Origin of the sequence: Kribbella sp. CA-293567, assembly GCF_027627575.1 — a bacterium.
In the GTDB taxonomy this organism is placed as follows: Bacteria; Actinomycetota; Actinomycetes; order Propionibacteriales; family Kribbellaceae; genus Kribbella.
Genome location: NZ_CP114065.1, coordinates 3,132,731 through 3,248,073, shown reverse-complemented (window position 1 = coordinate 3,248,073; position 115,343 = coordinate 3,132,731). Strand labels below are relative to the sequence as shown.

General features: G+C 68.9%; 98 protein-coding genes and 1 pseudogene (2 of these 99 running past the window's edge). 28 read left to right on the top strand and 71 right to left on the bottom strand.

The genetic code is table 11. The features are described 5' to 3' along the window. Nucleotides 1-105 carry the 3' end of a hypothetical protein gene (locus OX958_RS15285; RefSeq protein ID WP_270139220.1) on the top strand. It extends 123 nt beyond the left edge of the window, so only the last 105 of its 228 coding nucleotides appear in the window; its start codon lies off the left edge, out of view; the stop codon is at nt 103-105. Here OX958_RS15285 and ispH read toward each other — a convergent pair. The 11 genes from ispH to OX958_RS15230 form a co-directional block, all read right to left on the bottom strand. Further along, nucleotides 74-1,009 carry a 4-hydroxy-3-methylbut-2-enyl diphosphate reductase gene (ispH, locus tag OX958_RS15280; RefSeq protein WP_270138311.1) on the bottom strand — a complete coding sequence of 312 codons (936 nt, stop codon included), beginning with the start codon at nt 1,007-1,009 and terminating at the stop codon, nt 74-76. The genes OX958_RS15285 and ispH overlap by 32 nt on opposite strands. A 27-nt stretch (nt 1,010-1,036) precedes the next feature. Continuing rightward, nucleotides 1,037-2,089, bottom strand: coding sequence for a family 2 encapsulin nanocompartment cargo protein polyprenyl transferase (locus OX958_RS15275; RefSeq protein WP_270138309.1), 1,053 nt, complete (start codon nt 2,087-2,089; stop codon nt 1,037-1,039). An 11-nt stretch (nt 2,090-2,100) separates the two neighbouring features. Next, nucleotides 2,101-3,489: a family 2B encapsulin nanocompartment shell protein gene (locus OX958_RS15270; protein ID WP_270138307.1), complete on the bottom strand. Its 1,389-nt coding sequence runs from the start codon at nt 3,487-3,489 to the stop codon at nt 2,101-2,103. Continuing rightward, the gene (locus OX958_RS15265; protein ID WP_270138305.1) at nt 3,486-5,792 is read right to left on the bottom strand and encodes a terpene synthase family protein; all 2,307 of its coding nucleotides are present in this window, start codon (nt 5,790-5,792) and stop codon (nt 3,486-3,488) included. The genes OX958_RS15270 and OX958_RS15265 overlap by 4 nt, the downstream gene beginning before the upstream one ends. A 5-nt stretch (nt 5,793-5,797) precedes the next feature. Continuing rightward, the gene (locus OX958_RS15260) at nt 5,798-7,219 is read right to left on the bottom strand and encodes a family 2B encapsulin nanocompartment shell protein (RefSeq protein ID WP_270138303.1); all 1,422 of its coding nucleotides are present in this window, start codon (nt 7,217-7,219) and stop codon (nt 5,798-5,800) included. 528 nt (nt 7,220-7,747) lie between these two features. After that, nucleotides 7,748-8,632 (bottom strand): ABC transporter ATP-binding protein, encoded by an 885-nt coding sequence (locus OX958_RS15255; RefSeq protein ID WP_270138301.1) that lies wholly within the window; start codon nt 8,630-8,632, stop codon nt 7,748-7,750. Then, the gene (locus tag OX958_RS15250) at nt 8,629-9,444 is read right to left on the bottom strand and encodes an ABC transporter ATP-binding protein (RefSeq protein WP_270138299.1); all 816 of its coding nucleotides are present in this window, start codon (nt 9,442-9,444) and stop codon (nt 8,629-8,631) included. Before OX958_RS15250 ends, OX958_RS15255 begins: the two co-directional genes overlap by 4 nt. Continuing rightward, nucleotides 9,437-10,312, bottom strand: coding sequence for an ABC transporter permease (locus tag OX958_RS15245; protein WP_270138297.1), 876 nt, complete (start codon nt 10,310-10,312; stop codon nt 9,437-9,439). The genes OX958_RS15250 and OX958_RS15245 overlap by 8 nt, the downstream gene beginning before the upstream one ends. A gap of 5 nt (nt 10,313-10,317) precedes the next feature. Continuing rightward, complete coding sequence (locus tag OX958_RS15240; protein ID WP_270138295.1) at nt 10,318-11,412, bottom strand: ABC transporter permease; 1,095 nt, start codon at nt 11,410-11,412, stop codon at nt 10,318-10,320. After that, nucleotides 11,409-13,235 (bottom strand): ABC transporter substrate-binding protein, encoded by a 1,827-nt coding sequence (locus OX958_RS15235; RefSeq protein ID WP_270138293.1) that lies wholly within the window; start codon nt 13,233-13,235, stop codon nt 11,409-11,411. The genes OX958_RS15240 and OX958_RS15235 overlap by 4 nt, the downstream gene beginning before the upstream one ends. 303 nt (nt 13,236-13,538) lie before the next feature. Further along, entirely contained in the window at nt 13,539-15,155 is a 1,617-nt protein-coding gene (locus tag OX958_RS15230) for a DUF4132 domain-containing protein (RefSeq protein WP_270138291.1), read from the bottom strand. Between the two features lie 234 nt (nt 15,156-15,389). Here OX958_RS15230 and OX958_RS15225 point away from each other — a divergent pair, with 234 nt between their 5' ends. The 4 genes from OX958_RS15225 to OX958_RS15210 all read left to right on the top strand — a co-directional run bounded on the left by OX958_RS15225 (nt 15,390) and on the right by OX958_RS15210 (nt 19,548). Beyond that, nucleotides 15,390-16,217, top strand: coding sequence for a class I SAM-dependent methyltransferase (locus OX958_RS15225; protein ID WP_270138289.1), 828 nt, complete (start codon nt 15,390-15,392; stop codon nt 16,215-16,217). Between the two features lie 147 nt (nt 16,218-16,364). Beyond that, nucleotides 16,365-18,170 carry a BTAD domain-containing putative transcriptional regulator gene (locus OX958_RS15220; protein WP_270138287.1) on the top strand — a complete coding sequence of 602 codons (1,806 nt, stop codon included), beginning with the start codon at nt 16,365-16,367 and terminating at the stop codon, nt 18,168-18,170. Continuing rightward, nucleotides 18,167-18,967, top strand: coding sequence for a class I SAM-dependent methyltransferase (locus OX958_RS15215; RefSeq protein ID WP_270138285.1), 801 nt, complete (start codon nt 18,167-18,169; stop codon nt 18,965-18,967). Before OX958_RS15220 ends, OX958_RS15215 begins: the two co-directional genes overlap by 4 nt. After that, entirely contained in the window at nt 18,967-19,548 is a 582-nt protein-coding gene (locus OX958_RS15210; RefSeq protein WP_270138283.1) for a carboxymuconolactone decarboxylase family protein, read from the top strand. The genes OX958_RS15215 and OX958_RS15210 overlap by 1 nt, the downstream gene beginning before the upstream one ends. A 43-nt stretch (nt 19,549-19,591) precedes the next feature. Here OX958_RS15210 and OX958_RS15205 read toward each other — a convergent pair whose 3' ends face one another. After that, entirely contained in the window at nt 19,592-22,678 is a 3,087-nt protein-coding gene (locus tag OX958_RS15205) for a sacsin N-terminal ATP-binding-like domain-containing protein (protein WP_270138281.1), read from the bottom strand. A 29-nt stretch (nt 22,679-22,707) separates the two neighbouring features. Between OX958_RS15205 and OX958_RS15200 the strand changes: the two genes are divergently transcribed. Continuing rightward, a complete protein-coding gene (locus tag OX958_RS15200) occupies nt 22,708-23,493 on the top strand; it encodes an SGNH/GDSL hydrolase family protein (RefSeq protein ID WP_270138279.1) in 786 nt (261 codons plus the stop codon). A gap of 191 nt (nt 23,494-23,684) precedes the next feature. On the opposite strand, the gene OX958_RS15195 is transcribed toward OX958_RS15200, so the two are convergent. The 4 genes from OX958_RS15195 to OX958_RS15180 form a co-directional block, all read right to left on the bottom strand. Continuing rightward, nucleotides 23,685-24,074, bottom strand: a complete 390-nt coding sequence (locus tag OX958_RS15195; RefSeq protein ID WP_270138277.1) for a YciI family protein — start codon at nt 24,072-24,074, stop codon at nt 23,685-23,687. Nucleotides 24,075-24,162: 88 nt separating this feature from the next. Then, a complete protein-coding gene (locus OX958_RS15190) occupies nt 24,163-25,110 on the bottom strand; it encodes a LuxR C-terminal-related transcriptional regulator (RefSeq protein WP_270138275.1) in 948 nt (315 codons plus the stop codon). A 444-nt stretch (nt 25,111-25,554) separates the two neighbouring features. After that, a complete protein-coding gene (locus tag OX958_RS15185) occupies nt 25,555-26,574 on the bottom strand; it encodes a LacI family DNA-binding transcriptional regulator (protein WP_270138273.1) in 1,020 nt (339 codons plus the stop codon). 105 nt (nt 26,575-26,679) lie between these two features. Next, nucleotides 26,680-28,863 carry a discoidin domain-containing protein gene (locus OX958_RS15180; protein ID WP_270138272.1) on the bottom strand — a complete coding sequence of 728 codons (2,184 nt, stop codon included), beginning with the start codon at nt 28,861-28,863 and terminating at the stop codon, nt 26,680-26,682. Between the two features lie 250 nt (nt 28,864-29,113). Here OX958_RS15180 and OX958_RS15175 point away from each other — a divergent pair, with 250 nt between their 5' ends. Beyond that, nucleotides 29,114-30,061: a DUF1996 domain-containing protein gene (locus OX958_RS15175; protein WP_270138270.1), complete on the top strand. Its 948-nt coding sequence runs from the start codon at nt 29,114-29,116 to the stop codon at nt 30,059-30,061. Between the two features lie 64 nt (nt 30,062-30,125). On the opposite strand, the gene OX958_RS15170 is transcribed toward OX958_RS15175, so the two are convergent. The 8 genes from OX958_RS15170 to OX958_RS15135 all read right to left on the bottom strand — a co-directional run bounded on the left by OX958_RS15170 (nt 30,126) and on the right by OX958_RS15135 (nt 44,318). Further along, nucleotides 30,126-31,127, bottom strand: coding sequence for a sugar phosphate isomerase/epimerase family protein (locus tag OX958_RS15170; protein WP_270138268.1), 1,002 nt, complete (start codon nt 31,125-31,127; stop codon nt 30,126-30,128). Between the two features lie 283 nt (nt 31,128-31,410). After that, a complete protein-coding gene (locus OX958_RS15165) occupies nt 31,411-36,798 on the bottom strand; it encodes a ThuA domain-containing protein (RefSeq protein WP_270138266.1) in 5,388 nt (1,795 codons plus the stop codon). Nucleotides 36,799-36,959: 161 nt separating this feature from the next. Next, nucleotides 36,960-38,120, bottom strand: a complete 1,161-nt coding sequence (xylA, locus tag OX958_RS15160) for a xylose isomerase (protein ID WP_270138264.1) — start codon at nt 38,118-38,120, stop codon at nt 36,960-36,962. Continuing rightward, a complete protein-coding gene (locus OX958_RS15155) occupies nt 38,117-39,280 on the bottom strand; it encodes a Gfo/Idh/MocA family protein (protein WP_270138262.1) in 1,164 nt (387 codons plus the stop codon). Before OX958_RS15155 ends, xylA begins: the two co-directional genes overlap by 4 nt. A 29-nt stretch (nt 39,281-39,309) precedes the next feature. Next, nucleotides 39,310-40,359 (bottom strand): substrate-binding domain-containing protein, encoded by a 1,050-nt coding sequence (locus OX958_RS15150; RefSeq protein ID WP_270138260.1) that lies wholly within the window; start codon nt 40,357-40,359, stop codon nt 39,310-39,312. Between the two features lie 55 nt (nt 40,360-40,414). Continuing rightward, nucleotides 40,415-41,509: an ABC transporter permease gene (locus OX958_RS15145; RefSeq protein WP_270138258.1), complete on the bottom strand. Its 1,095-nt coding sequence runs from the start codon at nt 41,507-41,509 to the stop codon at nt 40,415-40,417. Continuing rightward, complete coding sequence (locus OX958_RS15140) at nt 41,509-43,038, bottom strand: sugar ABC transporter ATP-binding protein (protein ID WP_270138256.1); 1,530 nt, start codon at nt 43,036-43,038, stop codon at nt 41,509-41,511. The genes OX958_RS15145 and OX958_RS15140 overlap by 1 nt, the downstream gene beginning before the upstream one ends. Then, nucleotides 43,035-44,318 (bottom strand): ROK family transcriptional regulator, encoded by a 1,284-nt coding sequence (locus OX958_RS15135; protein WP_270138254.1) that lies wholly within the window; start codon nt 44,316-44,318, stop codon nt 43,035-43,037. Before OX958_RS15135 ends, OX958_RS15140 begins: the two co-directional genes overlap by 4 nt. A gap of 283 nt (nt 44,319-44,601) precedes the next feature. Between OX958_RS15135 and OX958_RS15130 the strand changes: the two genes are divergently transcribed. Next, a complete protein-coding gene (locus tag OX958_RS15130; protein ID WP_270138252.1) occupies nt 44,602-46,134 on the top strand; it encodes a glycoside hydrolase family 71/99-like protein in 1,533 nt (510 codons plus the stop codon). A 130-nt stretch (nt 46,135-46,264) separates the two neighbouring features. On the opposite strand, the gene OX958_RS15125 is transcribed toward OX958_RS15130, so the two are convergent. The 3 genes from OX958_RS15125 to OX958_RS15115 all read right to left on the bottom strand — a co-directional run bounded on the left by OX958_RS15125 (nt 46,265) and on the right by OX958_RS15115 (nt 49,654). After that, a complete protein-coding gene (locus tag OX958_RS15125; protein WP_270138250.1) occupies nt 46,265-47,035 on the bottom strand; it encodes a hypothetical protein in 771 nt (256 codons plus the stop codon). Nucleotides 47,036-47,288: 253 nt separating this feature from the next. After that, nucleotides 47,289-48,104, bottom strand: a complete 816-nt coding sequence (locus OX958_RS15120; RefSeq protein WP_270138248.1) for a dienelactone hydrolase family protein — start codon at nt 48,102-48,104, stop codon at nt 47,289-47,291. An 83-nt stretch (nt 48,105-48,187) separates the two neighbouring features. Continuing rightward, on the bottom strand, nt 48,188-49,654 hold the full coding sequence (locus OX958_RS15115; RefSeq protein WP_270138246.1) for an amidohydrolase: 1,467 nt from the start codon (nt 49,652-49,654) through the stop codon (nt 48,188-48,190). 183 nt (nt 49,655-49,837) lie between these two features. On the opposite strand from OX958_RS15115, the gene OX958_RS15110 reads away from it, so the two are divergent. After that, entirely contained in the window at nt 49,838-50,278 is a 441-nt protein-coding gene (locus tag OX958_RS15110) for a VOC family protein (RefSeq protein ID WP_270138244.1), read from the top strand. A gap of 31 nt (nt 50,279-50,309) precedes the next feature. Here OX958_RS15110 and OX958_RS15105 read toward each other — a convergent pair whose 3' ends face one another. Continuing rightward, complete coding sequence (locus OX958_RS15105; protein WP_270139070.1) at nt 50,310-50,759, bottom strand: DinB family protein; 450 nt, start codon at nt 50,757-50,759, stop codon at nt 50,310-50,312. A gap of 121 nt (nt 50,760-50,880) precedes the next feature. Next, nucleotides 50,881-51,528: a phosphotransferase gene (locus OX958_RS15100; protein ID WP_270138242.1), complete on the bottom strand. Its 648-nt coding sequence runs from the start codon at nt 51,526-51,528 to the stop codon at nt 50,881-50,883. Between the two features lie 1,052 nt (nt 51,529-52,580). Here OX958_RS15100 and OX958_RS15095 point away from each other — a divergent pair. Both OX958_RS15095 and OX958_RS15090 read left to right on the top strand, forming a co-directional pair. Next, nucleotides 52,581-52,988 carry an NUDIX hydrolase gene (locus tag OX958_RS15095; RefSeq protein ID WP_270138240.1) on the top strand — a complete coding sequence of 136 codons (408 nt, stop codon included), beginning with the start codon at nt 52,581-52,583 and terminating at the stop codon, nt 52,986-52,988. A 50-nt stretch (nt 52,989-53,038) separates the two neighbouring features. Continuing rightward, the gene (locus OX958_RS15090) at nt 53,039-53,683 is read left to right on the top strand and encodes an alpha-ketoglutarate-dependent dioxygenase AlkB (protein ID WP_270138238.1); all 645 of its coding nucleotides are present in this window, start codon (nt 53,039-53,041) and stop codon (nt 53,681-53,683) included. 253 nt (nt 53,684-53,936) lie between these two features. Here the strand turns inward: OX958_RS15090 and OX958_RS15085 are convergent, their stop codons facing one another. Further along, on the bottom strand, nt 53,937-54,494 hold the full coding sequence (locus tag OX958_RS15085) for a hypothetical protein (protein ID WP_270138236.1): 558 nt from the start codon (nt 54,492-54,494) through the stop codon (nt 53,937-53,939). Nucleotides 54,495-54,690: 196 nt separating this feature from the next. Here OX958_RS15085 and OX958_RS15080 point away from each other — a divergent pair, with 196 nt between their 5' ends. The 3 genes from OX958_RS15080 to OX958_RS15070 all read left to right on the top strand — a co-directional run bounded on the left by OX958_RS15080 (nt 54,691) and on the right by OX958_RS15070 (nt 57,776). Then, nucleotides 54,691-55,515 carry an SAM-dependent methyltransferase gene (locus tag OX958_RS15080; RefSeq protein WP_270138234.1) on the top strand — a complete coding sequence of 275 codons (825 nt, stop codon included), beginning with the start codon at nt 54,691-54,693 and terminating at the stop codon, nt 55,513-55,515. 393 nt (nt 55,516-55,908) lie between these two features. Continuing rightward, complete coding sequence (locus OX958_RS15075) at nt 55,909-57,138, top strand: MFS transporter (RefSeq protein WP_270138232.1); 1,230 nt, start codon at nt 55,909-55,911, stop codon at nt 57,136-57,138. Continuing rightward, nucleotides 57,138-57,776, top strand: coding sequence for a pyridoxamine 5'-phosphate oxidase family protein (locus OX958_RS15070; protein WP_270138230.1), 639 nt, complete (start codon nt 57,138-57,140; stop codon nt 57,774-57,776). Before OX958_RS15075 ends, OX958_RS15070 begins: the two co-directional genes overlap by 1 nt. A 7-nt stretch (nt 57,777-57,783) precedes the next feature. On the opposite strand, the gene OX958_RS15065 is transcribed toward OX958_RS15070, so the two are convergent. Beyond that, nucleotides 57,784-58,995, bottom strand: a complete 1,212-nt coding sequence (locus tag OX958_RS15065; protein ID WP_270138228.1) for an alpha-hydroxy acid oxidase — start codon at nt 58,993-58,995, stop codon at nt 57,784-57,786. A 79-nt stretch (nt 58,996-59,074) separates the two neighbouring features. Between OX958_RS15065 and OX958_RS15060 the strand changes: the two genes are divergently transcribed. Beyond that, nucleotides 59,075-59,779, top strand: a complete 705-nt coding sequence (locus OX958_RS15060) for a FadR/GntR family transcriptional regulator (protein WP_270138227.1) — start codon at nt 59,075-59,077, stop codon at nt 59,777-59,779. Here OX958_RS15060 and OX958_RS15055 read toward each other — a convergent pair. Together OX958_RS15055 and OX958_RS15050 are read right to left on the bottom strand one after the other, a co-directional pair. Further along, nucleotides 59,776-60,348, bottom strand: coding sequence for a class I SAM-dependent methyltransferase (locus tag OX958_RS15055; protein ID WP_270138225.1), 573 nt, complete (start codon nt 60,346-60,348; stop codon nt 59,776-59,778). The genes OX958_RS15060 and OX958_RS15055 overlap by 4 nt on opposite strands. Beyond that, nucleotides 60,345-60,788, bottom strand: a complete 444-nt coding sequence (locus tag OX958_RS15050; RefSeq protein WP_270138223.1) for a DUF6069 family protein — start codon at nt 60,786-60,788, stop codon at nt 60,345-60,347. Before OX958_RS15050 ends, OX958_RS15055 begins: the two co-directional genes overlap by 4 nt. 128 nt (nt 60,789-60,916) lie before the next feature. Between OX958_RS15050 and OX958_RS15045 the strand changes: the two genes are divergently transcribed. Then, complete coding sequence (locus OX958_RS15045) at nt 60,917-62,068, top strand: sensor histidine kinase (RefSeq protein WP_270138221.1); 1,152 nt, start codon at nt 60,917-60,919, stop codon at nt 62,066-62,068. Next, complete coding sequence (locus OX958_RS15040) at nt 62,065-62,718, top strand: response regulator (RefSeq protein WP_270138219.1); 654 nt, start codon at nt 62,065-62,067, stop codon at nt 62,716-62,718. Before OX958_RS15045 ends, OX958_RS15040 begins: the two co-directional genes overlap by 4 nt. Nucleotides 62,719-62,745: 27 nt before the next feature. Here the strand turns inward: OX958_RS15040 and OX958_RS15035 are convergent, their stop codons facing one another. The 4 genes from OX958_RS15035 to OX958_RS15020 are packed head-to-tail and all read right to left on the bottom strand — an operon-like array spanning nt 62,746 to nt 68,206. Continuing rightward, entirely contained in the window at nt 62,746-64,026 is a 1,281-nt protein-coding gene (locus OX958_RS15035; protein ID WP_270138217.1) for a glycoside hydrolase family 125 protein, read from the bottom strand. A gap of 8 nt (nt 64,027-64,034) precedes the next feature. Next, nucleotides 64,035-65,333, bottom strand: a complete 1,299-nt coding sequence (locus OX958_RS15030) for an ROK family transcriptional regulator (RefSeq protein WP_270138215.1) — start codon at nt 65,331-65,333, stop codon at nt 64,035-64,037. 48 nt (nt 65,334-65,381) lie between these two features. Continuing rightward, nucleotides 65,382-66,956 (bottom strand): hypothetical protein, encoded by a 1,575-nt coding sequence (locus OX958_RS15025; RefSeq protein WP_270138213.1) that lies wholly within the window; start codon nt 66,954-66,956, stop codon nt 65,382-65,384. Between the two features lie 59 nt (nt 66,957-67,015). Next, a complete protein-coding gene (locus OX958_RS15020; RefSeq protein WP_270138211.1) occupies nt 67,016-68,206 on the bottom strand; it encodes a cysteine desulfurase-like protein in 1,191 nt (396 codons plus the stop codon). Between the two features lie 644 nt (nt 68,207-68,850). On the opposite strand from OX958_RS15020, the pseudogene OX958_RS15015 reads away from it, so the two are divergent. Next, nucleotides 68,851-69,693: pseudogene (locus OX958_RS15015) on the top strand (DMT family transporter); the annotation flags it as partial. Nucleotides 69,694-69,789: 96 nt separating this feature from the next. On the opposite strand, the gene OX958_RS15010 reads toward OX958_RS15015, so the two are convergent. Genes OX958_RS15010 through def form a run of 4 tightly spaced genes read right to left on the bottom strand, consistent with a single transcriptional unit; the run spans nt 69,790 to nt 73,736 of the window. Then, complete coding sequence (locus OX958_RS15010) at nt 69,790-70,782, bottom strand: DMT family transporter (protein WP_442913279.1); 993 nt, start codon at nt 70,780-70,782, stop codon at nt 69,790-69,792. Between the two features lie 37 nt (nt 70,783-70,819). Next, complete coding sequence (locus OX958_RS15005) at nt 70,820-72,205, bottom strand: RsmB/NOP family class I SAM-dependent RNA methyltransferase (protein ID WP_270138207.1); 1,386 nt, start codon at nt 72,203-72,205, stop codon at nt 70,820-70,822. Continuing rightward, the gene (fmt, locus tag OX958_RS15000) at nt 72,202-73,191 is read right to left on the bottom strand and encodes a methionyl-tRNA formyltransferase (protein WP_270138205.1); all 990 of its coding nucleotides are present in this window, start codon (nt 73,189-73,191) and stop codon (nt 72,202-72,204) included. The genes OX958_RS15005 and fmt overlap by 4 nt, the downstream gene beginning before the upstream one ends. Next, complete coding sequence (gene def, locus OX958_RS14995; protein WP_270138203.1) at nt 73,188-73,736, bottom strand: peptide deformylase; 549 nt, start codon at nt 73,734-73,736, stop codon at nt 73,188-73,190. Before def ends, fmt begins: the two co-directional genes overlap by 4 nt. Nucleotides 73,737-73,921: 185 nt before the next feature. Here def and OX958_RS14990 point away from each other — a divergent pair, with 185 nt between their 5' ends. Together OX958_RS14990 and OX958_RS14985 are read left to right on the top strand one after the other, a co-directional pair. Continuing rightward, the gene (locus tag OX958_RS14990; RefSeq protein ID WP_270138201.1) at nt 73,922-75,385 is read left to right on the top strand and encodes a C39 family peptidase; all 1,464 of its coding nucleotides are present in this window, start codon (nt 73,922-73,924) and stop codon (nt 75,383-75,385) included. Between the two features lie 4 nt (nt 75,386-75,389). Beyond that, entirely contained in the window at nt 75,390-76,577 is a 1,188-nt protein-coding gene (locus tag OX958_RS14985) for a hypothetical protein (RefSeq protein WP_270138199.1), read from the top strand. A 158-nt stretch (nt 76,578-76,735) separates the two neighbouring features. Here OX958_RS14985 and OX958_RS14980 read toward each other — a convergent pair whose 3' ends face one another. Then, nucleotides 76,736-77,353: an HAD family hydrolase gene (locus tag OX958_RS14980; RefSeq protein ID WP_270138197.1), complete on the bottom strand. Its 618-nt coding sequence runs from the start codon at nt 77,351-77,353 to the stop codon at nt 76,736-76,738. A gap of 9 nt (nt 77,354-77,362) precedes the next feature. Further along, nucleotides 77,363-78,571: an MDR family MFS transporter gene (locus tag OX958_RS14975; protein ID WP_270138195.1), complete on the bottom strand. Its 1,209-nt coding sequence runs from the start codon at nt 78,569-78,571 to the stop codon at nt 77,363-77,365. A gap of 94 nt (nt 78,572-78,665) precedes the next feature. Between OX958_RS14975 and OX958_RS14970 the strand changes: the two genes are divergently transcribed. Further along, nucleotides 78,666-79,658, top strand: a complete 993-nt coding sequence (locus OX958_RS14970; protein WP_270138193.1) for an ArsR/SmtB family transcription factor — start codon at nt 78,666-78,668, stop codon at nt 79,656-79,658. Nucleotides 79,659-79,662: 4 nt separating this feature from the next. On the opposite strand, the gene OX958_RS14965 is transcribed toward OX958_RS14970, so the two are convergent. From OX958_RS14965 to pyrR, 17 genes are all read right to left on the bottom strand, one after another. Continuing rightward, nucleotides 79,663-81,702, bottom strand: a complete 2,040-nt coding sequence (locus tag OX958_RS14965) for a primosomal protein N' (RefSeq protein ID WP_270138191.1) — start codon at nt 81,700-81,702, stop codon at nt 79,663-79,665. Between the two features lie 135 nt (nt 81,703-81,837). Next, complete coding sequence (gene metK, locus OX958_RS14960; protein WP_270138189.1) at nt 81,838-83,031, bottom strand: methionine adenosyltransferase; 1,194 nt, start codon at nt 83,029-83,031, stop codon at nt 81,838-81,840. Between the two features lie 295 nt (nt 83,032-83,326). Continuing rightward, entirely contained in the window at nt 83,327-84,472 is a 1,146-nt protein-coding gene (locus OX958_RS14955) for a winged helix DNA-binding domain-containing protein (protein ID WP_270138187.1), read from the bottom strand. Between the two features lie 49 nt (nt 84,473-84,521). Beyond that, a complete protein-coding gene (gene coaBC / locus OX958_RS14950) occupies nt 84,522-85,766 on the bottom strand; it encodes a bifunctional phosphopantothenoylcysteine decarboxylase/phosphopantothenate--cysteine ligase CoaBC (protein ID WP_270138185.1) in 1,245 nt (414 codons plus the stop codon). A 12-nt stretch (nt 85,767-85,778) separates the two neighbouring features. Continuing rightward, a complete protein-coding gene (rpoZ, locus tag OX958_RS14945) occupies nt 85,779-86,084 on the bottom strand; it encodes a DNA-directed RNA polymerase subunit omega (RefSeq protein ID WP_164593232.1) in 306 nt (101 codons plus the stop codon). 4 nt (nt 86,085-86,088) lie between these two features. Beyond that, nucleotides 86,089-86,820: a guanylate kinase gene (gene gmk, locus OX958_RS14940; protein ID WP_442913277.1), complete on the bottom strand. Its 732-nt coding sequence runs from the start codon at nt 86,818-86,820 to the stop codon at nt 86,089-86,091. Between the two features lie 5 nt (nt 86,821-86,825). Then, nucleotides 86,826-87,140 (bottom strand): integration host factor, actinobacterial type, encoded by a 315-nt coding sequence (gene mihF / locus OX958_RS14935; protein WP_026163363.1) that lies wholly within the window; start codon nt 87,138-87,140, stop codon nt 86,826-86,828. 318 nt (nt 87,141-87,458) lie between these two features. Next, a complete protein-coding gene (locus tag OX958_RS14930; RefSeq protein ID WP_270138180.1) occupies nt 87,459-87,833 on the bottom strand; it encodes a hypothetical protein in 375 nt (124 codons plus the stop codon). A 94-nt stretch (nt 87,834-87,927) separates the two neighbouring features. Next, entirely contained in the window at nt 87,928-88,278 is a 351-nt protein-coding gene (locus OX958_RS14925; protein WP_270138178.1) for a hypothetical protein, read from the bottom strand. Between the two features lie 173 nt (nt 88,279-88,451). After that, the gene (gene pyrF, locus OX958_RS14920) at nt 88,452-89,288 is read right to left on the bottom strand and encodes an orotidine-5'-phosphate decarboxylase (RefSeq protein WP_270138176.1); all 837 of its coding nucleotides are present in this window, start codon (nt 89,286-89,288) and stop codon (nt 88,452-88,454) included. A gap of 17 nt (nt 89,289-89,305) precedes the next feature. After that, nucleotides 89,306-90,358 carry a quinone-dependent dihydroorotate dehydrogenase gene (locus OX958_RS14915; protein WP_270138174.1) on the bottom strand — a complete coding sequence of 351 codons (1,053 nt, stop codon included), beginning with the start codon at nt 90,356-90,358 and terminating at the stop codon, nt 89,306-89,308. Next, a complete protein-coding gene (gene carB / locus OX958_RS14910; RefSeq protein ID WP_270138172.1) occupies nt 90,358-93,870 on the bottom strand; it encodes a carbamoyl-phosphate synthase large subunit in 3,513 nt (1,170 codons plus the stop codon). Before carB ends, OX958_RS14915 begins: the two co-directional genes overlap by 1 nt. After that, nucleotides 93,870-95,000, bottom strand: coding sequence for a glutamine-hydrolyzing carbamoyl-phosphate synthase small subunit (gene carA, locus OX958_RS14905; protein WP_270138170.1), 1,131 nt, complete (start codon nt 94,998-95,000; stop codon nt 93,870-93,872). Before carA ends, carB begins: the two co-directional genes overlap by 1 nt. Then, nucleotides 94,997-95,494: a PH-like domain-containing protein gene (locus OX958_RS14900; RefSeq protein WP_270138168.1), complete on the bottom strand. Its 498-nt coding sequence runs from the start codon at nt 95,492-95,494 to the stop codon at nt 94,997-94,999. The genes carA and OX958_RS14900 overlap by 4 nt, the downstream gene beginning before the upstream one ends. Next, complete coding sequence (locus OX958_RS14895; protein ID WP_270138166.1) at nt 95,491-96,783, bottom strand: dihydroorotase; 1,293 nt, start codon at nt 96,781-96,783, stop codon at nt 95,491-95,493. The genes OX958_RS14900 and OX958_RS14895 overlap by 4 nt, the downstream gene beginning before the upstream one ends. Next, nucleotides 96,780-97,727 carry an aspartate carbamoyltransferase catalytic subunit gene (locus tag OX958_RS14890; RefSeq protein WP_270138164.1) on the bottom strand — a complete coding sequence of 316 codons (948 nt, stop codon included), beginning with the start codon at nt 97,725-97,727 and terminating at the stop codon, nt 96,780-96,782. Before OX958_RS14890 ends, OX958_RS14895 begins: the two co-directional genes overlap by 4 nt. Beyond that, nucleotides 97,724-98,350, bottom strand: coding sequence for a bifunctional pyr operon transcriptional regulator/uracil phosphoribosyltransferase PyrR (gene pyrR, locus OX958_RS14885; RefSeq protein WP_270138162.1), 627 nt, complete (start codon nt 98,348-98,350; stop codon nt 97,724-97,726). Before pyrR ends, OX958_RS14890 begins: the two co-directional genes overlap by 4 nt. 228 nt (nt 98,351-98,578) lie before the next feature. On the opposite strand from pyrR, the gene bldD reads away from it, so the two are divergent. Then, nucleotides 98,579-99,091, top strand: coding sequence for a transcriptional regulator BldD (gene bldD, locus OX958_RS14880; RefSeq protein WP_026163359.1), 513 nt, complete (start codon nt 98,579-98,581; stop codon nt 99,089-99,091). A gap of 308 nt (nt 99,092-99,399) precedes the next feature. Here the strand turns inward: bldD and nusB are convergent, their stop codons facing one another. Next, the gene (nusB, locus tag OX958_RS14875) at nt 99,400-99,810 is read right to left on the bottom strand and encodes a transcription antitermination factor NusB (RefSeq protein ID WP_270138160.1); all 411 of its coding nucleotides are present in this window, start codon (nt 99,808-99,810) and stop codon (nt 99,400-99,402) included. A gap of 24 nt (nt 99,811-99,834) precedes the next feature. Continuing rightward, nucleotides 99,835-100,368: an elongation factor P gene (gene efp, locus OX958_RS14870; RefSeq protein ID WP_270139067.1), complete on the bottom strand. Its 534-nt coding sequence runs from the start codon at nt 100,366-100,368 to the stop codon at nt 99,835-99,837. A 193-nt stretch (nt 100,369-100,561) separates the two neighbouring features. Here efp and OX958_RS14865 point away from each other — a divergent pair, with 193 nt between their 5' ends. Further along, nucleotides 100,562-101,566 carry a hypothetical protein gene (locus OX958_RS14865; RefSeq protein WP_270138158.1) on the top strand — a complete coding sequence of 335 codons (1,005 nt, stop codon included), beginning with the start codon at nt 100,562-100,564 and terminating at the stop codon, nt 101,564-101,566. On the opposite strand, the gene fxlM is transcribed toward OX958_RS14865, so the two are convergent. Next, entirely contained in the window at nt 101,550-102,782 is a 1,233-nt protein-coding gene (fxlM, locus tag OX958_RS14860; protein WP_270138156.1) for a methyltransferase, FxLD system, read from the bottom strand. The genes OX958_RS14865 and fxlM overlap by 17 nt on opposite strands. Next, the gene (locus OX958_RS14855; RefSeq protein ID WP_270138154.1) at nt 102,782-103,279 is read right to left on the bottom strand and encodes a MarR family winged helix-turn-helix transcriptional regulator; all 498 of its coding nucleotides are present in this window, start codon (nt 103,277-103,279) and stop codon (nt 102,782-102,784) included. Before OX958_RS14855 ends, fxlM begins: the two co-directional genes overlap by 1 nt. Before the next feature lie 96 nt (nt 103,280-103,375). Here OX958_RS14855 and OX958_RS14850 point away from each other — a divergent pair, with 96 nt between their 5' ends. Together OX958_RS14850 and OX958_RS14845 are read left to right on the top strand one after the other, a co-directional pair. After that, on the top strand, nt 103,376-104,260 hold the full coding sequence (locus OX958_RS14850; RefSeq protein WP_270138152.1) for an EamA family transporter: 885 nt from the start codon (nt 103,376-103,378) through the stop codon (nt 104,258-104,260). Nucleotides 104,261-104,264: 4 nt separating this feature from the next. Continuing rightward, on the top strand, nt 104,265-104,993 hold the full coding sequence (locus tag OX958_RS14845; protein ID WP_270138150.1) for an NAD(P)-dependent oxidoreductase: 729 nt from the start codon (nt 104,265-104,267) through the stop codon (nt 104,991-104,993). A 3-nt stretch (nt 104,994-104,996) separates the two neighbouring features. On the opposite strand, the gene aroQ is transcribed toward OX958_RS14845, so the two are convergent. Both aroQ and OX958_RS14835 read right to left on the bottom strand, forming a co-directional pair. Next, nucleotides 104,997-105,443, bottom strand: a complete 447-nt coding sequence (aroQ, locus tag OX958_RS14840) for a type II 3-dehydroquinate dehydratase (protein ID WP_270138148.1) — start codon at nt 105,441-105,443, stop codon at nt 104,997-104,999. A 35-nt stretch (nt 105,444-105,478) separates the two neighbouring features. Then, the gene (locus tag OX958_RS14835) at nt 105,479-106,267 is read right to left on the bottom strand and encodes a TetR family transcriptional regulator (protein ID WP_270138146.1); all 789 of its coding nucleotides are present in this window, start codon (nt 106,265-106,267) and stop codon (nt 105,479-105,481) included. 68 nt (nt 106,268-106,335) lie between these two features. Here OX958_RS14835 and OX958_RS14830 point away from each other — a divergent pair, with 68 nt between their 5' ends. Then, nucleotides 106,336-108,351, top strand: a complete 2,016-nt coding sequence (locus OX958_RS14830) for a HelD family protein (protein WP_270138144.1) — start codon at nt 106,336-106,338, stop codon at nt 108,349-108,351. Nucleotides 108,352-108,411: 60 nt separating this feature from the next. Here OX958_RS14830 and aroB read toward each other — a convergent pair whose 3' ends face one another. Genes aroB through OX958_RS14810 form a run of 4 tightly spaced genes read right to left on the bottom strand, consistent with a single transcriptional unit; the run spans nt 108,412 to nt 111,565 of the window. Continuing rightward, nucleotides 108,412-109,557 (bottom strand): 3-dehydroquinate synthase, encoded by a 1,146-nt coding sequence (aroB, locus tag OX958_RS14825; protein WP_270138143.1) that lies wholly within the window; start codon nt 109,555-109,557, stop codon nt 108,412-108,414. Further along, nucleotides 109,554-110,096, bottom strand: coding sequence for a shikimate kinase (locus OX958_RS14820; RefSeq protein WP_270138141.1), 543 nt, complete (start codon nt 110,094-110,096; stop codon nt 109,554-109,556). Before OX958_RS14820 ends, aroB begins: the two co-directional genes overlap by 4 nt. Next, nucleotides 110,093-111,298 carry a chorismate synthase gene (gene aroC, locus OX958_RS14815; protein WP_270138139.1) on the bottom strand — a complete coding sequence of 402 codons (1,206 nt, stop codon included), beginning with the start codon at nt 111,296-111,298 and terminating at the stop codon, nt 110,093-110,095. The genes OX958_RS14820 and aroC overlap by 4 nt, the downstream gene beginning before the upstream one ends. A gap of 60 nt (nt 111,299-111,358) precedes the next feature. After that, entirely contained in the window at nt 111,359-111,565 is a 207-nt protein-coding gene (locus tag OX958_RS14810; RefSeq protein ID WP_270138137.1) for a hypothetical protein, read from the bottom strand. 133 nt (nt 111,566-111,698) lie between these two features. Here OX958_RS14810 and OX958_RS14805 point away from each other — a divergent pair, with 133 nt between their 5' ends. After that, on the top strand, nt 111,699-112,814 hold the full coding sequence (locus OX958_RS14805) for an ADP-ribosylglycohydrolase family protein (RefSeq protein WP_270138134.1): 1,116 nt from the start codon (nt 111,699-111,701) through the stop codon (nt 112,812-112,814). On the opposite strand, the gene OX958_RS14800 is transcribed toward OX958_RS14805, so the two are convergent. Continuing rightward, nucleotides 112,799-114,454, bottom strand: a complete 1,656-nt coding sequence (locus OX958_RS14800; protein WP_270138132.1) for an FAD-dependent oxidoreductase — start codon at nt 114,452-114,454, stop codon at nt 112,799-112,801. The genes OX958_RS14805 and OX958_RS14800 overlap by 16 nt on opposite strands. 340 nt (nt 114,455-114,794) lie before the next feature. Between OX958_RS14800 and OX958_RS14795 the strand changes: the two genes are divergently transcribed. Next, on the top strand, nt 114,795-115,343 hold the 5' end (the start) of the coding sequence (locus tag OX958_RS14795; protein WP_270138130.1) for a DUF4135 domain-containing protein. 1,704 nt of this gene lie beyond the right edge of the window; the window shows 549 of its 2,253 coding nt (coding positions 1-549); it begins with the start codon at nt 114,795-114,797; its stop codon lies off the right edge, out of view.

The window sequence follows — 115,343 nt, the reverse complement described above, 5'->3', positions numbered from 1 at the left end:
AGTCCGACCGGCGCGGCTCCGGCCGGCCGCGATGCCGGGCCGGCAACGGGCCGTGCTGCCGGGTCCACCGCCGTCATGCCTGCCTCACCGCCGACGGCAGGGTGAAGTGGATCGTCTCGCGGGTGATCTCCCGCTCGACCACCTCGACCGGCCCGAACTCGCGCAGCCACTCGATCACGCCGTCGACCAGCCGTGGCGGCGCCGAGGCCCCGGCAGTCAGCCCGACCACCTGGACACCGTCGAGCCAGTGCGCGTCGACCACCGAGGCGTCGTCGATCAGATGAGCCGGCGTCCCGTGCTTCAGCGCCAGCTCGACCAGCCGGCGGGAGTTCGACGAGTTCGCCGACCCGACCACCAGCACCAGGTCCGACTCCTCGGCGATCGCCGCGAGCGACTCCTGCCGGTTCGTGGTGGCGTAACAGATATCGGCCTCGGCCGGTCCCTTGAGCCCCCGGAACTTGTTGCGCAGGGCATCGAGTATCGCGGTCGTCTCATCCACCGCCAAGGTGGTCTGGGTCAGGTAGGAGACCCGCGCCGGATCCGCCACCTGCAGCCGCTCGACGTCCTCGACCGTCTCCACCAGCACGGTCTGCTCGAGCGCCTCCCCCATCGTCCCCTCGACCTCTTCGTGGCCCGCGTGCCCGATCAGGACCACGGTGTCGCCGCGAGCGGCGTACCGGCGGGCCTCGGCGTGCACCTTGGTGACCAGCGGACAGGTCGCGTCGACCACGTCCAGCCCCCGACGATCCGCCTCACTGCGGACCGCCGGGGAGACTCCGTGCGCCGAGAAGACCACCGTGGCGCCGGCCGGTACGGCGTCCAGCTCGTCGACGAAGACGGCCCCCCGGCTCTCCAGGTCGGCCACCACGTGGGTGTTGTGCACGATCTGCTTGCGCACGTAGACCGGGCGGCCGCGCTGGACCAGCAGTTGCTCGACCACTTCGATGGCCCGCTCCACGCCCGCGCAGAACGAGCGTGGCGAGGCCAGCAGGATGGTGCGTGTCGTCATCGTTTCCCCCTTCACCGATAGCACTCGTCACCGATCGCGGCGCGTGGCCAGCCTGGCCAGGCGTTCCAGCTCGCCGGCGCCCGGCTCGAGAACCCGAGCCGACGCCAGTTCCCCCAGCGAGGCGGCCAGCAGGGCGTCCGCCTGCAGCTGGCTCTGCTCCCTCGCTCCGGTCCGCTCGATCAACCTCGCCGCGTGCGCCAGCTCGGCGTCGGACAGGTCGTCCTTGCGGTGGTACATCGCCGCCAGCTCGCGACCGGCCTCGGTCCCGGAGGTCAGCGCCGCGATCACCGGCAGCGACTTCTTCCGCCGCCGCAGATCGGCGTGCACCGGCTTCCCGGTGACCAACGGATCGCCCCAGATCCCCAGCAGGTCGTCGACGTACTGGTAGGCGAGCCCGAGGTCCTCGCCGTACAGGCGAAGGTGGTCGACCTGCTCGGACCGCCCGCCACCGAACAGCGCGCCGAGAGCCGTCGAACAGCCCAGCAACGCACCGGTCTTGAGCTGGGCCATCCGGACGCACTCCGACAGCACCACGTCGTCACGGGTCTCGAAGTGCGAGTCGGACAGCTGCCCGTCGACCAGTTCCTGGACGCCCGAGCCGAGCATCCTGGCCGCTTCGTCCGCCGCATGGTTGCCGCTGTCGACCAGGACCTCGAACGCCAGGCTCAGCAGGGCGTCCCCGGCCAGGATCGCCGGGCCGAGACCGAACACGGACCAGGCCGTTGCCCGGTGCCGCCGGGTCAGGTCGCAGTCCATGACGTCGTCGTGCAGCAGGGAGAAGTTGTGCACCAGCTCGACCGCCACCGCGGCGGGGACCGCAGCTTCCGCGGTACCGCCGACGGCTTGAGCAGCCAGCAGCACCAGCGCCGGACGGAGCGCCTTGCCGCCGTCGGCGTGGGCCGGAGCTCCCTCTTCGTCCTCCCAGCCGAAGTGGTAGTTGGTGATGCGCTGAGTGGCCAGCGGCATGGTGCCGACGGCCGCGCGGAGCGCCGGTTCGACCTGATCGCGACTCCAGGCCAGAAGCTGCTGAGCGGATCGGCCGGGCACGGCGCTTCGGCCGGTCTCTTGGAGAGTGGACATGATGCGACTCCTCATCCACCGAGTTCGACGTTTTCCAGAACGCCGAGCGCGTCCGGGACGAGGACAGCCACCGAGTAGTAGGTGCTGACCAGGTAGGAACTGATCGCCTTCTCGCTGATGCCCATGAAGCGGGCGTTCAGGCCGGGTTCGACCTCGTCCGGCAGCCCGGTCTGCCGCAGGCCGACGACCCCCTCGTCGTCCAGCCCGGTCCGCAGTACCAGCACCGAGGTGGTGTTGGTGTTCGAGATCGGGATCTTGTTGCAGGGCAGCAGCGGTACCCCGCGCCACGCCTGCACCCGCTGCCCCTCGACCTCCACCGTCTCGCCCAGCACGCCGCGCCGGGTGCACTCCCGGCCGAACGCCGCGATCGCCCGCGGATGGGCCAGCAGCAACCGCGGCTTGCGGCGCCGGGTCAGCAGCTCGTCGAAGTCGTCCGGCGTCGGCGGTCCGGTCCTGGTGTAGATGCACTGCTGGAAGTCCGCGTTGTGCAGCAGCCCGAAGTCGCGGTTGTTGATCAGCTCGGACTCCTGCCGCTCCCGCAACGCCTCGATCGTCAGCCGCAACTGCTGCTCGGTCTGGTTCATCGGATGGTTGTAGAGATCCGCGACCCGGGTCTGCACCCGCAGGATCGTCTGGGCGACGCTCAGCTCGTACTCGCGCGGCGCCGGGTCGTAGTCGACGAAGGTGCCGGGCAGGTCGTCCTCGCCTGCGTGCCCCGAAGCGACCTCGATCGCCGCCTCACCGAACTTGTTCTGGGCCTGCTGAGGGCGCTGCCGGACCTCGTCGAGGTGCTGCCGCAGGGCCGCGGACTGCTCGGCCAGGTTGTTGAAGTCGGTGCGGTGCAGCTTCAGGACGGTGACCCGGGTGAGCGCCTTGGCGGTGAACTCCCAGAGGTTCTCGGGCGGCTCGGTCAGCAGCGCCTCGCCGAGATAGTCGCCGTCGGCAACTGTTCCCAGGTCGGTGCCGTCGCCGTACGGGCCGGTGCCGAGCTTGGCCACCTTGCCGTGCGCGATCAGCACCACCTCGTCGACCCGGCTGCCGAACTCGGCGATCACGTCGCCGGGCTGGTACTCCTGCTGGTAGAACCGGTCCGCCAGCGCGGCCAGCACGTCCTCGTCGGCGAAGTCCCGCAGCGGCGGCAGCTCGGTGAGCTCGGCCGGGATCACCCGGACGTCCGCCCCGGTCGCCGAGAAGCTCAACCGGCCGTCACCGACCGCGAAGCTGGTCCGCCGGTTGACCCGGTACGCACCGCCCTGGGTCTCCACCCAGGGCAGCATCCGGAGCAGCCACCGCGGCGAGATGCCCTGCATCTGCGGTACCGACTTGGTCGTGCTCGCCAGCTGCCTGGCGGCTTCGGTCCCGAGACTCAGCTGTGGCTTGTCCTGATCGATCGCCGTCACGAAGCACCTTCCGATCTGCGCGCACCAACGAGGTGCCGGGGTCTGAGGTCAGGGGTGGTGGGTCTTCCCGGCCGCGTTCCGGGGCCGGGTGCGGCGACCGCGGGACGGCTGAGGTGCAGGCGCGCGGCCGAGGTTCCCAGGCCGTTCGCTCCGCCCAGGGAGCGCAGCGGTCCGACCGGCTGCGCGGCCCTGGCGTGCAGGGTCGCTTCCTCGTAGCGGTGGCAGCCGTCGTGCCAGACGAGGATCCCGGACATCCAGTTCTGCAGCTCCTCGGCGTAGCCGGTGAGGATCCGCCGGACCTCGTCGTCGAGACCGAAGTCGGTGAACAGGATCGGCAGGTCCACCGCCACCAGCCGCTCGAACTCCTGCATCCGCGCCGTCATCAGCGCGTCGACCAGGCCGAGCGCGGTGTCGCGGTCGCAGCCGAAGAAGTTCTGCACCACCAGCACGACGTTGTGGAACTCGCCCTCGAACTCGATCTCCTTGCGGTACGAGAAGACGTCGTTCAGCATGCAGGCGTAGTCGGCCGCCGCGTTCTCCATCGCCCGGATCGGCCGGGACCGGTAGATCTCCGGCGGCACCGTGCGGCCGTGCCCGATCCGGCACAGGCTCATGGTGAGGTCCGAGCCGAAGGTCCGGCGGCGCATCTCGATGTAGTCGACCGGGTCGGGGATCCGGTTCTGGAACATGTTCGCCAGCTCCCACAGCCAGCTGTCCGTCATGATGTCGACGGCCGCCTTGAAGTCCCGTCTGTTGTCCACCGGCATCGGGCCGGCGGTCCGGACCCACAGGTCCGCCAGGCTGCGCTCCAGCGGCGTCACCGGGACCACGGTGGCCGCCCCCTCGATCGGCATCAGCTCCGACAACCGTCTGGTGGTCGCCTTCGCTCCTGCCATGTCGCGGGTCCGGCCGAAGACCACCGGGTAGTAGTCGTCGGCGTAGGTCCCCCAGGCCAGCCAGTCCGAGGACAAATTCAGTGCTTCCAGCGTCGCGTCGGGGTGGATCCCCGCCGCGCACAGGGGCAGGTCGTTGTCCTCGAGCGCCTGGGCGTCCCACACGGTTCCGTCCAGCAGCCCCATCTCGAGCGCCCACTCACGGATGTGAGCCCTCGACTGCTCGAGATGGGGACTGCGCTTGGCGGCGTACGGCATATGAAAGCGCGGCAGAGGAGTCTCCCCCACCGGTTGAAAGGGTTGGAAGCTGTGGCTCCTGAGCCGGTACGGCGCGGTGGCCACGAGCGAGGAGAGCAGGCGAGCGGCCGACGTACCGAGTCCTGTCGGTCCGCCGAGTGCCGCCTTGCCGCCGTTGTTCATGTAGCGGCTCGACCGCAGGTGCCACTCGTGCCCGCCGGACTGCCAGTCCTGCAGGCCCTTCACGTAGTTCAGTACGTCGAGCTGCCCCTGCGGGCCGACCAGGTTCTCCGCCAGCAGCGGCGGGATCTCGGCCACCGCGGTGTTCTCGAACTGGTGCAACCGCGACGTGAGAATGTCGTTGACGGTGTCCGCGGCACGCTGCGGGGTGCAGCCGAGAAAGCGCTCCACCACCAGGACGCCGTTGTTCACCTCCCCTTCGGTCTCCACCTCGCGCTGGTAGGAGAACAGGTCGTTGCGCAGGTGGACCGCGTCGGAGAACGTGTCGCTGAGCACCTGCATCGCCCGGGTCCCGGCGACCTCGGCCGGCACCTCCGCGTTGCTCGCGTACTCGACCAGGTTCGCCGACCACGGGGCACCGCCGACCTTGCGCCGCATCTCGACGTACTCGATCGGGTTGGCGACCCGGCCGGCGCTGATGTTGGTCAGCTCCCACAGCGACTCGGCCAGCAGCGCTTCCGTCGTACCGATGAAGCGTTGCCGCCAGCCCGCTGACATCGACGGGACCGTGCGGTTCCACAGGTCGACCAGACCGCGTTCGACCGGGTTCTGCGGGATCTCGGTGATCGGCCCCTCGACCGGCATGAACAACGGCAGCCGGTCCAGGTAGGCCTTCGCGCCGGCCATGTCCCGGGTCTTCTTGTAGAGCTCCAGGAAGTGGTCGTCGAAGTAGAAGACCCAGACGTACCAGTCGGTGACCAGGTCCAGCGCGGGACCGGTCGCGTCGGGATGCGTGTAGGCACACAGCAACGCGTAGTCGTGGGAGTCGAAGTCGTGCTCGTCCCAGATCGCCCTGCCCTGCTGGGGGACGTCGATCATGTCGAACTCGTAGGCCCAGGCCTTGCTGTGCGCCCGGGCTCCTTCCAGGAACGGGCTGATCCTGGCCGGATGGGGCACGTAGAAGTCGGGCAGCTCGTACGGCTGCGGCGCCACGGGCCTTAGCCTTCCCGCCCGATTTCGACGCCTTCGAGCACGCCGAGCGCGTCCGGGACCAGGACGGCGGTCGAGTAGTAGGCGCTGACCAGGTAGTTGATGATCGCCTTCTCGGAGATGTTCATGAAGCGCACCGACAGCCCGGGCTCGTACTCGTCGGGCAGGCCGGTCTGGTGCAGACCGATCACGCCCTGGCTGTCCTCCCCCGTGCGCATCAACAGGATCGAGCTGGTCCTGGTCTCGCTGATCCCGAGCTTGTTCGACGGGAAGATCGGTACGCCGCGCCAGGCCGGCAGCCGGTGACCGCCGACGTCGATGCTGTCGGGATAGATCCCGGCCTTGGTGCACTCCCGTCCGAAGGCGGCGATCGAGCGCGGGTGGGCCAGGAAGAAGGCCGGCTCCTTCCAGACCAGGCTGAGCAGGTCGTCCAGGTCACCCGGGGTCGGCGGGCCGCTGCGGGTCGGGATCCGCATGCTCAGATCCGCGTTGTGCAGCAGGCCGAAGTCGCGGTTGTTGATCATCTCGTGCTCTTGCCGCTCGCGCAGCGCCTGGATGGTCAGCCGCAACTGCTGTTCGGTCTGGTCCATCGGGTGGTTGTAGAGGTCCGCCACCCGGGTGTGCACCCGCAGCACGGTCTGGGCGACGCTCAGCTCGTACTCACGCGGGGTCGTCTCGTAGTCGACGTACGTGCCCGGCAGGTCGGACTCCCCCTCGTGGCCGGACGCCACGTCGATCGACGCCTCGCCGTACTCGTCCTTGGCGTGCTCCGGGCTGTTGCGGAACCGCTCGACGTGCTCCCGCAGGCTGTCCGCCCGGCCGACCAGCTCCTCGAACGCGTCCTGCGACAGGGACAGCAACGTGCACGGGGTGACCGCCTTGACGGTGAACTCCCAGAAGTCGTCGGTCTCCAGGATCGCCCGGTAGGTGAAGTGGTCGCCGTCGGTCAGCGTCTCCAGCACCGACTCGTCGCCGTACTGGCCGACGCCGACCTTGTTCACCTTGCCGTGCGCGATCAGGCAGATCTGGTCGGCCGGCGTACCGCGCTCGACGATCACGTCGCCGGGCTGGAACTCCTGCTGGACAAAGCGATCCGCCAGCGCGGTCAATACGTCGACGTCGTCGTAGCTGCGCAGCAGTGCGAGCTCGCACAGCTCTTGCGGGATCACCCGGACCTCGGCGCCCGCCGTGGTGAAGGTGACCCGCCCGTCGCCGACGGCGTAGCTCAGCCGGCGGTTCACCCGGTAGGCCCCGCCCTTGGCCTCCACCCAGGGCAGCAACTTCAGCAACCACCGTGAGGTGATGCCCTGCATCTGTGGCTCGGACTTGGTCGTCGTCGCCAGGTTGCGGGCCGCTGCGGTACCCAGGCTCAGCTGAGGCTTCTGCCCATTGGCGTTGACATCCGACGAGGCCGGCTCGGTCAAGGTCACACTACCCACCACCATTCGTTCGCGGTTCACGTTGTCGCGCCCGGTCACGGGCGTTGTCGCGCCCATCCGGGCAGGGGTCAGCTCGCCGGCGGGTGGACCGGCGCGCAACAGGTACGGGTGCACAGGCACCCGATCGATGGATTGGTCGAATCAGCTCGGCTGCTTCGATCGGCCGACAGCCCACGAAAGGACTCCGGTCGGGCCACAGACTGCCGGCGCCCAGTTCGCCCTGTGTCCCACCGTCTCGACCGCTATGTGACAAACGGTAACCGAATACTCACCAGACGCGTCAAGATGAGCACACCTGCAAGTTTTTCCAAACCTTTCAAACCCCCGAAACAATCCCCGAACCACCCCGAGGAATCACCGTTCCGCCCCGCTCCCCTTGCTCCCGGCAACCTCTCCCGATGCCGTCGGCAACCTCTCGCCGGCTTTGGTTATGGAATCGATACCACCGTTTTGACCGCAGTCAAACAAGCGCTCCACCGAACTTGGGGGTTCGGTGGAGCGCGTGCTGGTGCAACCAGGTCAGATGATCGGTGTGGACTCCGGGGCCGCGCCGGTGGGTGGGGTGGCGCCGGTCTCGTTGACGTCGATGCGGGTGGTCCAACGGGCGTCGGGGTCCGGTTGCGGGATGGAGTCGAGCAGCAGGCGGGTGTAGGGATGAATCGGGGTGTGCATCACCTCGGTGACCGGGCCGCGCTCGACGATCTCGCCTTTGGTGATCACCATCACCTGGCCGCCGAGGTAGTAGACGGTGGACAGGTCGTGGGTGATGAACAGCGTCGTCATGCCGTACTCGCGCTGGAAGTCGAGCAGGATGTCGAGGAACATCTTGCGGATCTGGGCGTCCAGCATCGAGACCGGTTCGTCGGCGATCACGAAGGCCGGCCGGAGCATGTGGATCCGGGCCAGCATGATCCGTTGCCGCTGGCCACCGGAGAGCTGGTGCGGGTAGCGGCCCAGCACCCGGCCGGGATCGAGGCTGACCGCTCGCAGCGACTCCTCGATCAGCGCCAGGCCGGCCTCGCGGGTACCGGCCAGCCCGAATTTCCTGACCGTCTTCCACAGCACCCGGTCGACCCGGTAGAACGGGTTGAAGATCGAGTACGGGTCCTGGAAGACGGGCTGCACGTTGCGCCGGTACTCGTCGTACTCGGCGCGGTCGAGCTTGAAGATGTCCTTGCCGCCGTACGTGATGGTGCCGGCGGTCGGCTTCTGCAGACCGAGGACGTTGCGAGCAATCGTGCTCTTGCCGCTGCCGCTCTGCCCGACCAGGCTGACCACCTGCGGCGGATGCGCGTCGAGGCGGAAGGTGGCGTCGGCCACCGCGGTCAGATAGCCGTCAGGGGTTCCTCTGGCATGGAAACGCTGCTGGACGCCGCGCAGCTCGATCACCTTCTCGGCGGTCATGACGCCCTCCTTCCGAGTCGCGGGATCGAGTCGATCAGCTGCCGGGTGTACTCGTGCCGCGGATCCTTGAAGATCTGATGGACGTCGCCGATCTCGACCAGCCGGCCCTCGTACATCACGGCCACCCGGTCGGCCAGCTGCGCGTGCACGCCCATGTCGTGGGAGATCACCATCAGCGTCACCCCGAAGTCGCGCCGCAGATCCGCGAGGCTCTGCAGGATTACCCGCTGGATCGTGACGTCCAGCGCGGTGGTCGGCTCGTCGGCGATCACCAGGTCGGGTTCGAGCGCGACACAGATCGCCATCAGCACCCGTTGCTTCATCCCGCCGGACAGCTCGTGCGGGTACATCCGGGCCACCCGCGGTTCCAGCCCGACCTGGTCGAGCAGGCGCCCGATCAGCTCGGAGAGCCCGACCTTCCGGGCCGGCGCGTGTTCGAGGATGACGTCCCTGAACTGGTCCTCGACCCGCATCACCGGATTGAGCGAGCTCTGTGAGCCCTGCGGAAGATAGGAGAGCGCGCTCCAGCGCAGGACCCGCAGCTCCTCGCCCTGGACCTTCATCAGGTCCACCGGCGAGCCACCCTTGCGGTGGAAGACCGCCGAGCCGGCGGTCACCCGGCCCGGCGGCTTGAGCAGCCGCAGCAGCGCCACCGCGAGAGTGGACTTGCCGCTGCCGGACTCCCCCGCGATCCCGAGGATCTCGCCGCGCCGGACGGACAGGTCCAGCTCCTGCACGGCTCGTACGTCGCCCTTGTCGGTCGAGTAGACGACCTCGAGGCCGGACACCTCCAGTACGGTCTGCTCACTCACCGGCCACTCCTCTCAGCCGCGGGTTGTAGACCTCTTCGAGGCCGATGTTGATCAGGTTCAGGGCCGCGAACAGCAACGTCAGCAACACGATCGGCACCACGAACATCGGCCAGGCCCCCAGCGTCAGCGCGCCGGTGTTGATCGCGTTGAAGATGATCTGGCCCAGATCGATCACCCCGCCGGGCCCGAGCCCGATCACCTCCAGGCCGACCAGCCCGAAGATCGCGCCGAGCGCCGACGAGGCGAACCCGACGCCGATGAACGGGAGCAGGTTCGGCAGCAGCTCGGTGGTGATGATCTCCAGATCGCGCGCCTTGCTGACCCGGGCCAGATCGACGTACGGGCGCGATCTCAGGCTGAGCACCTGGGAACGGATGGTCTTGGCCGCGAACGGCCAGGAGAAGATCGAGATCATCACCCCGACCTGGAACAGCGTCACGTTCTTCGCGTACGCCGACAGCGCGATCAGCAGCGGAAACGTCGGGATCACCAGCAGGATGCCGGTGAACGTGGAGAGAACGTTGTCGATCCAGCCACCCTTGTAGCCGGCCACGAACGCGACGATCACCCCGACCACGGTGGAGATCAGGCCGGCGATCGCACCGATCTGCAGCGACACCGAGAGCGCGCTCACCACCATCGCCAGCACGTCCCGGCCGAACTGGTCGGTACCGAGCAGATGGTCCGGCGACGGCACCAGCCACCGCTCGTACGCCGCCAGCTCGAGCGGATCGATCCCGCCCCCGATCCCGCTGACGATCAGCGGGCTGAACACGGCCAGCAACACCATCACCGCCAGGATCACCAGCCCGAAAGCCAGCCGCCTGCTGTTGCGGACCGTCCGCAGTACCGCTCTCACGATTCTCATCGTCATCACTTCCAGTACTTGACGCGCGGATCGAGCAACGGGAGCAGGAGATCGAGCAGCAGAACGGCGGTCAGGACGGAGAAGATCGCCATGTTCGTGACGCCGAGGATGGTGTTGAAGTCGAGTTGCTGGATGGCGGTCACCAGGGTGGTTCCGAGGCCGGGATAGTTGAAAAGCTGCTCCACCAGGACGTTGCCGTTGAAGATGAAGCCGAGCGAGATGCCGAAGGCGGTCACCTGGGGCAGGTAGCAGTTGCGCAACGCGTAGCGGGTCAGGATCCGCCACGGCTTGAGGCCCTTCGCTTCGGCGTACACCAGGTAGTCCTCGCCGAGCACCGGGACCATCAGCATCCGGGTCGACAGGATCCAGCCCATCGCGCCGATCCCGACGATCGACAGGCCCGGCAGCAGCCCGTACTTCAGCACGCTGCCGATGAACTCCGCGTTCAGCCCCGGACTGAGGTTCGAGTCGTACGCCGACCGCGCCGGCAGCCAGCCGAGGGTGTAGGCGAAGACGTAGACCAGGATCAGCGCGACGAAGAAGAACGGCACGTGGGCCAGCGCGATCGACAGGTTGGTGATGACCGACGAGCCGAGCTTGCCGCGCCGCCAGCCGGCGATCGCGCCGACGACGATGCCGAGCACCCAGGACAGGACCGCCGAGATGCCGAGCAGGCCGATCGTCCACGGCAGCGCCCGCAGGATCACGTCCTGCGCGGGAGTCGGGTAGTTGATCAGCGACGGCCCCATGTCACCGTGCAGGACCAGGTTGTTCATGTACTTCAGGTACTGCGTGAAGATGTTGCCGTCCAGTCCGAACTCCTGCTGGTAGCGGGCGATGATCTCCGCGCTGGCCTGCTGGTTGTAGACGTAGTTCTGCTGCAGGCTCTGGATCAGCGTCTGGATCGGGTCACCGGGCATCAGCCGGAAGAAGAAGAACGCGATCGTGAGCGCGCCCCACAGTTCCACCAGGTAGAGCCCGAAGCGGCGCACGGCGTACGCCAGCAGCGGGTGCCGGGACATCCAGGCGCGCACCCCGGACCGGGGTACGGGTCTGCGCGCCTCGTCCACGACCGCCACCGGCGGCGCCTCAGCCGTCACGCCGGCCCCTTCTGCCCGGTCGGCTTGATCTTGCCCAGCACGAAAACGAAGTGCTGCCACCAGTTCAGCGGTACTTCGTACAGGTCGTCGTCGGTCGGCCAGCCGGTCCAGAACGCGGTGTTGAAGTACGACGGGTAGCCGGTCTGGATCACCGGGAGCAGCGGCAGCTTCTGGAAGTAGACCTCCAGCGCCTGGTCCAGCAGCGGTTTCGCCTCCGGCGAGGTGGGATCCATCGCGGCCAGCTTGCGCGACACCTGGTCGAACGCCGGGTCGCGGAAGCGCATCTTGTTCTTGCCGGCCGCGTTCTTGCCGACAGGCTGGGCTCTGGTGCTCTCCCAGTCGGCGTACATCTGCGCCGGGTCGAAGGCGAAGCCGGCCCAGTTGGCGTCGATGTCGTACTCGCCGCGCTCGAACTTCTCGCCGTGCACGCTGCCGGACAGACTGCGCAGCGTGGCCGGTACGCCGACCTTGGCCAGGTCGGTCTTCAGCACGTTGGCGATCGCGTACTCACCGCCGTCGACCGGCGAGGCGGTGATGATCTCGAGGTTGACCTCTTTGCCTTGGTACGTGCGCTTGCCGGCCGAGTTCTTCGGGCAGATCTGGTCCAGCAGCTCGGTCGCCTTCGCCGGGCTGAACTCGAACTTGTACTTCGCGGCCAGTTCGTCGTTCTTCCACTGGTCGTTGGTCGGGTAGTCGGCCCACGGGTAGATCGCGGCCGGCACCTCGACCGGCCAGATCGACTTGCCGATCTTCTCCCGGTCCAGGCAGTAGTTGATCGCCCAGCGCATCTTCTCCTCGGCGATCACCCCGCGCGAGGCGTCGCAGTTCAGCCACAGCACTCGCGGGTTGGGGTCGTGGAACTGTGTGGTCTGCAGGTTCGGGTAGCCGCCGTTGCGCAGTTGCTTGGCGTGCTGCTCGTCGATCGAGCCGACGTCGAACTCGGCCCGCTCGAACGCGAGCGCGGCCTGGTCGGCCTGCTTGGAGGTGCTCTGGAAGACGACGTACCGCGGTCCGACGTCGAGCTTGTCCTTGGCCCAGTAGTCCGGGTTCTTCTCCCAGACGAACATCTTCTGGTTCCGGATCGCCTGCTTGAGCTTGTACGGACCGGTCCGCACCGGCGTACTGTCCTTGAACTTGGTCGGGTCCTTGCCCTTCCAGACGTGCTCGGGCAGCATGTCGAACCCGGCGGCGATCGCGGCGATGAAGTTGTAGTGGAACCGCGGCGTCGCCTTGGTCAGGGTGATCACCGCGGTGTGCTGGCCGGGGAGCTGGATGTCCTTGACGAACTCCTTCAGCTCACCCCCGCCGCCGAACAGCTCCGGCCGGTCCTTCAGCAGCAGCACGGTGAACTTGAAGTCGTTCGCGGTCACCGGCTGCCCGTCGTTCCACTTCGCCTTGGGGTCGAAGTCGATGGTCAGCTCGGTGTGCGCGTCGTTGTACTTGTAGCCCGTGGCCAGCCACGGCTTCAGCTCACCGGTGGCGAAACTCAGGTAGAACATCGCCTCCCGGCAGATCTCGAACCCGGCACCGGACGGGGCACCGTTGGGGATCATCGTGTTGAAGCTGTCGAACACGGTGTACTCGACCTGGCCGACGATCACCGTCTGGTCCCGGGGCACCGGGATGTTCGCCTTGCCGATCTGGATCGACTTGGTGGCGGCGGGTTTGTTCGCGGGCTTGTCGGAGTACGAGCCGGAGCCGGAACACGCGGCCAGGAGGCCGGCCACCGCGGCCGCTCCCCCTCCCACCACGGCACGTCGGCTCAGCTGGTGACGGACGACTTCGGAGACGTTCTCGAACTGCGGGCGCGGCACGTCGTTCACGAGGTGGTTCCCTTCGATCCGAGTCCTGACCGGACTCTCCTCACCCGGCACCTGGCCGGACCGATGTGATGGAAGCCACCTCCGTTTCGCTTGCCTCAGCGCGGTGATCACCGCTGGAAACGTTTCTCGGACTATAAGTAGCGATGACAACGTTGGCAAGACTTTGCGCGGGCATGACAACATCTGCGCGAAACCCGCTGATCAGTGGATATATCAACCTCTGACAACGAAGGCGCTCCGTCGGCTGACCACTTGAGCCACCTGCTGGAGCGCCCTCAGGCGCTCCAGCAGGGGCCGATCTACTCAGCTTCCTGCGACGTCGCTCTTGCGTTGCCAGTCCGGGTCGAACCCGGTTCCGTCGGCGGCCATCAGGCGGAGATCGTGGTAGACCTCGGACAGCAGCACGGCCGGCAGGTCGGACAGGCGCGCCGACAGCACCGGGCCGTCAGGATCGCCCTGCCGGAACGACAGGGTCGTGAGCGCGACGGGCTGGTTGCGCTCGGGCAACTGGTTCCCGCTGAAACCGACGACGGCGGTCAGTCCCAGCGTCGGGAAGTGCTTCGTGTACTCGCGGAACCGGCCACCGGCGCCGGTCGGACCACGGGTGTAGCCGAGCTCGGCGGCCCTTCCCCTCAAGGCAAATGCCTGCAGCAGGTGCCCTTGGAAATCCTTCACTTCAGTTGCCCCGGACAACTGCTCCGGTAACAGGTAGGTGCCTTTGCCGAACTGTCGGAACAGCGGATCGATCCCACGGGCGGCCAGGTGCTCCTGCCAGGCTTCGACAGTTGCCGGATCCAGCAGACTGTCGTGCGCGACGGCGATGACCGCGTCGGACGGAAGCATCAGATCCTTGCCCTCGACGTCGACGAAGGTGCTGTCGTCCAGCGGGCGGAACACCGTCGCGCCGTCGGCCGTCGTCGCGATCCAAGCGAGCCGCTGGACCAGATGACGGAGGACCGGGTGCTCGTTGAAGTAGCGCTGCCAGTCGTCCGCCGCCCAGGTGCGCCCGGTGCACAAAGCGTCGTACAGCCGCTCGCTCTGCAGTTGCGCGATCGCCTGCAGCTCCTTCTTGGCCTGGTTCAGGAATCTCATCGCCGCCACCACGGTCTTCTCGTCCTCAGACCGTTTCGACACCGGCAGGGCACCGATCTTCTGCCCGTCCGGTGAGCGCAGTTCGATCGTCAGGTCCGGCCGCAGTACGGCGCTGAAGACCTGGTCACCGAAACGGAGCTCGATCACGCCGAACTCGTCGAAGCCCGCCGTCGGGATCGTCCGGTCCGCCAGCTCGTCGGCCGACCAGCCCCGGCGTTCGGCCAGCGCACCGGCCTGCTTGGCCACCTCGTCCTGGATGCCCTTGGTGCGAACCCGCGAACCGGTCGACAGCATCAGCTGCGTCGCGCCGGGATGCTCCACCCAGGCCAGCATCCCGATCAGGGCCCTGGCCTGCGCGGAGCGCTGTCCGCACCACTTCTTCAGGTAGCGCTCCACCGACGGCGCCACCCACTCCCGTGCACAGACCGCCACCAGCGCCAGCAGGCCTTTCGACGCGACCGCCGAGCCCACCACCTCGCCGTCGACCGACCTCAGATCCTCAGCCAGCCAGGCCTGTAGCAGATATTGGCCGAACGCCTCCCGGTCGGCCGGGTCCAGCAGCGCGCCGTACGTCCGCAGCTGCGAGCCGGGCTCGGGCGACTTGGCCTTCACCGCTTGTCCCACCAGCCACTTCAGGACCTCTACCGGCACCACCTCGTCGCAGCCGGCCCAGCGCACCGACGGCATCTTTTCCCACCGCAGCCACTCGACACTCTTCGGCAGTGCCTTGACCGACGCCGCCGTGGCCTGCTCGACGACCGACTCTCGACCGATGCGCTCGTCGGGCGGCGGCAGCTCCGCCGTGATGCCCCCACTGATCTCGCCCATGCCCGGATCCCCTCCGCAGTCACGCCGTCCCGTCCTGGGTCTGGCAGAGAAACTAGTACCAGGGACGTCCGACAATTTCGTGATCGTGCACTGCCGGAGGGTCACCGGCGGCGTCACACGGCCCGTCACACGCCGGCGCGATCTGATCGGAACCACACCGCGGAAGGCGGTGCCGCTGCTGGGGAGCGCAGTTCGTCACCGCGTTGGGAACAACGCCAGTCGAGGGGGAAGCAGATGAGCACCGAAGTGACGGGTACGGCGATCGATTTCGAGGCGATCAAGGCCAAGCAACGGGCCGGCTGGGAGACCGGGGACTACCCGCGGGTCGGCAACACGCTGCAGATCATCGCCGAGCTGCTCGTCGAGGCGGCGGACGTGCGGGCCGGTCAGACGGTGCTGGACGTCGCCTGTGGACAAGGCAACGTGGCGATGGCGGCCGCACGGCGGTTCGCCGACGCGACCGGGGTCGACTATGCGGTCAACCTGCTGGAGCAGGGCCGGGAACGGGCCGCCGCCGAGCACCTGGACGTCACGTTCCTGGAGGGTGACGCGGAGAAGCTGCCGGTCCCGGACGCCTCGTTCGACCTGGTCGGCAGCACCGTCGGCGTGATGTTCGCACCGGACCACCAGCGCGCCGCGGACGAGCTGGTCCGGGTGACCAAGCCCGGCGGCAAGATCGCGCTCGCCAGCTGGACGCCGACCGGGATGATCGGCGACATGTTCCGTACTGTCGGCAAGTGGGCGCCGCCACCGGCCGGGGTGAAGCCGGCCACGCTGTGGGGCGACCAGGAACACCTGGCGGGGCTGTTCGGTGACCGGGTCGAGTGGATCGCGCTCACCAAGCGCGACTACGTGTTCCGGTACCACTCGCTGGAGCACTTCTCCGAGTGGTTCCGGCAGTACTACGGCCCGATCACCCGCCTCGCGGGAACGCTCTCCGCCGAGGACCTGGCGGCCTTCGCGGCCGACCTGGCCGAGGTACCGCGCGCCTACAACAAGGCCGGCGACGGCACGGTCGCTGCGCACGGGGAGTACCTGGAAGCGGTCGGCGTGCGGCGCTGACGCGGCAGCCGCCGAGCGCTGATGCAGTAGATCGGCGCTGACGCAGTACCTATCAGGTGCTGGCGCAGTAGTGAGGCGCATCGGCCGTGGCACTCGCCGGGGGGCGGTCGGTGCGCCACACTGTGGTTCGGGGAGGGGGTGACAGGCATGAGCAGGATCAGGTTGCTGGGAAAGCCGTCGATCGAGCAGGCCGTCGGGCCGGCTCGACCGCCGCGGGGACGCAAGACGTGGGCGTTGCTGGCCTACCTGCTGCTGGCAGAGCGGCCGCCGACCCGCAAGCGGCTGGCGGAGCTGCTGTTCGCCGATGCAGACGATCCGCTGGGGGCATTGCGCTGGTCGCTGGCCGAGCTGCGACGGGCGTTGGGTGGCGGGGAGGTCATCACTGGCGACCCGCTGGTCATCGCGCTCAGCCCGGAGACCACGGTGGACATCATGGTGGTGACAGAGCACTCTGCCGATCCGGAACCGTTGCTGGAGCTGAGTGGCGAGTTGCTCGAAGGGGTGGAGCTCGCCTTCTGCCCGGAGTTCGAGTCCTGGCTTCTGGTGGAGCGGCACCGGCTCTCGGCAGCTATCGAGGGGCGGTTGCGGGAGACCGCTGTCTCGATGGTGGCAAGTGGTCGAGCAGCTGACGCCATCGCCTACGCGTCGAAGGCCGTTGCCCTGAACCCGTTGGAGCAAGGCAATCACGAACTGCTGGTCCGCAGTCTGGCGATCTCTGGGGACCGGACTGCCGCGCTCCGCCAGATCGCTGTTTGTGAAGACCTGCTGCGCCGAGAACTGGGACTCCAGCCTTCTCCTGCTCTGCGCGAGGCGTCCCAGGTCGGGCCCGGCTCCACTGTCGGCCCCGCGCTGGGTGGCAGGGCCGCGGCGGCCAGCCAGCTGGAAGCCGGACGGGCGGCGATCGTCGCAGGGGCTGTCGATGCCGGTCTGCAGTGTCTCCGGAGAGCGGTCTCTGAGGCGGAGCACTGCAAGAATCCGGTACTGCGAGGTCGCGCTCTCGCGGCGCTGGGTGGTGCGCTCGTGCACGCCATCCGCGGTCGCGACGAGGAAGGTGCGATCGTGCTGCACGAGGCGATCCTGGTCGCCGAGCAGTCGGGCGACCGGAGTACTTCGGTGTTCGCGCACCGGGAGCTCGGATTCGTCGAGGTACAGGCCGGACGCCGGCAGACGGCCAACGCCTGGCTGGCCAAGGCGCAGGCGCTGGCCGAAACCGACCAAGAACACGCCGCGATCCTCGGCGTCCGCGGGATGAACTCGTCGGACCAGGGCGACTATCCGGCGGCCTTCGAGCATCTCAGCGCCTCAGTGGAAGCTGCCGCGCGTTGTGGGGACCGGCGGCAGCAGGCGTGGTCGCTGTCGATCATGGGGCGGGCGCATCTGCTCCGCGCGGAGTACAGCCAGGCGGCCGCGATCGTACGGGAATCGCTCGACCTGGTCAGGCAGGAGCGCTGGATCGCCTTCCTGCCGTGGCCGCAGGCTCTGAACGCCGAGCTCGACCTGTACGCGGGCGATCTCGACGCCGCCGCCGACGGGTTCGAACAGGCCTGGGTGCTCGGCTGCCAGCTCAATGATCCTTGCTGGGAAGGAATGGCGGGCCGTGGCCTGGGCCTGCTCAGCACGGGCCGCGGCGACCATGCGAGGGCGTCAGAGTGGCTGACCCAAGCGGTCAGCCGGGCCTGTCGCGAACCGGACCGCTATCAGTGGGTGCATGCGCACGTCCTCGATGCAGCCAGTACGGCGGCGCTGGCGCGTGACGACCAGCAACGGGCGGCGCCGCTGGTGACCCAGTTGGCCGCGCTCGCCGCGCGGTGCGACATGCGTGAGTTGATGGTCCGGGCCAAGCTGCACCAGGCACGGCTCGGCGACTCCTCAGCGGCCTCGTCGGCGCGGTTGCTCGGCGCCGGGATCGACAATCCCGCGCTGACCGATCTCATTCTTCAGGGGGAATCATGACCACTGGAACCGCCGCGGCGGACTGGACCGTCGTCGACGAGGGCTGGGGCCGGCGAGCCGTCGACTTCGCGACCTTGAGCGAGCCGGCCAACTGCCGCGAGTACGTCGCCCTGCACCATCGGCTGGGCATCGGAGAGCGCGATCTCGTGCTCGACATCGCTTGTGGAGCAGGGCTTGCAGTCGAGCTCGCCCGAGCGCGTGGCGCTCGCTGCGCCGGTATCGACGCCTCGGGACGACTGGTCGCCGTGGCGCGGGACCGCAGTCCCGATTCGGATCTCCGGGTCGGTGACATGCATGCGCTGCCGTGGGCGGACGGGAGTTTCGATGTGGTCACCAGCTTCCGGGGAGTCTGGGGTACCACGCCCGCCGCGCTGGGCGAGATCCATCGCGTCCTGGTGCCCGGTGGACGGGTCGGGCTGACCGTCTGGGGGCACCTCAAGCAGTCGCCCGGGGTGTGGGCGCTGCAACCGTTCCGGCTGGCGTCGACGGCGAAGGTCGCGAACCAGGCGAACATGGTGTCGCTCGGGCGGCCGGGGGCTGGTGAGGAGTTGCTCTCGCGGTTCGGGTTCGTCGAAGTGGAGCGGATCTCGATACCGTTCGCTTGGGAGTTTCCGGATCCGGAGGGGTACGCGAGAGCGCTCGCCGCCACCGGACCGGCGTACGAGGCGATTCAGCACGTGGGCGAGACGGAGTTCTTCGAAGCAGCGGTCGCCCAGGCTCGGGAGCGGGTGCGCGAGGGGCTTCCGCTGCGGGCCGAGATCGCGGTCAGCGGTTATCTGGCAAGGAAGGCAAGCTGATGAGTTTTCTCGATCTACCGGAGCCGGACGCCGCGGCGGAGGAGCTGTTCGCCGAGGACGTCGAGGAGCTCGGGTTCGTGATGAACGCCTCGCGGATCTGGGCGTACGACCCGGCCCTGCAGCAGCAACTGTTCGCGCTGCTGCGCGATCTCGTCCACGAGCACGGGCTGACCTTCCGCCAGCGCGGAATCCTGGTCGCCGCCTGCGCCTCCGCCCTCGGCGACTCCTACTGTTCCGTTGCCTGGGGCACCAAACTGGCCGGTGCGACCGACGAGAAGCTCGCCGCCGGCGTACTGCGCGGCGACGACTCCGGCCTGTCCGCCGACGAACACGCCTTGGCCGAGTGGGCCCGCAAGGTCGCCCGCGATCCCAACAGCACGACACCCGAGGACGTCCAGAGCCTCCGCACCGCAGGCTGGACCGACCACCAGATCTTCGGCCTGACGGCTTTCGTAGCCCTGCGCGTCGCCTTCTCCACCATCAACGACGCCCTCGGCGCCAACCCCGACGCCGCCTACCGCTCACTGGCCCCACAGCCGGTCCTCGAAGCCATCACCTACGGCCGCCCCATCGACAGCTGAAGCCGGCAGGGCAGGGCGGTGGCCGGCCACCGACCGCGCAGTGTCAGTCGAACGTAGCGTCGATTCGTAGTTCTGTGGCCCTGTCCGGCTCGCTCAGAACGGCTCGAATCACATGGCGCTGATCCCAGCGCCCCGACGACCAAGCGAGCGCTTTCGCGAGGCCGTCAAAGGTGGCCGCGTGGGGTTGCCGGTTCTCGTCCACCCACCACGACACCTCGACACCGTCCACGGTCAGCTCCTCGTGCTCCCACCAGGTGGTGGGAGCCTCAGGCACCAGCTCCCGTACCAGCTCCGGCACCTCGGCCTCGCTCCCCTCGCTGTCGATGTTGCCATCAGCAACTTCTCCGGCCATCGGCACGTCGAGCAGATCGCTCAACCCGTCCGCGGCAGCACCGGAGGCCACGACGAAACCGCCGAGATCCGTTCGCTGCAACCACATCGGCGCGTCCGCGACCACGGACTCCCCCGCACTCATCACGGTGGTGACGCCACTACCGTCCAGCACCCGTACGTCGTCCGGCGTGTCGCCCGGATAAGCCGAGTGCACCCCCAAGTGACTCCACAACCGCAAGAGCGCGCTCTCCTCGACCGCCCGCTCTGGATCAGCCAGCCGGTCCAACAACAGCTCCACACCAGCCGCGTCCAGATCACTGACGACCCGCACCAGCCCCACCGCGGTCCGCACCTCAGGATCCAGCCGCGCAGTCCAGTCCGGGGCAGCATCGAGGAAGTCCGCCAGAATCGGGTACGCCTCCGGGTCGGCCCGGCCGGCCAGCGGCTCGCCGTCCGCCAGCAGAACGCGCTCTCTGATCCACCACGCCGAGTACGACGTCGCGCCGTGCGGACGGTCGTCGGGTCCGATCACGCGGACCGTCTCGACCAGCGCCCGCCGCAGTTCCGGCGAGGTCCCGAACAGCTCGAGCACCCGCGGCCAGGCATCGTCCACGATCCAGTCGAGATCGCGCACCGCGATCAGTTCTCCGACCGTCACCCCGAACCGCGAACCGTCGGGCGCGACGTCGTCGGCCCAGTCCTCGATGCCGTCGAGATCCTTCAACGCCTCCGGCAACTCGTCGAGCGTCACATCCGAAGCCGAGACCGTGCCCAGCGAGTTCAGCACGCCAACTGCCTCGACCGCGGGCAGACCGTAGCGCTCCACGACCGCGTGGTCGATCGGCGCTACTTCCTCCTCGTCGAGCACCGCAGCAGCATCCGACCCGGCGATCACCAGGGCGTTGGCCGGAACGAGTTCGCCGTCGGCATCCCGCAGTACCAGGTCGGACAGCCACCACAGACCCTCTGCCTGCGAAACGTCCGCGGCGACCACGGTCAGTACCGCGTCCGCGATGACATCGGGATCGTCCGCCTCGGCGGAGTGTTCGACCGCCGATCGCACCGCGCTGTCTTCCAGCAGAGCCCGGGCGGACAGCGGTAGCGCCCCAAGACGTTCGAGCGATGAGTGAACGGCCTCCGGATGCACGACGCGTACGCCGTACTCGCCGAAGGTTGCCAGGACGCCGGCCGGCAGTTCGCTACTCGGCAGCAGGAGACCGCGTACTCCGCGGACCAACCGCCCGTCGGCCAGCGGGACGGGAAGCGTGCCCAGAGACTCACGGAGCAACGGATCCGTGACCATGGCAGAGAGCGCTCCATACACTCCTTGCCACCAGGCAGGCGACTCCGCCGCGGCCACTGAACCGAGCTGATCGACCAGCTCCGCGAGATCGAGACGACGGACTCCCAGAGCGTCGAGCGCTGTCCGGTCCTGCCGCGGTGAACCGACCAGTCCGTTGACGATCGGCGCGAGCACCGTGTCGAACGCGGCATCCGAGCCCTCGACCACCACGGCGTCCCGCGGCCGCAGCGGCGCGCCATCCTCGACCGCACGCAAGATCGGCGTACCTGGTAACGCGGCGAGGATCGCATCTCGGAGAGCGCGATCCAACGCACCCGCCGCAAGCCCGGTCGGTACCAGCGACAGCACCTTGGCGCCGTCCTCAGCGCGAGCGCGAAGCAACTCCGCGTAAGCCGCAGCCGCCTCCTGCACAAGGCGATCGGTCAATGGCCCCGCAGCAACATGCCGCCGCGACGGGTCGAGCGGAAAGGTTGCCAACAGCAACGCAGGCAACGACAGCGGCTCGTCAGTAGGCGTCGGCGCATGAACCACCCCAGGCAACGCAGCACCCGGCACCGACGCCGAGCCTGTCTCGACCAAGTTGGCGGCCGGCGTCAGCGTTGCGCCTGCCTCGAACGGCTCGGCGCCCAGTGTCGGCAGGGACTCGGCTTGCTGCGTCTGGGCAGCGCTGCGGGGCAACGCCCAGAGGACCGACCAGTATGGGCGGGCGCGTTCCTCGGTCGGCCGGTCGGCGAGTAAGCGCTCTCTGTCGCTCTCGTCGAGTACGCCGGACGCGCGTTGCACGAACCAGCGCGACTCGACGTCGGCCAGCTCGCGCACCGACCCGTCGAGGTCGATCTCGATCCGCTCGAGACCAGGGAGCGCGAGCAGCAACGCGTCGTCGGCTGCCGCCAGCAAACGGCGTACCAGCTCGGCTGCGGCTTCATCGCGGAGCGGCAGGATCACCGCGGTGTCGTAACCCTCTGGCGGCTCGCCCTCAGCCTCGAACGGCAGCCGCAGTACGGGGACCTGGCCGTCGCGTCGACGTACCTCGGTGTCCAGACTCGGTGACTGCACAGCGGCGACGGCTGCCGCACTGTCGGCCCGGGAGAACCGGACGCCACCAGAGCGCGACAGGATCACCGGCTCGTCGGTCACCGCCAGCACCGCTGAGAAGCCGACGCCGAACCGCCCGACAGCGCTCTCCGAGTCGTCCCGCTTGGCCGATGCGCGTAGCGTCGCCAGCGACTCGACGCCCTCAGCGGTCAGCGGCGCACCGGTGTTGGAGACCACCAGCGTTCCACCGCGCAACGAGAACTGCACCCGCCCCGGCACACCGGCCCGGGCCGCCGCGTCCGCCGCGTTCTGAGCGAGCTCGACCACCACTCGATCCAGATAGCCACCGAGCGCGAGATCCTCCTCGGCGTTGGCGTCCTCCCTGAACCGAACCGGCGCCGCCGCCCAGGCAGCCAGCACCCGCTCCCGAATCCCGGCAATCCCAAACTCGTCGATCACCCGGGTGAGTATGCCGGTATCGTCGTCGCGTGATCACCCCCGGCAGCCGCTATGTCGCATTGGGCAGTTCGTTCGCCGCCGGCCCCGGCATCAAACCGATCGTCGACAAAGCCGCCGGCCGGTCGGCATCCAACTACCCCCATCTCGTCGCCGAGGCGCTCGGCCTCGAGCTCACCGACGTCACGTACTCCGGTGCGACCACCGCCACCATCCTGCGCGACCGGCAGGACGATGCGCCGCCGCAGCTCGACGCCGTCGGTCCGGAGACCGCTCTCGTCACGATCACCGCCGGCGGCAACGACCTCGAGTACATCGGCACCTTCGTCCGGGGCAGCCTGATGAACACGCTCGCCAAACCCGCCGGCCTGCTCGGCAAGCGCGTCGCGAACCGGGTCCGCGCGCGGGTCAGCTACCTCAAGGACCCGGCGCAGTACGACGCCGTCGCGGCCTCACTCACCGAGATCGTGCTGGCGGTCAGAGAGCGCGCTCCGCAGAGCCGGATCCTGCTCGTCGACTACCTGACGGTGGCCGGCCCGGCGACTCGCGCGCGTCTCGACGTCCCGCTGAACGAGGAACAACTGCCGAGCGTGGTGATGATGGCCGACGGGTTGGCGAAGGCGTTCGCGACCGCCGCCGAGAGAACCGGTGCCGGACTGGTCACCGCGTCGGCCGCGAGCCTGGATCATGCCGTCGGTTCCCCCGAGCCGTGGGTGACTGGCTTCCGCCTCCGCGGCGGCGCTCCCTACCACCCGACGGCGGCCGGGATGGCCGCCGTCGCCGAGCTGATCGTCGCCGAACTTCGCCCCGTCAGCTGATCTCCCGAGCCACCGCACCGCAACGTCGTCCTGCTGAGGCGCGAACGAAGCGGTAGCGCCGGGGCGGGCCGGCCGACGCCGCCCGCAGCCGGTTCGACCTCGGCCACCTGGCCACGGTCGACGAATCTCCGCCATCCAACCGCCCCCGCAACGCCGAAGCCGAAGTCCTCGGTCCGTCGCAGGTCACGAGCTCACGCCGGAGCGACGCCCTCGGGGTGGATCTCCACGGCCTGGTAGACGGGGCGACCGCCGGGACCGGGAGTGACAGAGATGTGGTGAGCGATCTCCAGCACCCGCTCCTCGGAGGCGACATCGACCACCCAGTAGCCGGCCAGCACCTCCTTCGTCTCGCTGAAGGGCCCGTCGGTGATGATCGGCTCACCACCGTCCTGCGCCTGGTAGGTCTTCATCTGGTCGGGACCGGTCAGCCCGCGGGCCTCGACCAGCTCCCCGGCGTCGCTCAGCTTCCGGTTGAGATCGTGCATGTACTCGACCATCACCTTGAGGTCCTCGTGCGACCAGGTGTTCGGCATGTCTTCCCAGCCCTGCTTGTTCGAGTGCATCAGCAGCATGTACTTCATCGGGTTCTACTCCTTCTCGTTCGTCCCCTACCGGGGTCGCTCAGCAGCAACGTCGGAGCCGGTTCCGGTTTCTCGACAGGGTTGTGGTCTAGAGCAGTTTCTGCCGGGAGGCCTGTACTCCGAGCTGGAACCTGGTCTGGGCGCCCAGCGTCTCCTGGAGCCGGCTGATCCGGCGCGCGATCGTGCGTTCGCTGACACCGAACTCGCGCGCGATCGACTCGTCGGTCAAGCCCGCGCTGAGGTAGGTGAGCAGCCGCTTCGTCTCCAGCGACGGCGTACCGACCGCGTCGCTGGTGTCCGTTCCGCTCGTGATCGGCACCGCCATCCGCCAGAACGCGTCGAAGACCCCGGCCAGCCCGGTCAGGAACGGCGAGTGGTGAACGACCATCGCCGCGGTGCTGGTGATCTCACCGACCGTGGTCCGTGCCGAGAGCAACGCCCAGCGGTCGTCGGCGATGGTCAGGTTCAGCGGTACCTGGGGAAACACCCGGGCCTGTTCACCGGCGTCGACGCAGAGTTGCACCATCCGGAGCGCGGCCGGATCCTGCAGCACCCGGGTCCCGTAGATCACCTGGTAGCTGACCCCACGACCGAGAGCGTCGAAGAGCCCGTCGACGATCTGGTGATCCGGCGACGCGAGATTGCCCACGGTCATCGCGCGTACCTGTTGCTGAACATCGACCTGCACGTTGTTGAGCACCGCCCGCGCGGTCTCGGCGTCGGGCAGCAGTTCGACGTACGTCTGCTGCCCGATGCCGGCGGTCCAGAGATCGGAGAGCAACGCCGCGCTCTCTCGCGCGAGATCGGCTTCTCTGGTCCGCCGCTGCGCGAGCGCTTCCAGGGCCAGATGCGGCGGTTGCGGCAGCACCTGGTCGCCCGACCGATCCACCAGCCCGACGGCAGCCAACTCGGCGAGCGGCCCGTCGAGCTCACCACCCGCCGCAAGCTCGTCGACCCGCAACGCGCCGCGATTCACCAGGTCGAGGTAGATCGCCTCGCCCTCGGCGGAGATTCCCAACGCACGAAGTTGGTGCATCCCTCAGGTCTATCAGCTCGCAGGCGTCCAGACGTACGGCGTAGTGGTGGTGACCGCGAAGAATCCGAGTCGTGCCCGCTCTTCAGTCACCCGGTGACTGTGCCACGAGCCCCGCGCAGTCCACGACCCCCTTGTCCGCGCCCTTCTCCCCCACCGTCCGCCGCCAACCCATCACTCTGACGGCTGTCTGCCGCACCCCACGCCACACCCGCCGCCGCGGCTTGCCGGCCCGCAAAACGTCATCAGCAAGCCCCCGCACCTCGGCGTACCCACCCACGGATCGCCGCACATCCTCAGCCACAACCTTGCTGTGCACAACCAAACTCAACGCTTCCACCAGTCCACACTCCTACCCCGAGGCACCCTCTTCGAGGCGCCTTCACCACAAGGTCGGAGCGAACTGCAGGGTCTCTACATTCGAACCGGCGACTGGCGCTAGTGCTCTCAGGCTGACTCTCGGAGGACCAGGTGAGGGTCGAAGATCACCGACGTGGGATGCAGGCTCGGGGTCTCGATCTGCCCCAGCAGGATGCGGGCCATCGCCGCGGCCATCTCCTCGACCGGCTGGGCGACCGTGGTCAACTGGGGGCGGGTGAAGTGGGCTGGTTCGCTGTCGTCGAAACCGATGACGGCGACGTCGCCGGGGACCGTGCGGTGGTGGTCGCGGAGGATCTTCAAGGCACCGGCGGCCATCAGATCGTTGGCGGCGAAGACGCCATCCAGGTCGGGGTGGGCAAGTAGGAGGTCGGTCATCGCCTGTTCGCCGGAGTCGCGGGTGAAGTTGCCCTTGGCAACTGGAACGTAGGGGTGACCGTGGCGGGCCATGGCGTGGCGGAAGCCGGTGAGGCGGTCCTGTGCGGCTGGTACGTCGCTTGGGCCCGCGATGGTGACCACTCGGCGGCAGCCTCGGGCGACCAGTCGGTCGGCGGCGAGGGCCGCGCCCGCGGCGTGGGCCAGGTCCACGTAGCTGATCGGGACGTCGCGGCCAGGGCGGGCGAAGAGGACCGCCGGGATGCCCGCGTCGACGAAGAGGCCGGGCAGAGTGTCGTCAGAATGGGTGGAGACGAGCAGCGCGCCGTCGGCCTTGCCCTGGCGGACGTAGCTGACCGCGTCGGCGCGGGCGGAGTCCGAGTCGGCCAGCACCAGCGTCGGATGCACCTTCTCCGGCAGCAGGCTCTTCACCACCCCGGACGTGATCCGGCCGAAGAACGGGTCGCCCAGCACCTGCTCCGCCGAGCCGTCGGAGCCCGAGATCACCAGCGCGATGGCACCGGCCTTGCGGGTGACCAGTGAGCGCGCCACGGTGTTCGGGATGTACCCGGTCTTCCGCACCGCCGCCTCGACCTTGAGCACCATCGTCTCGTCGACGGTGTGTACGCCGTTGATCACCCGCGACGCGGTGGCGCGGGAGACGCCGGCCACCTTGGCGACGTCCTCCAGGGTCGGCGGCCGATTGCTCTTCATGGCACCGGATCGTAGCTGCGTCAAACCGTCCCCCTCGAAAATTCATCCACAGGCCAGGCGGACAGGTACGGCGGCCCGCTGCCCACAGGCCGCCGTACCCGGGTATCAGTTGCGGTAGATACCGAACTCGAACAGCGAGTACCCGAAGCCCGTACCACGCTGGGTCCCGGTCAGCCGGAGATACCTCCCACTCCCGCCTGACGCCACGCTGTCGACGTCACCGTTGCCGGTGGTCGTGCTGAACACGGGCCGCCAGGTGTTGCCGTCGTCGGAGGCCTCGATCCGGTACGACCGGGCGAAAGCCCCTTCCCAGACCAGCTGGATCCGATCGAACGACTGCACCGACCCGAGATCCACCTGGATCCACTGCGGATCCGACCAGTCGCTGGCCCAGCGGGTCGTGTTGCTCCCGTCCGTCACGTTCGACGGCGGGTACGGCGCGCCGTTGCCGACCTGCTGGTACGACGAGGCGGTCACTGCCTTGCCCCGGGCAACGTTCGTCCCCTGGGCCGGCGGCGCCACCACGCGGAAGGACCGCGTCTCGATCCCGACGTTGCCCTTGCCGTCACGCACGTAGTCGTACAGCTTCCACACCCCGAGCCGTTCGGGCACGGTCACGGTGAACGGCCCGTTCCCGCTGGACGGCGTACCGACGAGAGCGCCGCTGCCGTCGATGTACTTGCCACCGACCCTGAACTCGTGGGTCAGCGGGTCCCCGTCGGGGTCGGTCACCGCGACGTCGACAGTGATCGTGCCGCCCGCCGGAACATCCGTCACGCGACTCAGCGTCATGTTGGTGATCACCGGAGGCGTATTGCCGCCGCCAGGGCCACCGAAGGCCTGCCGTACGGCGTAGTACGAGAGCCGTTTCTCCCCAGCGGGCGTCAGGTTGAACCACACCGCACCGAAGTCGTCCTCGATGCCGTAGTGGAACAAGGTGGCGCCGAGCGCGACCCCGGTGTGCCCGACGATGCAGTTCCAGGCCTGCAGGTACCCGTCGCGCTTCTGCACGTCGGTCGGCTCGGTCGGTACGCCGTTGACGTCGTTCGGCACCTCCCACTCACCGGCGGGCCCGGCCTCGGTCAGGATGTACGGCTTGTCGTAGCCACCGTTGATCCAGTCCTGCCGGACCTGGCAGACGTTGCCGTACGAGTTGACCGCCAGCAGATCGAGGTCGGGCGTGTACTGCTTGTAGTACGGCCATGCGCCCGTCCAGGCGTCTGTGGAGGTGACCGGGTGGTTGGGGTCGATCGCGTGGATCGCCTGCGTCGCCTCGTTGACGAACCTGGCGTACGCGATCCGCTGCGCCTCCAGCTCGGCACCCGAGTAGCAGTTCTGCAGACCGAGCACGGACTCGTTGCCGACGTTCCACATCAGCACGCCCTGGTTGTCCTTGTACTCCGTCGTCCAGCGGCGGATGTCGGCGAGCGTGTTCGCCTTGTAGGTCGCGTCGGTCACGTAGTTGGCACAACCGCCGCTGCCGGGTCCACCACCAGGTTGGAGCCAATAGCCCGCGATCACGCGCATGCCGTTGGCGGCCGCGGCGTCGAAGAGCGGCTTGGAGCCGGCGTCGGTACCCCACGTGCGGACGGTGTTGACGCCGATCGCCTTCAGGCCGGGCAGTCGCGCGCCGGCTTCGGAGGCCGGCGGACCCCAGGTGAGGCCCTTCACCTGCCAGGGAGCGTTGTTGACGAGCAGCTGCCAGTTCCCTTGGCTACCGGCGACGCGGACGGTTCCGGTACCCGGCTGCGGGCCGGTGCCGCCACCAGTACCGAGCACCTGGAACTCGAAGAGCGACATGCCGTAGCCGTTGGCACGCTTGACGCCGAACATCCGCACGTAGCGGCCAGTGCCGGTTACGTTGAGAGTTTCGGTGCCGCCCGGGCTGGAGGCCGTGCTGTAGATCTGGTTCCAGTCCTGGCCGTTGCCAGAGACCTCGATCCGGTACTCCTTGGCGTAGGCAGCTTCCCAGCGCAGGACGACCTGCTCGATCGAGGAGGTGGCGCCGAGGTCGATCTGAAGCCATTGGTTGTCCTGCCACAGGCTGGACCATCGGGTGTTCAGGTCGCCGTCCACGGCAGCAGTGGGCGCGGTACCGGCGCCTTCCGATGACGAGGCCGTCACCGGGCGCCCTTGGGACAGCAGAGTGGCCGCTTGCGCGGGTTGGGCCAGTAGTACGACGTTGCCGAGCAGCACGACGGCTGCTGCGACGGAGGCGGCTATCGCCGAACGACCGCGGCGCCTGCGCTCGGCAGGCCGCAGACGAACGCGACGGGTCGCGAAGTCCATCGGGTACTCCTTCGCTGGAGTGCGAGAGGGGGGCGGGTGGTTCAGAGAGCGCTCTCTCGCGGTCTGATGGTCGCGCCGGCGTCACCTGCTTGTCAACGGCTCGTCACGCTCAGCCGGTTCCGGAACCAACAAGCACTTGACAGCCGGAGCCGCCCGATCGAGGCTGTTCCAGAGAGCGCTCTCCCGCGACGTCCCGCCGCGGGTAGCCTGCACCACCGCCCCCGCGGATTCCCCCGACAGGAGGAGTTCCGTGTTCACCAGAAGGAAGAAAGCTCTGTCCGCCGGCGGCATCGCCGCCCTCGTCGTCGCCTCGGTTCTCACCGCGACGGCCGGATCGCCGGCCCAGGCCGACGACCTGGTCACCCATCACGAGTTCCAGGTCAACTGCAACGTGCACCATCGCGGGCCCAACGACCCGATCGTGTTCCCGAACATGCCGGGCGCCTCGCACGACCACAGCTTCGTCGGCAATCCCACCACGAACGCCGCCACCACCCTGAACAGCCTCGTCGCGGCCGGCCCGGGCGCGACCACCTGCCAGAACCCCGACGACCTGTCGGCGTACTGGTGGCCGACGATGTTCCGCAACAACGACCCGGTGCCGCAGACCTGGCGGCAGACCATCTACTACAAGTCGGGCATCCTGCGGTACCAGGACGTCCGTCCGTTCCCGCCGGGCCTGCGGTACGTCGTCGGCAGCCCGACCGCGACCCTCGACGAGTTCCGCACCGCACCCGGCGCGGTCGAGGGCTTCGAGTGCGGCGACATCTCCAAGAGCTGGGACATCCCGGCGTACTGCACGCCAGGCACCCAGGTCAACGTCCGCTACCAGGCCCCGAGCTGCTGGGACGGCGTCAACCTCGACTCCCCCGACCACAAGAGCCACATGAAGTACCCGGTCAACGAGGCCTGCCCGTCGAGCCACCCGGTGGCGGTACCGATGCTCGAGTTCAAGATCTCGTTCGAGGCCAGTGGTGACATGGCCGGGACCAGGTTCGCCAGTGGCCGCGGCTACACCTGGCACTACGACTTCTTCAACGCGTGGGATCCGCCCACCCTGGCGGCCCTGGTGAGCCACTGCATCAACGGTGGCCTGCAGTGCAACGGGAAGGGCTTCGACCTCTACAAACCCAACCGCGGTCAGGTCCTGGGCGACAACTACCGTCTCCCCGGACGCCCGACCGTTCCCACTCTCTAGCCGACGACTCCCTGCGGTACTGGACTTGGGAAAGGGACCAGTACCGCAGGGCTTTCGGGTACTTTCAAGAGGAGAAAGCCGCGTCGAAGGACGCGGTCGGCGGGTCGAAGGCCAGCCTCTTCACGAACTCCAGAGCTTCGGCGGCGCCCACCAGGCGGTCCATCCCGGCGTCCTCCCACTCGACCGAGATCGGGCCGGTGTAGCCGATCGTGTTGAGCATCCGGAAACAGGCCTCCCACGGCACGTCGCCGTGGCCGGTCGAGACGAAGTCCCAGCCGCGCCGCGGGTCGCCCCAGGCCAGGTGGGAACCCATCCGCCCGTTGCGCCCGTTGCCGACCTGACGCTTCGCGTCCTTGCAGTCGACGTGGTAGATCCGGTCCTTGAAGTCCCACAGGAAGCCGACCGGGTCGAGGTCCTGCCAGACGAAGTGACTCGGGTCCCAGTTCAGCCCGAACGCCTCGCGGTGCCCGATCGCCGCCAGCGTCGCGGTCGTCGACCAGTAGTCGTAGGCGATCTCCGACGGGTGGACCTCGTGCGCGAACTTCACGCCGGCCTCGTCGAACACGTCCAGGATCGGGTTCCAGCGGTCCGCGAAGTCGGCGTACCCGGCGTCGACCATCGACTGCGGGACCGGCGGGAACATCGCGACGGTCTTCCAGATCGACGAGCCGGTGAAGCCGACCACGACGTCCACGCCGAGCGCCCGGGCGGCCCGCGCCGTCGTCCCCATCTCCTCGGCCGCCCGCTGCCGGACCCCCTCCGCGTCCCCGTCGCCCCAGATGTGGGCCGGCAGGATCGCCTGGTGCCGCTGGTCGATCGGGTCGTCGCAGATCGCCTGGCCGAGCAGGTGGTTGGAGATCGTCCACACCTTGAGGTTGTACTTCTCCAGGACGTCCAGCCGGTTGCGGACGTAGGAGTCGTCCTCCGCGGCCTTGCGGACGTCGAGGTGATCACCCCAGCAAGCGATCTCCAGCCCGTCGTAGCCCCACTCCGACGCGAGCCGGGCCACTTCCTCGAACGGCAGGTCGGCCCACTGGCCGGTGAACAAAGTGATCGGTCGTGCCATCACAACTCCTTAAAGACCGGAAGAACAGGAAAAGCAAGCCGCCTTCGGCGGCGGAGGTGAGCGAAGACAGTGGTCGTGAGGTTCAGGGGTGTCCCCGGCGCCGCGGCCGGAGCGCTGGTCGCGGCGCCGGGGACAAGGACCGGCCGAGCCGGTCCCCCGTCGACCGTGCGGAACCGCTCTCCCGCGACCCCGGGGCGGGGCCGAACCACCCCGGGTCGAAGGAGCTCCTGTCCGCCTCTCCGCGTCGGACAGGGTGCGATCTCGCACGGCGACGATCATCGGGTCAGATCCTCTGCCTCAGGTCCTGACCCACAGCTGTGAGCAGCGTCCGTGCCGGTACGTCGGTCACCTTGGCGGCCTCCGCCAGGAAGACGTCCAGGGCAGTACGCGCGGCGGCCAGCCGGCCCTTGCCGTGCTCCCGCTCCGCCGCGCGGAGCTGCACCTTCATCACCACGGTGGGATCGAGCGGCAGCGTCCGGACGTCCCGGTACCGCTTGACCACCTCGATCGCCTCCGCGTACGTCGCGACGACGGTGAACTGCACCTTCGTCACCGACGCGTTGCCGGCCTGGTCGGACACCCGCGCCACTACTTCGTGCGCGCCCAGCCCGAGCAGCATGCCGTCGAGCTTGCCCGTCGACGGCTTCCCGTCGACGGTCAGCGTCACCGCACCGGCGACACCAGAGAGCGCGTCCGCGGCCGTCGCGGCGACCGTGGCCAGACTCGCCACCCCGAGCTGACCGTTGGCCGGGAGCCCGGTCACCGTGGTCACCGGCGCGGTCTTGTCGATCTTGACCGTCACCGACTTCGGCTCGGACACGTTGCCCGCCGTGTCACTGGCCCGCACCTGGAGGGTGTGGGTCCCGTCGGCCGTCAGGTTGACCGCGTGGGTGTACTCCGCCCAGGCACCGTCACCGAGCTTCTGCTCGATGTAGAGCTGGCCCGGCTGGTTGTCGGTCGCCATCGCGGTCGCGACCACGGTGCCGTTCCACCAGCCGTTGTCACCGGACGGCGCCGACGGGTTGACCGACAGGCTGACCTGCGGTGCAACCGTGTCCTTGCCGACCCGGAAGTAGTCGAACTTGGCCGTCTTCGAGGCGACCTGGTCGACTCCGAAGGCGTAGACGCCGAAGCTCGCCGAGCTCAGCGCGGTATTGGTGACCGGCGCGAGCGCCGTCCAGGCCAGCCCGTCCGCGCTGTAGGAGCCGGTGTACGTCGTACCGGCCTTGGTCAGCCGCAGGTACCAGACGCCCTGGGTGGGTGCCGGCGACGCGTTGGGCTGGGGATTGACGAGGACGTTGCCGACCTCGCTGCGCAGTTCGATCCCCCGGGTCACCGTGCCGCCGGCGGCGTTGTTGGTGAGGAAGTCGAGCTTCACGTAGTTCGCGTCGTCGCCGTAGACCATCAGGCCGCCCTGCTGGTAGGCCTCGTTGAACGCGGACCCGTCCACCTTGGTCTCGATCGTCCAGTCACCGTCGGGAGCCGGCTGCAGCAGCAGGTTCTTCGGGTTCGTGGCCGTGCCCTGGTAGATGTCGCCCTTGCTCGTGTCGATCTCCAGCCCGCCACCGGTCACCCGGTACGCCGCGGCGTCCGGCCGCACGCTCGCCGACCAGCGGCAGGCGTTCAGCGCGTTCCCGTCGAACTCGTCGTCCGGGGCAGGAGCCTCGGCGGTGTCGTCCGGCGTGATGGAGAAGTAGTCGAACTGTGCCGCGATCGGCAGCGCCTCGGTCCGGTTGGCCAGCCCGAACATCCCGATCCGCGGGTTGCTGATGCCGGCCAGCTGCTTGGTCTCCGGCATCTCGACGAACGTCGCGCCGTCGGCGCTGTACGACGCCTTCAGGTTCTCGCCGTTGCTGGTGAAACGCACCCAGAACGTGTCCGGGAACGCCGTACCCAGGTTGGCCGTGTTCGACGCCGCGACCTCGTTCGGCGCACCGGCCTCCTCGCGGATGAACTGGAAGATCCGGTCGTTGGCCGAGGCCGCTCCGGTCGAGCGACCCTGCAGCACCATCTTCGCGTAGTTGTCGTCGTCGCCGTAGACGATCAACCCCGCCTGCTGGTAGGCGAGCCGGGCCGGCAACGTCACCTTCGCCGTCGCCTGCCAGGCACCGGCCGGCAGCGGCTGCAGCACGATGTTCGGCGTACCGGTGTTGCCCGTGCCGTAGATGTCGGTCGCGGTCAACGGCAGGTTCAGCATGCCGTTGCCGACCGCAAGATCCTGGTTGCCCCGGACAACGGAGCTCCACCGGCCGGTGTCGAGCGTCGTACCCTCGAAACCGTCCGAGCGACCTGTCAGGCAGGTCGGCGGAGCACTCGCGTCCACCTTGATCCGCACGTACGACGTACCGGCGGCGCCCTTGGAGTCCGTCACCGTGACGGTGGCGTCGTGGGTCCCGGCGGTCGTGTAGGTGTGGCTCACCGTGGCGCCGGTGGCGGTCGCGCCGTCACCGAAGCTCCACACGTAGGACAGCGGGACGTCGCCTTCGGGGTCGGTCGCCGCCGCGGTGAAGTCGACCTTCAGCGGCGCCTTGCCCTGCACCGGCGTCGCGGTGATCGACACGTTCGGGCGCTGGTTCTCCGTCACGCCCTTGCCGATGAACTTCACCCAGTTGACGTTCAGCTGCCCCGTCGTCTTGACGAAGTACAGCGGGCCGCTGGTCGACGACGCGCCGGAGAGGTCCGCGGTGAAGTTGCCGTAGGTCTGCCAGGCGCCGGTCGGAGCCACGGTGACGGTGGCGACGATCGGGCCGTCGGTCGGCGAACCCTGGCGGACCTGCACGGTGGCCCCGGCGTTCTCGGACGCCGCGCGCAACTGGACCTGGGTGATTCCGGTCAGATTGGTGGGCTCGAAGCTCCACCAGTCACCGTCTTCGATGAAGCCGATGTTCTTCCCGCCGCCGGCGACGTCACCGGTGTCCTCGACCTGTACCCCGCCGGTGTCGCCCGGTCCTCCGGTCTCACTGAAGTACTCCGCCTCGCGCGTCTTCGGCTGAAGCTGAACGACCTTCTCGGTGGTCAGCCGGGCGGCTCCCGGCGCTCCCTTGTCGGTGTACTTCACCTTGACGATGCCGAAGATGTTCGCCCCGACGTGGCCGGTGTCCCCGTTGACCGGGATGACGCCTTCACAGCCGAAGTACTGCTCGTAGTCGTGGGCGTGCTCGTCGTGGCCGAGCGCGGGCTGGGTGATGACGTCGTTGCAGTCGACCGTGCCGTCCTCCGGATCGGTCACCGTCACCTTGTACCTGACCGTGTCGCCGAAGTCGAAGAACCCGCCGTCCACCGGCGCCTCCACGGTGATCGTCGGCGCGGTGTTGCCGGCCGTGATCGACCGGTTCGAGACCGCGGTCCGGCCGTCGCTGTCGGTCACCGTCAACCGGGCGGTGAACACCCCGGCGGTCGTGTAGGTGTGCGAAGGCTTCGCCTCGACACTGTCGGTCGTGCCGTTGCCGTCGAAGTCCCAGGCCAGGGTGATCTGCTGACCGTCGGGATCGCGTGATCCGGTCGAGTCGAACGCGACCGTCAGCGGCACCGGACCGGACGTCTTGTCCGTACTGAACTGCGCGAGTGGCGCCTGGTTACCGGAGGTGTAGTCGATCCGGTAGATGCCGGAGTCGGCGTTGTTGCCACCGAAACCGCTGCCCCACTCGATCACGTAGAGCGCGCCGTCCGGCCCGAACTGCAGCGCGTGCGGCCGGATGAAGTTCATCTTCGCCAGCATCCGCGAGACGTCCGAGACACCGGCGCGGTCGTCCTTCAGCTGCACCGAGAACAGCCTGCTGTCGTTCCAGTCGGCGAACACGGCCTTGCCGTCGAAGTACTCCGGCCACTTGCGGTCGGAGTCGCTGTCCGGGTCGAAGTCGTACGCGCCGCTGGTCATCGGCGCACCACTGCCGCCGATCTCGGGGACGCCGGTGGTCGACTTGCCCATCCACAGCGACGCGGGCACCGCCGCGGGCAGCTGGGTGATACCGGTGTTGTTCGGCGAGTTGTTGACCGGCGCCGCGCAGTCGAAGGTCGTGCCCGCGACCCCGGTGGCGAAGTCGAAGTCGTTGTACGGCGTGTTGTTGCCCACGCAGTACGGCCAGCCGTAGAAGCCCGGCTTGTCGAGGACGTTCCACTCGACCCGGCCGTCCGGCCCACGCGTCGGTGAGACCTGCCCGGCGTCCGGACCGTAGTCGGCCACGAACAGGTTGCCGGTGCTCGGGTCGATGCCGATCCGGAACGGGTTGCGGAAGCCCATCGCGAAGATCTCCGGCCGCGTCTTCGCAGTACCGGCGGGGAACATGTTGCCGGCCGGCACCGTGTACGTTCCGTCGGCCTCCGGGTGGATCCTCAGCACCTTGCCGTTCAGGTTGTTGCTGTTGGCGGAGCTGCGCTGGGAGTCCCAGGCGGCGCGGCCGGTCCGCTCGTCCAAGGGCGAGTAGCCGTCCGAGGCGAACGGGTTGCTGTTGTCACCGGTGGCGATGTAAAGGTTGCCGTCGCCGTCGAACTCGAGGGCTCCACCGGCGTGACAGCACTCGGCGCGCTGGGTGTCGATCCGCAGGATCTGCTTCTTGCTCGCCAGGTCGAGGGTGTCCCCGGTGACCTTGAAGCGGGAGACCTCGTCGTAGGCCTCGGTGCCGGCCGGCGAGCTGTAGAGATAGACGAACCCGTTCTGGTCGAAGGCCGGGTCGAGCGCGATGCCGAGCAGGCCGAACTCCTGGCCGGTGTAGACACTCAACGTGCCGGCGGTGACCACCGAGCCGTCGGTCTTGACGATCTTCACCGCGCCGTTGCGGTCGATGTAGAAGACCCGGCCGTCCTTGGCGATCGCCAGCTCCATCGGGTTCGCGGTGTCGTCGTCGAGCGTGACCTTCTCGTAGCTCTCGCTCAGCGACGCGCCGCAGTCGGCGGCCTCGACCCCTGCCGCGGTCCTGAGACCACCGAGCAGGTGCTTGCGGAAGGTCGGGTCGGTGAACGACTGGATGGTGTGGCCCATCCCCGTGTACCAGGCGCGGCCGCCGTCGTAGTTCTGGCACCACGCGATCGGGTGCTCGGCGCCCATGTTGCCGCCGGTGTAGGTGGTCTCGTCCACCGAGGCGAGCACGTGCACCGCACCGCGGGGATTGGTCTTGTAGTTGTACCACTCGTCGGTGCGCGGCCAGACCGTCGGAGCCTCCGCCGTCGACGCGTGCGCGTGGTCCTCCACCTTCACCGTCGCGTTCGGCGTACCGGGCGGGTGGCTGTCGAAGTAGCTGCCGACGAGCTTGCCGTACCAGGGCCAGTCGTACTCCGTGTCGGACGCGGCGTGCACGCCGGCGTACCCGCCACCGTTGCGGATGTAGCGCTCGAAGGCGCCCTGCTGGTCCGCGTTGAGCACGTCACCGGTGGTGGACAGCCAGATCACCACCTCGTACTTCGCCAGCTCGGTGTCGTTGAACATCGCCGCGTCCTCGGTCGCGGTGACGGTGAAGTCGTTCGCCGTGGCGAGATCCTTGATCGCCTGGATCCCGGCCGGGATCGAGTCGTGCCGGAAACCGGCCGTCTTGCTGAAGATCAGGGCGTTGAAGGTGTCGTTGCCGTGCCCGGGATGGGCACTGGCGGGGGTCGGCGACAACGGGATCACCAGGGTGGCGATCAGGGCGAGCACGAGAGCACGCACGAGCGTGCCGTGCCGGCGTAGCTGGATCATGGGGTTGCTCCTCATGGGTCGGATAAGGCGCGCGCTCCATCGATGTCCCGCGCCGGGGCGCGGGACGGGGTTCCAGGGCGGGTCCCTGGATTTTTCGGCCCTGGTGGTGCCAGTTCAGCTACTGCGGTCCCGTGCTCTGCCCTGCGCGGGAGGGGTTTGCCTCAGCGAACGCCGAGCAGGTGGTCCATCGCGAGCTGGTCGAGCCGCTCGAAGCCGAGACCACGCTGTGCCAGCGCGTCGGGGTCATAGGTTGCCTTGCGCAACTCGTCCAGCGACTCACCGGCGCCGAGCGTCGGCTGGGCCAGCTCGTTCACCCGGGCGGCCTCGACGGCCTCCTGCACCTCCGGGTCGGCCCGGAACGCCTGCACCTTCTCCCGCAGGATCAGGTAGTTGCGCATGCATCCCCGCGCGGTCTCCCAGACGCCGTCCAGGTCCTCGGTGCGCGGCGGCTTGTAGTCGAAGTGGACATAGCCGTCGTACCCCGGTCCGCCGGCGGTGCCCTGCAGGACGTCGACCGTCCAGAACGCCTCCCGGAGGTTGCCGGCGCCGAACCGCAGGTCCTGGTCGAACCGCGGACCGTGCTGACCGTTGAGGTCGATGTGGTAGAGCTTCCCGTGCCACAGCGCCTGGGCGATGCCGTGCGCGTAGTTCAGCCCGGCCATCTGCTCGTGGCCGACCTCGGGGTTGATGCCGACCAGGTCGGGGTGTTCGAGGTCGTTGATGAAGGCCAGGGCGTGACCGATCGTCGGCAGCAGGATGTCGCCGCGCGGCTCGTTCGGCTTCGGCTCCAGCGCGAAGCGCAGGTCGTAGCCCTGCTCGCGGACGTAGCCGGTGAGCAGGTCCATCGACTCCTTGTACCGGTCGAGCGCGGCGTGCACGTCCTTGGAGCCGCCCGACTCGGAGCCTTCCCGGCCGCCCCACAGCACGTAGGTCTTCGCGCCCAGCTCGGCGGCCAGGTCGACGTTGCGCAGGATCTTGGCCAGCGCGTACCGGCGGACGTCGCGGTCGTTGGCGGTCAGGCCACCGTCCTTGAAGACCGGGTGGCTGAACAGGTTGGTAGTGGCCATCTCGACCACCATGTCGTGGTCGGCCAGGGCCTTGCTGAACCGCTCCAGCACCTGCTGGCGGGTGCTGTCGTCGGGCACCAGGTCGTCGTCGTGGAAGGACACCGCGGAGGCGCCCAGTTCGGCGAGCTTCTCGACCGCGAGGACCGGGTCGAGCGGCGCGCGCACCGCGGTACCGAAGACGTCGACACCTTCCCAGCCGACGGTCCACAGACCGAAGGAGAACTTGTCGTCCTTGGACGGCGTGTACGAGCTCATGAGGCAATCTCCTGCCATTGTCGGGAGGTCGAGCTGTCCTCGACCGCGGCCAGCACCCGCTGGACCTGCAGGCCGTCCGCGAACGACGGCGCGGGGTCCGTGCCATCGGCGATCGCGGTGATCAGGTCGACCACTTGATGGGTGAAGCCGTGTTCGTAGCCGAGCAGGTGACCCGGCGGCCACCAGGCCGCGACGTACGGGTGCGCTGCTTCCGTCACGAGGATCCGGCGGAAGCCGGCCGTCTCGGCCGGCTCCGTCGCGTCGTAGAAGTGCAGTTCGTTGAGGTCCTCGAAGTCGAACGCGAGGCTGCCCCGGCTGCCGTTGATCTCCAGCCGGATCGCGTTCTTGCGGCCGGTGGCGAACCGGGTCGCCTCGAAGACGCCGAGCGCGCCCTCGGCGAAGCGGGCCAGGAAGATCGCGGCGTCGTCGACGGTCACCGGGCCACGCTCGGTGCCCGCCTGCCCCGACAGGCCGCTGTGCTCGGCGGCGACCGGGCGCTCCTTGACGAAGGTCTCCAGCTGCCCGCTCACCTCGGTGATCCGGTCGCCGGTGATGTACTGGGTCAGGTCGACGATGTGCGCGCCGATGTCGCCGAGCGCGCCGGAGCCGGCCTTCTCCTTGTCCAGCCGCCACGACAGCGGCGCCTCGGGGTCGGCGATCCAGTCCTGCAGGTACTGCGCCCGGACGTGCCGGATGGTACCGAGCTTGCCTTCGGCCACCAGTTGCCGGGCCAGCCCGATAGCCGGCACCCGGCGGTAGGTGAACCCGACCATCGACCTGATCCCGTTGGCCGCCGCCTCGGCCGCCGCGGCAGCCATCTGCTCGGCCTCCGCGACGGTGTTGGCCAACGGCTTCTCACACAGCACGTGCTTGCCGGCCCGCAACGCCGCGATCGCGATCTCGGCGTGGCTGTCACCCGGCGTACAGACGTCGATCAGCTGGACGTCGTCACGGGTGAGCAGCTTGCGCCAGTCGGTCTCGGTGCCGGACCAGCCGAGCTTGCCCGCGGCCGCGTCGACGGCGTCGGCGTTCCGGCCGCAGAGCACCGTCATCTCCGGCTGCAGCGGCAGGTCGAAGAAACGCGGTGCGCTGCGCCAGGCTTGTGAGTGGGCGGCACCCATGAAGGCGTACCCGATCAGGCCGATGCCCAGGTTCGTCATACTCGGTCTACTCCTCTGTCCTCTTCCGGTCAGCTCTCGAAGGCGGTCGGCAGGTACTGGTCGACGTTCTCCTTGGTGACCACCGGCGCGTACAGCTGGACCGTGCGCGGTACCTCGACCTCCACCAGGTCGCCGAGGGCCTTCTTCTGGACCAGCAGGCGGGCCAGCTTGATCCCGTCGGCGCCCTGGGTCGACGGGTAGATGACGGTCGCCTTGACCAGTGTGTTGTCGGCCTTGATCTCCCGCATCACGTTCGCCGAACCGGCCCCGCCGACGACGAAGAACTCCTTGCGGCCGGAGTTCTTGATCGCGGCCATCACGCCGACACCCTGGTCGTCGTCGTGGTTCCAGATCGCGTCCAGCTTCGGTGCCGCCTGCAGCAGGTTGGCCGCCGCCTTCTCGCCGGACTCGACGGTGAACTCGGCCGCGACGCGGTTGCTGACCTTCAGGCCACAGTCGGCCAGCGCCTCCTTGAAGCCGGTACTGCGGGCCTGGGTCAGCGGCAGCGAGTCGATGCCGGCGATCTCGGCGACGACGGCGTCCTTCTTGCCCTTCAGCTGCTGGCAGATGTAGGTGCCGGCCGAGACGCCCATGCCCTTGTTGTCACCCAGGATCGTGGTCCGGGCCGCGAAGGTGCTGCCGAACTCGCGGTCCACGTTGACCACCGTGATCCCGGCCTGCATCGCCTTGGTCGCCACCGCGGTCAGCGCCGCGCCGTCGAAGGGCAGCAGCACGATCGCGTCGACCTTGTCGTTGATGAAGGTCTCCACCTGGCTGATCTGCAGGTTGACGTCGTTGGTGCCCTCGGCCACCACCAGCTCGACGTCGGAGTGCTTCTTCGCCTCGGCCTGGGTGGCCTTGGTGATCGCGCCCATCCAGCCGTGGTCGGCGGCCGGTGCGGAGAAGCCGATCTTGACCTTCTTGCCCGGCTCGTCGTTGCCCTTGGCAGCGACCTGCTGGGTGCCGGAGTCGGTGGTCTTCTCGGCTTCGGGGGTGTTGCTGGTACAGGCGATCAGTGCCATCGAGCTGAGCCCGACCAAGCCGGCCGTCATCAGTAATCGGGCGGAACGTACTGACATCTTGTCCTCCAAAAAGATGGAACCTCTACAGGGGTACTGCTGCTGCTCACTACAATTAGGGCGCGGTGGCGCGGGCGGCCAGGCGTTGCTGGAGGAGGACCGCGATCACGATGATCAGGCCCTTCGCCACCGACTGGGCGGAGATGCTCAGGTTGTTCAGGGTGAAGACGTTGTTCAGGGTGGTGAAGATCAGCACCCCGAAGACGGTGCCGACGATCGTGCCGCGGCCACCGGACAGCAGGGTGCCGCCGATCACCACCGCCGCGATCGCGTCCAGCTCGTACAGCCCACCGTGGGTGGAGCTACCGGTCGTCGTCCGGGCCATCAGCATCACCGCGGCGATGCCACAGCACAGCCCGCCCAGCACGTAGAGCGCGACGGTGTGCCGCTGCACCTTGATCCCGGCCAGCCGGGCCGCCTCGGCGTTGCCACCGACGGCGAAGGTCCGGCGGCCGAAGGTGGTCCGGTTGAGCAGCACCCAGCCGGCCGCGGCGACCACGACGAACATCCAGACCAGCACCGGGACACCGATCAGCGAGCCGCCGAAGAAGTCGGTGAACGAGTTCACGCTGATGATCTGGGTCCTGCGGTCGGACAGGATCTCGGCCAGCCCGCGCGCCCCGGCCAGCATCGCCAGGGTCGCGATGAACGGAACTATCTTGCCGTAGGCAACAAGTAGCCCGTTCACCAGGCCGCAGGCCGCGCCGACCAGGATCGCGGTCGAGACCATGAAGATCCAGTGGTAGTCGGCGGCCATCTGCTGGGTCGCCAGCGTGGTCGCCCAGACACTCGCCAGCGCCACCAGCGCGCCGACCGACAGGTCGATGCCACCCCCGGTGATGACGAACGTCATGCCGATGCTGACCACGCCGATCACCGCGGCCAGCCGCAGGATGGTCAGCAGGTTCGCGGTGCTCGCGAACCGGTCCCCCGCCGTCGCGACTCCGACGATGCAGAGCAGGATCAGCGCGATCACCAGGCCGATGTTGCGGCCGGCCCCGCTCTTCAGCAGGCTGCCGAGGACGCTGCTCGTCCCCGGTCCCCCGCCGCGGCCACTGCGAGGCGTGGCCGGATCGACCTCGACCATCGCCTGGCCCTTCGGCGGATCGTCCTGCAGGGTTCCCTCCGATCGTGCGACTTCCTCACTCATCACACGGCACTTCCTTCCATCACCAGGTCGAGCACCTGGTGTTCGTCGATGTCCTGCGCGGGTCCCGTGTGCACGGCCCGCCCCTCCCGCATCACCACGACCCGGTCGGCCAGACCGAGCACTTCCTCGACCTCGCTGGAGACCAGCACGATCGCGACACCACTGGCGGCCAGTTTCCGGACCAGCGCGTAGATCTCGGACCGCGCGCCGACGTCCACGCCCCGGGTCGGCTCGTCCAGCAGCAGTACCCGGCACTCCCGCAACAGCCAGCGCGCCAGTACGACCTTCTGCTGGTTGCCACCGGACAGGTTGCGGACCGGATGCTCCACTCCCGCCGGGCGCACGTCGAGCGCCTTGGTCAGCTCCTCCGCGGCCTTCCGCTCGGCCTGGGCGTTGAGGAATCCTCCGCTGGCGAAGCGGCCCATGCTCGACACGGTGATGTTCTTGTAGACGGCCTCGTCCAGCAGCAGCGCCTGGCTCTTGCGCTCCTCCGGGGCCAGCCCGATCCCGGCCTTGACGGCCTGCTGGACCTGGCCGGGACGGAGCAACTTGCCGTCCACCCGGACGGCCCCGGTCGCCGCTCTGCGCGCGCCGTACACGGTCTCCAGTACTTCGGACCGCCCCGACCCGACCAGACCGGTCAGTCCGACGATCTCGCCGGCCCGGACGCTGAAGCTGATGTCGGCGAACTCCCGCGGCCGGGACAGGTTCTCGACCTCGAGCACCACCGGCGCGGTGCCGTCCGGCTCGACCCGCGGCGGGAAGACGTACTCGATCGAGCGGCCGGTCATCAGCCGGATCAGTTCGGCGGTCGGGGTGTCCCGGGCGTCGAGGCCGGTGGCCACGGTGGCGCCGTCCTTGAGCACGGTGACCCGGTCGCCGATCTCGCGGATCTCCTCCAGCCGGTGGGAGATGTAGACGATCGCGACACCTTGGGAGGTGAGGTCGCGGATCACCCGGAACAGGTTGTCGACCTCTTCGGAGTCGAGCACCGCGGAGGGCTCGTCCATCACGATCAGCCGGGCCTCCCGCGACAGGGCTCTGGCCATGCTCACCACCTGCTGGCCGGCCGCGGACAGCAGCCCGACGGTCCGGCCCGGTGGGATCTCGCCGTGGCCGAGGCCTTCGAGCAGTTCGCGCGCCTTGGTGTTCGCCTCGTGCCGGCGGGTCAGGCCGTAGCGGGCCGGCTCGTGGCCGAGAAAGATGTTCTCGGCCACGGTCAGGTCGGGAACCAGGTCCAGTTCCTGGTAGATGGCGGCGATGCCGAGCCGCATCGAGTCCGCCGGGGTGTTGAGCGAGACCAGGCTGCCGTTCACCCGGATGGTGCCGGCGTCGGGCTTGTGCGCGCCAGTGAGCACGCGGATCAGCGTCGACTTGCCGGCGCCGTTCTGGCCGAGCAGGCAGTGCACCTCGCCTCGCCGGATGTCCAGGTCGACGCCGTCCAGGGCCCGGACGCCGGGGAACTCCTTCACGATGCCGGTCATCCGGAACAGCTCCTCGCCGCCGGCCGGCACCTCGTACTCCGTCATTGCGCTACTCCCGCCGCGTCGCGACCGACCAGTGTCGGGTCGAGGAAAACCTGATCCAGTGAGATCTGTGCGCCGCCGCGAACGGCGGCGGTGAAGCCGAGTTCGGACTGGACGACCCGGCAGCCGCCGCCTTCGGGCGCGATCACGCGATCACGGATCGCGTTCTCCAGCGGCTCTTTCAGCCACGGTCCGAGAACGGCGAAGTAGCCGCCCAGCACCAGTACGTCCGGGTTCAGGATGTTCACCAGGACCGCTCCGCCGATGCCTAGCCAGGCGCCGACGTCGGCCAGCGCCCGCAGTGTCCTGGTGCCACCCGCCTCCGCGCGCCGAGTGATCTCGGCCAGCCGCTGCTCGACGTCCAGCGACGGATCGCGCACCGGGTCGTCCGGGTCGGTCGCCTTGTTCAGCAGGGCGGTCAGGCCGACGACGGTCTCCCAGCAGCCGGTCCGGCCACAGCCGCAGATCCCGCCGGCGGGGGCGACGGGCATGTGCCCGACCTCGCCGCTGAACCCGCGTCCGCCGCGCAGCAGGTGCCCATCGGTGACCATGCCGCCACCGACACCTACGGCGCCGGTCAGCAGCACGATGTCCTGGACCCGTTCGGCGTCCGGGTCGGCCGCGGCCTTCATCTCGGAGTACGCCGCGAGCGCCGCGAGGTTCGCCTCGTTGTCCACCCGCACCGGGTACGCCGGGCTGCCGAGCCGCTCGCGCATCTCCTCGACCACGGGCACTTCCGCCCAGCCCAGGTTCGGCGCGAGCTTGAGCAGGCCGGTAACGCTCTGGACCAGGCCGGGCACGGCCAGCGTGACGCCGGCGACCTGGCCGCCACGGGCCAGCACTGCCGCCACCGATTCGCGGATCAGCTCGGCGAGCTGGTCCAGCGTCGTGGCAGGGGCGAGATGGGCGACGTCGAGGGGAACGCGGCGTTCGGTGACGGTCTCGCCGCCGAGGTCGAGGGCCGTGACGGCGAGGTAGTCGACGTTGATCTCGGCGCCGACCCCGCAGATGCCGCTGCCGTCGAGCTCGACGAGCTGCCCGGGGCGGCCGAGCGCGCCGGCTTCGGCCTGGCCTTCGCGAAGCAGCCCACGATCCACCAGCTCGGCCACCAGACTGCTGACGGTGGCCTTGTTGAGACCGGTCTCCGCGGCGATCCGGGCGCGGGAGCGGGAACCCGCTTCGCGCACGTGCCGCAGGACGACGGACAGGTTGTTGCGCCGGAGCGAGACGTGATCGGCAGCGACCATTCCGCTGCCCGGCCGGCTGCCTTCGGACAGCGTCATGAGTCCCACCCCTTCTCCCCCGACAGGAGAACGCATCCGGCTCGTTCGATCGCGAGCTGTGATGCCAGTCACAGACTTTGTCTGTTGAGCCAACAAACTAAGTACAGGGAGGCCGGGCGTCAAGATGTTGCGATGAAGTTTCTTCTGAGTGTTCGGGAGATTTCAGTCTGTAAATTGCAAGCGCTTCTTCAAATCTTGCATCCGCTCTTGCGCGCCGCGACAGCCGTTTGTACGCTCGCGCCACTCTCCGCAGTCCTGTCCGCCCCCTTTCAGGAGCCTGCACATGCCTTTGTCACGCCGTACTTTCATCGCTGCCTCCGCGGCGACCGCAGCAGCCGGCACCACCGTCGGCACTGCTCTGACCAGCTCCGCCACCACCGCTACGCCCGTTGCCAGTCCGCCTGGTGACGTGGTCGGCAAGATCACCGTCGGCTACCAGGGCTGGTTCGCCTGCGCCGGTGACGGTGCCCCGATCAACGGCTGGTGGCACTGGAGCAGCAACTGGGGCCAGCCGCCGTCACCCGGCAACAACGCGCTCGGCAGCTGGCCGGACGTCCGCGACTACACGGCCACCTACCAGACGGCGTACTCGAACCTCGGGAACGGCCAGCCGGCCAAGCTCTTCTCGTCGTACGACCAGCAGACCGTCGACACGCACTTCCAGTGGATGCAGCAGCACGGCTGCGACACGGCCGCTCTGCAGCGGTTCAACCCGACCGGCGGCGAAGGCCCCACCCGCGACGCGATGGCGGTGAAGGTGCGCCAGGCCGCCGAGCAGTACGGGCGCAAGTTCTACATCATGTACGACGCCACCGACTGGCAGAACATGCAGTCGGAGATGAAGACCGACTGGATCAACAAGATGCGGGCGTACACCAGCTCCCCGATGTACGCGAAGCAGAACGGCAAACCGGTGGTCTGCATCTGGGGCTTCGGTTTCAACGAACCCAACAAGACCTGGCCGGCCTCGGTCTGCCTGGACGTCGTGAACTGGTTCAAGGGCCAGGGCTGCTACGTGATCGGCGGCGTACCGACGCACTGGCGGCGCGGGGTGGAGGACTCCCGAGCGGGCTACCTCGACGTGTACCACGCGTTCAACATGCTCTCGCCGTGGATGGTCGGGCGGATCCAGGACGTGGCCGGCGCGGATCACTACTACGCCAACGTGAACCAGCAGGACCAGGCCGACTGCAACGCGCACGGGATCGACTATCAGCCGTGTGTGATCCCCGGTGACCTGCAGTCCGGGCATCGCCGGCACGGTGACCTGATGTGGCGGCAGTTCTACAACCTCACCCGGGTCGGTGTGCAGGGCATGTACATCTCGATGTTCGACGAGTACAACGAGGGCAACCAGATCGGCAAGACGGCCGAGACGCCGGCCTGGATCCCCAACGGGTCAGGGATCCGCGCCCTCGACGAGGACGGTACGCCGTGCTCGTCGGACTACTATCTGCGGCTCACCAACGATGGTGGGCGGATGTTCAAGGGACAGCTCCCACTGACCGCGAACCGGCCGACCCAGCCGATGCCGAACCAGGGCTCCGGCGGGGTGATCTTCTACCAGCACATCGACTACGGCGGCGCCGCCGGGCAGACGCTTGCCAAGGGCAACTACACGCGGGCGCAGCTGGCCGCGGCCGGCGTACAGGACAACTGGGCTTCGTCGGTGAAGATCCCGGCCGGCTGGTCGGTCACCATCTACGCCGAGGACAACTTCACCGGGCAGTCGTGGACCCGGACGGCCGACACGGCGAACTTCGTTGCCCTGTCCCCCAACGCGAACGACCAGCTGACCTCCTGCCGGATCCAGTAACCCGCGCCGGGAACCGGCGACCTCGGACAGGCAGTGGCGACCTCGGACAAGAAGTGGCGACCTCGGACAGGCTATGACTTGTTCAAGGTCACCAGGTGGTGTTCGAGGTCGCTACTGCCGGCTGGTCGGATCAGAGGAGTTCCAGGCTGTCCGTGGCAAGGGTGATCACGGCGCCGTCGAGGTGCAGGCGGCAAGCGATGGCGTGGCCGGCGCAGGTCAGCAACGCCGGACCGGCCACGTCGACGACGCGGTACGCGACCGGCTGGGTGCAGCGCTCGATGACGGACTGCTGCTCGCGATAGCAACCGAGAACGTGGCAGGTGACGACTTCACCGACAGCCATCAGGGTCAGGCCATGGTCCTCGCACAGACCCCAGGTGACGCCGCAGGTCTGTCCTTCGGCCGCGGCCAGGCGGATCAGGTTGCCGGCGGTCGTTTCCAGCTCACCGGCGACGGCACGGAAGGTGTCAGCCGCTCGGTCGAGATCCCGGCGGAGCTGGCGTGAGGCGACCGACTCGGGGAGGCTGCGAGTTGCGGCGATCAGGCCTTCGGACAAGGCGATCGCGGCCAGGGCGATCTCGTCTACCTTGACCGGCGTACCGAATCCTGACGGACGGGACGGCTCGGGGGCCGGGGCTGCCGGTCGTACGGGGTCCGGTGGGACGAGACGGCCTGGTCGCGTGCCGGGGCCCGCTGGTACGTCGGAGCCGGGTCCAGGTCCGTTGGGTCCGGGAGCGTTGGGTCCGTTGCCAGTGGTTGCGGCGCCGGTCGGTGCCGCACCGCTGGGCGCGTGGCCGTTCCGGACGGTCAGTGGTGCACGGCCGTTCTGTCCGTTGCGTGCCGGTCCGTTGCCCACCATGTCGTTCGCGCTCCGGTCACTCGCCCGCTTGGCCTTCGCCATCCGTTCGCCCCCTGATGATGTGTCTCCCCCGGTGGCCGATCGTGCCATGCCGGAAGGGGGCGCGACCAGTCCGAATCGGCAAGCGTCACGCACGGCTGAACTCGCCTTGCGCAGAGCAACGATTCGGCTCTACCGGGTATCGCAAACCACCCCCGATCTCAACTTCGCCTGCACTGTTCCCAGCGAAATCGCGGCGAATCTCAGGGGACGAATTCCACACACTCCCTTAACACTTCGGACACCCTGGGTGAAGTTACTGCTTCGTCGGGTGGAGGTGCTCGCGGAGGAAGGCGACCGTCCGCGCCCTGGCAGCGAGCGCGGGATTTCCCGGCGTTTCGCGCAGCTCCCGGGTCAGTACGCTGTGCGCGCTCCGGTTGAACCCACCGGCGTTGCCGGGACCGGAGTCGAGTTCGATCACCTCGAACGCCTCGCCCAGGTGCTCGCGCAGAGTGGCGAAACGATCGGCCGGCGCCAGCCGATCGCCGCTGAACCGCAGGCCGAGCACGCACAACCCGTCGGTCCGCGTCCGCTCGACGATCCGCGCCAGCTCCTGTGCTGACATCCCCGGGTCACCGCGGCGACTCGCGGAGACGGGGAACGGGGTCGAAGGCTGGCTCATGACCGGCGCCACCACACTCGGCTCGACCGCGGTCGCGAGTGCGAAACCGCCGGTGAAGCACATCCCGATCACGCCGACCCCGCGCCCCGGCGTACGGGCGGCCAGTGCGGCCGCGACGGCTCTCAGGTACGCCGTGATCGGCCGCTCGGCCTTCAGCGCGAACGCCCGGAACTCCGCCGTCACGCACATCCGCGCCAGCACACCCACCGTGTAGCCGGCCGTCTCTTCCTTCCCCGGCGTACCGAACGGCGACGGGATCACCACGGTGAACCCCTCGTCGATCAGGTGATCGGCCAGCCCCAGCACCGCGGGGGTGATGCCCGGGATCTCCGGAATCAGTACGACGCCGGGTCCGCTGCCCTTCTCGTAGCAGTCATAGGTGAGTCCGGCGCCGGAGAAGGGCGCCTTGACCCAGCCGGACAGAGTGGACTTCGGTGCGGAACCAGTCATCCGTGAGGTCTCCTTAGTTGTTCTGTTTGGCGCCTGCGCTCCGGGTGTCGAGATCCTCACCCGCCGCGCGGCACTGCCTGCGATCAGGGCGCGTAGTGCTGTACTGCGCCGCCGCGGGACAGGTCGACCAGGGTGTGGGCGACCGCCCTGGCTTCGGCGAGGATCTCGTCGAGATCGGCGGTGAGGAGCCGGCGGTCCCTGACGACTATGTTGCCATCGACAACTACCGTGACGACGTCCGAGGCGCGGGTCGAGTAGACCAGGGCGGCGCGAGGATCGTGCAGTGGCTGGCAGTGCGGACCGGAGAGATCGACCAGCGCGATGTCGGCGCGACGGCCTGGTTCGATCGCGCCGATGGAGTCGGGCCGGCCGGCTGCCGCGGCGCCGCCTCGGGTGGCCAGGCGGAGGGTGTCCGAGACGGTCATCCACTCGGCGTCCTGTTCGCGTTGTTTCTGCGTCAAGGCCAGCAGGCGAAGGGATTCCCAGACGTCGAGGGTGTTGTGAACGGCGGCTCCGTCGGTGCCGACGCCGACCGGGACACCGGCTTGCTGGAGCTGCTTGACGGGTGTGGTCGAGCCCATCGCGAGTTTCAGGTAGACCTTGAGGCACGCGGCGACCGTTGTCCGTCCGGCTTGGTCGAACGGGTTGGACTGGTCCGACTGATTGAACGGGCCTGGCTGGTCGAACGGGCCTGGCTGGTCGAACAGGCCGCCGGGCTGGTCGGACCGGCGGGATCGTTCGGCCTGAGCGGTGAGGATCGAGAGGTCGGAGTCGGTGAGGCTGCAGCCGTGGGCGATCAGGACGCCGGCTCGCAGTACGCCGGTCCGCTCGAGGATCTCGATCGGGGTCGCGCCGAAGCGTTCCTGCGACGAACGGGTCTGGTCCTCGGTCTCGGCGGCGTGAAGATGGATCCGGAACCCCTCGGCGCGGGCGACTTCCGCAGTACGGGTGAGGTCTTCGTCGGTGACCGTGTAGGGGGCGTGCGGGCCGAGACTCGCGGTGATTCTCGGGTACTCGTCCGCTGCGGCGCCCAGAGCGCGTATCGCCCGCGCCGCGTCGTACGCCGCTTCGCGTCCGTCCGCTCCGGCGGAGGAGAAGAAGGTCGGTGCGAGATCGGCCCGGATTCCCAGCTCCAGTGCGGCGGCGGCGATCTGGTCGGCATGGAAATAGTGGTCGACGAAGGTGGTGACGCCGGCAAGCAGCATCTCCGCACACGCGAGCCGGGCCCCGGCCTTGACCCGCTCAGGTGTCAGGTTCGTCTCCATCGGCCAGATCCTGCGGTTGAACCAGTCGTCGATCGAGACGTCCTCGGCCGCACCTCGCATCATCACCATCGGGCTGTGCGTGTGCGAGTTGACCAGCCCCGGTACGGCGATCAGCCCGCTCGCGTCGACCTCCTCGACCCCGGCCTCGCCGGTGAAAGCGCCGGACGGCATCACCTCGTCGATCACCCCGTCCTCGATCACGATGTCCTGGTACTCGTCGACCCGGCACTCCCCCGCCGGCGGCACCACCAGTACGGAGCAGTTGCGAATCACCAGGCGCGCCATCGTTTCCTCCGACTCCGTCGTCCGATCGTCCTCGCAGTCTCCTCCATTCTTCGATCCTCCGCTGGCGGCTTCCCGTGCCACCGGCGCGCTGCATCACGTCAGCGGCAGCAAGTCCGGCCGGCTGTGCACCGGTGTCTGCCACCTCGGGAGAAGGTTGAGGATCAAGCGGGTTAGCGTTTGCGGATGGTCTTCTGGCAACTGACGATCGACGCGAACGACCCGGAGAAGCTGGGACGCTTCTGGCAACAGGCTCTCGGCTACCAGCCGACGCCGCCCAGCGAGGTGGCCACGACCTGGTGGGAGCACTACCGCGGCCGGCTTGGTGACCGCTCTACCTTCCCCGATCGCCTCTTCGACCCCGCCGGGCTGGGTCCGGCGATCTGGTTCCAGCACGTGCCGGAAGGCAAGGCGGGCAAGAACCGTCTCCACCTCGATCTCTACCCCACCGGCCGCGACAACTCGCTGACCCAGCAACGCCGGATCGAACTGGTCGACGCCAAGGTCGCAGAACTGTTGACGCTGGGCGCCAGCGTCCAGCACGAGATCCGGGACGACAACCCGGCCGACCCGGAGTACTACGTCGTACTGCAAGATCCGGAGGGCAACGAGTTCTGCGTCAGCTGATGGGGTTGGCTGTCCCTTTGCTGGTTAGAGGTCAGTAGTTGGTGGTGTCGTGGGTCAGCTCGCGAAGGGTGTCCAGGTGACCGAGGTGCCGGGCTGTTTCTTCCAGCAGATGGTTCACGATCCAGCGCAGGGAGACCAGCTCCAGGCCGGCTGGGGCCCAGGCTTCGATCTCGTCAAGATCGCGGGCGGCGACTATCTCGCGGGATCGGACACACTGGGCGTCGTACTCGTCCAGCAGCACGGCGAGTGGAGTAGCCGGCGGGGTCGGAAGCTCCAGCGGGTCTTGAGTCGCCAGGTGACACGCGCCGAGGAAACTGACCTCGAACCAGGCGAGCTCCACCCAGCACAGGTGGGCGACGACTGTCGCGATCGTCATCCGTGGTGAGGCCGGCAGCGGCGCCCTGCGTACTTGATCCTCCGACAACCCCTGACATTTCAGCCGCACTGTGTTTCGCTGCCAGTCCAGCCAGCCGGTGAGCATCTCTCGTTCGCCTGCATTGCCAGGCGGTCGTCGGCGCTCCATCGCGATCAGGCGAGGAATTCGCTGAGGTCAGCCACCAGTACGGCGTCGTCCGACATGTTTCTCCTTTGTTCGGTGCCGATCAGTAGAGACCTGAGGTGCCCAGTTCGACGAAGTGCGCGAGTTGCGGGTCATCGGGGTCGCCACCCGCCCGTACTACGAAGTCGCGCGCCGCGGGCAGTCCGCCGTACTGGGGATTGAGAGTTCCGGCGAGACTCCTGTGCATCAAGGCGAAATCGACGTACCGGTTCCCAAAGCCGAGGCGGCTGAGATCGAGCAGGCCGCTGAAGCGGAGGGTCGCCGGGTCGACGAAGACGTTCGGAGCGCAGTAGTCGCCGTGCGTCACGGCCTCCCGTGACCCCGGATACGGCGAATCGAACGGGCATTCACTCAGCGCATGAAGCCGCTTGATCCCGTCGGCCATCGCAGCCAGTACCGCGGGACGCTCCGCGGCCGGCCAAGGCTGGGACGCATCTCGCCCGCCCAACTCCGTGGTGAGCATCCACTCGCCGCTCTCGTTCTCGCCACGATCGACAATCCGCGGGCACGGGATGTCGGTCGTACCTAGCCAGGCAAGCCGATCAGCTTCAGCGGCGACATCCGGACCGGCCTTGTAGTAAAGGACTTCTCCACCACGCTCCAGCCGGACAACTATCGCGCCGGAGAACCCGACATCGATCGCCCGAGCACCACTGGAGCCGAACCGGTCCATCAGAGTCTGCAGATCCACCCACTGAAGGCTACGTGCCCACGCGCCCCACTGCGCGCGAATTACAGCACGAGCACTCGGCATGGAGCCCTTGCCGCACGACCGCCTGCTGCCGCGGCACCCGGACGACAGCAACCAGCTTGCTGGTTCCCGGATGCGGAGTCCGAACTCCTCTCCGGATAGATCGGAAAGATACGTCTGCTTCAACCCCCTCCGCGCCTTGCCACCGAGGCCACGCCGACGATGCAGCCCCGGCGTTGCAGCACGACGCGCGCTGACACGAGAACCCGGCAGGCCGGCACGTCGGCACGTCGGCACGTCGGCACGTCGGCACGTCGGCACGTCGGCACGTCGGCACGTCGGCACGTCGGCACGTCGGCACGTCGGCACGTCGGCACGTCGGCACGTCGGCACGTCGGCACGTCGGCACGTCGGCACGTCGGCGACACAATCACATCCTCTGCCTCCGGCGCGCCGATCTCGGTGAGCGTCGAGGCGGAGGATCTCGCGCGCTCGGCGACCGTGCGGCGGCACGTCGGACGCGGCGGCGCCGCGGGTACAGCGGGTATGGCGGCACGGCGGGTACGGATATGGATACGGCGGCACCGCCCATACGCCGGGCACGGCATCACCGCCCAAACGGCGGCACAGTAAGTGCGGCATCGCCGCGGGTACGGCGGATACGGCATCGCCGCGGGTATCGACGGCACGGCGAGTACGGCATCACCGCAGGTACGACGGCGCGACGGCACGGGTACGGCGGCGCTGCGGTCGAGTGCGGACGCTGGGACCCGCGGGAAGCAGACGCGATGTGCTCGTCGGCGCATGAACCGCCGAACAGACTGTCCTTGACGTCACACCATCGGCGGCACCGGTGCCCAAGGTCGGCGGCACGCAGTGCCGAAGTCACCGCGTCCGCGTCACCGACGACGGCACCATGGTGGTGATCAACGGGCCACGCTTCTCGACGTCGATGGCCCGCCTGCCGGTGCTGCTCAGCATTGAGCATCAGCGGACGTTGACCGCCAAGCGTTCTCAGGTTGATGTCGATGGCGCCTGTCAGGGTGTCTCCTATGGGCGAGCGTGTGCGGGTGGCAGCGGTGATTCAGCGGGGTAGCCGGGTTCTGATGGTTCGCGAACCGGTGCAGACCCGGCCGGGGCAGCATGACGGACCGGAGTACTGGACGCTTCCCGGCGGAGGGATCGAAGCCGGCGAGGATGCGCTGGTCGCAGTGCGGCGGGAGGTGCTGGAGGAGGTCGGGCTGGAGGTGACGGCGGCGCGTGAGGTGGCGCGGGTGCCGTATCCGTCGGGGATGACCACAGTGTTCCGGGTCGAGGTCGGTGCGGGTGAGCCGCGACTCGGGCTCGACGAACTCGACTGTGTCTGCCCGCGCATGGTTGGGCTGGACTGGGTCGAGGCGCCCGCATTGGAGAGCCGGCACGGCGGTGTTCCGGTGCCGCTGCTCGTTTACTGCTGGTGACCTCAGCCTCCTGGGGAACATATGTTCGATTGTCGGGGTATAGTGGCGGTATGGGTGCTGACCTTCAGGCCTCCTTGCTGGATGCGTTCGAGGATCCCGCGCTGGGATCGCTCGACGGCGTCCGGCGGACGGAGCTGAGCCAAGGCGCGTGGATCGACGTGCTGCCACAGTGGCTGACCGGTGCGGATCAGGTCTACGAGCGGCTGGCTGCCGATGTGCCGTGGCATGAGGAACGCCGGCAGATGTACGACCGGGTGGTCGACGTGCCGAGACTGCTGTGTTTCTACGGTGAGACCGAGGATCTGCCACTGCCGATCCTCGACGAAGCGCGTGACCTGCTGAGTGAGCACTATGCGGACGAACTCGGCGAACCGTTCCGGACAGCAGGTCTGTGCTACTACCGCGACGGCCGCGACAGTGTTGCCTGGCACGGAGACAAAATCGGTCGCGGAAGCCGCCAGGACACCATGGTTGCCATCCTGTCGGTCGGCGAACCCCGCGTTCTCGCCCTGCGCCCGAAACCCGGCGGGTCCAGCGGACCAGTCAGCTCGACCATCCGCTATCCCCTGGGCCACGGCGACCTGATCGTCATGGGCGGCAGTTGCCAACGCACCTGGGAACACGCCATCCCCAAGTCCTCCGGCCACATCGGCCCTCGGATCAGTATCCAGTTCCGCCCCCGCGGCGTCCGCTGAACCGACCGTCAGCGGGCGCCAAGGTGCAGCGCTCACGACTCCCGGGATCGACGCTCGGCGACAATTCCGTCGGCCCAAAGTGCCGCACTCGCGGACCGACGGACCCAAGACCCACGAACCGACGGACCCACGGACTGACGGACCCACGGACTGACGGACCCACGGACCGACGGACTCACGGACTCACTGACTCACGGACTCACGGACTCACGGACCGACGCTCGGCGACCGCCTCCTCAACTCCCGAGGCGCATCATCTGCTGCCCGACGGACTGGCGCGTTGGGCGACGGGCTCTTCTTCCGGGGCAGATGGAGGAGCAACGGGTTGGGATTCATCGACGGCGCGCTTCGGCGCGAGCGGAGGCGCTGCAGGTGAAGGCGAAGCATCTGGAGTGACGGGCAGGGACGGGACGTAGAGGTGGGTGGGCGTGGCGATGTAGAAGGCGAGCAGGTGGATCGATGCTGTTTCGCAGGTTTTGCGGGCGGCTTCGAGCCAGGCTCGGTCCGAGGTCGGGTCGCGGGTGGGGCGGCCGAGCGCCAGCAGCAGGGCTCCGTCGGGGCGGAGTTGCAGGGCGGGGATGAGTGGGGCCAGAGCTTTGGCGCAGGACTTGGGTGATGTGAGCGGGGCTCGCTCGGGGAGGTCCAGGTGGATGGCTGCGAGGAAGCGCGCTCCGGAATCGCAGAGCAGGGCTGACAGGACGCCCTGCCGGCGGTCACCGACGGAGACGTAGAGGTCGACGACATCGGCTGCCAGGGTGGGGTCGGTGAGTGGGAGATCGAGCCAGTTCGCGGGGAGGTCGGAATACGTCATACCTAGAATGTGCAGTCGATTCCACACCGATCCGCGGTTGTCCACAGGCCAATTTTCCGATTCGGCACCGGCGATCTTCGGCAGCCGGAATCGCGTGGCCCAGTTCGGTGCTCCGGAGAGCGGCTCAGAGGCAGCGCGAGGTCCGTCTTTCGCATAGTGTGACCGCGACAACACGAACCTCGAAAAGGACTTCAGGATGGCAGAAAGCGACGCGGCAACCACGGGACAGACCGCCGCCCAGGAAATCGACACCACTGTCCCGAGCATTGCTCGCGCCTACGACTACATCCTCGGCGGCAAGGACAACTACGCCGCCGACCGCGCGGTCGGCGACCAGATCATCAACAACCTGCCCGGCGCGCCGGTGATCGCGACCGACAATCGGGCGACCCTGATCCGGGTGGTGCGCCAACTGGTCACCGAGCACCGGATCAAGCAGTTCGTCGATCTCGGCTCCGGTCTGCCGACCGCCGAGAACGTGCACCAGATCGCCCAGCGCCACGACCCCGAGGCCAAGGTCGTCTACGTCGACAACGACCCGATCGTGCTCGCGCACGGCCGCGCGCTGCTGGAGGAGAACGAGAACACCACCGTGCTGCAGGCCGATCTGCGCGACGGGAAAGAGATCTACGACAACCCCGCCACGCGCGCGCTGATCGACTTCGGCAAGCCGGTCGCGATCATCCTCAGCGCGATCCTGCACCACCTCAACGACGACGAGGACCCGGCGTCGCTGGTGCAGTACTGGGTCGACAAGATTCCGAGCGGCAGCTACGTGTTCATCAGCCACTTCCGCAGCCTGAACGATCCGCGCAGTGTCGAGATCGAAAATGTGCTGCAGGCGTCGTTCGGCCGGGGCCGGTGGCGCACCGACGACGAGATCCTGGCGCTCTTCGACGGCCTCGAGCTGGTCGAGCCCGGCATCGTGGCCTGCGCCGAGTGGCGTCCCGACGAGCCGCTGGACGACGAACTGACCGACTGGCAGCGCCTGATCGTCGCGGGCCTCGCGATCAAGCCCTGACGTCACCAGGTCGACGCAGCCCTGGTTGCCGCGAAAGCGCGCGCGACCAGGGCGCGTCGAACCCTCCTGACGGAGCAATGGGCTATGGCCGCTGAGCGGCCGTCAGCGAGGGCGACGGCGGTGGTCAGTCGAGGACGACAGCGGTGGTCGGTGGTCAGTCGAGGATGACGGCCGACTGGTCGGTGGTTAGCCGAGGGCGACGGCCGAGTGGTCGTCGCGGGAAGCGGCCCCGCGGCCGTCCACGTAAGTGCGACACCGTGGGTCGCAGCGGGCGATAGCTGTAGGCGATGACTACCAGCAGCGATTGGCCCACCGAAGAGCATCAGAAATGGACCTCACCGCTGGGCCGCCAGGCTCCTAGGCTCGGAGTACCAAGAGCCGAGGAGAACCGCTATGACCCCCACCGCCCGCAAACTCGCGTTCGCGCAGCTGGCCAACTCGGTCGGTGACGGCGCGTTCATCGTCACCTCCGCGCTCTTCTTCACGCGCGTCGTCGGCCTCTCCACCGCGCAGGTCGGACTCGGCCTCACCATCGCCTGGCTGGTCGGCTTCCTGACCGGCGTTCCGCTCGGCAGCCTCGCCGACCGCAAGGGGCCGCGCGGGGTTGCGACCCTACTGGCCCTGTCGACCGCGATCTCGGTCGGCTCGTTCCTGTTCGTGCGCAGCTTTCCGCTCTTCCTGATCGCGGCGATCGCCTACGCGACCAGCCATACCGGGCTCACCGCCGCGCGGCAAGCTCTGCTGGCCGGCCTGGTCAAGCCTGCCGAGCGCACCCGCATCCGCGCCTTCCTCCAGGCCACGGTCAACGCCGGTCTCGCCGTCGGCGCCGCGCTCGGCGGCATCGCGTTGCACTTCGACACTGCAACGGCGTACCTGACGGTCTTTGCGATCGACGCAGCCAGCTTCCTGGTCGCCGCCGGGCTGATCCGTCGAGTGCCCACGGTCAAGGCAGTGCCGTTCCGAGTCGCCGGTGAGCCACGTCTGGCCGTACTGCACGACCGCCCGTACGCCGTACTGGCGTTACTCAACGCGGTGATGCTGATGTTCATGCCGCTGTTGAGCCTGGTCGTGCCGCTGTGGATCGTCGAGCGCACCAACGCCCCCGGCTGGGTGGTCGCCGCGCTGCTGGTCGTCAACACCGTCGGCGTCACCCTCTTCCAGGTGCGGGTCGCTCGCAGCGTCACCGACCTCCGTACGGCGACCCGCTCCGTCCGCTTCGCCGGGGTCGCGATGCTGGCCGCTTGCGGAGTGTTCGCCCTCTCCGCTGTCGGTATGGCGCCCGCCGCCGCAGCCGGAGTACTGGCTGTCGCTGCGGCTCTGTTGACCTTCGGTGAGATGAAGCTGGCCTCTGGCGCCTGGGAGATCAGCTTCGGCCTGGCACCTGCCGACAAGCAGGGGCAGTACCAGGGCTTCTTCGGTACGGGCCCTGCAGTGGCAAGGATGTTGGGTCCTGCGCTGCTGACGACGCTGGTACTGGGCTGGGGTCCCGTCGGCTGGATGATCGTCGGAGCACTCTTCCTGGGGACCAGTATGGGAACTGGTCCCGCCGTACGATGGGCAGCACGGACGCGGTCCGCCGGCCAGGCGATCGAGCCGTCACTGGCAGAGGAGCGAGCCGCCTGATGGAGATCCCCGGACTGGTCGAGATCACCTCGGAAGAGCAACTGCGCGAGGTGGTTCCGTGGCCGAACCAAGCCGTCGTCGACAAGGTCCGCAAGGAGCTGCACGAGCTCGACAAGGAATGGCTGGCCCATTCGCAGTTCTGCCTGATCGCCACCTCGGCCGCCGACGGCAGTTGCGACGTCTCCCCCAAGGGTGACCCGGCCGGCTTCACCAAGGTGCTCGACGACAGCACGATCGCGATTCCCGAACGCGCCGGCAACCGGCGGATCGACGGCTTCCTCAACCTGGTCAGCAACCCGCAGGTCGGCCTGATCTACCTGATTCCGGGCCGCGGCGAGACGTTGCGGATCAACGGCCGGGCCCGGATCGTCAAGGAAGCGCCGTTCTTCGACGACATGATCGTCAAGGGCAACCGGCCGCAGCTCGCGCTGCTGGTCGAGATCGACGAGATCTTCCACCACTGTTCGAAGGCGTTCCTGCGTTCGCAGCTCTGGAAGCCGGAGACCTGGACGCCGGAGGCCATGCCGAGCCGCGCCGAGATCGCCAAGGCACTGGATCGCAAGGACGCTGAACTGTCCGAGCTGGAGAAGTACTACGGCAAGAGCTACGAAGAGAGCATCTACAAGGTGAAGTACTGAGCGTCGGTCACGGCAGCCGGACGTGCGCGGGGTTCAGCTCGGCTGTGGTGGCGGCTCCCAGTAGAGCCATGGTCCGGCGGACCTCGGCGGTGAGGATCTCGGTGGCCTTGGCTACGCCCTTCTGACCACCGGCCATCAGTCCGTAGAGGTAGGCGCGGCCGATCAGGCAGGCGTCGGCGCCCAGAGCCAGAGCGGCGACGATGTCGGCGCCGCTCATGATGCCGGTGTCCAGGTAGACCTCGGCGTCGGCGCCGACGGCTTTGCGCACCTCCGGCAGGATGCGGAGCGGAGTGGGAGCCCGGTCGAGCTGGCGGCCTCCGTGGTTGGACAGGACGATCGCGTCGGCGCCCGCGTCGACCACCCGGCGGGCGTCGTCGACGGTCTGAATGCCCTTGATGATGAGCGGCCCGTCCCAGATCGAGCGGAGCCAGGTGAGATCGTCGATGGTCATCGTCGGGTCGAAGAGCTGGTTGAGCAGCTCGGCGACCGTGCCGTCCCAGCTGGACAGGGATGCGAAGGTCAGCGGGCGGGTGGTGAGCAGGTTCGCCCACCAGGCCGGATGCATCGAGGCATCGAGGACCGTCTTGGCCGTCAGCGACGGCGGGATGGTGAACCCGTTGCGCACATCGCGCAGGCGCGCACCGGCGACCGGTACGTCGACTGTCAGCATCAGCGCCTCGTAGCCGGCAGCAGCTGACCGCTTGACCAGATCCTCGCCCGCCTCGCGGTCCTTCCAGACGTAAAGCTGAAACCACTTGCGCGCGTCCGGTCCGGCCGCGGCGACGTCCTCGATCGACGTGGTGCCCATCGTGGAGAGCGCGTACGGGATACCGGCGTCCTGGGCGACCTTGACCACGGCGCTCTCGCCCTCGTGGTTCATCATCCGGGTGAACCCCGTCGGCGCGAAGGCGAACGGCAACTCCGAGCGCCGGCCGAGGATCGACGTACCCAGGTCGATCGCGGAGACGTCGCGCAGGATCGACGGCTGCAGCTCCATCTCGCCGAACAACCGGCGCGCCCGGGCCAGGCTGATCTCGGACTCCGCGGCGCCGTCGGTGTAGTCGAAGACCGAGCGCGGCGTACGGCGCTTGGCTATCGCGCGCAGGTCGGCGATGGTGAGCGCTCTCCCCAACCGGCGGTCGGTCGAGTTCAGGGTGACCGGCTTGGCCCGCAGCAGCGGCTTGAGCTCGGACCAGCGGGGTATCTGGCGGTCGGTCATCGGCGTCCCTCGGCAGGTGAACTGTGTGGTCGGACCACAGCATAGTCTGTGGTCCGACCACAGGGCTAGACTCACCTCCGTGAAGAACTACGAACTGGTACTGCACCGGGTCGAGGCCGATCTCGCGGCGGGCCGGTTGCGGCTCGGCGGGCGACTGCCGGGAGAGCGCTCCCTGGCGGAGCAACTCGGGATCAGCAGGCCGTCGGTGCGGGAAGCCGTGCGGGTGCTGGAGGCAATGGGCATCGTGCGGACGGCGACCGGGTCCGGACCGGAGGCGGGCGCGGTGATCGTCGCGGAACCGGCGGCGCCGTTGACCGCGTTGCTGCGGCTGCATCTCGCCACCGATCACCTGCCGATGGGCGACATCGTGCAGACGCGCGTGCTGCTCGAGTCGTGGACCGCGCGCGAGGCAGCTCGCCAAGTGGGCGGCAGCGATCCGGCGAGCGGTGGGTTGGAGACCGCAGAGGAACTGCTCGAGCGGATGGATGCTCCGGAGCTCTCGCCGGAGGAGTTCCATTTGCTCGATGCGGAGTTCCATGTGGCGTTGTCCGCACTGGCGGGCAATGTACTGATCGCAGCGGTGATGTCGTCGTTGCGGACGGCGATTCACGGGTATGTGCTGGCCGCCGTACCCAATCTGGCGGACTGGGACGCGACAGCGGTCGGCCTGCGAGCCGAGCATCGGTCGATCGTGGGAGCGATCCGTTCGGGCGAGGGCGATCAGGCGGCCGCGCTGATCACGGCGCACATCGAGGGGTTCTACCGGGCGGCTCAGCTGCGCTAGGCGCGGGCCGTTCCTGCGATGAACGAGATCTTGAGCAGGCCGGAGGCGGTGTGGCGGTCCAGGTGGACTTCGGAGAAGGCTGCTGCGATCGCCGGGGCTAGGTCGCGGCTGGGGTCGCAGCCGCGGTCGACCACGCGCGTGATCGGGGCGATGGCGCGTTGAAGCCGGAAGAGACCGCTCTCTCGCGGCGCTGCCACGTGCTCGAGGAAGACGAAGCGGCCACCGGGGCGTAGTACGCGGCGGATCTCGGTCAGTACTGCGCCGACGTCGTCCACCGAACAGAGCACCGCTGTCGACAGCACGACGTCAATACTTGCCGTTGGCAACGGAATCTCCTCGGCCCGGCCGGCCAGCACCTGCCGGCCGCCGGTGCTTTCGTGCTGCGACCTCTCTGCTGCCTTGGTCAACGCTCGGCGGGTGCGGGCGTGGGGCTCGAGGCCGGTCCAGTCCAGACAGGCCGGGAGCAGCGGGAGGTTGGCGCCCCGGCCGGCGCCGATCTCGAGGACCGTGCCGGACAGGGTGCTGATCAACGTGCGCTTGGTGGCTTGGTAGCCGGGCCATTGGGTCACTTCGAGATCCCTGAGGGAGTGCAGCGGGCGGCGGTGGAGAGAGCGGTACGGCGGAGACCGAGGATTACGACGGTACCCACCAGGAGGTGCAGGGAGGCAAGTCCGAGTTTCGCTCCGGTGCCGATGCCGCCGGAGAGCGGACTGCCGAGCGACAGGACGCAGCAGATGGACGCCGTGATCGTCCAGGCTCTGCGCGCGGCAAGGGTGTTGTGCTCGAGAATGGCCAGCAGGGCCCAGCCGGCGAACGCCATGGCGATGGCGGCGACCAGGACCGAGATCGCGCCGACCTGGATGATGGAGCCCTGCTTGGCGGCCAGATCGATCCCGAAGACCTTGGTGAGGACGACCCACCAGGCCACGGAGGTGACGGCGGTGAGTCCTACGACTGCCAGTCGGCTGCGACCGGCGATGCGGGTGGGGCTGCTCGTGGTGATCGTCATGCGGCAAGACTCCGAGAGAGCGCGATCCGGCGCATCGGCCGGGCGGCTGGGACGACCTCTCCGCAAGTCGGTGCGGTACAGACTTTGGTCGGTGGTGGAGAGCAGCCACCCCGCCTAGTCTCGGCGGCATGGAGGAGAACTGCGGCCGGTCCCGTCGTGAGCGCTGGGCCGATGTGATCGCCGTCGGCGCCATCGGAGCACTGTCGGCGATGACGCTCATCGGCCGACAGTCGGGCAATCTGCGATCCGGCTGGCTGATCTTCGACATCGCAGTCGGCATCGTTGCCTGCGGCCTCATCCTGGTACTGCGCCGTCACCCGGTCACCGGCGCTCTGGCCCAAGCCGCGTTGGCGGCCCTCTCCCCCGCCGCCACTCCACCGGCGACGGTCGGCACCTTGACCGTGGCCCAGCGCCGCCCACTCGGAACAGCCGCCCTCGTTGCCTTCGCCGGAGTTGTCGGCCATTTCGTCCAGGGTCTCTGGCGCCCCATCGATGGCCTGAGTCTGCTCTGGTACTCCGTCCTCGACGTCGCCGTGCACGCCGCGCTGCTCGGCTGGGGTCAATGGACCCAGGCCCGCCGGCAACTACTCGGCTCGCTGCGAGAACGCGCTCTCCGAGCCGAGGCAGAGCAAGGCCGCCGGGTCGCCGAAGCACGCACACTGGAGCGGACCAAGATGGCTCGCGAGATGCACGACGTACTCGCTCATCGGCTGTCCCTGCTCGCGACGTACGCCGGTGCGCTGGAGTACCGGCCGGACTCCTCGCCGCAGCAGCTCGCCCAGGCGGCCGGAGTGATCCGCACCGGCGTCCATCAGGCGCTGGACGAGCTGCGCGAAGTGATCAGCGTGTTGCGGGACAGTGAGGTCGACGACCTTCCCGGCGGACGCCCGCAACCGACCTTCGGCGACCTGGCCGGCCTCGTCGCCGAGTCCCGCGACGCGGGCGCCGACATCCGGTACGCCGAATCCGTCGCCGCCCCGGATTCGTTGCCACCGGCAACCGGGCGGACGGCGTACCGGGTGGTGCAGGAAGGGCTCACCAACGCACGCAAGCATGCGGCCGGGGAACCGGTCACGCTGGTCGTCGACGGCGGACCGGGAGAATCGCTGCGCATCGAGCTGACCAACCCGAGCGGGTACGGCGAATCACTGACCCCCGGGAGCGGCACCGGACTGGTCGGACTGACCGAACGCGTCCACCTGGCCGGCGGCACGCTGGATCACGGGAAGTCGGCCGACGGCGACTACTGGCTGCGCGCCTCGCTACCGTGGCCGGCATGAGCGAGACGATCCGGGTACTGGTCGTGGACGACGACGCGTTGGTGCGGGCGAGTCTGGAGATGATGCTGGACGGCGCCAACGGCATCGCCGTGGTGGCCCAGGCAGCCGATGGCGACGAGGTACCGGCGGCGGTCGACGCGCACTTCCCCGACCTCGTGCTGATGGACCTGCGGATGCCGCGCGTGGACGGAATTCTCGCGACGCGGCGGTTGCGAGCCAGGCCGAATCCGCCCGAGGTCGTCGTGCTGACCACCTTCGACACCGACGAGAACGTGCTGCACGCGTTGCGCGCCGGAGCGAGCGGTTTCCTGCTCAAGGACACCCCACCCGCGCAGATCGTCGAGGCGGTTTGCCGGGTCGCGGCGGGTGACCCGATCCTGTCGCCCGCGATCACCCGGCGGCTGATGGACCAGGCAGCCACCCAGGCCGACGCTCATACCCAGGCTCGGGAAGCGCTCTCGCGGCTGTCACCACGCGAGTACGACGTGATGCTCGCCGTCGCCGGCGGCAAGGCGAACGCGGAGATCGCCGCCGAGTTGTTCATGAGCGTGGCCACGGTGAAGGCGCACATCTCGCACATCCTGGCCAAGCTCGAGCTGGGCAATCGCACCCAGCTCGCGCTGCTGGCCCACGACGCCGGGCTGGCCTGACCGCCCGGCGGCGTGAGGTCGCCAGGGTCAGCCGAGGGTACGGCCCGCGTGGCTGAGGCAGAGCTCGCAGAACATCGCGTTCGCCCAGGAGAACCACTCGCGGGTGTAGTTGGCCGGGTCGTCGGTGTGGAACGACTCGTGCATCTGCCCCGTCCCGCCGGTGGTGTCGCGGAGCAGTTCGAGCAGTTGCTGCCGCTCCTCAGCCGAGGTGCTGGTCAGGCCCTGGACGGCCAGCGCGATCGGCCAGATGTGGTCCGGCGGGGTGTGCGGACTGCCGATTCCGGCGCCGTACCGGCCGCTGTAGTAGTACGGGTTCTCCGGGCTGAGCAGCAGTGACCGGGTCGCCAGGTACGTCGGGTCGTCGGCCGCGGCGAATCCGGTCATCGGCGCGGACAGCAGACTCGGCATGTTCGCGTCGTCCATCAGCAACCGCTCCCCCGTACCGTCCACCTCGTAGGCGTAGACCCGGCCGAGCGACGGGTGGTCGACCGTACCGAAGCGCGCGATGCCTTCGTCGATCCCGGCCTTCAGTTCCTTGGCCCGGTCGGCCAGATCGGTATCGCCGAGCACCTCGGTCGCGATCGCCTCCAGATAACCGAGGACGACCGACGCGAACATGTTGCCCGGCACGTTGAAGCCGTGCTCGGTGGCGTCGTCGCTGGGCCGGAAAGCGCTCCATGACATCCCGGTCGGCCGGGTCGGCTGCCCGAGCCCGCCGCGGATCAGCGAGTCGCTCGGCCGGTCGTCGTGCCGCTGGAACCGGTACGGCGAATTCGCCTCGTGATCCACCTCGGTCGCCAGCACCTGCAGAGCGGCCGCCGCGGCGATCCGGAAGCGGTCGTCGATGACGTCGTCGCGTCCGGTGATCCGCCACAGCCGGTAGGCGAGCTCGATCGGGTAGCACAGCGAGTCGATCTCGTACTTGCGTTCCCACACCCACGGCGACATCTCGGTCTCGTCGGTGGTGTGACCCGCGCCGTTCGCCTCCCGGTTGAAGGCGTTGGCGTACGGGTCGATCGCGATGTACTCGAGCTGGCGGTGCAGCACACCGATCAGCACGTCCTGCAGCGCCGGGTCGTCGGCACACAGCACCAGGTAGGGCCGCAACTGGGCGGCGGAGTCACGCAGCCACATCGCCGGAATGTCACCGGTCAGCACAAACGTCGTGCCGTCCGGCAGCCGCTCGGCGACGGCGGGCAGGTTCTCCGCCATCGACCGGTGGAACATGTCCGCGATCACCTGGTCGCCGGTGGCCCGGCGTACCTCTTCGGTGGCACGGGCCAGGACCTCGGGATCGATACCGGTCATCTGCAACATCACCTTTCAGCGGACCCGACGACGACAGAGGGAGCGCTCTCCGCGGGTCCGAGAAGAAGCACTGAGGGGTTGGGAGAAAAGGTGTGGTCCAGCACCAGGCTGGCCGCACCCACCGCACCGACGTCCGCGCCGAGCGCGGTACCGGTGACGACGAACGGGTGCACCGAGCGGACCAGGAAGCGCTCTTCCAGCGCTGCCCGGACCACCTCGTCGAAGAACGGTGCGAGCTGGTCCCAGTGCGGACCGCCGAACACCACCCGCTCCAGGTCGAGCAGGTTCGCGATGTCCTCGACCACCTTGGCGATCCGGCCGGCCAGCGCGGCGATCAGCTCGCGGGCCGTTCCCGGCCCGGCGGCCTGCCGGCACAGCTCGGCGAAAGCCAGGTCGACGGCGTGCCGGTCGTCGAGATCGATGCCCTGGGCAAGCACTCCGGCTCGGACCGCCTGCTGCACCAGGTAGCGCGGCTGGCTCGTCTCGCCGACACAGCCGTGGCGTCCGCAGTAGCACAGCGGGCCGTCGGGATCGACGATCACGTGACCGATCTCGCCGACGTTGCTGCTCGAACCGCGGACCACCTCGTCGCCGATCACCAGGCCGGCGCCGACCCCGGTGCCGAGGTAGAAGAAGACGAAACTGCCCCGACCGTTCGGCCCACCGGCCCACTTCTCGGCCGAGGCGGCGGCGGTGACGTCCTTGTCCAGCAGGACGGGCAGGCCGGTGCGTTCGCGCAAGGCGTCGCGCAGCGGCACCAGATGCCAGCCGGACAGGTTCGGCGGATCGATGACGACCCCGCGCTCCACGTCGATCGGTCCGGGCGCGGCGATGCCGACACCGACCACGCGCTCGCGGGGCGCGCCGGCCTCCGAGATCACGCGCTCCACGGTGGCAGCGATTCCCGCGATCAGCACGCCAGGATCATCGGAGGCCGGCGTCTCGGTCCGGTCGCGGACCACCACCTGACCGGTCAGATCGAGCATCACGGTGGTGACCACGGCAGGATCGAGGTGAACGCCGACCGCGTACTGACCGGTGGGTTCCAGCTCCAGCAGAGTGCGGGGTTTGCCGAGACCCGTGCCCTTCTGCCGGCCGGCTTCACGGACCAGGCCGGCGTCGAGCAGTCTGCGGGTGATGTTCGAGATGGCCTGCCCGGACAGCCCGGTGGCGGCCGCGATCTCGACCCGGCTCAGCCGTTGGTCCGCCCGCCGGATCGCGTCCAGCACCACCGTGTCGTTGAATCCACCAACGCGATCGAGATTGGTACCCCGGCGTGCCACGGCCGGCGGCTGGTCGCTGCTCACCGCTTCCCCCCATCGCTTGTCGAACGGTCGCGCTGCAAGGCCCCCGCCTCAGTCCGCGGCCGGGTCCGCGCCCCACGGGCTCGACCAGTCGTAACGAGTCGTCCCGGCAGCGGCCCGCCAGACCGTGGGGGTCGTGTCATGCAGCCAGTCGAGCGGCTCGATCCCACCGTCCGTGGCATCGCCACCACTGAGCGCCAACCGTATACCGTCGCCAAGATCGCGATCGGTCCGCGCGGTCCGCGCGGCTGGATCGACCGAGACGAAGAGAGCGCTCCCTGATCTGGCCACCAGGTCGAGGAACTGCCGGTTCAGCTCCCACGGCGTCTGCGGCGTGCAGGGCACGCAGTCGGCGTCGAGGATGAAGAAGCGGTTGTGCTGAGGCAGCCGGAAGGCGAGCGAGTTGACCCCCATCTTGCGGGTCCGCTCCCAGTCGCGCCCCGAGGTGTCGTCCCCGGTCCGCTGGACGTCGACCAGACCGGCGGCGAGGTGGCCGACGGTGTTGCAGCCGATCAGCACGACGTCGGCGGCCGACCGGATCTCGCGATACAGCTCGAGGACGATCTCGGCCGTCGTCCGGGTGGTGTCGTGGAACTGCCAACCGTCGCTCGTCAGGCGAGCACCCATTGCCGGACCGAAGCGGCCGAACAGGTCGTAGGTGCTGAAATCGTGCTTGACCAGCTCGAAGCCCCAGTCCTTGAAGCGCCGTAGGTCCGCCCGGACGAGATCGAGGACCTCCGGGTGTGTCGGGTCGAGGGTGCGCCCGAAGCCGTCGGACTGCCCGGCACGTCCCCAGGGACCTTGCTCACGCGACAGCAGTGGCCGGAACCAGAGCCCTGGCCGTGCCCCGATCTCCTTGACCGCCGCGGCGGTTCCGGCCAGGTTGTCGAAGAGACCCGGGATCCCGCTCTCCCAAGGGCCGCCGGAGCCGTTGCCGCCCGGGTTCCAGCCGTCGTCCACGACGCTGAACGGCCGCACGGGATGACCGTCGGCCAGCTCGACCACGGTCGCGGCGTTCTGCAGGACGGCCTTCTCGTCGAACCCCTCGCCGTAGGCGTAGTACCAGTTGTTGGCGCCCACCACAGGGCCAATGTCAGAGAGCGCGATCTTCGAACTCATCGCCTCGACAGCGGCGTGCAGCGTGAGCCACGGCGTACCGGCGTCTTCGAAGCTGCGCACCACGGCGGCCGTGAGCTCGCGACCACCTAGCTGGGTCGGACCGCCGCCGTTACGGAGGTCGAGCCAGAGAGTGAAACCCGTCCGGTCGACCGTCCAGGAGCAGAACGCCCCCGGGTGAACGTCGACGCCCGCGCCAAAGGTTCGGCCGGTCTGCTCGTCGTGCCCCAGCCAGTACCAGGGGAGGAAACGCTCGGACTGGAGATGACGCCATTGAAGATCGCCGTACGAGCGCTCCCAGGCGTCGCCGAGGACGAGGGCGCCGGGCGCGACTGGCTCGTCCCACCGCAGGGCCACCCGCGAGATGCCGCCGGAGGCTGTCACGGCGACCTCGCCGCCGGACCAACCTACGTCGGCGCCCGTGGCGCTCCAGCGACCGCCGGCCGCGGTGGCCGGGCGGAGGTCGCCGGCGGGGTCGAGCTGGACGAAGACCTGATCAGGCTCTCTCACCCGGACGAGTTTATCCGCATTTACCCCACAGAGTTGATTTAGTGCGTCTCGCAATGACTTCAGACCGTCAGCGTCTTGATTCCCTCGACCAGGCGATCCACATCGGACTGGTTCGTGTACGGCGCGAGCCCCGCGCGGACACCGCCTGCATCCCCCAACCCGAGGTGCCGCGACGCCTCCAGCGCATAGAAGGATCCACCTGGAGCGTTGACCCCCGATTCGGCCAGCTTGGCGGCGACCGCTCGCGGTTCCCAGCCGGCGACCGAGAACAGCAGCGTCGGCGTACGGCGCTGCGCGTGACCGTGCAGCGTGATGCCGTCGATCGCGGCCAGCCGATTCTCCAGGTCCGCGCGCAAGTCATCCTCGTAGGACTCCAGCGCGGCCAGTGAGGTCAGCAACCGCTCTCTCCGACTTCCGGACGCCTCTCCCCCGAGACTGGCGATGAAGTCGACCGCGGCCGTCGTACCGGCCAGCAACTCGTAGGGCAGGGTGCCGAACTCGAACCGCTCCGGTACCGCGTCCGTTGCCGGCAGCAACTTGTCCGGGTGCAGCCGGTCCAGGAGCGCGGGAGCAGCTGAGAGCACCCCACAGTGCGGACCGAAGAACTTGTACGGCGAGCAGGCGTAGAAGTCAGCGAATCCGGCATCCACCGGCGCGTGCGGAGTCAGGTGCACGCCGTCGACGAACACGAGCGCTCCCGCGTCGTGGACGATCGAAGCCAGCGCCTGCAGATCGGGCCGGGTGCCGATCAGGTTCGACGCTCCGGTCACCGCGACCAGCCGCGTCCGGTCCGACAGCAGCGGAGTGATGTCGTCGAGCTCCGAGGTCGTCGGATCGAACTCGAGCCAGCGAACTGCCGCCCCGGCCGCCTCGGCCGCCTGCACCCACGGCCGGATGTTCGCGTCGTGATCCAGCCGGGTCACGATCACCTCGTCACCCGGCGCCCAGTCCTTGGCGAGTGTCCGGGCGAAATCGTAGGTCAGCTGGGTCATGCTCCGCCCGAAGACGATGCCCCCCGGATCGGTGCCGAGCAGGTCGGCCATCGCCTGGCGGGCGCCGACGACGATCTCGTCGGCCCGCCGCTCGGCAGCCGTCAACTGACCCCGGTTGGCCAGCGCGGCCACCATGGTCGCCGCGACCGCATCAGCCACCACCTGCGGCGTCTGCGACCCGCCCGGCCCGTCGAAGTGTGCCGCCCCCTCGCTCAGCGCCGGGAACTGCTGCCGAACCGTCTCCACGTCAAAGCCCATGCCGCCATCCTGCCTCGCACAGCCTCTGCGCGTCCGGCCGGCGGGTGTGCCGTCACTGCTCGAACACGACCTGGTACTCGGCGGTCCCCCGAGAAGTCCGGCGCACAGGGCTGGCGCACGGAGTCGGCGCACCGGCCGGTACACGAAGTCGGCACACCCGGAGGTGGAGCACCTAGCCGGTGCACGGAGTTGGCGCACCGGCCGGCACACGAAGTCGGCACACCCGGAGGTGGAGCACCCAGCCGGTGCACGGAGTTGGCGCACCGGCCGGCACACGGAATCGGCGCACCCGGAGGTGGAGTAGCCAGCCGGTGCACGGAATTGGCGCAACGGGCTGGCGCACGGAGTTGGCGCACCAGTTCTGCGCACGGAATCGGCGCACCAGTTCTGCGCACGGAATCGGGGCACCAGGTCTGCGCACGGAATCGGGGCACCAGGTCTGCGCACCGGACCGGGGACGAGGCCGGCCAAGGGGTCCAACCGGACCTGCCGGACGGTCTGGTCGAAGGTGTGCGGCGACGAGTCGACAACACTGACGCCGGCCCCTCGAACGGCGTGGAGTTGAACCGCGAGCCGACGTACAGCCGCTCGACCCTGCCCAATGTCAGGCAAAAAAGCAGCGATTGTCGGCAGCATGCTGCAGGATGTCAGGAGTGAGCACCCTTTCGACTCCTGACAAGCCGGCGGTCCGGGCCTGGCTTCCGACGATGCTGACACTGGCCGCGGTCTGGGGCTGCAGCTTCCTGTTCATCTCCATCGGCGTGCGCGAGCTGCATCCGACCTACCTCGCGCTCGGCCGGGTGCTGGCCGGCGCGCTGGTGCTGGTCGCGATCCTGCTGGTCAAGCGGGAGGCGTTGCCGCGATCGCCGCGGATCTGGGGGCACAACTTCGTCGCGGGGCTGATCGGCTCGGCCGTTCCCTGGACGCTGTTCGGGTACGGCGAACAACGCGTCCCGTCGCTGCTGGCCGGCATCTGGAACGGGATCACCCCACTGGTGGTCCTGCCGGTCGCGGTACTGGTCTTCCGGACCGAGAAGTTCACCCTGCAACGCGTGCTCGGACTGGTGATCGGCTTCGGCGGCATGATGGTCGTGCTGGGCGCCTGGCAGCTGCACGGCGGCGCCGATCTGGTCGGTCAGCTCTTCTGCATGGGCGCCGCCCTCTCGTACGGGATCGCGATCCCCTACCAGAAGCGGTTCATCGCCGGCAGCAACCTGTCCGGTACGACGTTGTCGGCCACGTTGCTGCTCTGCGCAACCTTCCAGCTGGCGATCCTGGCGCCGCTCATCTCCGGTCAGGCGCCGCCGCGGCCCTGGTCGCTGTCGATCGAGGTGATCGGCAGCGTGATCGCGCTGGGCGCGCTCGGCAGCGGGATCGCGTTCGTGCTGAACCTGCGGATGATCCGCCTGATCGGCGCCAGCATGACGTCGATGGTTACTTACATCATGCCGATCTTCGCGATCGTGGTCGGCGTCCTCGTGCTGGACGAGCACCTGACCTGGTACCAGCCGGTCGGCGCGCTGATCGTGCTGCTCGGGGTCGCGGTCTCCCAAGGGGTCATCCGCACCGTCCGGGCGCGGCCGCTACCTCTTCCGGAGGTTCGGGACGGAGGCGACCACCACGGCGACCAGAGCCAGCAGGGTGCCGGCCACGACCGGCAGGGTGACGGCCTGGTCGGTGGCCGGCAGGAACAGATCGATGACGAGGCTGGCGATCAGCTGGCCGGCGATCGTGCCAAGGCCTAGGACGAACACCCCGACCACGCGGACGACGGCGGCCGCGGCGCTGATGAAGATCACGCCGCACAGGCCGCCGAGGTAGAGCCACGGGCTGGACGGCAAACTGTTGGGAGCGCCCCGGACGATCAGGTCGACCACGAAAACCGCCAGCAGCGCAACGAAGCCGACCAGGAAGTTGATGACTCCGGCTGCCACCGCCCCGGACGCATCGACCGCCGCAGTCTGGGCAACCCGGCCGTTGATGGCCTGCTGCACCGCAGTACCGACTCCCGCCAGCGCAGGGAGTACTGCGAGCGCCAGGCCCGACGGGTGGCTCAGGCGATCCGACACAGCCAGTACGACGGCCACGAGCGCCACGACGGCGCCCACCACACGCAGCGGCGTGTAGGGCTGAGGCCCGGCCGGCCCGAATCCCAGTCGGTCGACTACCAGGCTGCTGACGGCCTGACCGGCCACCACGGCGACAGTGAAGACCGCTACACCGATCACCGACACAGTGATCGACTGAGTAGCCACTAGGAACGCACCGGCCACTCCACCGATGCACTGCCACCACCGGAGCAGTCCACTGCCGTCCGACGGCGTCCTGATGGTCCGCCAAACCCGGCCGACCGACCGCCGGATCGGGCGGATCACGGCACAACCGATCAGCAGCACGACCAGGCCGGTGCCGAAGGAGATCAGTGCAGCCGCTACGCCGTCGCCCAGTTCGTGCCCGAGTTCGCCGTTCAGCCGGGACTGGACGGCGACCAGCATGCCGATGCCGAACGCCGCCGTCAGCCCGATGAGCTGGGGATGCTGAGTGCTTCGGGCCGGTCGGAGGTCGGTGGCTGTCACCTCTCCATCATGACCGTTCGAGCTCAGACACCTGACATCAGGTCCGCCTGATGAGCGCCAGGTACATCGCGTCGGTGCCGTGCAGGTGCGGCCACAACTGCACGTCAGGGCCTTCCCCCAGCGACGGCACGTCAGGAAGCAGCGGCCGCGCATCCTCGAGCACCGCGTCGCTGCGCTGCGCGAGTACTGCGTCGACCACCTCGCGGGTCTCCGTCGGATGCGGCGTGCAGGTCACGTATGCGACCACGCCGCCCTTGCGGACCGAGTTGATCGCAGAGTCGAGCAGCCGCTCCTGCAGCGGGCGCAGCTCAGCCACGTCTTCCGCAGTACGACGCCAGCGTGCCTCCGGGCGTCGCCGCAACGCACCGAGCCCGCTGCACGGCACGTCAGCCAGCACTCGGTCGTAGGAGCCCTCCGGCCAAGTCGGCTTGGTGCCGTCGGCGACCAGCACCTTGTGGTCTCCGGGGACGGCCCGCAGGTTCGACCGCACCAGCTCGGCGCGGTGCGGCAGCGGCTCTACCGCAGTGATCGCCACACCCCGTTGGCGACCGATCGCCGCGAGCAGAGCGGCTTTGCCTCCCGGGCCGGCACACAGGTCGAGCCACTTGGCGTCCCTGCCCTCCAGTGGCGCCGTCGCAAGCGCGGTGGCGACCAACTGCGACCCCTCGTCCTGCACGCCGGCCCGGCCGGAGGAGACGGCGGAGATCTTGCCAGGGTCGCCGCCGCTCTGCAGGACGGCGGCGTACGGCGAGTAACGCGCGCGAGTCGCTCCGGCGACGATGAGATCGTCCACCTCGGCCAAACCAGGCCGTGCCACCAGCGTCACGCGCGGCGGCTCGTTGTCGGCGTCGAGCAGGTCGTCGAGTTCATAGCCTTCGGTGTGCAACGCACCGGCGAAGGCCTCGACGATCCAGCGCGGGTGGGCCTTCGCGATCGACAGGAAGCCGAACAGGTCGTCGTCGGAGTGCGGCGCGACGTCGACGATCCACTGGTCGAAGGTGCGCTGGCTGACCTTGCGCAGGACGGCGTTGACCAGGCCGCTGCGGCTCTGGCCGACCTCGGCACGGGTCAGGGTGACCATCTCGTTGACGGCCGCGTAAGTGTCGACACGCATCCGGAGCAGCTGGTGCGTGCCAAGCCGGAGCAGGTCGAGCAGCTCCGGATCCAGCTCAGCCAGCGGCCGGGAGACGCTGCGCGCGAGGATCACGTCGTAAGTGCCCTGCCAACGCAGGGTGCCGTGCACGAGCTCGGTGCAGAAGGCTGCGTCGCGACCGCTCAGTTTGTGGTCGCGGAGCGCCTTGTTCAGGGCCAGGTTGGCGTAGCCGTCCTCGGACGAGACCTGCCGGATCACCTTGTAGGCGACCAGCCGGACCTGGTCGGGCCGCCGTTGCGGCGCCCGGTTGCGTGGAGTGCGGTCGCTCACCCGGCAGTCGATTCCGCGCCGGCGGCGCTGGTGGCAGGTGACTCGCCCGGCTCCGCGGCCCTCGGGGCCAGGCGGTCCTCATCGGTGATCCGGACGCCGCGGGCCCAGTCGGCGGCGGCCATCGGCTTCTTGCCCTGCGGCTGCACGGTGACGAGTTTCAGCACCTTGCTGCCGGTACCGACCTCGACGCTCGACTTCGTGATCCGCAGTTCGCCCGGCGGCAGGTCGTCCTCATCGGTCAGGTCCACGTCGAGCACCTTGAGGCGCTCACCGCGGAACGTCGTCCATGCTCCCGGCGCCGGGCTGCAGCCGCGGACCAGGCGGTCGACGCGCTGGGCCGGCGCGGTGAGGTCGAGCTCGGCGTCCTCGACATTGAGCTTGGGGGCGAGCGTGACACCGTCGGCCGGCTGCTCGACGGCCACCAGCGCGCCGGCCTCGATGCCGTCGAGGGTGTCGACGAGCAGCTTGGCACCGGACTCCGACAGCCTGGTCAGCAGGTCGCCGGCGGTGTCCTTCGGGCCGATCCGTTCCGTCAGTACGCCGTACACGGGTCCGGCGTCGAGCGCCTTGACGATCCGGAACGTGCTCGCGCCGGTCACGTCGTCACCGGAGATGATCGAGTGCTGCACCGGCGCGGCACCACGCCAGGCCGGCAGTACCGAGAAGTGCAGGTTGATCCAGCCGTGCGGCGGGATGTCGAGCGCGGCCTGCGGCAGCAGTCCGCCGTACGCGACGACCGGGCAGCAGTCCGGTGCGAGCTCGGTCAGCCGGGCCAGGAAGTCGGGGTCGCTCGGCTTGACCGGCTTCAGCACCTCGACCCCGAGCTCTTCGGCGTACTGCGCGACCGGGGAGGCGACCAGCTTGCGGCCGCGGCCGGCCGGGGCGTCCGGGCGGGTGACGACGGCGACCAGCTCGTGGCCGCTGGCAACGATCGCGCGGAGCGCGGTGACGGACACCTCGGGGGTGCCGGCGAAGACAACTCTCACAGTCCGAATCCGTTCGTCGGGTGCGGCGAGACCTTGACCTGCGGCGGTCCGGACAGCCCGGACCACTCCGCTTCGCGGATCGCCTTCATCGCGCTCTTGCGGGTGACCGTGTCCAGCCGGTCGACGAACAGCACGCCGTCCAGGTGGTCGGTCTCGTGCTGGATGCAGCGCGCGAGCAGGTCCGAGCCCTCGATCACCACCGGGTCGCCGTACATGTTGAAGCCGTGCGCGATCACACTCATCGCGCGGCGGCAGTCGAAGGTCAGGCCGGGGATCGACAGGCAGCCCTCGGGGCCGAACTGTTCGTCGGCCGACAGGCTCAGCTCGGGGTTGACCAGGTGGCCGAGCTCGCCGTCGACGAAGTACGTGAAGACGCGCAGCCCGACGCCGATCTGCGGTGCCGCCAGCCCCGATCCGGGCGCGGCCTGCATGGTGTCGGTCAGGTTCTGGACCAGCCGGCGCAACTCGGCGTCGAAGTCGACGACCGGGTCGGCCTTGGTGAGCAGAACAGGATCGCCGAACAGGCGGATGGGTTGAACCGACACGCAAACTCCACAGCACTCACCGAAGGGGGGACCCGGCAAGTCTAGTGGTCATCGCGCCGGCCCCGAGCCGACCGCCTCCAGTCGCTGACAGCGACCACCCCCCTCCACATTGTTGCCATCAGCACGTACTGTGGTCCCAGGCGTACCTACAGTCACTGCCGTCACACGCCCAACGGGAGACACAAATGCCCACAGCGACACGGGGGGCAGCCGGCCTGATCCTGCTCGGTGCCCTGCTCGCCCAAGCTCCATCGGCCGCCGCGCGCGTGCCATCCGAACCGTCGTACTCCGGAGCGGACACCACCCCTTCCCAGCTGCCCAGTACGACGCCGAGCGCAGCGCCCTCCGCGGTACCGACGACGACACCTACCAGCGGACCGGCCGGAGACCCTGCCGGGGAACCGACGATCGCGCCCGAGCCCGACCCGACCGCGCCGGACGACCAGGAGCCGTCCGGTGACCCGGTCGCCGAGCCGCCGGCGGCGAAGTCGTGGACCGAGGTCGTCCAGGAAGTGATCCGCACCTCGCCGGACTCGTCGATGCTGCGAGCAACCGCTCTCGCCGACCAGAGCAAGCAGGTGATGCGCTGCTTCAAGCTCGAGACCGAGAAGTACTGCCTCGGTCTGGGCTTCGTCGACAAGCTGCCCAGCGGCGCTCAGTTCACCGAGATGACCGCCACGTCCGAGACCTCCGGTGACACCGAGCGCGCGTCGTCCGATCAGGACATCGCGACCGGCGCCCTGAGCCCGGCTGCCTTCGTGACCGAAAGGTCCTCCCTCTCGGACGGTGCTCGCCTCGATGCGGAACTGGAGGAGATGCAGTCCGCTTGGGACGGCCGCGACAAGGCCCGTGCGCTGCGTGAACTCGATCTCCCGGCGAGCGCCTCGGACCCCGCCGACCCTGAGCAGGCGCCGGCCGAGCCGGGCGCGGCGACGAGCCCCTCGGCGGATGCCACGGCGGCTCCGGCTGCCACCCCGACGGCGACCCCCACCGTGACTCCGACCCCTACCTCGACCCCGACCGCTCCGGAGCGGTCCACGCCGACCGCGCCCGGGACGCCGAAGCCGAAGCCGCCGGTCTCGAAGCCGCCGGTGAAGCTGCCGTCGTCGGCGTACATCATGAAGGGTTTCCAGACCTCGCAGGACAAGGGCTACTGGTGTGGTCCGGCCACCTTGCAGGCGATCGACTGGGCCGACGACCGGCAGAAGGACACCCAGGCGTCCTGGGCCAAGGACCTCGGCGCGACCACGTCGGGGACCGCGATCTCGGCGCTGGTCAAGCAGACCAACCTGAAGACCGACTGGGACCTGGCGGCGGGCAAGTACATCGTCCAGAGCGTCGGTCACTGGAACACCCAGAAGTTCTTCGCCGTCCACAAGAGCCACCTCGGCGACGGCAAGCCGGCCCCGGTGATCGAGCACGTCCAGCTGCTCAAGCGGTATTTCCCGTACCTCGCCTTCAACCACAGCGGGCACTACCAGGTCGGGCGCGGGTACGACGCCAAGAAGGGCACCATCGGCATCTTCGAGGTGTTCAACGAGCGTCGTTTCAACAGCCGCGGCAACGTCACCGACGGGCCGAAGAACATCCCGGCCTCGGCGTTGTTCAACGCCACCCTGGCCAACCAGTTCAAGAACATCGGGCTGTAGGCGGATGCGTCCGTCGAAGCTGCTCGGCCCGGTGGCCGTGGTCGCCGGGCTGGCCCTGCTCGCCAGTGCCTGCTCCTCCGGTCAGCCGGAGAGCGCTCCACCAGACTCGCCGACGACCACCGGTACGCCGGGCGCCAGCCAGACCCCGGCGGGACCGGGCAGTACGCCGAGCTCGCCGACCCCCAGCGTTCCGCCGACCCCGGCCGGTCCACCCAGCTTCACCAAGATCCTGAAGCAACCGGTCGACGGCCAGCACATCGTCACCCAGCACCGCAAGTACCTCGTCACCCGTGGCAGCGACGAGGCCGGCACCACGACGGTGACGGACCGGGCCAGCAAGCGGACCGTCGTCAAGCACGTGCCGCCGGCCGGGTTCGTGGCCCAGTCGCCGGTGGTGATCGACGACCGCTGGGCGTTGATCGAGGAGATCCGGGACAACGGTCCGAGTCCGCAGATCCGGGCGTACCGCTATGACCTGACCACGGGCAAGAGCGTCGATCTGGCGGCCCAGAGAGCGCTTCCTCCCATCTCCGAGCCGGAGATCGGCGCGGCCGGCGGCACGTTCGCCTACAGCAGCACCGACGCCAAGCGCCGTTCCTGCCTGGTGGTCGCCGAGCTGGCGACGCTGAAGGCACGGACCGTGAGTTGCGTGGCCGATCCCGGCTACTTCGCCGATCCGGTCGTCTCGAGCGACTCGGTCACGTTCAGCGAGATCACCGCGCCACAGACGGCGAGACGGTGCAAACGGCTGCTCACTGCGCCGCTGGCCGGCGGTGCGGCCGGTCCGGTGGTAGCCGCGAAGAACTGCATCCAGTGGAGCGGGGCCTCGTTGCGTGGGGCAACCGTTTGGTCGGAGGTCGGCGCCTCGGACCCCGACCAGTACCAGAGCACCGGCTATGTCCGGGAGAAGGCCGGTGCCACGGTGCGCTCGATCGGGCCGATCGTCACCGACACCATCGTTGCTTGCGGCAACTGGATTCACTGGGAGGTGCGCACCGTCACCGAGGGGGTGGAGCGCTTCCAGCTCCAGCGCTGGCAGCCCGGTATCGCCCGCCCGCAACGCGTCTACGCCACTCCCCCGGATGCTGCCATCACTCCGGCGACCTGCCAGGACGGCAGCCTCATCTTCGAGGTCGCCCACCTGGGCGCCGGTGCCAAGTACACCGAAGCGCTGGCCGTCACCACCACCTGACCTCGCCGCCCGTGACCCCCGCCGCACCTGACCCGGCGGCACTGACCTCGCCGCCCCTGACCTCCCCGCCGAGGTCGGTGGCCCGGTCGCGGGCGGGCAGATCAGCGGGCCCGCGGTGCGCCGTCAGACGGGCAGGTCAGCGGGCCGGCGGTCTGCCGTCAGACGGGCAGACCGCGGGCTCTGAGCTGGGCGCGGAGGGTGTTGGCGTCGGTGAAGACCTCGGCATCGAGGCCGGCCGCGCGGGCCGCCACGACGTTGTAGTCCTTGTCGTCGGTGTAGAAGCTGCGGGCCGGGTCGAGCTGGTAGCGCTCGATCAGGATCCGGTAGATCTTCTCGCCCGGCTTCACCGTCTGCTCGGTGCCGGAGACGACCTCGCCGGTGAAGCCGGTGAGGATCGGGAACGACTCCTTCGCGACCTCCCACTTCTCCGCCGAGAAGTTCGTCAGCGCGTACGTCGGGATGCCCTGCTCACGGAGCTCGGTGATCAGCTCCGCGGTGCCCTCGATCAACCCCTTGGCCATCTTCAGCCAGCCGGTGTCGTACGCCGCGATCCACTCCGCGTGCTCGGGATGCAGCGAGCTGAGCTCGCTGACCGCCTCCGCCCAGGTCCGGCCGGCGTCCTGCTCCGCGTTCCACTCGGGCGTCGCGACGGTGGTCAGGAAGTGCTCGCGCTGCGCGGCATCCGGGATCAGCTCGTGGTAGAGGTAGTCGGGGCTCCAGTCCAGCAGCACTCCGCCGATATCGAACACCACATCGTCAATGCTCCGCTCGGTCATACCGCCACCCTAGGTGGCAGGTTGAGTTCGCTGTACTGCGCTGTTCGCCTCGGCGCGGGCCTGCAGGGCCGGGGCCAGTGCCAGCTGGCCGGCGAAGAGCAGGGCACCGAGCACGGCGCAGCCGATCCAGACCGTGGCGCTGCCGGCGTGCTCGAGCGTGTTCGTGCCGAGCAGCGGCCCGACGACGCTGCCGAGGCCGAACGACATGCTCCCGGCCAGCCCCAGATAGCCACCGCGCAGGTCGACCGGGGCAAGGTCGGCGAGGACCGCGCCGATCACGGCCGCGAACCCGATCTCGCCGACCGTCCAGACCACCACCGACAGCGCGTAGCCCCACCAGCTGTGCACCACTGCGCCGAGCCCGAAGCCCACGCCGACGATCAGCATCGACCCGGCCAGCAGTTTCGGCCGGTCGAGTGCGGCCAGCCGCCGGTTCACGAACGGCTGCACCAGCACGATCACGACCCCGTTCAGCCCGATCACCAGCCCGTACGTCGAGCTCGGCAACCCGTCGCCGGCCATCGCCAGCGGCAGTGTCGAGTAGCCCTGGAAGTAGATCGTCGCGTAGCCGATCTGGAGCAGGATCATCAGCAGGAAGGTGGTGTCCCGCAGCGCGACCGGCAGCAACCGGCGGCGTGGCCCTTCGTCGAGCACCGGCCGGGTCTCGGGCACCATCCGCCAGATCACCAGCGCGGCGGCGACCGACGTACCGGCGTTGATCCAGAACAGCCAGTTGTAGCCGATCCCCGCGAGCACGCCCGCGCTGACGGTGGAGACGGAGAAGCCGAGGTTGATCGCCCAGAAGAGCAGCCCGTACGCGCGAACGCGCTCTCTCGGCTGCAGCAGGTCGGCCACCGTCGCCTGCACCGCGGGCCGGAACAGGTCGCCCATCAGGCCGACCACGAAGGCCGCCGCCCAGATCGTCCCCATCGACCGCGCCGAGCCGAGCAGGATCAGCGCTGCTGCCGTACCGAAGAAGCCGATCAGCATCGTCCGGCGACGGCCGAACCGGTCGGACAACCAGCCACCGACGAGCTGCGAGACCACCGACCCGACACCGACCGCAGCGGCCACGGCACCCGCCGTACCGGCCGAGAGCTGGCGGTCCTGGGTCAGGTAGAGCACCAGGAAGGGCTGGACGAAGCTGCCGAGCCGGTTGATCAGCTGGCAGACCCACAGGGCCCAGAAGGCGCGTGGCAAGCGCGGTGCGTCGTTCATGGCTCCAACTGTCGAGCGGTGGGCGCGGCCTGTCGAACATTAGGCGGAGAACTAATCCTTTCGCCCGTACGCCGCCCCCACTAGGGTCGGACAGGTGATCACCCTGAGGCTGGGCAGCGAGGACGTGAGCCGGATCCGGTTCGCCTTCTCGCCGGTCTGGGAGACAGTGACGAGCATCCGGGCGCTGAGCAACAGTACGGCGAGCAGCGTGCACGGGCCCTGGCTGCGCAAGGTCCGGCCGCTGCTGGAGAAGCACGACCTCTCGTTGCTCAAGGCCCTTGTTCCACCGGTCAGCTACATTCCCGACTTCATCACCCCGGCGCCACCCCGCCGCTCCACCAGCTTCGAGTCAGGTCTCGCCGCGATCGCCGCCACTCCTCTGCCCCTCGTCGTCGCCGAGCTGACCAAGCTGCACGAGGACACTCCACACCCGCTGCTACCGGAGCTGATCGCCAAGCCCACCGTGGCACTCGACCGGCTCACCTCGGCGCTCGACGCCTACTGGCGGCTGGCGATCGAGCCGGACTGGCGCCGGATGCGGGCGCTGCTGCAGGAGGATCTCGCCTTCCGGCTGGAGGAACTGGCCGGCGGTGGGATGGGACGCGTACTTCGCAATCTCCACCCATCAGTGCGCTTCTGCGGCGACCGCATCGAGATCGACCGTCCGTACTGCTGCGACGGCGAACCGCTGCCCGGTCAGGGCTTGCTGCTCGTCCCCTGCGTCTTCACCTGGCCGGCCGCCCTGCCGGTGACCGGAGCCCCGCACGTTCCGACGATTACCTACCCGCCACGCGGCCTCGGCCGGCTCTGGGACAGCCAGGATGACGTCAGCGGGTCGCCGCTGGCCGAGCTCGTCGGCAGGACCCGCGCAGCGATCGTCAGCCACCTCGACCTGCCGATGTCGACCACTCACCTGGCCCACCAACTCGGCGTTTCCGCACCCACCTTGAGCGTCCACCTGGGCATTCTGCGCAACGCGGGGGTGGTCGACTCCCGCCGCGACGGCCGCACGGTCCTCTACTCGCGGACCTCACTGGGCAACCAACTGCTGGCCGCGTCCCGCCCAGCGACGTTGGCTCTGACCTAGCCGCTCAGCCGAAGGAGGCAGGGTCGACCTGTACGCGCACGGAGCCCGGCAGCTTCTTGGTACTCCGCGCTGCCTGCCCTTCCTTCAGTGCCCGGGCGAGACTCGCCCCGGCCACCCGCGGAGTTCGCAGGACGGCGCGTGCGGTTTCGTCGTCGATCGCCACCGGACCGAGAACATCCAACCCTGCTTGAGGATCCATCACCTGCCGCACCCGCGCGACCAGATCGGAGACCGCGTCCATAGGCCCGGTCAACTCGGCGAGCTTCGCGGCCGGCGCCAGCCGCGCAGTACGCCGCTCCTCCAGTTCCCGCGCCGCGAAACCCTCCGGACTCCACCTGACCACGGCTTGCAAAGGCGTGGCCGAAGGCTCACCCACCATGATCACCGAGCCGCCAGACCTGGCCGGGCGCACCAGGGCCACCGCGTTGAACCACCGCCGTACCGCCTCTTCCGGTGCCCGGAGATCCGGCCGAGCGAGCAGCAGCCAGGTGTCGAGCAGCAGGGCGGCGCTGTAGCCACCAGCGGCGACCGGCTCCGCGCCCGGGGTCGTGACGATCAAGGCGGGCTCGCCTGAGACGGTGTCCAGCATGTTGTCGCCGCCCGAGGTCCGAACGATGACCCCGGGAAAGGCGCGGCCTAGCTCTTCGGCGGTCCGGCGGGCTCCCACGATGGCGGCCCGCATCCGGGTGTCACCGCACTCGGGACAGCGGTGATCCGCCGCAGGTCGACCGCACACACTGCAACTCGGCGGCCCTGCACCCTCGGTTCGCCGAAGTGTGCCGCCGCAGGTGGAGCAGCGTGACGGTGCACGACAGGTTTGGCAGACCAGGCTCGGCAGGTAGCCCGCCCGGGGAACCTGCACCAGCACGGGGCCTGTCTTCAGTCCCTCGCGAGCGACCTCGAACGCACGGTGCGGAAGCCGTGCGGCCCGCGCCGCCGGGTCCCGGGCGAGGTCGGTGTCGGTCTCTCCGGTGATGTGCACCGCAGGCGAGGCCGCCCGGACGACCGTGCGATCCGCGATCAGCTCACCGGCCCAGCCGGACTCGATCAACGCGGCGGTCTCGGCCGACCGCGCAAACCCGCCCATGATGGCGGCGCACTTCTGCCGGTGGGCGCGCAGCAGCAGCACCTCGCGGGCATGCGAGTAGGGGGCGCGCGGCTCGGCGTACGAGTCGTCGCCGTCGTCCCACAGCGCCACCAGACCGAGATCCGCGACGGGTGCGAAAGCCGCGGCACGGGTGCCGATCACCACGCGGGTGCAGCCACGCACAGCAGCAAGGAACGCCCGGTACCGCGCTGTGGGGCCGAGGTCGGCGGAGAGGGTGACGAAACCGTCTGGCCCGAGCACCGCGGTACAGGCTGCGGCCAGTCGCTCGAGATCGCGGGCGTCCGGTGCGAGCAGCAAGGCGCCACGACCGGACGCTGCGCAGACGGCAGCGGCCTGGGCGAAGGCCAGCGCCCAATCGGCTCCCGGTACGGCGGTCCAGATGGCCCGCGGCGCCTCGGCCCGGGTCAAGGCGTCGAGGAATCCTCCCGCTTGGGGGTACGGCGCCCACTCCGAGCGGGAGGTCGAAGCCGCCGGGCGGACGGGCTGCGTGCACTTCAGTGCCTCCGCTTCGACCTTCGCGAGCCGGGGCGGGACGGCCAGCCGGGTCACATCGGCGAAGACTCCGGCGTACCGGTCGGCGACGGCCCGGCAGAGGTCGGCGATCTCGGGCGTCAGCACCTGCTCGGGCGAGACCACCTTGCGGATCCGGGCCAGCTTGCCCTCGTGCTCGGAGGACTCCAGTCGCTCCAGCACGAACCCGTCGAGGTCCTTGCCCGCGAACCGGACCTTGACCCGGGTGCCGGGCTGCGCCGCGTCGGCGAGGTCGTCGGGCACCAGGTAGTCGAACGGCCGGTCCAGGTGCGGCAGTGGCATGTCGACCGCGATCCGGGCCACCGGCAACTCCGAGGTGATCCCGGCCGGCGTCTTGGTCCGTGAACGCCGAACGGTCTCGCGCAGCAACGTCAACTGCTCCGGTGAGTCCCCGTTGGATGCCACCTGGGAACTCTAGTCGGGCGAGACGACGTCCCGCCGCACCCTGTGGATATGTCACCAGTGGTGGGTTCGGACAGCAAGCGGCGACCTTGAACAGGAAATAACTTGTTCAAGGTCGCCGGATGGTGTTCGAGGTGACTACTTGCTGACGGCAGCCTTCAGCGCCTCGACGCGGTCCGTCCGCTCCCAGGTGAAGTCCTCACCCGTGCGGCCGAAGTGGCCGTTGCGCGCGGTCTGCGCGTAGATCGGGCGGAGCAGGTCCAGGTCGCGGATGATCGCGGCCGGGCGCAGGTCGAAGACCTCCAGCACCGCGTCGCTGATCTGGTCGACCGGGACCGTCTCGGTACCGAAGGTGTCGACGTAGAAGCCGACCGGAGCCGCCTTGCCGATCGCGTACGCGACCTGGCACTCGGCCCGCGCGGCCAGGCCGGCGGCGACGATGTTCTTGGCGACCCAGCGCATCGCGTACGCCGCCGAGCGGTCGACCTTCGACGGGTCCTTGCCGGAGAAGGCGCCGCCACCGTGGCGGGCCATCCCGCCGTAGGTGTCGATGATGATCTTGCGGCCGGTCAGCCCGGCGTCACCCATCGGGCCGCCGATCTCGAACCGGCCGGTCGGGTTGACCAGCAGCCGGTAGTCGGTCGAGTCGATGTCGAACTGCTCGAGCACCGGGTCGACGACGTGCTTCTTCACGTCCGGCGTCAGCATCGAGTCCAGGCTGATGTCGGCGGCGTGCTGGCTGGAGACCACCACGGTGTGGATCCGGACCGCCCTGTCACCGTCGTACTCGACCGTGACCTGGGTCTTGCCGTCCGGGCGCAGGTACGCCATCGTGCCGTCCTTGCGGACCTCCGACAGCCGCGCCGACAACCGGTGCGCGATGGTGATCGGCAGCGGCATCAGCTCGGGCGTCTCGTTCGACGCGTAGCCGAACATCAGGCCCTGGTCGCCGGCGCCCTGCAGGTCGAGCTCGTCGGACGACGACTCCGACCGGTTCTCGTAGGCGGTGTCGACGCCCTGCGCGATGTCGGGCGACTGGCTGCCGATCGCGACCGTGACGCCACAGGACGCGCCGTCGAAGCCCTTCAGCGACGAGTCGTAGCCGATCTCGAGGATCCGGTCCCGGACGATCCCGGGAATGTCCACGTACGCCGACGTGGTGACCTCGCCGGCCACCACCACCAGCCCGGTGGTGACCAGGGTCTCCACCGCCACCCGGCTCTTCGGGTCTTCGGCCAGCAGTGCGTCGAGGATCGAGTCGCTGATCTGGTCAGCGATCTTGTCGGGATGACCCTCGGTCACCGACTCGGACGTGAAAAGGCGCCGTGCCACGGATTCTCCTTGGAATTCCTCGTCTGCCACCCGGCAGGGGAAGGTCGTTCCCCCACCCGCGCACCGCACCCCGCGACGCTGTGGGGAAGTATGCCAGCAGTTCCGTTCACCAGGCCGGAAAATGCGCTGAAATGCCCATTTACCGAGACAGTGTGCTCACATCGTGAACACTGCCGCGTAAAACGAACGAGTAATTCATCCCACAATGGACTAAGGTGAGCCTTTCCTAAACAGCAGGTCCGGCATGGCGAGCACGGTCTGCAACTCGTCCGCGCCCAGGATTTCGAACTGGGATCTAGGCGTGCGGGCCCACGCTGACTTCTCCAAGGGTCAGTTGCGGCTGGGCGTTGCTGATCTCGCCGAGGCGTTCGGCTTCGGCGTCGAGCTGTTCGAGTTGGCGGGGTCGGAGATCACCGAGGGTCTCGACCGTGAGGCGAAGCTTGCGGCCGCTGCGGCGTTGGTGCCAGACCCCGGCGACGATGCCGTCGACGAGAAGCAATGGATAGTTGCCGGCCTGTCCCCGGGCGAGAGCGCGATCCCAGGCCTTGCCGGGGAAGAGCAGTTCGCGCGGGTGGCTGCCGACGCCGTACGCGTCGAAGTAGGGAAGCAGCCGGACTCCGCGCGCACGATCGGCGGTGAACTCGGTGTCGCCCCGGAGCAGCCAAGCGGGACGATCGTCGACCAGCACCTTCTCCAGTTCGTCCGCCAGCCGGGTGAACAGCTTGGCCGTGGCCGTCGGCGAGACGCTGAGCCATTTGGCGAAGTGCTGCGACGTCGCCGGCCCGTACGACCACAGGAACCGCCGTACCAGGTCGCTGAGCGCGCTCTCCGAGCTCACGGCTTCGAACGGGGCGAAGCGATGCGGGTTGGTATAGGTCGTGTTCCGGCCACGGTTCGGGCCATAACAGAGGACTCCGGCGTTCGCGGCAGCCGAGATCGCCTGCCGCCAGCGCGGCCAGTAGCCCTGGAAGGCCGGCATCACCAGGTCGCCCGCCCACGAACCGGTCCGCCCGATCACCTCGTCACTGAGCTCGTCCACGGTCAGGTCGTCCTCGGCCAGCGCGTCCCCGACCGCGGCGATCACCTGCGCGGTCTGCTCCGGAGTCATCCGCATCGCGGGCGACGCCGACGAGACGGGACCCGGCAGAGCCGACAGCGCCGCCACCCAACTGGCCAGCTCGTCGGTCGGCAGCAGGTGAACGGTCCCCCTCGGCCCGAACGTCTTCACCAGACTCCGGTCGCCCCACAGAGCCTGCTGGACGTGCTCCCGGGTTCCACCCTCCAGCCGCAACGCGACCGAGATCTCGGCGGCCGACAACACCTGAGCATGAGCCCCGGCCATCCCCCGTACGACGTCCGTCGGCGTCCCCGTCGCGGGAACGTTCAGGTGGTGCCTCGTCATCCGTCGTGCGACGACGGCCTGCCAGCTCACGGACTTCATGAGAGGAGGCTAGAAGCAACAGCGGTCAGGAACTGACCTAGGCGGCAGCTCAGTGCCAGTGGGTGGCGACCAGGTTCCAGATGACGCCGGCCAGGGCGTCCTTGCTGCCTGACGGCACCGGGAGGGCAGCACCGGCGCGGTCGAGGATGACGGCCTCGTTCACGTCGCTGCCGAAGACCTTGCCGCCGGAGACGTCGTTCACGACCAGCAGGTCGCAGCCCTTGCGCTCCAGTTTGGCCCGGCCGAGATCCAGCACGGTGTGGTCGGCGTCGCCGGTCTCGGCGGCGAATCCGACGATCACCTGGTCGGCGCGGCGGCGCTCGTGCGAGATGGTGGCGAGGATGTCGGGGTTCTCGATCAGGCTGACGGCGGGCACCGAGCCGTCGCCGGTCTTCTTGATCTTGTGCTCGGCGACGTCGGCCGGGCGGAAGTCCGCCGGAGCGGCCGCCATCACGATCGCGTCGGCGTCCCCGGCGCGGCCGGTGATCTCGTCGTACAGGTCGCGGGTGCTGGTCACCTGGACGACCTGGACGCCCGCCGGGTCGGCGAGCTCGGAGTTGGCGGCGACCAGAGTGACCTTCGCGCCCCGGGCGGCCGCGATCCGGGCCAGCGCGTAGCCCTGCTTGCCGGACGACGAGTTGCCCAGGTAGCGGACCGGGTCGAGGTGCTCACGGGTGCCACCCGCGCTGATCAGGACGTTCTTGCCGGTCAGATCGGCCACCGACTGGCCCGCGGCGCGCGCGGCGTGGTCGGCCAGCATCAGCTGGCTGATCGCGAAGATCTCCGACGGCTCGGGCAGCCGGCCACGGCCGGTGTCGGAGCCGGTCAGCCGCCCGACGGCGGGGTCGAGCACGGTGATTCCGCGCGACCGCAGGGTCTCCACGTTGGCCTGGGTGGCCGGGTGCTCCCACATCTCGGTGTGCATCGCCGCCGCGAACAGGATCGGGCAGCGGGCCGTCAGCAGGGTGTTGGTCAGCAGGTCGTCAGCCAGCCCGTGGGCGGCCTTGGCGATCAGATTGGCGGTCGCGGGCGCGACGACCACGAGGTCCGCGCCCTTGCCGATCCGGACGTGCGGCACCTCGTGAACCTCGTCGAACGGGTCCGCCGTCACCGGATGGCCCGACAGCGCCGCCCAGGTGGCGGCGCCGACGAACTCCAGGGCGGCCGCGGTCGGCACCACCCGGACACTGTGTCCGGACTCGGTCAACCGGCGGAGCAGATCGCAGACCTTGTACGCCGCGATCCCGCCGCCGACGCCGAGCACCACCGACGGCCGCTGCCCCGTTGTCGTCATGGAGCGAAGGTACTAGGACTTCTCCGCGGCGGCCGCGGCGGCTTCCGCCTCGGCCTCGGGGTCGATGTCCGTGCAGGTCAGCACGCCGTCGTTGATCTCGCGCATCGCGATCGACAGCGGCTTCTCCTGGACGTGGGTCTCGACCAGCGGTCCGACGTACTCCAGCAGGCCTTCGCCGAGCTGGGAGTAGTAGGCGTTGATCTGCCGCGCCCGCTTGGCCGAGTACAGCACCAGCTTGTACTTCGAGTCGGTGTGGGTGAGCAGGTCGTCGATCGGCGGCGAGGTGATGCCGATGGCGACGGGCTGGTTGCCAGACAAAATGTCAGCTCTTTCCAGAGATGTTGGGTGATCGAATCAACTTTACCAACTGATCGGCCGCTTCCCGAACCGACGCGTTCACGATCGTCACGTCGAACTCCTTCTCGGAGGCCAGTTCGAGGGTCGCGGTCTCCAGCCGGCGCTCCCGCTCCTCGGCCGTCTCGGTCCCCCGGCCGACCAGCCGGCGGACCAGTTCGTCCCAGCTCGGCGGGGCCAGGAAGACGAAATGTGCCTCCGGCATCGTCTCGCGGACCTGCCGGGCGCCCTGCAGATCGATCTCCAGCAGCGCCGGCCGACCGGCCGCCAGCTTGTCCAGTACCGGCTGCCGGGGGGTCCCGTACCGGGCCGCCTTGTGCACCACGGCCCACTCGAGCAGCTCGTCGGCGGCGATCATCCGGTCGAACTCGTCGTCGGAGACGAACAGGTAGTGCACGCCGTGCGTCTCGCCGGGCCGCGCCTTGCGGGTGGTCGCCGACACCGAGATCCAGATGTCGGGGAACCGCTCCCGGATGTCGGCCGCGACCGTGCCCTTGCCGACCGCCGTGGGACCGGCCAGCACGGTCAGCCGGGCTCCACCGGTCTCCCGGTCCCCGTCCTGGGTGCCGTCTGTGGAACCGTGCTGAGCGTCCCGGGCACTGTCGGTGGAACCGTTCCCCGTGGCCACGTCTGTCTCCAGCTCACTCGGCTTCGGCGCACTCGACGCCAGTTCGGTCGAGGTCAGCTCAGTCTGCATCATCGGCGTCACTCCGCGAACTCACGCATCAGCGCCGCGATCTGGTTGGTCCCCAGACCCCGGACCCGGCGGGTCTCGGAGATCCCGGCCCGCTCCATGATCTGCTGCGCCCGGACCTTGCCGACGCCCGGGACACACTGCAGCAGCGCGCTGACCCGCATCTTGCCGATCACGTCGTTGGTCTGCCCCTCGTGCAGCACCTCCGTAGGCGATGCCCCCGAGTGCCGGATCCGGTTCTTGATCTCCGCACGCTCACGCCGTGCGGCAGCGGCCTTGTCCAGAGCGGCCGCGCGTTGCTCCGGAGTCAAAGAAGGAAGTGGCACCGTCTCACCTGTCCCGTTGTGTGTCTTCGCAGGTGAACCTAGCCAAACACGCCCTCCGACAGCAAACAACACACCAAGCGGAGACGACCGGTCCGGATCACAGTCAGCGGTCGCACCGTCGCCGATCCGGGCGCCGGCTGTCGCGCTGGGTGAGGATGAGGCGCGGGCCCGCGGGCCCGCGGACACCTGGCGAAGGCGTCAGGTGAGATCGACGTCACCGTCGTACGGCCGCGCGATCGGACGTTCCCCTCGGCGCCGGACCGTGGTCGCCGGCCGGGTGAGAGTTGCCAAAGGCAACATCAGCGGCCGGCCCGGCGGTCAGCTCAGGTTCGGGATCTCCACCTTGCAGGCGTCCTTCGCCTGGGTCGCGATCGCCTTGTACGCCGTGGTGACGGCGCCGAGCTGCCGGCTCAGCCGGGCCAGCTCGATCTCGTTCGTTCCGGCCTGCTGGGCCTTTTCGGCGAAGGCCGCAACCACCTTCCAGTCGTCCTTCACCTCGGCCGGCGCGCTCTCCTGCAGCTTCTTCGCGTCGTCGAGCAGCTTGGCGTAGTCCGCCGGTACCTGCGGATCGACGTTCGTCGCGGCGGCGGCGAAGCCGGCCAGGTCGACGCAGTAGGCCTGCTCTTCGGTACAGGCGGTCAGTCCGGCGGCCGCGAGCAGGATCGTCGCGGTCAGCACAGCGGTACGGCGCATCTGGGTTCTCGGCTTTCGGGGGGAACAGCGGTCGGAGAGGGTCACGGTACCGGCCGGCCCCAAAGGACCGGCCGGCGGTGGCCGTCGGCGAAGCTCAGGCGCCGAGGGTGATCTGGCAGGTGTCCTTGGCCTGCTTGGTGATCGCCTCACCGGCGGTCACCAGCTTCGGCCCGGCCTCCTTGCCCAGCTCCGCGAGCTTCGCCTGGTCGCCGTTGGCGTCCTTGGCCTTGGCCAGGTACTCGTTCATGACCTTCCAGTCATCCTTCAGGTCGTCCGGCGCCGACTTCGACAGCTTCTTCGCCTCGTCGGTGAGCTTCTCGACGGCCTCTTTGTCCTTCAGGTCCTTCAGGTTCTTCGACGTCTCCGCGTAGCTCTTCAACTCGCCGCAGTAGTCGCCGCCCGAGCAGGCCGTCAGAGTGCCGACGCCCATTGTCACTACCGCCACGAGGGCCGCAACCTTGCGCATTCCAGTCCTAACTGTTGCCGCGGGAAGACTCGCTCTTCCCGTCCTCGGCAACCCTGGCGAACGGCAGGGTCATCCGGCCCCGCGCGACGCCGTGAGGAAGCTCCCACGGCCCAGCTGGAACCGGCTCGCGACCTGTCGCGTCGCAGCCCCGGTCAGTACCCCAGGACCGTCCGGAAGGCATCGTTGGCGCGCTCGGCGGCGGCCCGCAGCGAGGCATCGTCCGGACCGGCGCCGAGGATCTCACGAGAGCTCGCCGGTACGACGTCGCGCACCGCCGCCCCGAAGACCTCGGCCAGCCCCTCGGCGGTGCCACCCTGGGCCCCGAGACCCGGCGCGAGCAGCGGACCGCGGATGTCCAGGTTCTCCCCCGTCGACTTGATCGTCGCGCCGACCACGGCCCCGAACGAGCCGAGATCGTCGGCATCGGCGTTGAGGTCCCGCAATCCGTCAAGCACCGCACCGGCGACGGTCGGCCCGGCAACCGTCCGGGCGGACTGGAACTGCGGCCCCTCCGGGTTGGACGTCAGAGCCAGCACGAACAGACCGGCTCCGGCCTCTCGTGCCTCGTCGATGGCCGGCTGCAGCGACCCGAACCCGAGGTACGGGCTGACCGTCAGCGCGTCACAGGCCAGCGGTCCCTTCTCCGCCAGGTACGCCGACGCGTACCCGGCCATCGTCGACCCGATGTCGCCGCGCTTGGCATCGATGATCACCAGGGCACCAGCTTCGCGAAGCCTGATCGTCGCCTGCTCCAGGACGGCGATCCCGGCCGAGCCGAACCGCTCGAAGAAGGCCGACTGCGGCTTGAAGACCGCGACGTGCTCGGCCAGCGCGTCGACGACGCCGTACGTGAAGGCGGCCAGGCCCTCCGCGGTGTCGGGCAGCCCCCACTGGTCGAGCAGATGGGAGTGCGGGTCGATGCCCACACACAGCGGACCACGCTGGTCCATCGTCGCCCGCAGGCGGGACCCGAACGGCTTGTTCTGCATGGGGAGATCACGCTCTCTCATCGGGAGGCCAGCAGGCGGTTGGTGCGGCGGACGAGGCCGGGGCCCCGGTAGATCAGGCCGGAGTACAACTGGACGAGGCTGGCGCCGGCGTCGAACAGCCGGGCCGCGTCGTCGGGGTCGAGGACACCGCCGACCCCGATGATCGGCAACGCGCCGCTGGTGCTCGCGTTGATCCGGGCAACGGTCTTGGCGGAGATCTCGGTCAGTGGCGCGCCGGACAGACCGCCGGCCTCACCGGCCAGCCGCTGGTCGCCGGCCGCCAGCCCGTCGCGGCCGATGGTCGTGTTGGTGGCGATGATGCCGGCCACTCCGACGTCGGTGCAGACGCCGAGCAGTTCGTCGATCGCCTGCTCGGTCAGGTCCGGTGCGATCTTCACCAGGATCGGCTTCGGCTTGAGCCCGCCCGTGGTCAGCGCCGACGCCTCGGTGTGCAGCGCGGTCAGCAGTTCCCGGAGGTGACCCGAGTCCTGCAGTGAGCGCAGCCCCGGGGTGTTCGGTGAGCTGACGTTGACGGCGAAGTAGTCGCCGAAGCGGTAGAGCCGCCGCAGCGAGGTGACGTAGTCCCCCACCGCCTCCTCCAGCGGCGTCACCTTCGACTTCCCGATGCTGATACCCAGCGGATACCCGAGATCGCCGTACTGCGCCAGCCGGGTGGCCAGCGCGGCCGAACCCTCGTTGTTGAAGCCCATCCGGTTGATCACGGCTTCGCTCTCGACCAGCCGGAACAGCCGGGGCTTCTCGTTGCCCGGTTGCGGCTGCGCGGTCACCGTGCCGACCTCGACGAACCCGAATCCGAGGGCGCGCCAGGCCGGCAACGCCACACCGTTCTTGTCCATCCCCGCGGCCAGCCCGACCGGGCTCGGGAAGCGCACTCCGAAGACCGTGCGCTCCAAGGCGGCCGGCAGCGCGCCGTACGAGCGGGAGAGCGCGGGCACCGCCCCCGGGATGCGGCTCAGTCGCCGCAACCCGTGAAGCGTCTGCTCGTGCGCCACCTCGGCGTCGCCCCTGCCGAGGCGGTAGAGGACGGGCCGAATGAGCCGCTGATACATCAGCTCGCCGCCTGCGGCGGCGGTGAGGCGAGGGAAGGCGCAGACGCGGAACCCCCAGGCGCATTCGTGTCGCCGGCCGGCGCCGCCGGCGCAGGGGCGGAGCCCGCAGGCGCATTCGCGTCGCCGCCGGAGCTTGCGGGCGCATTCGTGTCGCCGGCGGAGCCTGCGGGCGCCGTCGGCGCCGTGCCGGCAGGCGCGTCCAACCCGCCGCGGATGCGGTTCGCCCAGTCCTGCAGTGAGCGCACTCCGATGTCACCTGCCTGCTGGGCTTCGATGCCCTGGACGGCGGCGCCCAGCCCTTGCACGGTGGTGATGCAGGGGATGTTGCGGGCGACGGCGGCGCTGCGGATCTCGTAGCCGTCGAGCCGGGGCGAGCCGTCCTTGGTGATCCCGATCGGGGTGTTGACGATCAGGTTGAGTTCGCCGTCCTGGACCATCTGGACGATCGTCGGCTCACCGTTCGGGCCCGGGCCCTGGCTGCTCTTGCGGACCGTGATCGCCTGGACGCCGTTGCGCCGCAGGACCTCGGCGGTGCCCTCGGTGGCGTAGATCTGGAAGCCCAGATCGGCCAGCCGCTTGACCGGGAAGATCATGTGCCGCTTGTCCCGGTTCGCGACCGACACGAACACCTTGCCCGACCCCGGCAGCGGCTGCGAGGCGCCGGCCTGCGACTTGGCGAACGCCGTCCCGAAGGTCTCGTCGATCCCCATCACCTCGCCGGTCGAGCGCATCTCCGGCCCCAGCACGGTGTCCACCGACGAGCCGTCGATGGTCCGGAACCGGTTGAACGGCATCACCGCTTCCTTCACCGCGATCGGCGTCGACGCGGGCAGCGTGCCGCCGTCACCGGTGGCCGGCAGCATGCCCTCGGCCCGCAGATCGGCGATCGTCGCCCCGAGCATCACCCGGGCGGCCGCCTTGGCCAGCGGGGTCGCGGTCGCCTTCGACACGAACGGCACGGTCCGGGACGCCCGGGGGTTGGCCTCCAGCACGTAGAGCACGTCACCGGCCAGGGCGTACTGGATGTTCAGCAGACCTCGTACGCCGATCCCGCGGGCGATCGCCTCGGTCGACTCGCGGATCTTCTGGATGTCGGCGCTGCCCAGGGTGATCGGCGGCAGCGCGCACGACGAGTCGCCGGAATGCACGCCGGCCTCCTCGATGTGCTCCATCACGCCCCCCAGGAACAGCTCGTTGCCGTCGAACAGCCCGTCGACGTCGATCTCCACCGCGTCGTCCAGGAACCGGTCGATCAGCACCGGGTGCTCCCAGTTCGCGGTCAGCGCGCCACCGCTGAGCCGCTCGAGCGCGGCGGTCAGCTCGGCGACGGAGTACACGATCTCCATCCCGCGGCCACCCAGCACGTACGACGGCCGGACCAGGACCGGGAAACCGATCTCGGCGGCGATCTCCTGGGCCTCGTCGAACGACATCGCGGTGCCGTGCTTCGGCGCCGGCAGCCCGGCCTCGTCGAGCACCTTGCCGAAGGCACCGCGCTCCTCGGCCAGGTGGATCGCCTCGGGCGACGTACCGACGATCGGTACGCCGGCGTCGGCCAGCCGCTGGGCCAGGCCGAGCGGCGTCTGGCCACCCAGCTGGACGATGACGCCGGCGATCGGGCCGGCCTGCAGTTCGGCGTACACGATCTCCAGCACGTCCTCGCAGGTGAGCGGCTCGAAGTACAGCCGGTCGGAGGTGTCGTAGTCGGTGGAGACCGTCTCGGGGTTGCAGTTGACCATGATCGTGCAGTAGCCCGCGTCGCGCAGCGCCATCGACGCGTGCACGCAGGAGTAGTCGAACTCGATCCCCTGGCCGATCCGGTTCGGGCCCGAGCCGAGGATCAGCACCGCGGGGGTCTCGCGCGGGGCGACCTCGGTCTCCTCGTCGTAGGAGGAGTAGTGGTACGGCGTCGCGGCGGCGAACTCGGCCGCGCAGGTGTCCACCGTCTTGAAGACCGGCCGGATCCCCAGCGCCTGCCGGACACCGCGGACGACGTCCTCGGTCAGGTCGCGGATCTCGGCCAGCTGCAGGTCGGAGAACCCGTGCCGCTTGGCCAGCCGGATCACGTCGGGCGTCAGCCGCGGCGCGGCCGCGACCTGGAGAGCGGTCTCGTGGATCAGGTACATCTGGTCCACGAACCACGGGTCGATCTTGGTGGCGTCGAAGATCTGCTCCGGCGTCGCACCGCCCCGGATCGCGTCCATGATCGTCCGCAGCCGGCCGTCGTGCGGGATCTTGATTGCCTCCAGCAACGGCTCCAGCTCGGTCGCGGGAGCGCCGAGCCAGGAGAACCGGGCCTCCGGCTTCTCCAGCGACCGCAGCGCCTTCTGCAGCGCCTCGGTGTAGTTGCGGCCGATCGCCATCGCCTCGCCGACGCTCTTCATGTGCGTGGTCAGCGTCGCGTCGGCGGCCGGGAACTTCTCGAACGCGAACCGCGGCACCTTGACCACGACGTAGTCCAGGGCCGGCTCGAAGCTGGCCGGGGTCTGCTGGGTGATGTCGTTCGGGATCTCGTCCAGGGTGTAGCCGATCGCCACCTTCGCGGCGATCTTGGCGATCGGGAAGCCGGTCGCCTTGGAGGCCAGCGCGGAGGACCGGGAGACCCGCGGGTTCATCTCGATCACGATCAGCCGGCCGTCGGCCGGGTTCACCGCGAACTGGATGTTGCAGCCGCCGGTGTCGACGCCGACCTCGCGGATGATGCCGATGGCAAGGGTCCGCATGGTCTGGTACTCGCGGTCGGTCAGCGTCATCGCCGGCGCGACGGTGACCGAGTCGCCGGTGTGCACGCCCATCGGGTCGACGTTCTCGATCGAGCAGATGATCACCACGTTGTCGGCCTTGTCGCGCATCACCTCCAGCTCGTACTCCTTCCAGCCGACGATCGACTCCTCGATCAGCACCTCGGTGGTCGGGCTGGCGGACAGGCCGGCGCCGGCGATCCGGCGCAGGTCGGCCTCGTCGTAGGCCATCCCCGAGCCGACGCCACCCATCGTGAACGACGGCCGGACGACCAGCGGGTAGCCGAGCTCCGCGGCGGCGCCGAGCACGTCGTCGATCGAGTGGCAGATCCGCGAGACCGCGGTCGAGGCACCCAGCTTCTCGACGATCTGCTTGAACGACTCCCGGTTCTCACCTCGCTGGATGGCGTCCACGGAGGCGCCGATCAGCTCGACGCCGTACTTCTCCAGAACGCCGTTCTCGTGCAGCGAGATCGCCGTGTTCAGCGCGGTCTGGCCGCCCAGGGTGGCGAGCAGGACGTTCGGGCGCTCCTTCTCGATCACCTTCTCCACGTACTCCGGCGTGATCGGCTCGACGTAGGTCGCGTCGGCGAACTCCGGGTCGGTCATGATCGTGGCCGGGTTGGAGTTCACCAGGATGACCCGGAACCCCTCCTCCTTGAGCACCCGGCAGGCCTGGGTGCCGGAGTAGTCGAACTCGCAGGCCTGACCGATCACGATCGGGCCGGAGCCGATCACCAGCACCGAGTCGATGTCTGTACGGCGGGGCATCAGCTTTTCTCCATCAGCTCTACGAAGCGGTCGAACAGGTAGGCCGAGTCGTGCGGCCCGGCGGCTGCCTCTGGGTGGTACTGGACCGAGAAGGCGACGGTCTTCCCGTCCTTGCCGGTCAGCTTGAGCCCTTCGACGACGTTGTCGTTGAGCGATACGTGGGTCACCTCGGCGATGCCGTACGGCGTCTCGACCAGTGCGTCCAGCGGCGCGTCGACGGCGAAACCGTGGTTCTGCGAGGTGATCTCCACCTTGCCGGTGGCGCGGTCGAGGACCGGCTGGTTGATGCCGCGGTGGCCGTACTTCAGCTTGAACGTGCCCAGCCCCAGCGCCCGGCCGAAGACCTGGTTGCCGAAGCAGATCCCGAAGTACGGGATCTCGCGGCCGAGCAGTTCCTTCAGCAGCGTGGTCGGGTGCTCGGTGGTCTCCGGGTCACCCGGGCCGTTGCTCATGAAGATGCCGTCCGGGTTCACCGCCAGGACGTCGGCCAGCGAGGCGGTGGCCGGCAGCACGTGCACCTCGATCCCGCGCTCGGCCATCCGCTTCGGCGTCATCGTCTTGATCCCGAGATCGAGGGCGACCACGGTGAACCGCTTCTCCCCCTCGGCCGGTACGACGTACGCCTCGGCGGTGGTGACCTCGTCGGCCAGGTCGGCGCCGGCCATCGCCGGCTGCTCGAGCACCTTGCGCAGCAGCACCTCGGGATCGAGGATCTCGGTCGAGATCCCGGCCCGCATCGCGCCGCGTTCGCGCAGGTGCCGGGTCAGCGCCCGGGTGTCGATCCCGGCGATGCCGACGATGCCCTGGCCCTTCAGCTGGTCGTCGAGACCGCGGGTGGCGCGCCAGTTCGACGAGACCCGGGCGGGGTCGCGGACGACGTACCCGGCGACCCAGATCTTCTGCGACTCGTCGTCCTCGTCGTTCACCCCGGTGTTGCCGATGTGCGGCGCGGTCTGGGTGACGATCTGGCGGTGGTACGACGGGTCGGTCAGCGTCTCCTGGTAGCCGGTCATCCCGGTGGTGAACACCGCCTCGCCGAAGGTCTCGCCGGTCGCCCCGTACGACGTACCGGCGAAGGCGCGGCCGTCCTCGAGGACCAGCAGCGCGGCTTGTGTGGCGGCCTGGCTCATTGCTCGGCTCCGATCAGGGTCGAGATGGATTCGGTCAGCGGGGCGGTGTCGGCCTTGCGGCGCGGGCGGAAGCCGGTGTCGAGTTCGCGGCCGTCGTGGGTCCAGGTGACCACCACCAGGCCGGAGGCCTCGGCGGTGACCTTGCCCGCGATCCCGCGGTCGGTCCGGACGCCGGTCAGCTGGTCGACGGGGATGAAGACGTCCGCCGCTCCCTGCCGGTGGAAGACCAGGCCGGCCTCGCTGACGGCCAGGTCCGCGGTACTGCGGACTCCGAGTTCGTGCACGGCGATCCGGTCCATCCAGTCGCCGGCGGTGGTGGTGGCGACGTACACGCCTTCGACGCCCTTCACCTTGCCGTCCGTGGCGGCGGGCACGGCCGGCAGCGGCGCCAGGCCGGCCTGCCGCGCCTGACGGTTGCGCCAGCCGCGGTACATGCCGAACCAGCCCACTCCGATGACGAGCAGGGTGCCGAGGACCCCCAGGACAGCCTTCACTTGGTGAGCTTCCCGTCCAGGACGGTCGGCTCGCCCCGCAGGAAGGTCGCCATCACCCGGCCCGGCAGCTTCATTCCGGCGAACGGCGTGTTCCGCGACAGCGACGCGGTCTCGGCCGGTACGACGGTGCGCTCGGCCGCCGGGTCGACCAGCACCAGGTTGGCGGGTGCGCCCGGCACCAGCGGCTGCCCGTGCTCGCTGATCTGGCCGATCACGGCCGGCCGGTGGCTCATCCGGTCGGCGAGGTCGGCCCAGGTCAGCAGCTTGGTGTCGATCATCGTGTGCTGGACCACCGAGAGAGCGGTCTCCAGCCCGGTCATGCCGAACGCCGCCGCGCTCCACTCGCAGTCCTTGTCCTCGACCGGGTGCGGCGCGTGGTCGGTGGCGACGATGTCGATGGTGCCGTCGGCCAGCCCTTCCCGGACCGCCTCGACGTCGGCCTGGGTGCGCAGCGGCGGGTTCACCTTGTAGACCGGGTTGTACGACGCCGCCAGGTCCTCGGTCAGCAGCAGGTGGTGCGGCGTGACCTCGGCGGTGACCTCGAGCCCGCGCCGCTTGGCGGCCCGGACGATCTCGACCGAGCCCTTGGTGGACAGGTGGCAGATGTGCAGCTTCGAACCGACGTGCGCGTTGAGCAGGATGTCGCGGGCGATGATCGACTCCTCGGCGACACTCGGCCAGCCGGTCAGTCCGAGGACGCCGGAGAGCGCTCCCTCGTTCATCTGGGCGCCCTTGGTCAGCCTCGGCTCCTGCGCGTGCTGCGCGATCGTGCCGCCGAAGGCCTTCACGTACTCGAGGGCGCGGCGCATCAGGGCGGCGTCCCAGACGCAGTCGCCGTCGTCGGAGAACACCCGGACCCGCGCGGCCGAGTCGGCCATCGCGCCCAGCTCGGCCAGTTGCGTGCCCTGCCGGCCGACCGTGACCGCGCCGATCGGGTAGACGTCGGCGTACCCGCCTTCGCGGCCGAGGCGCCAGACCTGCTCGACCACTCCGGCCGTGTCGGCCACCGGGTCGGTGTTGGCCATCGCGAAGACGGCGGTGAAACCGCCCATCGCCGCCGACCGGGTGCCGGTCAGCACCGTCTCGGCGTCCTCGCGGCCGGGCTCGCGCAGGTGGGTGTGCAGGTCGACCAGGCCGGGGAGCGCGATCTGGCCGGTCGCGTCGATGATCTCGACGCCCTCGGGCCGGGCCACGTCGTTGCCGACGGCCACGATCTCGCCGTTGTCGATCAGCAGGTCCGCCACCTCACCGCCGACGATGCGGGCTCCGGTGATCAGGTACGCGTTCACGCCTTGGGCTCCTCAGTGGGATTGGTATCGGTACTGCCCGAGAGCAGCAGGTAAAGCACGGCCATCCGGACCGCCACGCCGTTCGTGACCTGTTCGACGATCACCGAGCGGGTCGAGTCGGCGACCTCGGCGCTGATCTCCATCCCGCGGTTCATCGGGCCGGGGTGCAGCACGATCGCCTCGTCGGGCAACTGCGCCATCCGGTGCACGTCCAGGCCGTAGCGCCGGGTGTACTCGCGGGCGCTGGGGAAGAACGCCTCACCCATCCGCTCCCGCTGGACCCGCAGCATCATCACCGCGTCGCTCTTGGCCAGCGTGCCGTCCAGGTCGTACGACGTGGCGCACGGCCAGCTGGTCATGTCGACCGGCAGCAGCGTCGGCGGGGCGACCACCGTGACCTCGGCGCCCAGCGTCGAGAGCAGCAGCACGTTCGAACGGGCCACCCGGCTGTGCAGGACGTCGCCGACGATGGTGATCCGGCGGCCGTCGAGCGAGCCGAGGTGGCGGCGCATCGTGAACGCGTCCAGCAGCGCCTGGGTGGGGTGCTCGTGGGTGCCGTCGCCGGCGTTCACCACCGAGCCGTTCAGCCAGCCGGAGGTGGCCAGCAGGTGCGGGGCCCCGGACGACCCGTGCCGGCAGACCACCCCGTCGGCGCCCATCGCCTGCAGGGTCAGCGCGGTGTCCTTGAGGCTTTCGCCCTTGCTCACGCTGGAGCCCTTGGCGGAGAAGTTGATCACGTCGGCCGACAGCCGCTTGGCGGCCGCCTCGAACGAGATCCTGGTCCGGGTGGAGTCCTCGAAGAAGAGGTTGACCACCGTGCGGCCGCGCAGCGCGGGCAGCTTCTTGATCGGCCGGTCCGCCAGGCTGCGCATCTCTTCGGCGGTGTCGAGGATGAGATTGGCCTCGTCCCTGGACAGATCACCGGCACTCAGCAAGTGCTTCACTGCGCCACCTCCTGCTCGGCCGAGCCCTGCTTGGCCGGACGGCGCTCGGGCGCCGGCTTGTCCGCGATCACCACGGCGTCCTCCGCGTCGTACTCGGTCAGGTGCACCGTGACCCGCTCGGCCAGCGAGGTGGGCAGGTTCTTGCCGACGTAGTCCGCGCGGATCGGCAGCTCGCGGTGGCCGCGGTCGACCAGGACGGCCAGCTGGACCGCCTTCGGCCGGCCGATGTCGCCGATCGCGTCCAGCGCGGCCCGGATGGTGCGGCCGGAGAACAGCACGTCGTCGATCAGCACCACGACCTTGCCGTCGATCCCGCCGGGCGGGATGTCGGTGTGTTCCAGCGCGCGGGCCGGTTTGAGGCCGATGTCGTCGCGGTACATCGTCACGTCGAGTGACCCTGTGGGCACGCTCTGCCCTTCCACCGCCGCGATCCGTTCGGAGATCCGGGTCGCCAGCCCCACCCCGCGGGTGGGAATGCCGAGCAGCACCACCGGGTCGGCACCACGGTTGCGCTCGAGGATCTCGTGCGCGATCCGGGTCAGTGCCCGGGAAATATCGGAAGCATCCAGCACTGTGCGGGGCACGGCCTTGACTGCAGGCTCGGGTACCGAGGCAGGGCTCATCGCTACCGTTCCTCCTTTCCCGCCTCTCTGGACGGGTCTTTAAAGGACGTTCGGACCGCTTGACATCGTATCGGAAGTGACACGCCGTCTTGACGCTGGCCTCGCGGCCAGAATATTGTTACTCTGTGTAATCGTGGGGGGTTTGATCAAATGACCGCCCCAGGGTCCGGGGGAAAGTGACCGCCGGACCACCGGAGTATCGACCAAAAGTCGGAGGGAAGAACCAGCGTGCCTAGCGAATACGCGAAGACACTGGGCGGCAAGTTGCGCGCCATCCGCCAGCAGCAAGGTCTGTCGCTGCACGGCGTGGAAGAGAAGTCCAAGGGTCGCTGGAAGGCGGTCGTCGTCGGCTCTTACGAGCGTGGCGATCGGGCCGTCACCGTCCAGAAGCTTGCGGAGCTCGCCGATTTCTACGGCGTGCCGATCCGTGAGCTGCTTCCTGGATCCGCCAGCGCGGCGGCAGCGGCTGCTGCTCCGCCCAGGTTGATCCTCGACCTGGAGGCCCTGCAGCACCTCGACGCGAGCGAGGCCGGTCCGCTCACGCGGTACGCGGCCACGATCCAGGCCCAGCGCGGGGACTACAACGGCAAGGTGCTGTCGATCCGTCAGGACGACATGCGCACCCTGGCCGTGATCTACGACGAGTCGCCGACGACTCTGACCGAGCGTTTCATCTCCTGGGGTGTGCTCAACCCGGAGGCGAAGGGTGACGTCGAGGAGTCCGAGGCAGCCGGCGCCTGACCGGCGTCCGACTCGCGACGGCGTGACAAGACGGTCGGGGCTCGTAGCAGCTTGCCCACGGCCGCCTGCCCGCCTCTCCACACGGAGACGGGCCACCCGGGACCTGCCCGGGTCGCAGGAAAGGCTTTTTCAGTACGAGTAGTCGCACCACCAGGCCGGGGCCGTTCCCCCCGCGCCGACGAACGGGGACGCTGAGAAGGCCCGGCACCGCACCGTGGCGGTACCGGGCCTGTTGAGCACTACAGGCCTGCTGAGGGCCTGGACGAGAGTGACAGGACGGGCCAGTCCGGGTTTCGGCTGGAGCAGTCCTAGACGCCCAGCGTGGGCTTCAGCTGGAGCAGCCGGGCCAGCAGCCCGTTGACGAACGCCGGCGACTCGTCGGTGGACAGGTCGCGCGCCATCGAGACGGCCTCGCTGACCGCCACCACGTCCGGCACCTGCTCGTCGAACAGCAACTCGTAGGCGCCGATCCGCAGGATGTTGCGGTCGACGGCCGGCATCCGGTCCAGCGTCCAGCCCACCGAGTGCGCACCGAGCAGTTCGTCGATCGCCTCGATGTGCTCCGAGACCCCCTCGACCAGCGCGACGGTGAACTCGTTCACCGGCGGGTCGTTGTCGGCCACCCGGTCGGCCAGGGTGCCACCGACGGGCAACCCCCGGAGCTCCGACTCGAAGAGCACGTCGAGGGCGCGCTTGCGGGCCTTGCTACGGGCAGACATGTTCTGTTGTCCAGCTCTCGGGTGTCAGGAGGTGACGCGGCCGAGGTAGTCCCCGGTCCGGGTGTCCACCTTGACCTTCTCGCCGGTGGTCAGGAACAGCGGGACGTTGATGGTGTAGCCGGTCTCCAGCTTGGCCGGCTTGGTGCCACCGGTCGAGCGGTCGCCCTGCAGGCCGGGCTCGGTGTACTCCACGGTGAGCTCGACCGAGGCCGGGAGCTCGATGTAGAGCGGCAGTTCCTCGTGCACCGCGACGGTGGCTTCCTGGTTCTCCAGCAGGAAGTTCGAGGCGTCGCCGACGACCTCGGGGGTGATGTGCACCTGCTCGTAGGTGGTGCTGTCCATGAAGACGTAGGAGCCACCGTCGTTGTACAGGTACGTCATGTCGCGCTTGTCGACGTTGGCCACGTCGACCTTGACGTCGGCGTTGAAGGTCTTGTCGACGACCTTGCCGCTCAGCACGTGCTTCAGCTTGGTCCGCATCACGGCACCGCCCTTGCCGGGCTTGTGGTGCTGGAACCAGACGACAGACCACAGCTGCCCATCCAGGTTGAGCACCATGCCGTTCTTGAGGTCGTTCGTCGATGCCACGCGGGAGTTCCCCTTACGAAGTGACTGAGAGAAGTCAGCAGTCAGAAGTGATCAGCGGTACGCCAGATTGTAGCGGTCAGCAGGCAGTTCTCCCGACTCGTGGTCTCCGGGGGCTCTACGCTGGCCTCCAGGCAGTTCCCCGACCGCACCCCGGAGGCCCCCGATGACGACTGTGATCATCTTTGTCGTCTTCCTGCTCATCTTCGGGTTGGGCCGCAAGGCCGCGAAATCCGCGAAGGCGGACCCGTCGACCGCGAGCCCTCGGGTGCGGAGGTTGCTGGAGCAGATCCAGGCCCAGCAGGCCGGTCTGCAGCCGCCGCAGGTCCAGGGGCAATTCACCCAGCCCCTGTCGGGTCAGCCGTTGCCCGGACAGACCTTCCCCGGCGCTCCGCCCACCCAGGTCCACCGAAGCGGTCGCGCCCAGAGCAGCGCTCAGCTCGCCGGGATGTTGCACACGCTGCTCCAGGCCGGTCAGCAGGGGCAGTCCCCCACTTACGGCCAGCACCCGCAAGCGCAGGGACAGTACGGCCAAGGTCAGGTCAACCAGGGACAGTACGGCGGCCCTGCTGCACAAGGCGGATACGCGCCTCCCGGTCAGTACCAGCCGGCCCAGCAGTACCCCGCACAGCAGCCGACCAACTGGCCGCCGCAGTACCAGCAAGGCCCGCCAGCCCAGCACTACCAGGCGCCGCCTGCTCAGCAGTACCAGCAGACACCCCAGCACGCACCGCAGTACGCACCGCAGGCCAACCGTACCCAGCACGGCCGTCAGCCGGAGCACAACTTCCCGGCCCCGAACAGCCCGCTGGAGCGCCGCATCCGCGAGCTGATGAGCACCGGCAACGAGGTGCCGGCGATCCGGCTGCTCTGCGACGAGCAGGACCTCGGCATCATCGAGGCGCAGAAGTACGCCCGCGAACTGGTCGCCCCGCCTAGCAGGGCAGGCGCGACCCCTGACCTGGACAGCTCGCGGTCGGACTCGCCCGCAGAGGAGAACCGGTACGTCGGTTCCGCCGCCTTCGCCGAGTCGGTCTTCGATCTCGATCGCGACGAGAACGTCTGGGCCAGCGGCTGGGTCGAGAAGGCCGACACCGATGACCGCACCGACATCGACGAGCTGTGGCAGACAGTCCGCAACGCCGGCCGCCCCGCTACTCCGGCCAGCTGACGACCACCTGGTGATGCCGCTTCCGAAGCCGGAAGCCTGCCGGTAGCGCTGCCGGCGAAAAAGTGGCCGGGTAGATTCGTACTGTCGGTCCGGCGCCGTCACGCTGATTCTCCTTCCAGTAGCGCACCTCGCCTGCGAACGACCGCGCCATGGCTCGCGCGTCCGGACCGTGTGCGATGACACCGAGTTCGACATGATCCGGATCCGCGGTGGGGCGGGCGGTGAGATACCCCAGCGAACTGGCGGACGCGGCCGCAGAGGCTCCCCAGCGCGGGACCGGCGAGACGAGCCCCTTCTCCACCGCACGCTGCTCGGCGACCAGAACGCAGAATCCCGGCAGCGTCGAGGCGAGCCAGAGGTCGAGGTCGGACAACGGCTCCTCGCGATTCATCAGTACGCCGGACCACTGCGTCACCGGCCGCCGGTCCAGCACCCGCTCGGGTGGCAGCGGCTGACCGGCTTGATCCTCGTCGAAGCTCAGCTTCACCCGGCCGCCGTGCAACGACACGAAGCGCTCGTCCCCCGCGCCCTCTCCCTGCATGGAGACGAAGCCGCAGACCGTCATCGACCGGCTCTCCAGGCTGGTTCCCGATTCAGCGGCTCCGACCAGATCGAAGGCGGTCGACCGCGTCTGCGACCGCATCCTCAGCGGTACGACGATGCGGCCACCCGGCGCGAGCTGCTGCACCCACGCAGGGGCGATGTCCCAGGCGGTGACCGTGACGACGATCCGGTCGTAGGGAGCATGCTCCGGGCAGCCGAACTCGCCATCGGCCTGCCGAACCCGAACCGCCGGATAGCCGGCTGCCTCCAGACCTCGCCAGGCGCGAGCGGTCACCTCCTGGTCGATGTCGATCGTGGTGACCGCGCCGTCCGGCCCGGTGAGCTCGCTCAGCAGCGCCGCGTTGTAGCCGCCGGAGCCGATCTCGAGCACTCGGTGGCCGGGCTGGACGTCGGCCTGTCCGAGCATCAGCGCGACCACGGTCGGCTGCGAGACCGAGCTGATCGCGATCCCGGAACCGTCCCGCTTCATCAGCACGACGTCGTCGGTGTAGGCGAGCTCGACCGGGACCTGCGGAACGAAGAGATGCCGCGGAACGGCCCGGAAGGCATCGGCGATCCGGGCGTCCCGGATGGCGCCCTCGGCGACCAGCGACTCGGTCAGCGCGGCGCGCAACGTCCCGGCGTACGACGGATCGTTGCTGTCGGCATCCATCAGTCCGTCTTGTCGCCGAGGGACTCGAGCAGTTTGCGCAGAGTTCCGGCCAGAGCGTCGCGCTCGGCGCTGGACAGGGCGGCCAGCAACTGGTTCTCGGTGTCGATATGGGTCGGCAGGACCTTGTCGATCAGCTCCAGGCCGGCGGGCGTCAGGGAGACCAGGACACCGCGACCGTCCGTTTCGCTGGGACTGCGCTCGACCAGGCCACGCGCTTCCAGCTTGTCGAGCCGTTGGGTGATCGCGCCGGAGGTGACCATCGAGGAGCGCATCAGGCCGGCCGGAGTCAGGCTGTGCTCGGCGTTGCTGCGCCGCAGCGTCGCCAGTACGTCGAACGAGGCGCGGTCGAGCTCGTGGCGGGCGAAGTTGCGGCGCAGTTCGTTGTCGACCACCACGCCGAGCCGCTTGAGCCGGCCGAGGACGGCCATCGGGGAGGCGTCCAGGTCGGGGCGCCGCTCGCGCCACTGCCCGAGCACCAGGTCGACATGATCCGCCATGTGGCCAGCCTACTGGATCGCTTAGCGGTGAGATAAAGTCTTGAAAGTAGCTTAGTATTGAGATACTTTAGCTTAGTGCTAAGCAATCGAGCTGCCTTGATCCTCACCACGGCGATCGCGCCGGCACTGTGGGGAACCACTTACCTGGTCACAACGGAACTGCTGCCGCCGCAGCGTCCGCTTCTCGCCGCCTTCATCCGCGCACTGCCTGCGGGACTGCTCCTGGTCGCGCTCACCCGGCGCTTGCCACAAGGTGTCTGGTGGTGGCGCGCCTTCGTCCTCGGAGCCCTCAACATCGGGGCGTTCAACGCCTTGCTCTTCATCGGCGCCTACCGGCTGCCGGGCGGAGTCGCGGCGACTGTCGGGGCGCTGCAACCTCTCCTGGTTGCCCTGCTGTCGACTGGCTTGCTCGGCGAGCGGCTGACCACCCGAACCGTGCTGACCGCCTCGGCAGGAGTAGCCGGCGTGAGTCTCCTCGTACTACGTGCTGACGCGCGGCTGGACGCCTGGGGTGTCGTCGCCGCGCTGGGCGGTGCTGTGGTGATGGCCACCGGCGTAGTACTCAGCAAGCGGTGGGCCTCCCCCGCTCCCCTGCTCGCCACAACCGGCTGGCAACTGGTCACGGGTGGGCTGCTGCTCCTGCCTGTTGCGTGGATCGTCGAAGGGTCGCTGCCGTCGTCGCTCACTCTCGCCAATCTCGCGGGCTACAGCTACCTGACGATCTTCGGATCAGCTGTCGCGTACGCGCTCTGGTTCCGTGGCCTGCGTGCGCTTTCGCCCACCGATGTCACCTTCCTCGGTCTTCTCAGCCCGGTGGTGGCTACCGCACTCGGCTGGCTGGTGCTCAACCAGCAGCTCACCGCACTGCAGTTGGTGGGTGGGTTGATTGTCCTGGCTGCGTTGGTCACTGCTCAGTTGAAGAAGAAGCCCAGCACGAGAACACCCAGCATTCCACCTGTTCCTGTCACCGAAAGGGTTTGAGTTCATGCGCATCACCATCTTCGGAGCCACCGGCGCCGTCGGCAGTCGCGTGGTAGCCGAAGCTGTTGCCAGAGGCCACAAAGTGACGGCGGTCGGGCGGAATGAGCAGCGACTGAGGGCGCTGGTCGCCGGGATGACCGAAACCGAGGTGACGAAAAATGGCGGAGGTCAGCGGGCGCTCGCGTCCGGTGCGGATGAGACCGACGTGTCGAGCGGCGGCGGGATGCGGGTTCAGCGAGGTGACGCGTCTGATCCGGCTGAGGTTGCACGGCTGAGCCGGGGACAGGATGTGGTGATCGCTGCGACCCGACCCGTTGTGGGGCAGGAGGGTGAGTTGGCGATTGCCGCCAAGGGGTTGACGGCCGGGTTGGCAGGGAGCGGTGTCCGGCTGCTGATGGTGGGCGGCGCGGCGAGTTTGACCTTGCCGGGCAATCCGGGCACGACCGTTGTCGAGCAAGCCGGGTTCCCGGTGGAACTGCTACCGATTGCGCTGGCCTGCAACGAGCAGTTGGAGGTGGTGCGCGGGAGCAGCGGGGTCGACTGGACCTACCTGAGTCCGCCGGCGGTGCTCGAGCCGGGAACGCGAACCGGGAACTACCGCGTCGGGCGCGACGAATTGCTGGTGGCACCCGGCGGGACGTCGTACCTGTCGATGGAGGACTTCGCGGTGGCGCTCATCGACGAAGCAGAAAAACCACTCCACCGCGGCGTCCGCTTCACCGTCGGCTCCTGACGGTCAGGGCAGGGTGGTGATCGCGCGCAGAGCCAGCCGGTAGGAGTCGAGGCCGAAGCCGGCGATCGTGCCGGTGGCGACGGCCGCGACGACGCTGGTGTGCCGAAACTCCTCGCGGGCGGCCGGGTTGCTGATGTGGATCTCGATCAGCGGGGCGGTGCGCTGCGCGCAGGCGTCGCGAAGCGCGTACGAGTAGTGGGTGAAGGCGGCCGGGTTGAGGACGACCGGGGTCTTCGCGTCGGCGGCCTCGTGCAGCCAGCCGACCAGTTCGGCCTCGTCGTCGGTCTGCCGGACCTCGACCTCGAGCCCCAGCTCGGCACCGGTCTGCTCGCAGTCGGCGACCAGGTCCGCGAACGTGGTCGCTCCGTACACGTCCGGCTCCCGGGATCCGAGGCGGCCGAGATTCGGCCCGTTCAGCACCAGCACACGTCGCCCACCAGCATCAGTCACCACTCCACCCTAGTGCCACCGGGCGGCGGATCGCTTCAGCGGCGGAGCAGCCGCTGATATGCCTGCTTGGCCTCGGCGAGCGCGGTCCGGTACTGCGTATCGGCGGCGATTCCGGAGTTGAGGACCGTCCAGTTGCGGCGGGCCAGAACGTGCTGGGTGGAGATCAGGTCCGCGGCAGCCAGCTCGGCGGCCAGGACGCTGCCCAGCTGGTCGGTCAGCACCGCCGCGAGTGCCGCCTGATCCGCCGCAACGAACTGGTGCCGCCGGGTCGCCAGCGCCGGAGTCTCGAAGATCAGGCGATGGAAGGCGAGCACCTCCGGATCGTCGTTGAGGCCGGTGACCGGGTCCCGGCGCTTGAGTCCGTCGACGAAGTGGTCGCGCAGAACCTCCACCGGATCAACCGACGAAGCAGACCCGGCGCGAGCGCCAACTTCGGATCTGGCGCCAACTGCGACCCTGGCGCGTGCGTCCGTCGCGGACCCGGCGCCGGCTGCGGATCTGGCGCCGACTGCGACCCCGGCGCGAGCACCAGTCGCGGACCCGGCGCCGGAGCGAGCGCCCGTCCCAGACCCGGCGCCGCCGGCTGCGGCTCGGGCGGCGGTGACGACTCGGGCGGCCTCGCCGGCGTGGTCGGCGATCCGGTGCAGCGCGAGGTCCTGCTTGGTGGCGAAGTACTTGAACAGGGTCGGCTTGGAGACGTCCGCGGCGGCCGCGATGTCCGCTACCGACACCTGGTCGAAGCCACGCTTGAGGAACAGCTCGATCGCCGCCTGGGAAAGCGCCTCGTGCGTCTGCTGTTTCTTACGGTCCCGCAGTCCGGTCATGCCCTGACCATAGCAAATGTTAACCTGGTCAATCAGTTAACCGAGTCAAGCTTTTCAAGGAGCAACGGATGCGCGGACTCGACGAGGAGCGGAAGTACGCCGAGCGCTGCCGGGTGGCGCTACAGGCGATGATCGCCGGGGCGCGGGAGAACGTGGTGGTCGGCCAAGTGACCTGGGGAGATCGGTACACGGCCGAGCGACTCGGGTACTACCTGAAGAGCCTGGCGCGGGAGCTCGGAGACGAGGGGGCGGGGCCGCCGTTCTTCGGGCTGATCGGCTACGGCACCGACGAGAGCGCCGGCGAGCACCGCCACCAGACGTACTATCTGGGCCGGCGGCACATCTCCGACGCGATCGGCCGGCCGCCGCTGGTGATCGACTGGCGAGCCCCCGTCTCCACCTCGTTCTACCGCGCGAGTCCGGCGAACCGCTTCGGTGTCAGCACCCGGCGCCGCTTCGGCTGGTCCGAGGACACGCTGACCGGGTACGAGGACGAGCACCTGGACCAGGCCGATCTCGCCGGTACAGCTCTCGGAGGCATCCTGCGAGCGGAGATCGAGCGGCCCCGAACCGGACCGATGCGGGACATCGTGGCGACGATCCAGCCGGAGCAGGACGTGCTGGTCAGGGCGGAACTGGCCGAATCGCTCTGTGTGCAAGGGGCTCCGGGGACGGGAAAGACCGCGGTCGGACTGCATCGGGCGGCGTATCTGTTGTACGTGCACCGCGCCCGGTTGCAGCGCAACGGCGTACTGGTACTCGGTCCGAACCGGGCCTTTCTGCACTACATCTCTGCGGTGCTGCCGACGCTCGGCGAGGTGGACGTCGAGCAGACCACGATCGAGGAACTGCTGACCGGCAAGCAGCACCCGGTCCGCGCTACCGACGAACTGGCCGCCGCGCGGGTGAAACAGGATCCGCGGATGGCCGAGGTTCTCCGGGCAGCGCTCTACCACCGCCTCCGTCCACCGGCCGAGGCTGTCGTCGTACCGGACAGCTCCTATCGGTGGCGGGTGAACCAGCCCGAGTTCGAGCAGCTGGTCGACGACGCCCGGCAGGAGGCAGCGACGTACAACCTGGGTCGGGACCGGGTGATCTCGCGGCTCGTCGCCGTGTTGCAGCGTCAGGCCGAGGCCCGCGGACAGAACTGCAACGGCAGCTGGCTGCGCAAGATGAATCGTGCAGTGATGCCCGCCGTCGACGCGGTCTGGCCGGCGGTCAGGGCAGAGGATCTGCTGGCCGACCTACTCAGCGATCACGCGATGCTCGCCGCGGCTGCCGGGGACCTGCTCTCTGGTGAGGAACAGGCAGCGATCGCCTGGAAGCGTCCACGCAAAGCGAAAAGCGCTCAGTGGACCGCGGCCGATGCGGTCCTGCTGGACGAAGCGAGAGCGCTACTGGAGCGCGGCCCCTCCTACGGGCACGTGATCATCGACGAGGCCCAGGACCTCTCCCCCATGCAGTGCCGCGCGATCGCCCGGCGCAGCGAGCACGGCTCGATCACCGTCCTCGGCGACCTCGCCCAAGGGACGACACCGTGGGCCGCCCGCGACTGGCCGCAGCAACTCACCCACCTCGGCAAACCGGACAGCACCGTGATCGCCCTGACCACCGGGTACCGCGTTCCCGCTGTGGTGGTCGAGTTCGCGAACAGGTTGTTCGAAGGACTCGGCGTCGACGTACCGCCCGCCAGGTCGTTCCGCGCCGACGGCCGCCTCACCGTCCAGCACAGCGACAACCTCACCACCGCCTGTACCGACGCCGTCCGAGCGGCCCTGAAGGAGGACGGCTCGATCGGCGTGATCGCCACCGACGACGCGATCGACCAGCTCCGCGATGCCCTCCGACTCGACGGCATCGACACCATCGAGGCCGAGGGCGACGGCCGGGTCGCCGTCGTACCCGCGTCCCTGGCCAAAGGCCTGGAGTACGACCACGTGATCGTGATCGAGCCCGCCGCGATCATCGACGCCGAACCCCGAGGACTGAACCGCCTCTATGTCGTCCTGACCCGAGCGGTGTCGCGCCTCGACGTCCTGCACTCCCGCCCCCTGCCGCCCCAGCTGAGGGGAAGCGAGGCCTGACTTCGGCACTCCCGGGCGGCAGTTCGGCAAGACTCGTCGAGACGAGGAGCGACTGCTACCTCAACTGATCTCGGCGTAGGCGGCGACGAGCAGGCCCGGGTCCGGGGCTTCGAGGATCGTGGGCTTGGCGAGCGAGTCCAGGATCACGAAGCGGAGCCGGTCGGCGCGGGTCTTCTTGTCGAGCTTCATCGCGTCCTGCAGGTGCGGCCAGGCGTCGGCGCGGTAGCGCACCGGCAGTCCGAGCGACTCCAGTACGGCGCGGTGCCGGTCCGCCGTCGCGTCGTCGAGCTTGCCGGCGGCGCGCGCGAGCTCGGCGACGAAGACCATTCCGATGCTGATCGCCGCGCCGTGCCGCCACTTGTAGCGCTCGACCCGCTCGATCGCGTGACCGAGGGTGTGACCGTAGTTCAGGGCTTCCCGGCCGATCTGGCCGCCGGCGGTGGTGGTCTTCTCCCGCAGGTCGGCGCCGACGCTGTCCGCCTTGACCTGGATCGAGCGGGCGATCAGTTCCTCGGTGTGCCGGTACGCCGGTGACGACGACCCCTCCGGGTCGGCCTCGACCAGGTCCAGGATCACCGGATCGGCGATGAAGCCGCACTTCACCACCTCGGCCAGACCGCTGACATAGTCGTTGCGGGGCAGGGATTCCAGCGCGGCCAGGTCGCACAGCACCCCGGCCGGCTCCCAGAACGCGCCGACCAGGTTCTTGCCCTCGGCCGTGTTGATCCCGGTCTTGCCGCCGACGGCCGCGTCGACCATGCCGAGCAGCGTCGTCGGGATGTGCACGACCTTGACGCCACGCAGCCAGGTCGCCGCGACGAAGCCGGCCAGGTCGGTGGTCGTCCCACCGCCGATCGACACGATCGCGTCGGACCGGGTGAACCCCGCCTGCCCGAGCACCGACCAGCAGTACGCCAGCACCTCGGCGGACTTGGCCTCCTCGGCGTCCGGGATCTCGATCGCGTGCGCGGTGAAGCCGCCGGCGACCAGGTCGTCCCGGATGGCGTCGCCGCTGGTCCGCAGGGCGCGCGGGTGGATCACGGCGACCCGGCGGACGTCGTCGCCCAGCAGGCCGGGCAGTTCGCCGAGCAGATTGTTGCCGATGACAACGTCGTACGGCGCGGCGGCGGCCACCCGGATCCGGCGGGCCCCGTCGATGGGTTCAGCGGTGGGTTCGGTGGGCCGGCCGGTGGACGGGTCGGTCATCCGAGCTGCTCCACGATCTCGTCGGTGATCTCCTGCGGCGTCCGGCCGTCCGTGCTGACCGTGTGCTTGGCGACCTCGGCGTAGAGCGGCCGGCGGGCGTCCATCAGGTTCTTCAGCTGGGTCCGGACGTTGCCGAGCAGCAGCGGCCGGGCGACGCCCAGACCAACCCGCTTGGCCGCCTCACCGACCGACACCTCGAGGTACACGACGGTGTGACCGACCAGCTCGGCGCGGGTGTCCGCGTCCAGGATCGCGCCGCCACCGAGCGACAGGACGACGTCGTCGGCGGCCAGCGCCGCCACGATCGCGGCCCGCTCCAGTGCCCGGAAGGCCGGCTCACCGGAATCGACGAAGATGTCCGAGATCGGCTTGCCCGCGGTGTTCACGACATCGGTGTCGGTGTCGCGGTGCTGCTTGCCGAGCTTGGCGGCGAGCAGCTCGGCGACCGTCGATTTTCCCGAACCGGGCGGTCCGACCAGTACGACGGCCGGCCCGCGCGAGCCCGTGCCCGGAGCGGAGCCTGGTACGGCGTCGCTCACTCGGCGCTCCACTCGCGCGGGGTGATCGTGGCCGGCAGGCTCGCCAGATAGGACTTGTGGTTGCGCGACGTCTCGGCGACCGAGTCGCCACCGAACTTCTCGATCGACACGTCGGCCAGCACCAGCGCGACCATCGCCTCGGCGACGATGCCCGCGGCCGGTACGGCGCAGACGTCGGACCGCTGGTGGTGGGCGGCCGCCGCCTCACCGGTGACGGTGTCGATCGTGCGCAACGCCCGCGGCACGGTCGCGATCGGCTTCATCGCCGCGCGCACGCGCAACGTCTCCCCCGTGCTCATACCACCTTCGGTTCCACCGGAGCGGCCGCTGGTCCGGCGGACCTCACCGTTGTCGGCGACGATCTCGTCGTGCGCCTTCGAGCCCGGCGTACGGGCCAGCTCGAAGCCGTCGCCGAGCTCGACGCCCTTGATCGCCTGGATGCCCATCAGCGCGCCGGCCAGCTTGGAGTCCAGCCGGCGGTCCCAGTGCACGTAACTGCCGAGACCCGGCGGCAGGCCGTCGACGATCACCTCGACGACGCCGCCGAGAGTGTCACCGGCCTTCTGCGCCTGGTCGATCTCGGCCACCATCTGCTTGCTCGCGTCCGCGTCCAGGCAGCGGACCGGGTCCGCGTCCAGCCGGGCCAGGTCGTCGATCGACGGGATCACGCCGTACGGCGCCTTGACCGTGCCGAGCTCGACGACATGGCTGACGATCGTCACGCCGTACGCCTGCCGCAGGAACCTGGCCGCGACCTCACCGAGGGCCACCCGGGCCGCCGTCTCGCGCGCGCTCGCCCGCTCCAGCACCGGGCGGGCCTCGTCGAAGCCGTACTTCTGCATCCCCGCGAGGTCGGCGTGGCCGGGCCGCGGGCGGGTCAGCGGCGCGTTGCGGGCCAGGTCGGCCAGCACCTCGGGATCGACCGGGTCCGCGGACATCACCTGCTCCCACTTCGGCCACTCCGTGTTGCCGACTTGGATCGCCGCGGGACTGCCCAGTGAGAGCCCGTGCCGGAACCCGCCCAGGAACGTCACCTCGTCCCGTTCGAACTTCATCCGGGCGCCACGGCCGTAACCGAGACGACGACGAGCCAAGGCGTCGGCCACGTGATCCGTGGTGACCTGGACGCCTGCGGGAAGACCTTCGAGTACGGCGACGAGCGCTTGTCCGTGCGACTCGCCGGCGGTGAGCCAGCGCAGCATGCCGCAATCCTCCCATGCCGACCGGGCCGCCCCGGCGGCAGTCTCGCCATCCGTCGGCGGTCAGCAGGTGGTGGCGCGGTCCGGATCCAGCGCGCTGCGGACGGAGAGCGCGACATCGAGGGCGCGGGCCACCGGGTTCGCGGCGCAGCTGCTCTGGTTCTGCGGCAGGGCGGCACTGGCGCCGCCGGCCGCGGCACCGCCCAGTACGAGGATGGCCAGGCCCGTGCCGGCCGCCCTGGCGACGGTGCGGCGCAGCTTGGTGGTCATCGTGTCCTCCCGGAGTTCGTTGCTCGGTGAGTACGACGCTATTCGCCGGCCGAGTGGAACGAACTGGCCTTGGGTCCCGTCTTGAGGTAGTGCTAGCGCTACCACCGTTACCGATGACAACTGGGAGACACCGATGACACGGGCCGACGACGAGGCTTACCGGGCGCGGGTCCGGGGGTGTCTGCTGGGTGGGGCGATCGGGGACGCGCTGGGTGGACCGGTGGAGTTCACCGACGCGGCGGCGATCGTCGCCGCGCACCCCGGCGGGGTCCGGGAGTTCGTGGACGGCGGCGCGGGATGGCCGGCCGGAACGATCACCGACGACACCCAGATGACGTTGTTCACGGTCGAAGGACTGATCCGGGCCGGGGTCCGCACCGACCGGGGAATCGGGTTCACGGTCGCGGTCGTGCACCACGCCTACGATCGCTGGCTGGACACCCAACTGCTGCCTGGTCCCAGTGGCGAGCGTGACGGCTGGTTGCACTCCGAGCAGTGGTTGTACGCACGGCGTGCTCCCGGCAACACCTGCCTGTCCGCACTGACCGAGGCGCGTAAAGGCGGTGACCGGATCGCCCAGTTCGGCGCGCAGGCTGCCAACGACTCCAAGGGCTGCGGGGGCGTGATGCGAGTCGCCCCTTTCGGCCTGCTCCCCACCTCCGACCTCAACTGGATCTTCAAGTCGGCAGCTGAGGCAGCCGGCTACACCCACGGTCATGTCACCGGCAAGCTGGCCTCCGGTGCCCTCGCCGCGATCGTCAACCAGCTCAACCAGGGCGCCGACCTGGACACCGCCCTGGACGCGACCCAGGCCGTCCTCGCGACCCAATCAGGCCACGAGGAAACCAGTACCGCGCTCGCGAAGGCGCGGGAACTCGCAGCGGGTGACCGCACCCCCGGACCTGCCACGGTGGAGTCGCTGGGCGGCGGCTGGATCGCCGAGGAAGCGCTCGCGATCGGCGTGTACTGCGCTCTGGCCTATCCCGAGCCGGCCCAGTTCCTCGACGCACTGGCGCTTGCGGTCACGCACTCCGGCGACTCCGACTCCACCGGATCGATCTGCGGCAACCTCCTCGGAGCACTGCACGGAGAGACCGCTCTCCCGGCAGCGCTCGTCTTCGGCCTCGAGGGCCGCGGCACCATCCTGCAACTGGCGGACGACTTCGTCCTGGAGTTGACCCAGGCCGGCCAACTGCACGGCGACTACGGCCCGCAGACCGGCTGGACCACCCGCTACCCAGGCTGGTAGTCCGGTTCGATCGAAAGCTTGTGCCGGAAGACGTTCCGCGGATCCCAGGTCGCCTTCACGCGTTGCAACCTCGCGTAGTTGCCCTGGTAGTACAGCTCGCTCCACGGCACCCCGGACTTGTTGTACCGCGGATCGGCGAGATCCACGTCCGGGTAGTTGATGTAGGAGCCGGCATTGGTTGCGTTCGGCACCGGGACGCCGCCGGTCTCGGCGTACAGGTCGGAGTACAGCTTTCGGGCCCACCCGATCTGCGCCTCGTCCTGCGTCGGGTCCTCCCAGCTCGCGGTCATCACCATCTTCGCCACCACGTCACGCTGGACGGTCGCCGTCGCGGCCGGCGGCACCGTGTTCACCTGGCCGCCGTACGGGATCAGCAGGACCGACGATCCCGGCGCGACCACCGACTCCGGGTCGCTGAGATTGCGGTACAGCACGTTCAGCTGCGCGTCGGAGTACCCCTTGCGCAGATAGGCCGCCTTGAACTTGCCGCGGGCCGGCGCGAGGTCCTCGGCGATCGACCGCTGCATCGTCAGGCGCAGGAACGGCCCCTCCGGTACCTCGATCAGCTGCGGCGCCGGATCGGAGATCCCCGCGGTCATCGCCGCGTTGAACGCCTTCATGAGGCCGGCCGCGTTCGGCACCGCTGCGTCCAGCTGGGTGGACAGCAGGAAGTTCCCGGCCTTGACCGGGGTCAGGATGAACGGGCTGTAGAGCGTCGAGTACGGCGAACCGGCGCTGTTGTTCGCCTCGAAGAAGTCGAACCAGTTGCGCAGTGTCCGGACGAACCCCGCCTGGGTCACCGTCTTCCAGTCGTAGACCAGCACACTGGACAGCAGCGAAGCAGGTGCCTTGGGCAACAATTTTGCCGGGTCCGAGCCACGGGCACCGACGCTGCGCATCAGGTACCGGACGATCACCCCGAAGTTGCCGCCACCACCGCCGGTGTGGGCCCACCACAGATCCTTGTACTGGTTGTCCCTGGTCGCCACCACCGCGCGAGCGCGACCGCGAGCGTCGACCACGACCACCTCGACGCCGTACAGGTGGTCGACGACGGAGCCGTACTTGCGCGACAGCGGCCCGTACCCGCCGCCGCTGAAGTGCCCGCCGACCCCTACGCCCAGGCAGCCGCCACCGGGAACAGTGACGCCCCAGCCGTAGAAGAGCGCCTTGTAGACGGTCTCGAGCGTCGCGCCGGCGCCGATGGAGAAGGCGTGGTAGCGCTCGTCGAAGGTGACCTCGTCGTACTGCGACATGTCGAGCAGCACCTCGACGTCGCTGTGGTCGACGAAGTCCTCGAAGCAGTGCCCGCCGCCGCGGACCGCGATCCGCTTGTTCGCGCGGACCGCTTCCTGCACGGCCTGGACGGCGTCCTCGGCGGAGCGGATCACCCGCGCGTACTCGGGCCGGGCGACGAACCGCCGGTTCGTGCCTCGCTGTACGAGATCCTGGTAGCGGGCGTCGTTCGGCCGGATCTTGCCGCTGCCCGAGGTGGCGGTGGTGGTGACAGCGGCGGTGGCGGTGGCGGTGGCGGTGGCGGTGGCGGTGGCGGTGGCGGTGGCGGTGGCGGTCGGGATGCTCAGGGCGGCACCGGCGGCGATACCGCCGGACAACAGGCCCCTTCGGCTCACTGGTGGCATGGATCGACACTAGGGAGGCGCGAACCGCGCGGCATCCGCCAGCAGACGGATTTCCGAGATCCACCGATCACTTCGACCGAGATCGAATCCGGTGACTCCTCGTGGCCACTTCCTGCCAGCCGGCAACTTTGCCGGCCGGCGGCTCGTCAGTACTGATGTTCGCGCCGGGGCCGACCGTTCCGGCGAACCCATCTCAAGGAGGAAACGTGGAGATCACCCGCGAATTCGATCTGACCATCGGCGAGCTGGAGTCCGACCTGCCCGAAACCGACGGAGTCGCCACCCGCGGCACCTGCCACGGGGTCTACTGCCTCGTCGACTAGTGGGGAGCCTCTCCGCCATGACTCCGGAGGCCGGCGCCGCACTGGTGTCCGCGATCCGGGCCGGGCGCGCCAACGGGGTTCTGCCACCGATCGTCGCCGTCGACGCCGACGGGCTGATCAGGGCCGAACGGCACCTGTCCGGTCGGGCCGACGCCGACCTGGTCGCCGAACTCCTCGCCCGCCCGGACTTCTCGGGCCTACTCGAGCTGCTGGCCACCCTGGCCAACGGCTGCACCGAGCTGCGTTCCACCTTCCCTGGCGTCCTGGCGGAGGGCGTTCTCCAACCGCTCAACGGCGCGCTGTTCGGGCCGCTGACCGGATCGGCCTTCTTGGCCTGTCTGGGCGGCGCGGACAGCGCGTCCCGGTACAACCCGCGGGCCGAGGGCGTTCGGTTCCTCGCCTTCCTGCGAACGTTTCTGGAGCGGTTGCCGGCCGACGCGGACCGGCTCTGGTTCGACGCGCAATTTCCGGTGACCGGCCTGACCGCGCACGACGGCGAGACGCACAACGGCCGCCAACGCGTACTCCGGGTGGACTTCTCCGACGGCCGCAGCGTCGCCTACAAG

What these genes read in the sequence shown, in the direction of transcription:
- ispH (WP_270138311.1), bottom strand. Translation starts at nt 1,009, where the DNA reads ATGACGACACGCACCATCCTGCTGGCCTCGCCACGCTCGTTCTGCGCG.
- OX958_RS15275 (WP_270138309.1), bottom strand. Translation starts at nt 2,089, where the DNA reads ATGTCCACTCTCCAAGAGACCGGCCGAAGCGCCGTGCCCGGCCGATCC.
- OX958_RS15255 (WP_270138301.1), bottom strand. Translation starts at nt 8,632, where the DNA reads ATGACCGCCGAGAAGGTGATCGAGCTGCGCGGCGTCCAGCAGCGTTTC.
- OX958_RS15245 (WP_270138297.1), bottom strand. Translation starts at nt 10,312, where the DNA reads ATGAGAATCGTGAGAGCGGTACTGCGGACGGTCCGCAACAGCAGGCGG.
- OX958_RS15230 (WP_270138291.1), bottom strand. Translation starts at nt 15,155, where the DNA reads ATGGGCGAGATCAGTGGGGGCATCACGGCGGAGCTGCCGCCGCCCGAC.
- OX958_RS15225 (WP_270138289.1), top strand. Translation starts at nt 15,390, where the DNA reads ATGAGCACCGAAGTGACGGGTACGGCGATCGATTTCGAGGCGATCAAG.
- OX958_RS15220 (WP_270138287.1), top strand. Translation starts at nt 16,365, where the DNA reads ATGAGCAGGATCAGGTTGCTGGGAAAGCCGTCGATCGAGCAGGCCGTC.
- OX958_RS15215 (WP_270138285.1), top strand. Translation starts at nt 18,167, where the DNA reads ATGACCACTGGAACCGCCGCGGCGGACTGGACCGTCGTCGACGAGGGC.
- OX958_RS15210 (WP_270138283.1), top strand. Translation starts at nt 18,967, where the DNA reads ATGAGTTTTCTCGATCTACCGGAGCCGGACGCCGCGGCGGAGGAGCTG.
- OX958_RS15195 (WP_270138277.1), bottom strand. Translation starts at nt 24,074, where the DNA reads ATGAAGTACATGCTGCTGATGCACTCGAACAAGCAGGGCTGGGAAGAC.
- OX958_RS15190 (WP_270138275.1), bottom strand. Translation starts at nt 25,110, where the DNA reads ATGCACCAACTTCGTGCGTTGGGAATCTCCGCCGAGGGCGAGGCGATC.
- OX958_RS15185 (WP_270138273.1), bottom strand. Translation starts at nt 26,574, where the DNA reads ATGAAGAGCAATCGGCCGCCGACCCTGGAGGACGTCGCCAAGGTGGCC.
- OX958_RS15180 (WP_270138272.1), bottom strand. Translation starts at nt 28,863, where the DNA reads ATGGACTTCGCGACCCGTCGCGTTCGTCTGCGGCCTGCCGAGCGCAGG.
- OX958_RS15170 (WP_270138268.1), bottom strand. Translation starts at nt 31,127, where the DNA reads ATGGCACGACCGATCACTTTGTTCACCGGCCAGTGGGCCGACCTGCCG.
- OX958_RS15165 (WP_270138266.1), bottom strand. Translation starts at nt 36,798, where the DNA reads ATGATCCAGCTACGCCGGCACGGCACGCTCGTGCGTGCTCTCGTGCTC.
- xylA (WP_270138264.1), bottom strand. Translation starts at nt 38,120, where the DNA reads ATGAGCTCGTACACGCCGTCCAAGGACGACAAGTTCTCCTTCGGTCTG.
- OX958_RS15155 (WP_270138262.1), bottom strand. Translation starts at nt 39,280, where the DNA reads ATGACGAACCTGGGCATCGGCCTGATCGGGTACGCCTTCATGGGTGCC.
- OX958_RS15150 (WP_270138260.1), bottom strand. Translation starts at nt 40,359, where the DNA reads ATGTCAGTACGTTCCGCCCGATTACTGATGACGGCCGGCTTGGTCGGG.
- OX958_RS15145 (WP_270138258.1), bottom strand. Translation starts at nt 41,509, where the DNA reads ATGAGTGAGGAAGTCGCACGATCGGAGGGAACCCTGCAGGACGATCCG.
- OX958_RS15140 (WP_270138256.1), bottom strand. Translation starts at nt 43,038, where the DNA reads ATGACGGAGTACGAGGTGCCGGCCGGCGGCGAGGAGCTGTTCCGGATG.
- OX958_RS15135 (WP_270138254.1), bottom strand. Translation starts at nt 44,318, where the DNA reads ATGACGCTGTCCGAAGGCAGCCGGCCGGGCAGCGGAATGGTCGCTGCC.
- OX958_RS15130 (WP_270138252.1), top strand. Translation starts at nt 44,602, where the DNA reads ATGCCTTTGTCACGCCGTACTTTCATCGCTGCCTCCGCGGCGACCGCA.
- OX958_RS15125 (WP_270138250.1), bottom strand. Translation starts at nt 47,035, where the DNA reads ATGGCGAAGGCCAAGCGGGCGAGTGACCGGAGCGCGAACGACATGGTG.
- OX958_RS15120 (WP_270138248.1), bottom strand. Translation starts at nt 48,104, where the DNA reads ATGACTGGTTCCGCACCGAAGTCCACTCTGTCCGGCTGGGTCAAGGCG.
- OX958_RS15115 (WP_270138246.1), bottom strand. Translation starts at nt 49,654, where the DNA reads ATGGCGCGCCTGGTGATTCGCAACTGCTCCGTACTGGTGGTGCCGCCG.
- OX958_RS15110 (WP_270138244.1), top strand. Translation starts at nt 49,838, where the DNA reads ATGGTCTTCTGGCAACTGACGATCGACGCGAACGACCCGGAGAAGCTG.
- OX958_RS15105 (WP_270139070.1), bottom strand. Translation starts at nt 50,759, where the DNA reads ATGCTCACCGGCTGGCTGGACTGGCAGCGAAACACAGTGCGGCTGAAA.
- OX958_RS15095 (WP_270138240.1), top strand. Translation starts at nt 52,581, where the DNA reads ATGGGCGAGCGTGTGCGGGTGGCAGCGGTGATTCAGCGGGGTAGCCGG.
- OX958_RS15090 (WP_270138238.1), top strand. Translation starts at nt 53,039, where the DNA reads ATGGGTGCTGACCTTCAGGCCTCCTTGCTGGATGCGTTCGAGGATCCC.
- OX958_RS15085 (WP_270138236.1), bottom strand. Translation starts at nt 54,494, where the DNA reads ATGACGTATTCCGACCTCCCCGCGAACTGGCTCGATCTCCCACTCACC.
- OX958_RS15080 (WP_270138234.1), top strand. Translation starts at nt 54,691, where the DNA reads ATGGCAGAAAGCGACGCGGCAACCACGGGACAGACCGCCGCCCAGGAA.
- OX958_RS15075 (WP_270138232.1), top strand. Translation starts at nt 55,909, where the DNA reads ATGACCCCCACCGCCCGCAAACTCGCGTTCGCGCAGCTGGCCAACTCG.
- OX958_RS15070 (WP_270138230.1), top strand. Translation starts at nt 57,138, where the DNA reads ATGGAGATCCCCGGACTGGTCGAGATCACCTCGGAAGAGCAACTGCGC.
- OX958_RS15065 (WP_270138228.1), bottom strand. Translation starts at nt 58,995, where the DNA reads ATGACCGACCGCCAGATACCCCGCTGGTCCGAGCTCAAGCCGCTGCTG.
- OX958_RS15050 (WP_270138223.1), bottom strand. Translation starts at nt 60,788, where the DNA reads ATGACGATCACCACGAGCAGCCCCACCCGCATCGCCGGTCGCAGCCGA.
- OX958_RS15045 (WP_270138221.1), top strand. Translation starts at nt 60,917, where the DNA reads ATGGAGGAGAACTGCGGCCGGTCCCGTCGTGAGCGCTGGGCCGATGTG.
- OX958_RS15040 (WP_270138219.1), top strand. Translation starts at nt 62,065, where the DNA reads ATGAGCGAGACGATCCGGGTACTGGTCGTGGACGACGACGCGTTGGTG.
- OX958_RS15035 (WP_270138217.1), bottom strand. Translation starts at nt 64,026, where the DNA reads ATGACCGGTATCGATCCCGAGGTCCTGGCCCGTGCCACCGAAGAGGTA.
- OX958_RS15020 (WP_270138211.1), bottom strand. Translation starts at nt 68,206, where the DNA reads ATGGGCTTTGACGTGGAGACGGTTCGGCAGCAGTTCCCGGCGCTGAGC.
- OX958_RS14990 (WP_270138201.1), top strand. Translation starts at nt 73,922, where the DNA reads ATGCCCACAGCGACACGGGGGGCAGCCGGCCTGATCCTGCTCGGTGCC.
- OX958_RS14985 (WP_270138199.1), top strand. Translation starts at nt 75,390, where the DNA reads ATGCGTCCGTCGAAGCTGCTCGGCCCGGTGGCCGTGGTCGCCGGGCTG.
- OX958_RS14980 (WP_270138197.1), bottom strand. Translation starts at nt 77,353, where the DNA reads ATGACCGAGCGGAGCATTGACGATGTGGTGTTCGATATCGGCGGAGTG.
- OX958_RS14975 (WP_270138195.1), bottom strand. Translation starts at nt 78,571, where the DNA reads ATGAACGACGCACCGCGCTTGCCACGCGCCTTCTGGGCCCTGTGGGTC.
- OX958_RS14955 (WP_270138187.1), bottom strand. Translation starts at nt 84,472, where the DNA reads ATGAAGTCCGTGAGCTGGCAGGCCGTCGTCGCACGACGGATGACGAGG.
- coaBC (WP_270138185.1), bottom strand. Translation starts at nt 85,766, where the DNA reads ATGACGACAACGGGGCAGCGGCCGTCGGTGGTGCTCGGCGTCGGCGGC.
- gmk (WP_442913277.1), bottom strand. Translation starts at nt 86,820, where the DNA reads ATGATGCAGACTGAGCTGACCTCGACCGAACTGGCGTCGAGTGCGCCG.
- OX958_RS14930 (WP_270138180.1), bottom strand. Translation starts at nt 87,833, where the DNA reads ATGCGCCGTACCGCTGTGCTGACCGCGACGATCCTGCTCGCGGCCGCC.
- pyrF (WP_270138176.1), bottom strand. Translation starts at nt 89,288, where the DNA reads ATGCAGAACAAGCCGTTCGGGTCCCGCCTGCGGGCGACGATGGACCAG.
- OX958_RS14915 (WP_270138174.1), bottom strand. Translation starts at nt 90,358, where the DNA reads ATGTATCAGCGGCTCATTCGGCCCGTCCTCTACCGCCTCGGCAGGGGC.
- carB (WP_270138172.1), bottom strand. Translation starts at nt 93,870, where the DNA reads ATGCCCCGCCGTACAGACATCGACTCGGTGCTGGTGATCGGCTCCGGC.
- carA (WP_270138170.1), bottom strand. Translation starts at nt 95,000, where the DNA reads ATGAGCCAGGCCGCCACACAAGCCGCGCTGCTGGTCCTCGAGGACGGC.
- pyrR (WP_270138162.1), bottom strand. Translation starts at nt 98,350, where the DNA reads ATGAGCCCTGCCTCGGTACCCGAGCCTGCAGTCAAGGCCGTGCCCCGC.
- nusB (WP_270138160.1), bottom strand. Translation starts at nt 99,810, where the DNA reads ATGTCTGCCCGTAGCAAGGCCCGCAAGCGCGCCCTCGACGTGCTCTTC.
- efp (WP_270139067.1), bottom strand. Translation starts at nt 100,368, where the DNA reads ATGGTGCTCAACCTGGATGGGCAGCTGTGGTCTGTCGTCTGGTTCCAG.
- OX958_RS14865 (WP_270138158.1), top strand. Translation starts at nt 100,562, where the DNA reads ATGACGACTGTGATCATCTTTGTCGTCTTCCTGCTCATCTTCGGGTTG.
- fxlM (WP_270138156.1), bottom strand. Translation starts at nt 102,782, where the DNA reads ATGGATGCCGACAGCAACGATCCGTCGTACGCCGGGACGTTGCGCGCC.
- OX958_RS14855 (WP_270138154.1), bottom strand. Translation starts at nt 103,279, where the DNA reads ATGGCGGATCATGTCGACCTGGTGCTCGGGCAGTGGCGCGAGCGGCGC.
- OX958_RS14845 (WP_270138150.1), top strand. Translation starts at nt 104,265, where the DNA reads ATGCGCATCACCATCTTCGGAGCCACCGGCGCCGTCGGCAGTCGCGTG.
- OX958_RS14835 (WP_270138146.1), bottom strand. Translation starts at nt 106,267, where the DNA reads ATGACCGGACTGCGGGACCGTAAGAAACAGCAGACGCACGAGGCGCTT.
- OX958_RS14830 (WP_270138144.1), top strand. Translation starts at nt 106,336, where the DNA reads ATGCGCGGACTCGACGAGGAGCGGAAGTACGCCGAGCGCTGCCGGGTG.
- aroB (WP_270138143.1), bottom strand. Translation starts at nt 109,557, where the DNA reads ATGACCGACCCGTCCACCGGCCGGCCCACCGAACCCACCGCTGAACCC.
- aroC (WP_270138139.1), bottom strand. Translation starts at nt 111,298, where the DNA reads ATGCTGCGCTGGCTCACCGCCGGCGAGTCGCACGGACAAGCGCTCGTC.
- OX958_RS14810 (WP_270138137.1), bottom strand. Translation starts at nt 111,565, where the DNA reads ATGACCACCAAGCTGCGCCGCACCGTCGCCAGGGCGGCCGGCACGGGC.
- OX958_RS14805 (WP_270138134.1), top strand. Translation starts at nt 111,699, where the DNA reads ATGACACGGGCCGACGACGAGGCTTACCGGGCGCGGGTCCGGGGGTGT.
- OX958_RS14800 (WP_270138132.1), bottom strand. Translation starts at nt 114,454, where the DNA reads ATGCCACCAGTGAGCCGAAGGGGCCTGTTGTCCGGCGGTATCGCCGCC.